This window comes from Nesterenkonia sp. Act20, from assembly GCF_019173455.1.
Lineage (GTDB): Bacteria > Actinomycetota > Actinomycetes > Actinomycetales > Micrococcaceae > Nesterenkonia.
The window spans coordinates 56,002-171,344 of the sequence record NZ_JADPQH010000001.1 but is presented as its reverse complement, the minus strand read 5'-3'; the positions used below and the strand labels follow the sequence as shown (position 1 = coordinate 171,344).

Here is a 115,343-nt window from a genome sequence, read left to right as displayed (position 1 = left end):
GGTCTCGATCTCGCCCAGACAACCTACGTCACCTATCTCGACCCGGACAACGAGGCAATCGACAACGGCTATGCGAGGCTGTACGAAGAGATCCGGACGCAGCCCGACGTCGACTTCGTGCTCGGCAACATGTCCCAGTGGGCCAAACGCAGAAGCATGCTCCCCTATGCTGAGGTGCTCCAGAGCCTCTTCGCTGAGCACCTGGACTCCGCCGGCAACATCGAAGTCCCGCCACGCGCACTGGAAGCCCTTCGTTTCAGACCCATGGGCATCCAGACGGTGATCGCTCGCACGGCTTGGCTGAAATCACTGAACCTCACTCAGCCCGTCGGTGCAGTGGGGCAAGACTCTTATTTCTTCCAGCAGATGCTGCACTACGCCACATCCGTCAGGGCAGTCGACGTGGGTGTTCACACCTACTACATGGTCGTCAGCAACTCCACGGTGAACACACTCAATCCGAATTACTTCAGGAAATACCTTCCTTTGGACCGAGCTCGGGCCCAATGGCTCTCCGAGGTCGGCCTCTTGGACGCCTACAAGAAGGAACGTCTCGAACCTTTCCTGGTGTCCTGGCTGCTTCCCAAGCTCCGTCGGGTGCCGGACGACGAATGGTACGAAGCCGCCGAGAACCTGGCGGAGCTGCTGAACTGTTATGGCGACTACCGCTGGACGCAGCCCGCGGCAATAGACTTCTGGCACGATCTGAGAAGAGCAAGGCCACGGAGGGCCACTCCGAAGTGACCGGAGCGCGTGGGAGTGCCGCTCGGCGGCACGATCCAGCTGCCGACCGAACGAATGAGGACGAGTCGACCGGCCAAGAAGCCATCGACCGACACAGAAGGAGCTCCATGCCGCGGCTACCACGGGCCATGCACCGCAACCTGCCTGGGATCGGCTGGCGAGACCGAAAGATCAGCTTCTTGGAGTCTCGTCTGGAGCAGCTTCTCCAGACACGCGACTCCCTCGGAAGCAAGCTGGACCACACACGAGCGACGCTCGAGAAAGAGCGCACCGAGCACGCCCAGCAGCTCCATGCACATGCGACAGAGATCGCGACGCTCCGGAATGACATCGAAGACATCGCAAGCGCCAGTGGAGACGCTTCCGAAACAGGGGGCCTGGCACGGCCCTCGTTCGAAGAGAAGATGGCAGATTACCGGGCCGCGACGAACCTCGCGCGGGCGAACAAATGGCATTCGGCCAGCGCGATCGCGCAGATGAACTACAAGCTGCGCACGTACTCCCTGGCAGAGAGCCTGGGTGTCGACACTCCCAAGATCCACAGGGTCTGGAACTCAGCCGCGGAGATCAACCTCAACGAGATCGATGCTGAGAAGATCGTGCTCAAGGCAGACGGCGGTCACAGCGGCATCTCTGTCATTCCACTCAGACGCACCGACCACGGCTGGCAGACGCTGAACGGTGCAGAGCAGATGAGCGATGGGCGCCCGTCGGAAGAGGTCTTGAAGCAGCTCAAAAAGGGGCGCAGACCGTACTTCGCCGAGGAGTTTCTCGACAGTGATGCCGACTCTACGATCCCAGCCGATATCAAGGTGTACACAGCATATGGCCAGATACTTCATGTGCTCGTCATGCAGACCAGTGGCAAGGGGGTGGCCAACCGCAGCACCTTCAGCCGGAGGTACTTCGACGCGGCGGGGAACGACCTGGGAATGATCCTCCCGGTCGCCGTCTACGGCCCGGACATACCTGTACCGCGAGATTGGGATGATCTGCTCGCTTCAGCACGGAGGCTCTCCATCGCGTCGGGCATTCCGTTCGTGCGAGTAGACCTCTACGGGACGTCTCGAGGGCCGGTGCTGGGCGAGCTCACTGCGACCCCAGGCGGCAAGCAGCGGTACCGACTGCAGCACGACACGATGATGGGTAGGGCCTGCAACGAGGCCGAGGTTCGTCTCCAACGGGATATCGCGCGCGGGCGAACAGCTGGGACCCTCTATGGACACGACCCCTACACGTGGTGGTACCCCGATTCTGAGCGGGAAACACACCCATCGTCCTGGCACCGCCCGGCGGGCGATCCCGAAGAATGGTACACGCCCTCGCCGACGAGTCTGTGAGCCGACCCGGGCGGGGTGGCCTCACACCCCGTTGCTAACCCATGGCGGGCTGCAGCCGTTCCTTGACAGTCTCCGTGGTGGACCGGATGAAATTCTGGGAGAGGTGACTGTTGTCCCGGTAGGTGATGGCCCCTCCTAGGACCGCGTAGCAAGTGCCTTCCCGGCATACGAGGTCTTCCGTGGGAACGAAATGGTAGTTCTCCTCGGCCTCAAACACGTCTTCGGACCGGGTCAGCCACCGATCTCTCACGCGGGTGTCCTCCACCCGGTCGTTGCACGCTGAGAGCTCATCCTCATTGAGCGCCACGCACTCTGGAAGGGTTTCGTCCTCCCGGGTCTCATAGTTCATCCGTGGCACTTCGCCGAAGACCGCAACCTCTTTATCGGCTTCGAGCCAACGGACGATGGGCTCGTACATGGCAAGGGCGGTCTGATCGAGATCGAACTCCCCCGAGTCCAAGCCCAGGTCGCGCCCTGGGCCACCGAAGTCGGCATGGATCTGACTCCCCGCAATGACCACCGTCTCAATGCTGGGGTCTGCAGCCACCTGCTCGATGATCGCATCGTTCGCCTGCAGGCACTCACTGGAGTCTTCTGTCACGTCTCCGCCGCGGGGAGAGCACGCGGACCGGGTGAGGGCGAGCAGCCGTTTACCTTCTTCCTCAGCAACCTTGTCGAGCGCGGGCAGCCACATCGTGGCGTGCGAATCCCCGAAGACCGCGATCGTCCCTTCGGCTTGTGACTCTTCAGCGCCGAGCCAACATTCCTGCACACCTTCTTCGTCGGTGTCTGCCTGACACCCCGGAAACTCCTCCTGCTGGTTCTGTTCCGTCACCTCAGCAGGCGAAGGAGAGAGCCCACCCTCGCCCTCGAGAGGAGCCCCACACTCCGATGGATTCTCCAGAGCACGGTAGCCGTAGCACGCGCTGTCTTCGGAGAGCGTGGCGTCGTTCGTGCTGGTCTCCATCGATGAGACAGCCACCGTTCCCGTCACAATCACGATCACCATGCCGGAGGCCGCCGCCGCCATCGTTCTCCAGGTCGGCAGGAGAATCTTGGCGCGACGGATCGGTGTTTCGAAGAAACGAGTGCTCAAGGCAGAGAGCATGAACACCCCGATGATCAGCAGCACCTTGATGTACCAGTTCTGCGCCTGTTCACTGACGTAGGGCGAGAAGATCACCACGGGCCAATGCCACAGGTAGATGGCATAGGACCAGTCGCCGATGGCGGTTGCTGGCCTCAGTGAAAGCCACCAATGCACGCCAGTGACGGCGCCTTTGCCGCCGCAGACAAGGATCAGGACTGTCCCCACAGTAGGCACAAGTGCCGCCCAGCCCGGGAAGGGAGTGAGGTCCGTATAGAAGTAGGCCGAGCCTAGGATCAGGGCCAGTCCCAACCAGCCCAGGAGATTACCCCACGCCTGGGAGAACTGCCGTGAACCCAGCGCCAGAGCAGCGATGGCGCCCAGGGTGAACTCCCACATGCGGGTAGGTGTCACGAAGTACGCCTGAGCGGGGGCCGCGGAGGTGTAGTAGATGGAGAACGCGAGGGACAGCACCCCGAGCAGCCCGACAACCCCTAGGAAGGCTCGTCGAATCTGACCGGGCCCCGGCGCGACGGAGGAATTACGGCGGTGGCGAAGGGCCATCACCGCGAGGGTCACTGCAAGCAGGACCGGCCAGAGCACATAGAACTGCTCCTCCACCGACAGCGACCAGAAGTGCTGTACCGCAGTGGCGCGCTCGTCGGCCTTGGAGTACTCCACCGCATCCGCGGCGAGGATCCAGTTCTGCACGTAGAGGGTCGAGGCGATGATCTGTCGGAGGGTCCCCTGCCAGGCGGTGCTCGGGAGGATCAGCACCGCAGCGATGGCTGTCATGAGCAGCACGAGCAGACTCAGCGGCAGAAGACGTCGGATGCGCCGCGCCCAGAACTGGCCCAGCCGCACGCTCCCGGTCTTCACAGCTTCCTTGAAGAGGTGGGCGGTGATCAGGTAGCCGGAGATCACGAAGAAGACGTCGACGCCGACGTATCCACCGCTCAGGTGTTCAGGCCAGAAGTGGTAGGCCACCACGACCAGCACGGCCAGCGCCCTCAGTCCCTGAATCTCCGGCTGAAAGCGCGCTGCCACGTGGTTCTTCACACCAGGCACCGGGCGCCCCGACGGGGTCGCCGAGGCCGAGTCCATGGATGTCATAGCGAGTCAGCTTCCCCAGTCTGTTCAGGCGTCCGCAACCAGCGCCGGTCCATTCAACCTCATCTTCGGCCCTGCCCCCTGATGAAACGCCAGAACCAGGTGCAACGCAAAGCCAACGACATGGAGTGATCACTCAGTCTCTCGTGCACTGCCTGCAGAGCCGCAGGTCTGTGACAGACTGAGTCCGTGGATTTCGACGTTCTTATTCTCTTCATCGTTCTTGCTGTGGTCCTGCTCGGCACCCTGGGATTCTTCCTGGTGCAGGGCGGAAAGATCCTCCCCAAGGACAAGCGTGAGCAGTACCTCTCCCAGCGGGACCCAGATGACCTGCCCGGCGGGGGCGTGGACACACTCGAGGCCCCGCCCGAGGAAAGCCCCACCACCGACGCGCCCGAGTATGGCGACGGCGTGGACGTGGCACAGGAACCCACGGTCCTGGAGCCGACGGTCGAGACCCCCGAACCGGTGGCCACCAGGCTCGCTCGGCTGCGGGCCCGACTGGTCAAGTCGAACAACATCTTCGGACGCTCACTGCTGGCCCTGCTCTCCCGCGACGAGATCGATGAGGATGTCTGGGAGGAGATCGAAGAGATCCTGCTCATGGCCGACGTCGGCACCGAACCCGCCATGGAGCTGGTGGACCGCCTCCGTGAACGCGTCAAGGTCGAAGGCACCAAGGATGCCGTGCAGGTCAAGGCGATGCTCACCGAGGAGCTCCTCGCCCTGGTTGATCCCAGCCTGGACCGCCGGCTGACCGTGACCGCCGAGGGTCGCCCTGCGGTGATCATGGTGGTCGGAGTCAACGGAGTGGGAAAGACCACTACGATCGGCAAACTTGCACGCATGCTCGTCGCCGAGGACAAAGATGTCCTGCTCGGCGCGGCCGACACCTTCCGCGCCGCCGCAGCCGAGCAGCTCAGCACCTGGGGCCACCGGGTCGGGGTGCCCACAGTCAAGTCTGACGTCGAAGGCGCCGATCCAGCGTCGGTGGCCTACGAAGCAGTGGAGAAGGGCGTGGAAGTTGAGGCCGACGTCGTCATGATCGACACGGCTGGTCGTCTGCAGAACAAGGCCAACCTGATGAATGAGCTCGGCAAGGTCAAGCGGGTGGTGGAGAAGAAGTCCGAGGTGGATGAGGTCCTGCTCGTCCTGGATGCCACCGTGGGTCAGAATGGGCTCAATCAGGCCAAGGTCTTCGCCGAGGTCGTCAACATCACCGGCATCGTGCTCACCAAGCTCGACGGCACTGCCCGCGGCGGGATCGTCATCGCGATCCAGCGCCAGCTGGGGGTGCCGGTGAAGTTCATCGGACTCGGCGAGGGTCCCGATGATCTGGCACCCTTCGACGCTGAAGAGTTCGTCGCCGCCCTGCTCGAGGAACGCTGACCCAGCTCCTGCTGACCCATCTACTGAAGGAAACCGCGCAGCAGAGACGCCGTGCCTTCGAGGTGATCAGCCATCAGGGCCTTCGCCTGCTGCGCATCCCCGCGCAGAATCGCCTCGGTGATCTCCACGTGCTGTTCGTTGGAATGCTCGAGGTTCGCAGGCAGCAGCGGTATACCGTCCAGCAGCGCGTTGACTCGTGCCCGGGTGTCGGTCACCGCCGTGATCAGTGAGGCAGAGCCGCTCAGCTCCGCCACCGCGATATGGAACCGGGAGTCTCGGGCGCGGTAGCTGACGTGATCCGCGCTCTGCACATCAGCAAGACACCCCTGCAGGTGCTCCTTCGCCGAGACAGTACGGTCCGTCTGCGCGGCAAGCTCCGCCGCGGCCGGTTCGAGAACCGCACGAAAGACCAGCACATCGCTTCGCTGGAGCGGGCTCAGCTGCTCGATCCCCTGCGCCGCCGAGATGCGCGTCTCCAAGACATAGGTCCCGCCGTAGCGCCCTCGACGAACGTCGAGATAGCCTGCCTGCTGCAATTCTGCCAGGGCCTCCCGCAAGGTCGCGCGCGAGACCCCGAGATGCCCGGCCAGCTCGCGTTCGGCGGGCAGCTTCTGCCCCGGGGGGAAGAGCCCGACCCGAATCGCCTGAAGCAGGTGCTCGATCGTCTCTTCGAAGGTGTTGCCAGACCGTACCGGGCGCAGCACCGCATAGGGGTCTCCGAACTCTGCCGCCAGCATCTGGCCTCCTTGATTCTGACGAGGCTCAGCCGCGGTCCCTGTCTTGAGACCGACGAGCTGAGCGACTGAAGGTCACAGCCTACGGGTCGCGGTGGCCGCGCGTCCGCAGCCTCGGGCCACGGTGCACCGGCTATTGACGCCCCAGGGTTGAGGTGTCAGGATTCCGCACAACACCATGGACTGAAAACAGTCCATTGGAGGTGTTCTCGCCGGTTCGAATCCACAGGGGTGGACTGCCATGCCGCATGACAAGACCACAGCATCCGCCGCAGACTCCAGCTATCACGATCACCGACGACTCAAGGCCGGAGCAGCGGGGTGGGTTCTGCTGGCAGGCCTGGGCGTCTCGTATGTCATCTCCGGGGACTTCGCCGGGTGGAACATCGGTCTGGCCGAGGGCGGATGGGGCGGTCTGCTGATCGCCTTCGTGCTCATGGGGCTGATGTACACGTGTATGGTCTTCGGCCTCGCAGAGATGTCCTCCTCGCTGCCCACAGCGGGAGCCGGCTACGGCTTCGCCCGCCGCGCGCTCGGCCCACTCGGAGGATTCGCCACCGGTGTGGCGGTGCTCATCGAATACGCAGTGGCACCCGCCGCGATCGCCACCTTCATCGGCGGGTACATCGAGGCGCTGGGACTGTTCGGCATCACCAATTCCTGGCCGGTCTACCTGGTGACCTACGCGGTGTTCGTCGGCATCCACCTCTACGGGGTCGGTGAAGCCCTGCGACTGATGTTCGGCATCACCGTGGTCGCCGTACTGGCCCTGGTCGTCACCGTCATCGCCCTCGTCCCCCACTTCGACGCCGGCAACCTCTTCGACATCGTGCCGAACGACGCCGTGGGCGCCAGCGCCTTCCTCCCCATGGGGTACGCCGGCGCGATGGCCGCTCTCGTCTACGGCATCTGGTTCTTCCTGGCCATCGAAGGCGTGCCGCTGGCCGCCGAGGAGACCACAGACCCGAAGCGAGACATGCCCCGCGGCATCATCGTCGGGATGGCCATCCTGCTCGTCACCGGAGCCCTCATGCTGGTCCTGGTGCCGGGGGCCGCTGGTTCGGAAGCCATGAGCAGCTCAGACAACCCGCTGCCCGAGGCAATCCGGGCCGTCGCCGGATCTGGCAGCGTCGTGGCCAGCATCGTGAACTACGCCGGTCTCGCAGGACTGATCGCCAGCTTCTTCTCCATCATCTACGCCTATTCCCGGCAGCTCTTCGCCCTCTCCCGCGCGGGATATCTGCCCCGCTGGCTCTCGCTGACCGGCGACCGAAGAACCCCGTGGGTGGCACTGATCGTGCCGGGCACCATCGGCTTCGTGCTCGCGGCCGTGACCGGTGACGGCGGACTGCTGATCAACATCGCCGTCTTCGGCGCCACAGTGTCCTACGTGCTCCTCAACCTCTCCCACATCGTGCTGAGGTTCCGTGAACCAGATCTGCCCCGCGCCTACCGCACCCCAGGTGGAGTGGTCACCACCGGGATCGCCCTGGTGCTGGCCGTGGTCGCAGTGGTCGCGACCTTCCTGGTCGACGTGCTCGCAGCGTCGATCACCGCAGGAGTCTTCCTGCTCTTCCTCGCCTACTTCTGGTTCTACAGCCGTCACCACCTCGTCGCGAACGCTCCCGAGGAGGAGTTCGCGATGCTCGACGACGCCGACACCACGCTGCAGTGATCCAGCGTCCGCCTACTGTTCATGCCCCTGCCCCTGCCAACTGAGGACCAGAACCCGTGACGACATCACCCACACATCCCCGCAATGACCGCATGCTGAGCGTTCCCCGGCTGCGCCAAGAGATCACCGAGGGACGCATCGACACAGTGGTCCTCGCCTTCACGGACATGCAGGGACGCCTGCAGGGCAAGCTCTGTCACGCCCAGTTCTTCCTGGACTCGATGTTGGAGGAAGGAGCCGAAGGCTGCAACTATCTGCTGGCAGTGGACACCGAGATGAACACTCCCGGCGGCTACGCGATCAGCAGCTGGGAAGCAGGCTATGGGGACATGAGCTTTGCGATGGACCTCGACACCATCCGACTGATGCCACACAACCCCGGACAGGCGATGATCCAATGTGACCTCACCGCTCATGACGGCCAGCTCATTCCCATGTCCCCCCGCGCCATGCTGCGCCGCCAGCTCGATCGCGCCAAGGAGATGGGCTACCAGATGCTCACCGGGACCGAGCTGGAATTCTGCGTCTACAACACCAGCTACGAGGACGCCTGGGACTCCAACTACCAGAGCCTCGTACCGGCCAACAAGTACAACGTGGACTACAACATCCTGGGATCCCAGCGGGTCGAGCCGCTGCTGCGCGAGATCCGCAATGCCATGTACACGGCGGGGATGACCGTGGAGAGCGCCAAAGGAGAATGCAATTTCGGCCAGCATGAGATCGCGTTCCGCTTCGACGAGGGACTGATCACCGCCGACAATCACGTGGTCTACAAGCTGGCCTCCAAGCAGATCGCCCATCAACAGGGCAAATCGATCACCTTCATGGCCAAGCCCAATGATCGAGAAGGCAGCTCCTGCCATATCCACATGTCACTGCGCGGACTTGACGGAGAACTGAGCTTCTGGGACAAGGAGAAGGATGCACGCAGCGCCACCTACGACCACTTCATCGCAGGAGTGCTCCAAGGCATGCGTGAGCTCTCCATCTTCTACGCCCCGAACATCAACTCCTATAAGCGCTTCGCCAAGGGCAGCTTCGCGCCCACCTCGGTGGCCTGGGGCGTCGACAACCGCTCCTGCGCGGTGCGGCTGGTGGGCAGCGGTCAATCGGCCCGGATGGAGAACCGCCTCCCCGGCGGTGACGTGAACCCCTACCTCGCACTTTCGGCCATGTTGGCCTCAGGGCTCTACGGCATCGAGCACCAGCTGGAGCTGGGGCCCATGATGGAGGGCAACGCCTACGAGTCCGACGCGCAGGTCGTGCCTTCTGCGATGCGTGAGGCTCGTGATCTGCTGAACGGCTCGACACTGGCCCGCGAAGTCTTCGGCGAGGACGTCGTCGAACACTACGTCCACTACGCCGATGTAGAGCTGGAGGCCTTCGAATCCGCCGTCACCGACTGGGAGCTGCACCGTGGCTTCGAGCGGCTCTGAGATGGGCGGGAGCGACTCCGAGTATCGACCCCGCATCGGCATCACCACCTACTATCAGGAAGGTTCCTGGGGGGTCTGGAGTTCAGTCGCCTCCATAGTCCCGGGGTCCTACGTCGAGGGTGTGGCCGCGGCTGGTGGAACACCCCTGCTGCTGCCGCCAGTGGGCACGGACCCGTCGGTCCTGGACGTGATGGATGGACTGATCGTGATCGGAGGGGTCGACGTCGACCCCCGGTTCTACGGCGCGGAACGCCATGAACTGACCTCATCGCAACCCTTCCGGGACGAGCACGACATCGCGCTTACGCGTGCCGCGCTGGAACAGGGGGTCCCACTCTTCGGGATCTGCCGCGGCGCTCAGATCCTCAACGTGGCCCTGGGTGGGACGTTGATCCAGCACCTGCCAGACGTCAGCAGCACCGCGAAGCAATATCAACCGGCTCCCGGTCAATACGGTGAGGTGGAGTTCACCATCGTCCCCGGCAGTCGCTGCGCTGCGCTGCTGGGCGAGCAGGCCGACTCTCCATGCCACCATCACCAAGCACTGGACGAGGTGGCGGAGGGCCTGATGGTCACCGCCCGAGCTGCCGACGGCACGATCGAAGCCGTGGAGACCGCTGGAGAGAACTGGGTCCTCGGGGTCCAGTTCCATCCTGAGGAGAACCGCAAGGATGCGCGTCTCTTCGAGGGCTTCGTCGCGGCCGCGCGGCGTTTCGCCCACACCCGTGATGTGGAGCCGCGCCCGGCTCACGGGACCGACCACGACCGAGAGGATGCGCTGCTTTCATGACGATCACCGAGATCATCAATCCCGCCACCGAAGAGGTCATCGACACAGTCGAGCGCACGAGCCTGGAACAGACCGACACTGCGATCGCCCGCGCCCAGCACGCTTTCCAGAGCTGGCGCACCGTCGCGCCGGCAGATCGGTCCCGCCTGCTGCGTCGCTTCGCCGAGGCGGTGGATTCGGATCTGGAACACCTGGCAGCTCTGGAAGTGCGGAATTCCGGGCACACCATCGGCAATGCACGGTGGGAGGCCGGCAACGTCCGGGATGTGCTCACCTACTATTCCGGGGCGCCCGAGCGACTCTCGGGCCGCCAGATCCCCACTCCAGGCGGGGTCAACATGACCTTCCACGAGCCGCTGGGCGTCGTCGGAGTGATCGTGCCGTGGAACTTTCCCATGCCCATCGCAGCCTGGGGCTTCGCCCCCGCCCTGGCCGCCGGCAACACGGTGGTGCTCAAGCCCGCGGAGATCACCCCGCTGACCGCTCTGCGCCTGGCAGAGCTGGCCCTGGAGGCCGGGATTCCCGAAGGGGTGTTCACCGTTCTTCCGGGGGCCGGATCAGTGGTGGGTGACCGCTTCGTCACCCACCCAGCGGTGCGCAAGATCGTGTTCACCGGATCCACCGAGGTGGGCAAACGGATCATGGCCGGATGCGCAGATCAGGTCAAACGCCTCACTCTGGAACTGGGCGGGAAGAACTCCAACATCATCTTCGCCGACTCCGACCTGGAACAGGCCGCGGCGGCGACGCCCGGCGGGGCTTTCGACAACGCCGGACAGGACTGCTGCGCGCGCTCCCGCGTGCTGGTGCAGCGCTCGGTCCTGGACCGGTTCCTGGAACTGCTTGAACCCGCCGTCCAAGGCTTCACCTGCGCAGATCCTCAGAAGGAAGACACACAGATGGGGCCGCTTGTCTCCGCCGGGCACCGTGACTCAGTGTCCTCATTCCTCGATCAGGATGCCCCCATCGCCTTCCAAGGCACGGCCCCGACGGGCTCGGGCTACTGGTTCCCACCCACGGTGCTCACGCCTACCACCGATGCGCGGGTGTTTCATGAGGAGATCTTTGGTCCGGTCATCGCCGTGGTCCCCTTCGAGGACGAGGCCGAAGCGATGCGCCTTGCGAATCACACCGATTACGGTCTGTCCGGGTCGATCTGGACCCGAGACGTCGGACGTGCGCTGCGCGTGAGCCGTGGAGTCGAGGCAGGCAATCTCTCGGTGAACACCCACGCGTCCGTGCGCTACTGGACCCCCTTCGGCGGGTTCAAGCAGTCAGGCTTCGGGCGCGAACTGGGACCAGACGCCCCGGAAGCCTTCACCGAGACCAAGAACGTCTTCATCTCCAGCACCTGAGCCTAAGGAGTTCCATGGACACCAACACCCGTCGCCTTCTCGACCGCAGTGCAGTCATCACCGGAGGCGCAAGCGGGATCGGCCTGGCCTCTGCTCGCAGAATGGCCGCCGAGGGAGCCCGCGTCGTCATCGCCGACATCGACCCGCTCGCTGGAAAACAGGCGGCAGCAGAGGTCGGAGGCATGTTTGTGCGCGTCGACGTCACCGACCCGGAAGACGTGGAGAACTTATACGCCGAGACTCAACGCGCCTACGGCAGTGTGGACATCGCCTTCAACAACGCGGGCATCGCACCGGCCGAGGACGCCTCGATCCTGGAGACCGGTCTCGAGGCATGGCGCAGGGTGCAGGAGGTCAACCTCACCTCGGTCTACCTCTGCTGCAAGTACGTCCTGCCCTACATGCAGGAGCAGGGCAAAGGCTCCATCATCAACACCGCCTCCTTCGTCGCCGTGATGGGCGCAGCCACCTCGCAGATCTCCTACAGCGCCTCCAAGGGCGGAGTGCTGTCCATGAGCCGAGAACTGGGGGTGGAGTTCGCCCGCCAAGGGATCAGGGTCAACGCGCTCTGCCCCGGGCCGGTGAACACGCCGCTGCTCAAGGAGCTCTTCGCCAAGGACCCGGAGAAGGCGGCCCGTCGCCTCCTCCACGTGCCACTGGGGCGCTTCGCCGAACCCGAGGAACTGGCAGCGGCGGTGGCGTTTCTCGCCAGCGATGACTCCTCCTTCATGACGGCGTCCACCTTCTTGGTGGACGGAGGGATCTCCGGCGCCTACGTCACGCCGCTCTGAGCTCAAACCCGACCCGAAACACCCCGAAGGTCGAACCGCAAGGAACCAAAGTCGCCAGGGGAAAGGTTTTACCTTCCTGAAACATCACGGCGCGCCGGGTGAAACACGAGCCAGGAACCATAGAGATCAGCTCGCATCGGTGAGATACACCGGTGACCTGATGTTTCCTGGAGGGACACATGGAACTTGGTTCACTAGACGTCTGGGTGCTTGTAGCAAGCGCGCTCGTGCTGCTCATGACACCTGGTCTGGCCTTCTTCTACGGCGGTCTGTCTCAGGCCAAGTCCGCCATCAACATGATGATGATGAGCTTCGCCGCCATGGGCCTCGTCGCCGTGGTGTGGGCCCTCTGGGGCTCCGCGATCGCAGGCGGCGAATCGGTGGGTGGCCTGTTCGGCAACCCGGCCACCGACTTCGGCCTGTACAACACGCTCAACGACGCACCAGAAGGTCTGATCGGCATCGGCTTCGGCGCCACCTTCGCGATCATCACCACGGCGCTCATCTCGGGTGCGATCGCTGACCGCGCCAAGTTCTCCGCCTGGATGGTCTTCGTACCCATCTGGGTCACCCTGGTCTACTGCCCGCTGGCCTTCATGGTCTGGGGCGATGGTGGGCTCCTGGTCGAGGGCGGCGCCGTGGGCGACGCTGTCGGTGAGGCAGTCGACTACGCCGGTGGCCTTGTGGTCCACATGTGTGCCGGCCTTGCGGCTCTGGTGCTCGCACTGATCCTGGGCAAGCGCCGCAACTTCACCGAACGCTCCTCCCACCGCCCGCACAACACGCCGTTCGTGCTGCTGGGCGCATCGCTTCTCTGGTTCGGCTGGTTCGGCTTCAACGGTGGCGCAGCTGCCGAGGCCGGCGAAGCTGGTCTCATCTGGGTCAACACCCTGCTGGCCCCGGCCGCGGCACTCGTGGTCTGGCTGGTCACCCAGCGGGTCCGCGGAGAGAAGCCCACAGCCCTTGGCGCCGCCTCGGGCATCGTCGCCGGCCTCGTCGCCATCACCCCGGCCTGTGCCCACGTGGACCCGGTCGGCGCCATCATCATCGGTGCCATCTCCGGCTTCATCTGCTACCTGGCCGTCGGCCTGAAGTACAAGCTCGGCTTCGATGACACCCTCGACGTCGTCGGTCTGCACTTCGTCGCCGGCTTCTGGGGCACAGTGGCCATCGGCCTGCTCGGCCGCGCCGAGCTGATCGACGGCGAACGTGCCGGACTGTTCTACGGCGGCGGACTCGGACTCATGGGATCGCAGCTCGTCGCGGTCCTGGTGACCCTGGTCTTCACCGTGGTGATGACGGCGATCATCGCCTACGCCATCCACGCCACCATCGGATTCCGCGTCACCTCCGACGTCGAGACCATGGGCATCGACCGCTCCGAGCATGACGAAGATGCCTACATCTTCGAGACATCGAGCGCACGCAAGACCACCGCGGGAGCACCCCCGGAGTAGTCGGCTTCACGCAGACTCCCCTGGGGCTTCGCCCCCTGCAGAGAGAGGGCCGGCCCGGTGAGCATAGTCTCACCCGGGCCGGCCCTCTTTGCGAGCCCTCTCACGGTTGCGGCGCAGGCTCCAACGTCTCGGGAGCCTTGGTCCAGGCAAGAGCTCCGAACATCAGGATGAGACCGGTGACTCCGAAGGCCCAGGAGTACCCCAGCTGGTCCACGAGAAACCCGGCCAACAGCGGACCGATGATCGATCCCAGGTCCTGGGTCATCTGGAAGGTCGAGACCACCGAACCGCCGTTGCGTCCGGAACCGACGATGTCGGCGATGGCGGCCTGCTGCGCTGGATTCATCAGTCCGGTCCCGACGCCGGCGATGACGCTGAGCACCAGCAGCCACAACGGGCTCGGGGCCAGCCCGAGCACACCAGTGGCCACCGCAGAGATCAAGAGTCCGACGATGATGGGCCGCCGTCGTCCGAAGCGATCCGAGCGACGGGAGAACAGCAGCACTGCTCCGACATTGCCCGCAGCGAAGGTGGCCAGCGCAACGCCCGCGAGCTGACTGGAGTCGAGCACCCAGCCGGATCCGACGAAGGCCGAGGCGGCAAAGAGCGGCACGACGGAGTTCCGCAGCCCGAACGTGGCCCACCCATTGGCGAATCCAGCGGTCAGCGCCGCACGGTAGCCGCGATGCTGCCAGGCCTCGGCAAGTGTTGCCTTCTCCCGGTCCTCCTTGCGGCCGCGATCCTCCAGGCGCGATTGGCGCAGCATCACGAAGACGATCGCCGCCGCCACGACCAGGGCTCCGCCGTAGACCAGGAAGGGAACACGCTGACCAAAGACCAGCAGACCCGAACCGACGAGGGGGCCGGCGACGCTGCCGATGAGGAATGCGGAGGCGTAGGCCCCGGAGACCCTCCCGCGGATCGTCGGAGGCGACTTCCGGGCGAGGAAGGTCATCGCAGAGACGGTGAAGAAGGTCGAGCCGATGCCCCCAAGCGCGCGGAAGATCAGCAGAAGCTCGAAGCTGGGCGCGAAGGCCGTCGCGATCATCGAGGCGGCGACGATCAGCAGACCGATCACATAGACCGGGGTCTCCCCCAGCCATTGGGTGAGTCTGCCGGAGGCGGGAGCAAACAAGAGCCGGAAGAGCCCGAAGGCCGAGACCACGGCGGAGACAGCCATCGCTGAGACACCGAAGTCAGAGGCATATTGCGGCAGGATGGGGGCTACGATGCCGAACCCGATGGCGATGACGAACGCCGAGACGATCATGACCTTCAGCTCGGAAGGAATTGGAATCTTCGTCTCACGCGTCATGCAGCCACTCCTGTGTTCAACTCATCATTGATCCTTGTTGCTCAACCCAACCAAACCCCGTGGCATTCCCGGCCGCCGGACTTCCCCATCCTGAGGTCGCGCTGGCCATAATGGAGGAGGATCGAAAGGACCTTCATGGAACCCACAGGCGGAAGCGTTGAAGAGCTTATCGGGTCGGTGGCGCCCCGCGTCCGGCAGGAAGATGCCCGGACGATGCTGACGCTCATGCGGCGTGCGACCGGCGAGGAGCCTGAGCTCTGGGGACGCATCATCGGCTTCGGCAGTTACCACTACCGCTATGAGACGGGCCGCGAGGGCGACGCACCGGCGGTCGCCTATGCCGCTCGGCGACAGGCCACGACGGTCTATCTCCCGGACGGGCTCGGTGTCCATGCCGAGGCCCTCACCACTCTCGGGGCGCACAGCACTGGGGTGTGCTGCCTCTATCTCCCGCGGTTGGACCAGGTGGATCTGGCGGTGCTGGAGCAGATCATCGCTGACTCGTTCAACACCGTCACGGCAGGCTCCTTCGGGCAACGTGCGCGCGAGGGCGGATCCACTACGGCGTCGTGACCTGATCTGCGGCGGCCAGTCGCTGCGACACCACGCGGGTCGACCCGTCCTGGCGCATGGACACCCCGTAGAGGGCGTCAGCGATCTCCATGGTCCGTTTCTGGTGGGTGATGATGATGAGCTGGGAAGACTCCCGGAGCTCCTCGAAGATCACCAGGAGCCGGGACAGGTTGGTGTCATCCAGCGCCGCCTCCACCTCGTCCATCACGTAGAAGGGGCTCGGACGAGCCTTGAAGATCGCCACCAGCAGCGCGACGGCGGTCAGTGATCGTTCTCCGCCGGAGAGCAGCGAGAGCCGACGAATCCGCTTGCCGGGAGGCCTGGCCTGGACCTCGATCCCGGTGTTGAGCATGTCCTCGGGGTTGGTGAGCTCCAACCTGCCCTCACCGCCGGGGAAGAGCCGTCCGAAGACTCGCTCGAACTGGGCCTTCGTGTCCAGCCAGGCTTCGGTGAAGACCTTCTCCACGGTGGCGTCCACATCCGCGATGATGTCCATCAGATCCTGGCGAGACTTCATCAGGTCGGCCAGCTGCTCCTGCAGGTAGCTGTGCCGTTCCTCCAATGCTGAGTGCTCCTCGAGTGCCAAGGGATTGACCTTGCCCAGCGCCTTGAGGTCGCGCCGCGCCCGCGCAAGTCGCTTCTCCTGCTCCTCGCGCCGGAAGGCACGCCCCGAGACGGGTTCCTGCTGGTCCGATCCCGGGTGCTCAGATTCTGCAGTGCTGGATTCTGCGGTGCTGGACTCAGCTGAGGTGGATTCTGCGGCGTCATAGACCGGTTGATCGGGCCCATAGTGCTCGATGAGGTATTCCGGGGTGAGACTGAGTTCCTCGAGCCCGCGCGCCTCGGCGGCCTCCAGGCTCAGCCGCAGCTCGGTTCGCCGGAGCTCAGCCTGGTGGAGCTTCGCCGTGACGGCCTCAAGCTCCTGTGCTTCCTGTCTCCGGGAGGACTGCAACTCACGGGTATGCTGCAGCGTCTGCTGGACGGCAGCGTCCACCGCGATGCGGCTGGCCTGGGCCCGCTGGCGCAGCCGCTCCAGAACTTCCACGGCCTGGGTCGCCTCCGCGTGGATGGATTCGGCCTCGTCTGCGCCCCTACTGCGCACCTGGGCGATCCGTTGCGCCTCCTCGCGCCGCGAGTCCTCTGCTGCGGCGGACCTGCGCAGCGCCGAGGCGCGCTCGAGCATCTGTTTGTGCTGTTCCTCGGCTGCGCGCAGCTCCAGCCGAGAATCGACCTCCTCGCGTCGCTGCGCGGAAGCCGTCTCTGCGCGCCGGTCGCGCTCCGCAGTGGAGGGGTCCTCGTCGATGTCCTCGCTCTGCGCCGCAGTGAGTCTGGCGTTGGCTTCCTCCCATTGCTGCCGGGCCTCCTCCGCCGCGTGCTCGGCGGCCTGGATCTCCTGATCGGAAGCATCGATGCGCTCGGCGCTGCGTTGGAGCTCGGCGTTGAGCCGCCCCAGCTGCTCGGTCGTGGCGTGAAGCTCCGCGTCATTTGCATGCAGCGCCTGCAGGGTCTCCTCGACCTTGAGTTCGGCGGCGCTGACCTCGGACTCCTCTTCACCGGCCAGCGACGCACGCCGCTGGAGCTCCGCCTCGCTCGCCTCCAGGGTCTCGGTCAGCTCGTTGATCTGCGCAGTGATGGCCACATCGGAGTTCTCCAGCGCGGTGCCGCCGATCCGTTCCCCGGCGCGCAGCACGACGCCCCCGGCCGTGACCACCGTAGTGACCTGCTCCAAGTCCAGGAGCTTCTCGGCCAGCGACTCCTCGGTGCAGAGGACGACGCCGTCCAACACCGCAGTCACCGAGGCCGACAGCTCGGCCGGCACTGTCACCGCCTCGCTCGCCCAGACGGCACCCTGGGGCAGCTCGCCGGCGGCACCCCGTGCGACGGAGGGCACGCTCGTCTGCGGGTCCGCGGGGGTGAGGTGGGGGTATACCAGATGGGCTCGGCCGAAGTTCTGCGCCGCCAACCAGTTCAGCGCCTCGGCGGCAACCTCCGCGTCTCGGGTGACCAGAGCGGAATCGAGGCTGCCCAGGCAGGCGGCCACTGCCGTCTCCCAGCCGCGCGTGATGCTCAGACGCTGGGCAAGCGGGGCATCGATGATCTCGGGGCGATCCCGGGTGAGCGCTGCGGCACCGTCGCGCGGAGTCCGTGCGGCGGAGAGGCCGGAGAGGCGGGCGCGATACTCGCTGATGGCGCCCTTCAGCCGCTGCTGCTCGCTGAGCTGAGCGTCATAGCGTGCCCGCAAAGCAGCGAGCCGCTGGTGGGCGGCCTCGTAGGCGGCGTCGAGGTCTTCCTCCCCCGTCTCGACACCGGCTATCCGCTGCTCGAGCTCGGCAAACTCCGCGCTGGCCCGCTGCTGTGCCGTTCGAGCGGCGTCGAGCTGGTCCTGCGCACGCTGGCGACGGCCCTGGGCAGCCTCGATGCGCCCCTGGGCGGTCTCCACGCGGCCACGCAGCGTGGCGAGACCTGCTCGACGATCCGCCACTGCTCGCAGCTGCTCGGTCAGCCGCGTCTCTTCGGCCTTGAGCTCCTCCTCGGCTGCGGCTCGCGCGCGCGAGGTCTGCTCGAGTCGTTCACGAGCGGCATCGACATCACCCTGCAGTTCGGCCGCCTGGTCGGCGACGCTGCGCGCCTGCGTTCGCAGCTGCTCGGGATCTCGACCGCTCGGCGGCACCGAGGCTGCAGCGCGCAGGCTTCGGGCACGCTCCTGCGCCAGCGATCCCACGGAACGCAGCCGTTCCTGCACCTGTTCGAGCCGGTGGTGTCCGGCGAGCAGCTTCTCACTGTGCGCCCGCTCGGAGCTTGCACGCTGTTCGAGCTCAGCCAGCTCGGCGTCCGTCTCCGCCAGTATCCCGCGCAGCTCCTCAGCGCGGTCCCGATCCTGGTGCTCGCCCCGAGTGGACTCCTGCAGCGCGGTGGCCGCCTGGACGAGATCATCGGCGATCAGCCGGGAGAGCGAGTCACGCAGGTCGTGCTGGATCTGTTGGGCTCGGCGCGCCACCCGCGCCTGTCTGCCCAGCGGGGCCAGCTGGCGGGAGATCTCCCCGATGAGGTCTTCCAGGCGGGACAGGTTCGTGCCCGTGGATTCGAGCTTGCGCACAGTGCGTTCACGTCGGCGTCGGTGTTTGAGCACCCCGGCGGCTTCCTCGATGAATCCGCGACGCTGTTCCGGAGTTGCCTGCAGGATCTGGTCCAGCTGGCCCTGGCCCACGATCACGTGCATCTCGCGGCCCAGCCCGGAGTCGGAGAGCAGCTCCTGGATGTCGAGGAGGCGGCACTTCGCGCCGTTGATCGTGTAGTCGCTGCCCCCCGCTCGGAACATCGTCCGGGAAATGGTGACCTCGGAGTACTCGATCGGCAGTACGCCGTCGGAATTGTCGATGGTCAGCGACACCGAGGCGCGGCCCAAAGGCTCCCGCTCTGTGGTGCCGGCGAAGATGACATCCTCCATGGTGCCGCCGCGCAGGGATTTCGCGCCCTGCTCCCCCATGACCCAGGCCAGCGCATCGACCACGTTGGACTTGCCCGAACCGTTGGGACCGACGACGGCGGTGACTCCGGGTTCGAACTCGAAGGTGGTGGCCGACGCGAAGGACTTGAACCCGCGGACGGTGAGGGTCTTCAGATGCACGGCCGCTGACTCACACGGGGTGGGAGCCGGTGTGCGCGGCGGGACTCTCCTGGGGGTGAAAGTCCTCGAGCCGGTCACCAAGCCCGAACATCGACGCGATCGCCGCGACCGTCCGCTTCGCGGCATGACCATCGCCATAGGGATTCACCGCATTGGCCATCGCGGCATAGGCCTCAGAATTGTCAAAAAGTGCTGCGACCTCTTCAACCACCCGCTCCTCAGAGGTCCCGATCAGCCGGACCGTCCCGGCATCCACCGCCTCGGGCCGCTCGGTGTTCTCCCGCATCACCAGCACCGGCTTGCCCAGTGAGGGGGCCTCCTCCTGGACTCCACCGGAGTCAGTGAGAACCACCGTGGCGAGGTTCATCAGACGGGTGAACTCGCCATAAGGCAGCGGCTCGGTGACGATCACGTTCTCGTGACCTGCCAGCGCCGGCAGAATCGCCTCTCGGACCACGGGATTGCGGTGGGCCGGCAGCACGATCAGCTTCTCCGGGTATCGGTTGGCCAGCCGCGCCAGTGCGCGACCCACGCCCTCCATGGCCGATCCCTGGTTCTCACGACGGTGGGTGGTCACCAGCAGCACCTCCCGGCCGGAGGCGGCAGCCTCTTCCAGCTGGGCGTCGGCGAAGGGCACGTGCTTCTGCGCGACCTCCAGCAGCGCGTCGATCACCGTGTTGCCGGTGACGACGATGTCCTCGGCCGGCAGCGACTCGCGCAGCAGGTTGTCCTTCGACTGGGAGGTCGGAGCCAGATGCAGCGCAGTGATCTGGCTGGTCATCTTCCGGTTCGCCTCTTCAGGGAACGGGGAGTAGAGGTTGAAGGAGCGGAGCCCGGCCTCGGCGTGGATCACCGGGATCCCGGAGTAGAACGCGGCCATGGCGCCCGCTGTGGTCGTCGTGGTGTCCCCCTGGACGACGACGGCGTCAGGCTTATGCTGCGCGAAGAGCGCATCCAGGCCGGTGACGGTCCGGGTCAGGACCCCGTTGAGCGTCTGCCGCGGCTGGATGATGTTCAAGTCATGGTCCGGGATGATGCCGAAGAGCTCGTTGACCTGGTCCAGCATCTCGCGGTGCTGACCCGTGACGGTCACCTCGCACTCGAAGAGGTCACTCGCCTGCAGCGCCTTGACGATCGGTGCCATCTTGATGGCCTCGGGACGGGTCCCATAAATGGGCATGATTCGCTTCATCCGACCATCCTAGTCGCGAAGAAGGGACAGTCCATCGGGGCCGCAGGCGAGAAACGCGCAGTGCAGACGCCGGCGGGGACTTCCAGGGACGGGACCACCGATCAGCCAGCTGTGGGACCGGTGCATTGTTATACTCACCCGGAAGCCACACCGAATTGAGGCCACAGATCCTGTTCTGTTGGTTCCTCGATGCGCCCCGCCAACCAGCACCGAAAGGGCTCCTTCATGAACAAGCTGTTCCGGATCTTGCGGCGGAGTGCACCCCCGGCTCAAGAAGGCGCAGTCTCTGAGGAGCCGCGCCCCGCCGAGAGCGCGTCGCGAGCTGACGACCGGACGCTCTTCATCGGACACACCCGCTTCAGCGTGCACCAGCATGGCTCGGGCTACTTCAACGCCACGCGCGGAGCTGATCTCGGAGCTGGATTCAGCGAAGAGGAGTACACCAGGTGGTTGTACTCAGAGACCCGGCTGGCGCCGCGGACGGAGATCTTCACGACGCTGAGTCTCCCCCAGCTCGCCCACGCCGCGAAGAACCACGACGTGGTCCACTATGTCTCCTACTCTCCGTCCCTGCCGGAGCACCACAAGGCCCAGCTCAAGGCCGCGGCAGAGGAGCACAGTTTCCTTCGACTGAACGAGACGACCAAACCGGTCAATTCCACCCCCTCGCGAGCCCTGGTCAACCAGGCCCTCGGGGAACGCGATCATGGGTCCCGTCCTTTCGGCGTGTACCGACTGGACGACGATGACCTGCTCTCTGTCCGGTACTTCGATCAGATGGCCCCGTACGTGACGCCGCGGCACATCGGCTGGTGGGTCTCGCTGGGGACGGGGTTCTCTGCGATCCGCATGGATGGCAAATACGCATACACGCGTGAGCTCTACTACCCGAAGAGCGCCTTCGGACCGATGGCGATCGCGGCCAAGAATGACGACGGCGAGATCGCCAACCTCAGTGCCCCCAAGCACACGGTGATGGACAAGTTCAACCCCACGATCCTGGATTCACGGGAACCTGCGTACTTCCATATCCGCCATGAGAGCCAGGACAGCACGGTCAAGGGGTCGGTCGCTCCGTTCTACCCAGAGGCCATGAACCGAATCATCGGTGAGGGACCAGCGGATCTGGACAAGGTGGCCGATCTCTTCCCCGTTCTCGCCGGAGCGACGTCACTCGAACCTGGACCCGCCTCCCTGGGCGTGGACCTCTCCAAGGGACCCATCTCGCTGAGCCGTGCAGCGGTCACCTTCGAATGGAAGCACGAGGGCCCCATAGCCCTGCTTCTGGACCCTGCGGACGGGGAACGCCTCCAGGCGAATCAGGTGCAGGTACGACTGACTGTGGCACCACAGAACTCCGGCGGGACCGTGCTGGAAGAAGGGGCCTCCAAATTCTTCTCACAGGGGCGCTTCCGGCATTCCGACCGCGACGGCACCTACTGGACCTACATGCCGCAGAAGGCCTCCGGCTTCGGCCACGTGCTGCCCATCGAGCCGCCGAAGGGCGTCAAGGTCACCGGGATCACGCTGGTGACCAGCAGGTCCGAGTCTCTTGGTCTGGATTCGGTCGTCGCGTACCCACTGCCGGCGAGAAGATCTTGACGGGTGCCCAGATCACAGGCGAGAGGACCGGGGCTTCGATGAATCGGTACGTGACCGATTTTCTGCTCGCCTCCGGCCGCGGCGTCCCCGTGGAATTCGGGGGGAGACGAGCAGACTCGCCGTCGGCGCTCCTCAGCGGAGCTGCCCGTCGCAATAAGTTCCGGCTGATCAAGGTGCGGAACAACCACTACGTCATCACCGGCGGACGCCGGGTCATCGGCGGGTTCGCTGTGCATCTGACGAGCCTTCCCAGCGACGAAGCCCTCAGGGCCTCCACGTCACTTCCGCTCGCCCGGCAATACCTTCAGCTCGATGGTCTTCCTGTGCCTGCGGGGGCTTCCTTTCGGGAAGATGAGCTCGAGGGTGGACTCGCGCATTTCCGCGCAATGAAGTCTGAGGCAGTCGTGAAACCCGCCTCCTCCGCACAGGGAACCGGCACCACCACGGAGATACGCAGCGAGGCGGATTTTCGCGCCGCGTGGATCAACGCCACGTCGGCGCGACGAACGGACGCTCAGGCCGACCCCCGTCTCCTGGTGGAGGAGCAGGTTCCGGGCCTCGACGTGCGTGCGTTCGTCGTGGGCGAGGACGTCATAGCGGCGACAGCCCGCGTCCCTCTCTTCTGCATCGGTGACGGCGAGAGAACGCTGCGGGAGCATGTCGAGGAAGTATCTGGGCTGCGCGAGGCCCATCCCCTCTTCGGCAAATTCGACTACGACGCGGTCTCCTACGCGCAGGCCTCGGGTCTGGCGCTGGACGATCGCAGTGAGCGCGGCCGTGTCTACCAGCTTTCGCATGGGATCAATATGCGCAGCGGTGGGGTGACGGTGGATGTCACAGATCGGCTCGGACCCTCCGTCAGAGAACTCGCCGTGGCCGCGACCTGGGCCATTCCAGGGTGCAAGGCAGCCGGTGTCGATCTGCTTCTTCCCGACCTGAGCACTGCCGACGGCGCGCATCTGCTTCACGTAGACGTCCAGGCCGGATTCGCGGTGCACCACTATCCATGGATCGGTGCACGGCGGCAGGTGGCTGATGCGCTGATCAAAAAGATGCACGAGAACTCGCGAGGATGAGCTGCCCATGAAGTTCTTTGCCTCGATGATGAATCGGCTGAAAGGTGACTCCGAGGGCGCCTCGGCCTGGGACCAGTATCTCAAGACGCCGGAGAACCACCCGCAGATTCCGAACATCTCCTACGCCGGATACCACCGCGGTGAGCGTGCCATCCCCCGCCCGGACGGTCCTGTGTTCGATGTGTGTGACTACGGGGCCAAGGGGGACGGGCAGCACGACGACACCGCGGCGGTAAACGCCGCGATCGAGGCGGCAGGTGCTAACGGAGGAGGTGTCGTCCTCGTTCCCGCTGGGCGCTATCTCCTCACGGAGGTCCTCTGGATTCATCACTCGGGCGTGGTGATCCGCGGATCAGGCCAGGATGAGACCACCCTGTTCTTCCGAGAGCCGCTCGAGACGGCCTACCGGATGCCCCAGAAGGGTGAGTGGTCGTGGACCGGCGGGCTCGTCTGGTTCATACCCCAGCCGTTGTTGAGTCGACTCGAGGAGGCGCAATGGGGCTGGGGCAAGAACGAGGGCTGGTTCGACAACGAGGAGCTCTCTGCCGTGAGGGGTGTGGTCCCGCGCGGGAGGACCCGGATACCGGTCGTCGACACTCAGCGCTTCACCGCGGGAGACCACGTTCTGCTGGTCTTGGACAACATCGCCGACAGCTCGCTGCTCCGACACATGAGCGGCGACCTGCCGCCCGAGAGCTATGGCTGGGGTGTGGAAGACTCCTCCCTGCACAAACAGCCCAACTACCGGACGTTCCGCTGGCCTGTGGAGATCGCCTCGGTCGAGGCGGGCAGTGTCGTCCTGGCGCAGCCCACCCGACTTGAGCTGCGTCAGAAGTGGAACCCTCGCTTCGAGACCCTCGGCGCGCGCATCGAGGAGTCGGGGATCGAGGATCTGCGCATCGAGATGGCTCATGTCGAGCCCCGTCCCCACAATCAGGACCACGGCTACAACGGACCCCACTTCCAGGCAGCCCTGAACTGCTGGGCCCGCAATGTGACGGTGCAGGACAGTGACAACGGGTTCGGTATCACGGGCGGCAAAGGAATCACTCTCACAGACGTCACGGTGGAGGGACGCGCCAGACACCACCCCTTCATCTGCCGGGAGCAGTCCCACGACAACCTTGTGCAGCGCTTCCTCATCTCTGCACCCACGACTGAGCTTCCCGCCGATTCCCTCACCCACGGCCTGAACATCGAGGGCTACTCCTCCGGCAATGTCTGGTCCGATGGTCAGATGGAGGGAACATTCGACTCGCACCGACGCTTTCCCTTTGAGAACGTGCGGACCGACATCACGATCAGGAACAAGGGAGTCGTCGGTGGGGCCAGGAACGCCGGACCCCACTGGGGAGCACGGTTCTGTCATTGGAACATCAGAGTCACCAATGGGCGGTCCTACGGGATCCGGCTCGAGGAGCACGCCCCGTACAGCGCGATGGTCGGGATACAGGGCACGACCAAACCGTCTCAGCAGAAGCCCGAGTTCACCGGTGAGCTGCACACCATGATCGAAGATCTGGGTGTGCCGCCGGTGCCATCAAATCTCTACCAGGCCCAGCTGCGTCATCGACTCGGCAGCTGACCAGGAAGCCAGCAACAGGAAGATTCCATGCGCAGACTTTTCATCGGGCACACACGTTTCAGCGTGCACCAGTACAACTCCGGCAGCTTCAAGGCCACCCGCCGGGGCGACGGTCGACTCTTCTCCGAGGATGAGTACACCGCATGGCTCTACGATGACGAGAGGCTGGATCCGCGGACGGAGATCTTCGTCGAGGAGAGTCTCCCTCAGCTCGCCGCCTCCGCCGACGCATGTGACCTCGTGCATATCGTGCACTTCTCCTCCTCGCTGCCCCAGAAGTACCAGGACAGGCTGCGCAGTGCGGCCGAAGAACACCCCTTCCTGCACCTGAACGAGGCACCGGGGATGGTGGCACCCAGCGCGCCGAATAAGAAGGTCCTGAACCAGGTGCTGCGAGGACGGCTTCCTGAGGACGGAGTCTTCGGGATCTACCGCCTCGATGATGACGACGTGCTGCCGATCAACTTCTTTCACCGGATGAATCCATATGTGGCCGAAGAACACGTAGGGTGGCGGATCTCCTTTCCGGAATCACTGACCGCGATCCGGACACAGTCGGAATACATCCTGCCGTGGCGCCGGTACTTTCCCAAGGCTGCCGCAGGCCTTCTCTCCATTCACCAGAAGACACCTGATGGGGAAATCCGGGGACTTCAGACGCGCGCGCCCGCGAAGGGCCATATGAAGCTCGACACGGCGTATCCGACCGTGCTGGACTCCCGCGAGCCCGGGTTCTTCCAAGCGCGCCACAAGAGCCAGGACAGCACTCTCGGGGAGGGCGAGGAGCCCTTCTTCGGGTCTCTGATCCCTTCTGCTGTGAAGAAGGACCGGGTTTCCTCCGACCTTCTTCAGGAGTACTTCCCCTTCGTCAACCGTCGGATCCGGAGAGACATCGCCGCAGCGGCCGAACCTCTGAACATCGACACGACAACCCCTCTGGATTCGTCCTCGGGCGTCACGGTGGCCATCGGGTCGGACAGGTCCCAGATGCTCCTGGCGCAGCTCGATGGGGCCTCGCAGGGCTCACCCGCGGTGGACGTGGATGTCTCTGTGAGTCGCAGCGTTGATGTCACGGAAGCTCGCCTGAAGACGTTTATGGTCGCAGCCGGACTGCGCAGCGTCGGGGATGGGCTCTACCGTGGACCGGTGGCCTTCGACGGGGATGCAGGGCACGGGGCCTTCGTGCTCGAGACACCGCCCGGCTGCTCGGTCATCAGCGTCCGCTTCACCTCACCCGAACCGGTCCGGCTCAGATCTCTGCGCTCCTATTCCCTGGTCTGAGTCCTCCTGAACCGAAGAAGGTCTTCACACAACATGTCCTCCCGCACTGTTCTCTCCCCGCTCTACGAAGCCTCCAGCGCCGATTCGTGGGTGCGTTCCCAGCAGATCCAGGTCAGGCTGGACCCCGAGCTGTCCACGCTGACCTGGGACGTGCCGACGCCGTTCGGGGTGGTCAGCATGGTGCTGCGCAGCACCGGCGAAGACCGCGGCCTGCTCACGGCGCGGGGAGAATCTGAGAATCTCCGACGCATCCTCCGCAATGCACTGGTGAGGGATGCGCTGCTCGAAGCCACTCCACACGAACATCACGTGCTGAACTCCGCAGTCCGGCTGAGCGGACGCAGCAGTTCAGCGCTGAGTGTGCTGCAGCAATGGGCCAGACGCATCCAGACGAAAGTTGCCACCGCAGAGCGGGTGGAACGCGGCGATCCGTCCGATCAGGAGCCTCCGCTGCATGGATTCTGGTGGGACCGGAAAGCGAACTTCGGTGACGCCGTCGGACCATGGCTGGCCGCCGTGCTCTCCAGCCGCGAGGTGGTCAACGTCCGGCCGACGAAAGACAACCCGGTGCCCTCACAGGGCCGCGCCATCGCATTGGTCGGGTCGATCATCCACATGATCAATCGCCCGGAGATGGACATCTGGGGAGCAGGCCTGATGCGGCCGCTCTCCGCGAAGTCACCGCTGCGGCGACTGACTGGAATCCGCGTGCACGCGGTGCGTGGACATCTGACCCGCAACGATCTCCGGGAGAAGCTCGGCTGGGAGGTCCCTGAAGTCCTCGGAGACCCCGCCCTGCTCCTTGCCCGCCACTACACTCCCCGGCCCAGCGCCCACGCGGAACCCAAGATCGCCTTCGTTCCGCACATGTCGCACCGCCCGCACTTCAAGAGGGTTGACCCCGGGACGTTCGACATCATCGACGTGCGCGATGATCTGACCCTCGTCGTGGATGGGATCGCCAATGCACGTGTGTGCGTGTCGACATCGCTTCACGGGCTCATCGTGGCCCAGGCCTACGGTGTGCCCTGGGTCTGGTTGAACATCACCGACGCCGAGCTCGGTGGAGGAGACTTCAAGTTCAACGATTTCTTCTCGACGCTTCGAGGCCCGAGTCCGGCTCGGGTCGAGATCACCGTCGATGAGCTGCCAGATCTGGATCTGGCGCTGGTCGCGCGGCATGCGCTGCTCCCAGAGCTCGCCACAGATCTCGATGCGTTGGAGGCCGCTTTCCCCGGTCGATCACACGTGGTCCGGAGGACCGGAGGAGTCAGATCGGCGCTGCGCGCCCTCAGGACGCGGTTCGCCCGATCTTGATCCGCAGGTCTCCCTGGCGACGGGGCAGCCTCCTCGGTGGTTCAGCCCCGGAGCGCACCGACACCTGAGGTCCTGAGCATGTCGACGTGTCGGCTCGACATGCGGGCGGACTTCAGGAAGGCGAAGCCCCGCTCGCGCTGGACGTTGTAGCGCTCCTCTGTGCAGTGAAGCTGGACCGTCTCCTGGAAGTCGACGGGCTTCGCGTACACCAATGCGTCGCCGTAGACGGGCTCGAGGTGAGGAGACGCGATACAGACCACTCCCCTGCTCAGCGCCTCCACGACGCTGGGTTCTATGGACTTGTCCCACTGCGCACTCGGATACACGGCGAGGAAGTCGAGGCTGTCCAGATACTCCTGGAAGCTCGTCAGGGAGAAGCCCTCGACCGTCCAGCCCTCGGGCACCTCATCCTGGGCCAGTATGCCGTGGCGCTGCAGCGCAGTGGAGTTCGCGCGTATCGCGATCGCCAACGAGCCGTCCTTCGGGAAGACCAGCTCTCGCTCCGCCGGGTCAGCCGGCCAGTTCAGTTCCTCTTCGTCCCACGGGCGTCCCACCACCGGAAGATGGTTCTCCGTGAATGCCTTGGTGAGCGGTGGTTCGACGGCGAGGGAGATGCCGGACCACACCCCGTCCACAAGAGTGCTGGCGGGGATCACCCTCTTGAGCTGTTCACGCATGATCTCGCTCTGTGCAGCCCAGTACGGCCGGACACCGAAGGTCTGGAAGCAGTTCTCCGAGACATCGTGCACGTCATACCCGTTGTAGACATTGCTGAGCACCGAGGGAACCTCGTTCGCCACGGTCACCAGGGTGCTTGCGCGGATGGCGGACGGTTCGCTGGGGAGCAGCTGCATGACGGCGGGCCAGTGAATGACCAGGAGGTCGGTCGTCACTCTTCTCTGCAGATGAAGTCGATCGACCCGTCCTTCGAGGAAGAGGCTGCGAAGCTCCGGCACCATCCGACGTCGCGCGGCTCCCGGCACCAGTCCGTTCTGGAGGGGCACGATGCCCACGCGCAGCCCGGCGGCGAGGGCAGTCCTGATCTCTTGGAGCAGCGTGATGGAATTGCCGCCCCAGAGACCGAACTCAGAGACGTAGATCACGTCATAGTGGGGCACCTGAGTGTTGTCGCGATCAGGCAGGAACGACGGCGGGCCGACCCATCTCCTGTCTTCGATGTCCTTGGGCAGAAAGGCAGAGTTCCCCGCACGCACACCTCGGTGCCACGCCGTATACGCATCCTGGTAGATCTCCCGGTCAGGATGGCGATACCCCAGCCCGAAGTCAGTGCTGGTCAGGTTTCCCTCGCCGAGGAGCGAGAAAGCGAGCGGGACCATTTCCTGGGCCACCAGCTTCTCCCCATAGGTGATCTCATAGCGAGTCCGATACTCCCCGTCCGCGGACTTCCGAACGGCGTCCCAGTATCCGAGGGTCTTCTGGATCTCTTCACGTCGGTACATGATGGAGGCGAAACTCGGGTGGACCACCCGGTCGGGCCCCCACCGGACGAGGAACTTGAGATCCTCATCTACTCTCACCCAGTTCACGATGTTGGCGTTCTTCTCGGGGTTGGCCATCAGCTCGCGTGCCTGGCGTTCGATCTTCTGCGGATGATGCCAGTCATCCTTATCCGCGACTGTGACGTACTCGCCGACTGCGGCCGCAAAGGCATCGTTTCGCACCGGGTATGCGCCGCGGTTCTCTTCACAGAGCGTCAGACGAATGCGTGAGTCTCGGGCGGCCCAGCCACGGAGCTGTTCCCGATACGGCGTGGGCGTCCCGTCCTTGAACTGGGTGGGAGAAGCATCGTCCACGATCAGGATCTCGATGTTGACCCAGGTCTGATTCAGCAGAGACTGAATGGCGACGTCGGTCGCTTCGTCTGGTTCGTAGATCGGCATGATGATGGAGACCAGTGGCAGCCCCTCCTGCCGGACGGGCTGAGCCGATGTGGAGATATTGTAGAAGGACGGGGCTTCGTCCGCGGGGAACTCCAAAGGTGCGAGCCCGCTTTCGGCCAGCCGGTCATTGAGCCGAGTCAGCCATTCCTGACGCTTATAGGCGATGCCGGTCACATTCGGGTTCACCGCGTTGAGCTGCAGGAAACGCTGGGAATCGGCCCGCCACTCGTTCTCCTCAGCGTAGTTCAGCAGCTCATCAGCACGGGCGTACTGCCCGTCCCAGGTGAGCAGGTCCGAGTAGAAGGAGCGGTCCACGCCATCGAAGGAGCTCTCGAGGCCATACATGTTCTCGGCAAGCTGATAGAGCGTCAGGCAGTCGCGGAGGTCCCATTCGCTGGATCGTTGGCTATAGAGCACCCGCGCCAGTGCGAGATAGCCGGGTCGCCAGAGCAGCTGTTTGAACTGTTGCAGGTCCTCCCGAGATTCTGTCCGCAGGCGCGTCTGGTCCGCCATCATCACGAGATCCCGATACCGCCACCTCCCCCGCGTGGCGCAGAGCGCCAACACGTCTCTGGCGCCTCGAGAGCGCGTTTCACGGGCGAGCATGATGAACCAGTTCAACCGGCCGGGGCGTGTCCGCAGAGACGTCGCCCACTGGGCGAGCACGTCGTCGGCCACGAGATCAGGAACCGCCTCTTCTTGGGGACGGTTCTCCACTTGACTTGTCGACGCCACCCGATCCAGGCGAGCGCGCATGCGGCGCGTCAACTGGCTGAACCCGTACATCTGGACGACGAGGAGGACCGCCGCAACAAGAAGGACTCCGAGGATCGCCCCGACCCACCAGTCCAGCGCCGCGCTCACCACAGCACCGGCTGCCGCCACGCCGAACAGGGCAATCGCCGCAACCTGCATCTTGGTGAGGCCCTGTTTGGCGCCTGCACGTTTGGGGACAAGACTCACGATGCGCTGTTCCTTAATCTAAGATGCCGGTCCGTCAGAGAAGCCGCGCATAATTATAGGGGACACGCTCATGAGCCACGGTGGAGACACTCCCGGCTCCCAGGGCTGTATGCCTTCCCGCACTTCCCTGCTCGCATCCGGCCCCAGAGCCCAGAGCCGGCTCGCCATCGCCGGCGTCGTCCTGGTCTACCGCGACAGCGACCATCTGACCCATGAATATGTCGCAACCACGGTTCCGCATCTCGAGCCGGGTTTAAGGGAATCGAGGCCTCAGGTGTTGGGTGCACAGCCAAGCTGAAGCGTCGGATCTCAGCTGCGCTGATAGACTGGCAGGCGCTCAGCAGGTCCTGAACCTCACCTCCGCGGAGCACGACGATGAGGCACAATGGCGCAGAGCGCGAGTCGGCACCCCCGCCGAATCTGAGCGAAGAGAGAAGGAAAACGTCCATGGCCGCACCGACGATAGAGCGGACCGGGGAGTCCGAGGATTCCTACGAATCTAGACAGGTTGCCCAGCTCGATGGGACCAACCTCATCCGCGTCGGGGCCCGCCCTGGACTTTTCCGGTATATCCGTGAGATCTGGTCCTTCCGGCATTTCCTCTACTATGACTCTCATTCGCGGGTCTCCACCGCCAACAGCACCGACTCGCTAGGTCGGCTGTGGATGATTCTCAACCCGCTCCTCATGGGGGCGGCGTACTTCTTCGTCTTCGGGATGCTGCTGAACACGGGTCGTGGCATCGACAACTTCATCGGCTACCTGATCATCGGTGTCTTCACCTTCCGGTTCTTCACCACTGCCGTCTCTGGCGGCGCGGGCTCCATCGCGGGGAACCAGAAAGTCGTTCAGGCATTCAACTTCCCGCGGGCCTGCCTAGTCATCTCCAGCACTGTCCGAGAGCTGTTCTCCAGCGTGCCGATGTTCTTCGTGATGGGCCTGCTGGTGCTGACGATCGGCGACATCAAGCTCGACGGGGCTGAGTCGATTCCCACCACACTGAGCTGGCACTGGCTGTTGTTCTTTCCCTGCATCGCTCTGGCGCTGATGGTCATGCTCGGCTGGTCTTTGGCTCTTGCACGAGCGGTCAACGCGCACACCGACGTCAAACACCTCATCAGCTTCGGCACGAGAATCCTGTTCTACACCTCCGCCGTCTTCTTCTCCCCGGACCGTTGGTCGAACATCGGAGCGGACTGGCTGGTCACGGTGATGAATCTGAATCCGCTCTATTGCGTGCTGGACATCATCCGTCACGCGTGGCTCTATGACGGGTTCGCCGATCCCGCCCGCTGGATCGTTCTGGCCTCCTGGGCCGTGGGATCCATGATCATCGGATTCCTCATCTTCTGGCAGGGTGAAGAGAGCTACGGGAAGGAACGATGAGCACCTCAACGCCGTATGTCCCACGCCGTATGAACCGGCACTCTGAGGCCGACCTGATCGCACAGGACCTCGCCATCGAGTTCGACGATCACGACTTCTCCGAGGACGGCTCCTGGGAGGAGTATCCACTCACCCAGCAGAACCCCGTCGTGCGCACCGTGGACCCGGAGAACGTCTGCCTGGTCGTGGACGACGCCTCCATGACCTACCGGGTGCGTTCATCGAATGAGTACAAGCACTCCCAGGGACGGTTCACCCGCGCCGTGAAGCGCGTCACCGGCGCCGGATGGACAGAGGTCCCGGCGCTGTCTAACCTCAGCTTCATCGTCAATCGCGGTGAATCTGTGGGCGTCATCGGGACCAACGGCTCAGGCAAGTCCACGCTGATCAAACTCCTCACCGGCAAGGTCCGTCCCACCAGCGGCGAGGTCTACGCGAGCTCCACCCCGGTGATGCTCGGCGTCAACGCCGCCCTGGTCAAAGACATCTCCGGGAAGGAGAACATCCGGCTCGGGTGTCTCGCCATGGGCCTCTCCCCTGAACAGGCCGACGCGAAGTACGACCAGATCGTGGAGATCTCCGGGCTCTCCGATGCGCTCGACATGCCATTGAAGACCTACTCCTCCGGCATGGCGTCTCGCCTCCAGTTCGCCATTGCCACCTCCGTGGACCCGGACATCCTGCTGATCGACGAGGCGCTGAACACCGGTGACGCCCAGTTCCGCGCCCGCACGAAGAAGCGCCTGGACGAGGTCCGGGCGCAGGCAGGCTGCGTCTTCCTGGTCTCCCACTCACTGGGCACGATCAAACAGATGTGCACTCGGGTCATCTGGATCGAACAGGGAGAGCTGCTTGCCGACGGAGACCCCCAGTGGGTCTGCCAGCAGTACGAGGAGTACACCGCGCACAAGTCCAATGACCGCCTGCGTTCGGCCAAAGTGGTCTACGAGCGCACCCGGTTGCAGCTGAACCCGATCCAGGTGGATTTCACCGACGGCACGCGGCCCAAGAAGGCCGCGACCAGCAGCATCAGCTGACCTGAGCGTCTCCTGCCGGTGCCAGACGCGACTGAGGCCCGAGACTCTTCGTCCCGGGCCTCAGTCATGCGCTCTCAGAGCTCCGCGAGAGTTCTCAGCTGAACCAGATATCGATCTCCCGCTCGGCCGACTCCACCGAATCCGAGCCATGGACCAGGTTCTTCTGGACCTTCTCGCCCCAGTCTCGGCCGAGGTCACCGCGGATGGTGCCCGGCGCCGCCGTCGTGGGCTCGGTGCTGCCCGCGAGGGAGCGGAAGCCTTCGATGACGCGGTCGCCCTCCAGCACCGCTGCGACCACGGGACCGGAGAGCATGAAGTCCACCAGCGGCTGGTAGAAAGACTTGCCCTCATGCTCCGCGTAGTGCTTCGCCAGCTTCTCGGTGCTCGCGTCGAGCTGCTGCAGCGCGGCGATGCGGTAGCCCTTGGCCTCCACTCGGCGCAGGATCTCACCGGTCAGTCCACGCTGGACACCGTCGGGCTTCACCAGGATCAGGGTCCGTTCAGTCATCGTTGTTCTCCTCACTAGTAGCGTCTTGAGCCAGGGCTTCTTCTGCCTGGAATCTCTGCATCTTTTCGTCGTCCAGCTGTTCGCCCTTGCTCACCGCGTACCACCAGCAGGCCATGAAGGCCACGCCGGGGAGCGCCGCGAGCGGCACGATCAGACCCGCGCTGGTCAGCAGCGCGACTCCGATGAATCCGAAGAGCATCACGAACTGCAGCACCCAGCCGAACACATATCCCCCGGGTCGCTGCAGCACCGCGCAGGTCAGGATCAGGATCAGCCCCAACAGGAGCGAACCGCCCAGCAACCACCACGCGTAGGGCCCATTCTGGTTCAGCCCCCAGGCGGCGAGGCTGAAGAAGAACATCAGCACAGCCTCGAGGCACAGCACTGTGGAGGCGAACAGCGTCTTGACCGAGCGCGGGGCCTTGACCTGTCCCGGACGCCACTCGCGCTGCGCCCGGGTCTGCCGCGGCGGTTTCCGCTGCGGCGTGGAACCGTCGTCGCTCATCTGACCCACCGTCTCACTCATGCCGGCTCAGGTGCACCCAGCAGGGTGCGGGCCTCGCCGACCACGGTGACGGATCCGGTGATCAGGACTCCGCCGATCAGGCCCGGGTCGGCCTGATCCGCGCGGCCCACCGCCCAGTCGATGGCATCATCCAACCGTTCGGTCACGTAGATGTCCTCCTCCGCGTAGCCCACGTCCAGCGCGAGCGTTCCGAGCTGACCGGCGGGGATGGCCCGAGGAGAGGTGGACTGGGTGAAGCAGATGTCCTCGACCAGCCCCTCGTACTCCTTGTACAGGCTGGTCAGCATCTCTCGAGCGTCCTTGTCCTGCAGGATCCCCACCACCAGCACCAGCCGGGAGAGGCCGAAGCTCTCCTTGAGCGCCTGGGCGCTGGCCTCGATCCCCGCAGGATTGTGCGCGGCGTCGACGATGATGCTCGGCCCGGTGCGCAGGGTCTCCAGGCGTCCTGGGGCGGTGACGTTCTCAGCGGCGAGTCGCAGATGCTCGATGTTCAGCTCCTGGGTGCCGCCGCCGATGAACGCCTCCAAGGCTGCGACTGCGACCGCGAAGTTCTCCGCCTGGTGCGCTCCGTGCAGGGGCAGCAGGATCTCGGGGTAGCGTCCCGCCAGACCCGAGACGGTCAGCTGCTGACCACCCACTCCGGGAACCCGGGACTCCACGCCGAACTCCACGCCTTCGAAGCGGAAAGGCACGTTCTTCTCGCGCGCCTCCGCCAGCAGCACGTCGGCCGCTGCCGGCACCTGGGCGGCCGAGATGAGGAAGCCGTTCTCCTTGATGATGCCGGCCTTCTCCAGCGCGATATCGCGTTCGTCGTCGCCGAGGAGGTCCGTGTGGTCGAGGCTGATCGGCGTGATCACGCTGACCGAACCATCGGCGACGTTGGTGGCATCGGTGATGCCACCGAGACCCACCTCGAGCACCATGACGTCCACGGGAGCATCGGCGAAGACGGCGAAGGCGAGGATGGTGACACATTCGAAATAGGTCAGCGGCACCTCTCCGCGCTCGGCGAGGTTCGCATCCACCATGCTGATGAAGGGCCGCACCTCGTCCCAGATGCGCACGAAGGTCTCATCCTCCACCGGCTGGCCGTCGAGGCAGATGCGCTCGGTGACCGAGGACAGATGCGGTGAGGTGTAGCGACCCACTCGGATGTCGTGGGCCATCAGACCGGCCTCGATCATCCGCGCCGTGGAGGTCTTGCCGTTGGTGCCGGTGATGTGGATGACCGGGGCGGACTTGTTCGGCTCACCGAGCAGGTCCATGGCCTCAAACATGGGCGCCATACGTGGTTCCATCTTGTTCTCCGGCGCACGGGAGAGCAGCTCAGCGTAGACGCTGGCCACCGAGAACTGGTCGAGTTCCTCTGGCACTACCGGGCTCCTTCGACGACGGAAACATGGATCGTGGGCTCAGCTGCAGTCTCGCAGGGAACCGGATGCAGATCCACCGTGAGAGTCTCCTCGGAGACGAGCTGACGGTGCGCCTGCAGGGCAGACACCACATCGGGCGAGGCGGTGACCGTGGTCTCGATGCGATCCGAGACCTGCAGATCAGCATCCTTGCGTGCCTGCTGGATGCTGCGGATCAGGTCACGGGCGATCCCCTCCGCGATCAGCTCTTCGCTCAGGGCGGTGTCCAGCACCAGGAAGCCGCCGGAGCCGTCGAGCACCGTGACCACCTTCTCGCCGAGCTGCTCGGAGACCGTGGTGGTCAGCGTGTACTCGCCCTCGAAAAGCTCCAGCCCACCGGCGGTGACCGTCCCGTTCTCCACCGACCAGTCCCCGGACTTTGCCCCCTTGATCGCCTGCTGGACCTGCTTGCCCAGGCGGGGTCCGACGGCGCGGGCATTGACCACCAGCTGCTGACCGATCCCCCAGTCCGCGGCGTCCGTGTCGGCGGCGTCGAGCAGCTGAACCTCCTTGAGGTTCAGCTCATCGGCGATGATCTGCTGATAGGTGCCCGCGAGGGACTCCGCCTGCGGCACGACCACACTGAGCTTCGCCAGCGGCTGGCGCACCCGGAGGTTCGCCTGCTTGCGCAGCGAGGAGCCAGCCGAGCTGATCGTGCGGGTCAGTTCCATCAGCTCCACGGCGCGCTCATCGCGCAGGTACTCCTGCGGGTCGGGCCAGTCGGCCAGGTGCACCGAGCGACCACCGGTCAGCCCGCGCCAGATCTCCTCGCTGATCAGCGGGAGCAGCGGGGCGGACACTCGGGCGAAGGTCTCGAGCACGGTGTAGAGCACGTCATAGGCGGCGAAGTCCTCGGCGTAGAACCGTGCGCGGGACCGACGGATGTACCAGTTGGTCAACGTGTCCGAGAACCGTCGCAGCGACTCGCAGGCGGCGGAGACGTCGTAGGCGTCCAACGCTGCGGTGACCTCGCGGACCAGATCACCGGTGGCAGCGAGGATGTAGCGATCCAGCGGGCTGGCGACGTCGTCGGCTCCCACCGCCTTCGCCTGGTAGCCGGCACCCTGATTCGCCGTGTTGGAGTACAGCGCGAAGAAGTGCCAGGCGTTCCACATCGGCAGCAGCACCTGGCGCACGCTCTCGCGGATGCCCTCCTCGGTGACCACCAGGTTGCCGCCGCGCAGGATCGGGCTGGCCATCAGGAACCAGCGCATCGCGTCGGACCCGTCGCGGTCCAGGACCTCGGAGACGTCCGGGTAGTTCTGCAGCGACTTTGACATCTTCTGTCCGTCGGAGCCCAGCACGATCCCGTGACTGATCACGTTGGTGAAGGCGGGCCGGTCGAACAGCGCGGTGGCCAGCACGTGCATGGTGTAGAACCAGCCGCGGGTCTGACCTATGTACTCCACGATGAAATCGGCAGGGTGATGCTCAGCGAACCACTCGGCGTTCTCGAACGGGTAGTGCACCTGAGCGAACTGCATCGAGCCGGAGTCGAACCAGACGTCGAGGACATCCTCGACGCGGCGCATGGTGGAGGCGCCGGTGGGGTCGTCCGGGTTCGGACGGGTCAGGTCATCGATCCAGGGGCGGTGCAGATCGGGCTCGCCGTCGGCGTTGCGCGGGTAGTCGCCGAACGCCTCCTTGAGCTCCTCCAGCGAGCCGTACACCTCGGTGCGCGGATACTCCGGATTGTCCGACACCCACACCGGCAACGGGCTGCCCCAGTAGCGGTTCCTCGAGATGGACCAGTCCCGAGCGTTCTCCAGCCACTTGCCGAACTGGCCGTGCTTGACGTTGCCCGGGATCCAGTTGATCTGCTCGTTGAGCTCGAGCATGCGGTCTTTGACCTGGGTCACGGCCACGTACCAGGAGGTGACGGCCTTGTAGATCAGCGGGTTCCGGCAGCGCCAGCAGTGCGGGTAGGAGTGCACATAGGACGCCTCGCGAACCAGGCGTCCGGAGTCCTTGAGTGCATTGATGATCGTGCGGTTGGCCTCGAAGACCTGGAGACCGGCGATCTCGGCGAGTGGAGCGTCGCCGGAGGCGGTGGGATGGGCGAACATCGGCAGGAAGCGCGCACCCTCGTCCACGGAGAGGATCACCGGAATGCCTGCCTCTTCCGAGGAGCGCTGATCCTCTTCACCGTAGGCCGAGGCCTGGTGGACCAGGCCGGTGCCGTCGGTCGTCGTGACATAGTCCTCCACGAGCACGCGGAAGGCGTGTTGGGTGCCCCAGGTCTCGGCATCGGTGTAGTAGTCCCAGAGCGGGGTGTACTCGATGTCGGCGAGGTCGGTTCCCTGATAGCGGCCGACGACGGCGGCTGCCGCAGCCTCAGCGGCCGTGGCTCCTCCGGCCTCTTCGGCATCGGTGAAACCGAGGTCTTTGGCATAGGCGCCGAGCAGCTCGGCGGCGAGCATGTGCCGCCCCGGCAGGGACGAATCGGCAGGAGATTCGACCACCACGTACTCCACGTCGGGCCCCACGGCCACGGAGAAGTTGGTGGGCAGCGTCCAAGGGGTGGTGGTCCAGGCGAGCAGATTCACGCCGACCAGGTCATCTCCGTGCGTTCCGCCCCCGGTGATCGGGAAGGCCACGGTGACCGAAGGGTCCTGGCGCTCCTTGTAGACGTCGTCGTCCATGCGCAGCTCATGGTTGGACAGCGGGGTCTCGTCCTTCCAGCAGTACGGAAGCACGCGGAAGCCCTGGTAGGTCAGGCCCTTCTCGTGGAGCTGCTTGAAGGCCCAGATGACCGATTCCATGTACTCGACGTTGAGCGTCTTGTAGTCATTCTCGAAGTCCACCCAGCGGGCCTGCCGGTTGACGTAGGCCTCCCATTCACCGGTGTACTTCAGCACCGAGGCCCGGCAGGCATCGTTGAACTTGTCCACGCCCAGGGCTTCGATCTCGGCCTTGTCGGTCATGCCGAGTTCCTTCATCGCCGTCAGCTCGGCAGGGAGCCCGTGGGTGTCCCAGCCGAAGCGACGTTCCACACGCCGACCGCGCTGAGTCTGATAGCGCGCCACGAGGTCCTTCACATAGCCGGTGAGCAGGTGACCGTAGTGCGGCAGACCGTTGGCGAAGGGAGGGCCGTCGTAGAAGACGAACTCGTTGGGCACTCCGCTGGACGACTCGGTGGGACGGTTCTCGATGGAGGCCTTGAACGTGCCGTCCTTCTCCCACTCCGCCAGCACTCGCTCTTCGATCTTCGGGAAGCGTGGCGAGGCGGGGATCCTGCGCTGCTCGCCGTCGGCGGCAGAGGCGCGTGGATACACGGGAGAGCTGTTCTGCGTCATGGAGGTCCGTCCTGCGGGTGTGCTGAGCTGATGGTCTGACACGCTCACAAGGACGCCTTGACGGCGCGGTACCACCTTGCTTGCCCTCCAAATGCGCGTCCCGCCCCTGTGCAGGAGGTCAGGATGCGCCGTCGTCGGGCCTCTCCATGACTGCTGTGACGGGCTTACCCGTCCGGTTCTACTGGGGCTGTGACGGCGTGATGCCGCGGGCCTGTTCCGCCGGAAGCTCACCGGTGATAGCCGGGTCGAAGCTGATGGCACTAGTCTACTGGGTCTGCTGACCGCGCGCAGAACCTGAGCGTCACACGACCGTGCTAGATTCCAGCCCGAGCTGCACCCCTGGCCCGCGGGCTTTCCCACAATCCCAATGAGCAGAGGATTCGAGACCCATGGAGATCGATGTCTTTCCGGAGACCTTCGGCACTCAGGTGCTGCTTCTGGTGAGCGCGTTCGTCCTTTCGGCGGCGATCGGCATCGAGCGTGACGTGCGGCAGAAGTCGGCGGGGGCGCGCACCCACATCCTGGTGGGCATGGGCTCGGCGCTGTTCACCCTGGTCTCGGCCTACGGGTTCTCGCATCTGCTCGGCGGCGATGTGGTGCTGGACCCTTCGCGGATCGCCGCGCAGATCGTCAGCGGCATCGGCTTCATCGGTGCGGGAGTGGTGTTCGTGCGGCAGAACATGGTCTCCGGGCTGACCACTGCGGCGTCGATCTGGGTCACGGCTGCGGTGGGCATGGCCTGCGGTGCCGGGATGCCGATGATCGCCGCCCTCACCGTGGTGCTCTATCTGCTGGCGGTCACGCTGGTCACCACACTGGTGCGACGACTCCCCCGGCACGATCGCTCCGAGCGGTACGTGGTGCGCTACGCCGATGGCCGTGGGATCCTGCGCGAGATCCTCGGAGAGGCATCGCAGCTGGGATACGAGACCCGGCTGGTGCGCACCCGCCGGATGGAGGTCGCCGACGGGTTCGCCGTGGACGCGACGATGACCTTCACGCGGACTCAGCGGGTAGGACGCGAGCAGCTCTTCGAGGCGCTGCATGAGATCGAAGGCGTGCTCGAGATCCGCACCGCGAACGTCGAGAACGACTGACCCGGCCGCCGCCCCCCACCCGCCGCCCCTCACCCGCAAATTATCGTAGAGCTTCTGCGGAATCGTAGAGCTATAGCCCTACGATTCGCTAGAGCTCTACGATAATTTGCTAGTGGGCGGGCTGGTGCTCTTCTTCGGCGAGCTGAACGTCCGTGACCACCACGGACTGCCCCGCGTCGGCCTGCTCGAGAAGCTCCAGCGAACGAGACCGAGTGGCGGCCTGAACGTCGGGCAGCGCCGCCTCGATCTGGGCGAGCGTCTGCCTGCGTGCAGAGATCCGCGCACTGATGACCTCGGTGCGCTGCTTGACCTTGGCCTCGGACTTCACCTTGCGCAGCCCGGAGAGCACCTGAGCCACGGTCTCCAGCATCCCGGCGGAGCCCTGCACGGACTCCAGCCCTGCCGGCGTGGGCCACTGCGTGGAGTGCACCGAGCCATGGCGCCACCAGCGCCAGACCTCGTCGGTGACGAAGGGAAGGATCGGCGCGAAGAGCCGCAGCAGCGAGTCGAGCGTGGTCGCCAGAGCCGCCAACACAGAGGCCTGGGCCTCCTCGCCACGGGATCCGTAGGCGCGATCCTTGACCAGTTCGACGTAGTCATCGGTGAAGGACCAGAAGAAGGACTCCACCAGCTGCAGCGCTCGGGCATAGTCGTAGTCGGCGAAGTGCTTGGTCGCCTGATCCACCACGGTGCGCAGCTCCGCGATCAAGGCTCGGTCCAGCGCTTCGGTGAGCACTGCAGTTCCGGCCTCGTCGGTGATGATGTGGCCCTCGGTGACCCCGAGGTTCAGCGCGAACTTCGAGGCATTGAGCAGCTTGATCGAGAGGCGTCGTCCGATCTTCATCTGCGCGACCTCGTAGGCGGTGTCCGCCCCCAGCTTCGCCGAGGCGGCCCAGTAGCGCACCGCGTCGGAGCCGAACTGCTCCAGCGGCTCGGTCGGGACCACGACGTTCCCCTTGGACTTGGACATCTTCTTGCGGTCCGGATCGAGGATCCACCCCGAGATCGCGGCATTGGTCCATGGCACCGAGTCGTTCAGTGAGTTCGCGCGGACCGCCGAGGCGAAGAGCCAGGTGCGGATGATGTCGTGACCCTGCGGGCGCAGGTCGAAGGGGAAGACCTTGTCGAAGAAGTCGTTGTCCTTCTCCCAGCGGCCCGCGATGTGCGGGGTGATCGCCGAAGTCGCCCAGGTGTCGAGCACGTCGGCCTCACCGATGAAGCCACCGGCGACGCCGCGCTGGGACTCCTCGTAGCCGTCCGGGACCTGCGAGGCAGGGTCCACCGGAAGCTGAGTCTCCGCAGGCAGCAGCGGGTTGTCGTAGTCGGGCTCGGCGTCGGCGTTCAGCGGGTACCAGACCGGGATCGGCACGCCGAAGAAGCGTTGCCGGGAGACCAGCCAGTCCCCGTTGAGGCCTTCCACCCAGTTCTCGTAGCGTGAGCGCATGAAGGCGGGGTGCCAGGAGATCTCTTTGCCGCGGGCGATCATCTTCTCGCGCCGTCCGGCGTCGCGCCCGCCATTGCGGATGTACCACTGCCGGGAGGTGACGACCTCGAGCGGCTTGTCACCCTTCTCGTAGAAGTGCACCGCGTGGGTGATCTTCTTCGGCTCGCCGTCGAGCAGGTCCTCGGCCTTGAGCAGCTCGACCACTGCCTCTTTCGCGGAGTGCACGGTCTTTCCGGCCAGCTGCTCGTAGTGCTGGGCTCCGGCCTCGGAGGTGATCCATTCCGGGGTCTCGCGGGAGAAGCGGCCGTCGCGGCCGATCAGCGCGCGGGTGGGAAGCTGCAGCTCGCGCCACCAGGTCACATCGGTCATGTCGCCGAAGGTGCAGATCATCGCCACGCCGGAGCCCTTGTCGGGCTGTGCCAGGCCGTGGGACTTGACCTCGACCTCGACGCCGAAGAGCGGCGAGATGACGGTCTTGCCGAAGAGGTGCTGGTAGCGCTCGTCGTCCGGGTGGGCGACCAGCGCCACGCAGGAGGGCAGCAGCTCTGGACGGGTGGTCTCGATGAAGACCTGCTCCCCGGTGTCCTTCACGGTGAACGGATAGCGGTGGTACGCGCCGGGGTGGTCCTTCGCCTCGAGCTCGGCCTGCGCCACGGCAGTGCGGAAGGTGATGTCCCACAGCGTCGGCGCCTGGGCGGTGTAGGCGTTGCCGGCCTGGATGTCGCGCAGGAACGCCCGCTGGGAGGCGGCACGGGAGTCGTCGTCGATGGTGCGGTAGGTCTGCCGCCAGTCCACCGACAGGCCGAGCCGGGAGAAGAGGTCCTCGAAGACCTTCTCGTCCTCGACGGTGAGCGTCTCACAGAGCTCGATGAAGTTCGCCCTGCTGATCGCGTCCCAGTCGCGCTGGTTCTTCGCGGGCTTCTCCGGCGGGGTGTAGTCAGGGTCGTAGGGCTGCGCGGGATCGCAGCGCACCCCGTAGTAGTTCTGCACTCGCCGCTCGGTGGGCAGTCCGTTGTCGTCCCAGCCCAGCGGGTAGAAGACGTTCTTGCCCGACATGCGCATGAAGCGCGCCATCACGTCGGTCTGCGTGTAGGAGAACATATGTCCCACGTGCAGCGAGCCCGATGCGGTGGGTGGAGGCGTATCGATGGAGTACACCTGGGACCGCTGGGTGTCCTCGTTGAAGTGGTAGATCTCCTCTGCCTGCCAGGCGGCGTGGAGCTTCTCCTCCAGGCCCTCCAGGGCGGGCTTCTCGGGCACGTCGGGGGTCTTGACGGGCGCGTCTGTGCCCGTGATCTGTTCAGCCATTGGACCATTCTTTCACGAAGCAGCCCGTCATCCGCACCCGAGGCCGCGAGCTCCGGCCTGGGCCGAGGGCCCGCAGCTCAGGCTCCGCCTCCACCCGGGGCCCGAGGATCAGCGACCGTGAATCAGCGGCCCGAAGATCAGCGGCCGCGCCGCAGCAGGTTCACGCCGCGAGCCAGGACCCAGCGCTCGGGTGCGCGCAGCAGGATCAACCCGAGCACATAGACCGCGGCGACGACGGCGGCGATGACCACCGCGCCGAGCACCCCTGCCGAGGCGGAGGCTCCGGCATCGGGCTGCGCCGGCATGAGGTTGCCCGGCATCCAGGAGGCCGCTGAGACCGCGTAGCCGGCCGCGAGCGCGAGAGCTCCGAGCCCGAGCGCGCGGCCCAGCAGCCCCGCGGCGCCCCGCAGGTCCACCCCGCGGTGTCGGCGATGCAGCAGCCAGATGTTCAGCACCGCCGCCAGCACCAGCGAAGCGGTGGTCGCCGCGGCGATGCCGGCGATGCCCATGATCGGCGCGAGCAGAAGGTCGCCTGCCACGTTGAGCACCATCGCCAGCACCGCCACCACCACCGGCGACGCCGCATCGCCCACCGCGTAGGAGGCTCGCACCACGATCTGCCGACAGCCCAGGGCGATCAGCGCCGGCGCGTACCAGGCGACGGCGAGCGCCGTGTCCGTGACGGCCTGGGCATCGAAGGCCCCGTGGCCGAAGGCCAGGTCCACGAGTGGCCGGGCGGCGAGCACCAGCAGCACCGTCAGCGGGGTCAGCACCGTGACCGTGACGGCCATGCCCTGTCGGACCAGACCACGCACCTCGCTGCGATCCGAGGCTGCAGCGCTCAGTGCGGGGTAGAGCGGGACCAGCAGCGCGGTGATGACCAGGGTCTCGGGCAGGTGGATCAGTCGCCAGCCGTAGGAGAGCGCGGTGATCGCCCCCTCCTGCAGTGTTGAACCCACCGCCCGGTCCACCAGCGTGTTCACGTTGACCACGGCCGTGCCCACCAGCATCGGCGGGACCAGACGGGCGATCTCCAGGAAGCCGGGGTCGCGCAGATTGACCCGGGCGCGCAGCGGAATCCCGATGCGACGCACCGGAGGCAGCTGCATGGCCAGCCGTGCCCCGGAACCGATGACGAAGCCGACGGCGAGCGCCACCACCCCGTGCTGCGGACCGAACAGCGAGGCCGCCGCGATCATGATGATGTTGAACGGCACGCCCTCCAACGAGGACCAGGCGAATCTTCCGTGAGCCTGCACCAGGGAGGCGAGCAGGTCGGTGCCGGCGACAAGGACGGTGGCCAGCAGCATCACCCGGGTCAGGGTGGCCGCCACGTCGGCCTGTTCCCCGCTGAACCCCGGCGCGATCAGCGACGTCACCGGGCCGGCGAGCAGCCCGACGATCACCCCTGCGAGGCCCAGCACGACGAGCGTGACGGTCAGCGCGACGTCGAAGCCGCGGTGCCCGCGACACTGCCCTGACTCCCCAGCCGCCTCCCGAGCGACCCGGGGAGTGACCGAACGTGAGACGGCATCCGCGACGAGACCGAGCACGATGCTCATCAGGCCCTGGGCGACGAGGTAGGCATCAAGCTCCGGGCCGGCGCCGTAGACAGCACCGATGACGACGTCGCGCGCCAGCCCCAACAGTGTGGAGGCGGCTGTCAGCGCGGTCACCAGCAGAGCGGCCCGGGAGACGCTGAAACGTCCGGGGCCTTCTGCCCCGCTCCCCCGCCGGCTCATCGCGTTCCCCCGAGCATGGTCGTCTCTCTTCTGTGGTCTCTGGCGCGTCACAGCCTAACCCGCGTCGCCTCGCCGAATGGGAGGTGAAGCGTTGGTAGAGTCACTAAGGTGATGCACCGCCGAGCCTTGATCGTCAGCACCGCCCGTGACCGGGGCTCGCTCGCCGCAGTGCGCGCTCTGCACCGCTCCGGCTGGACCGTGGGTGTTGGGACCCCCGACGGCGGTGGCATGGTCACCGCATCGAAGGCGTGCGCCCGGCGTCATGTGGTCGCTCGCCCGCGCGGTGACGGCGCCGCCTTCGTCCACGATGTCCAGGAGGCCGTGCGCAGCGGAGGCTACGACATCGTCTTCGGTGCCGGCGATGACTGGATGGCAGCCCTCGCCGAGTTCCGGGAGCAGATCCCGGCACCGGTGGCTCACCCCCCGGCCCACGCCGTGCGCAATGCACTGGACAAGCTGGAGCTCGCCCAGGCGGCGGCACGTGCCGGGATCGCCACTCCCCGCACAGTTGCTGCCACCGAGGAAACGCTGCGCCTGTGGATCGGACCCGTGGTGGTCAAATGCCGTGAACATTGGAGCCCGGGCCAGACGATGCCGTACCGGATCGAGGCGCAGCGCTTCGACGGGCCCCGCCAGGCTCTGCCCCAGGTGGAACGCATCAACGCCGCTGGCGCCCGCGCAGTTCTGCAGAAGCCGATCGAGGGTTCGCTCAGCGCCCTGGTGGGCCTCTTTCATCACGGACGGCTCGACGGCAGGGTCCAGCAGATCAGCTCCCGGGTCTTCCCGACTCCCAACGGGGTCTCGACCCGAGCCCAGACCGTCCCGGTGGATGCCGAGCTGGCGGCCCGGGCAGAGTCCCTGCTCACAAGTATCGGCTGGGAGGGTCTCGTCGAGCTGCAGTTCCTGTTGGACGAGCAGGAGACACCGCACCTGATCGACCTCAACGGACGGTTCTACGGCTCCATGGCCCTCGCCGACGCGGCGCGCCCGGGACTCGCGCATGCCTGGGCACTGCGCACCTTGGGCGAGCCCACGCCAACGCTGGAGGACGCCGCCGTCGGGCATCGATATGCCTGGGTCGCGGGCGACGTCCGGCGCGCCGTGGCGGAGCGGCGCGACTCATTGACCCGAGACCTCGGGGAGACGGTGCGCTGGGCACGCGGAGCTCGGCACAGCGTCTGGGACCTCAGCGACCTGGGCCCGACCCGACAGCTGGTGTTTGATCGGCTGTCTCTGGCGGTGCGGTCCTCCAAGTCCTGAGTCGGCGTCGTCTCACCATTCGACCCTCACATGGTGACTGCCTCTCGGCCTCACTAGGCTGTCCTCATGATTCAGACTGATATCTCCACCCGCAGCGCGCTGGTGACCGGCGCCTCCTCCGGAATCGGCGCGGCCACCGCACACCGACTCACCACGGAGGGTTGGCGCGTCTTCGCCGTGGCTCGACGAGCGGAGAAGCTCGAGAGCCTGGCCGAGCAGGAGGGGATCATTCCGCTCATCTGTGATGTGACCGACCCGGAACAGGTGGACGCTGCGCTGGCCGAGGTCACGGCCGCGGGCGGGATCGACACGCTGATCAACAACGCCGGCGGCGCTCTGGGCATGGACTCGGTGGCCGAAGGACATGCCGAGGACTGGCGCTGGATGTACGAGGTCAATGTTCTGGGCCCGCTCAACATGATCCGCGCCTTCATCCCGATGCTGCGTGCCCACGGTGAAGGCACCATCCTCAATGTGACCTCGACCGCTGCACTCGACGCCTATGAAGGTGGGGCCGGCTACAACGCGGCAAAGTTCGGTGAGCATGCGCTGACCGGGGCGCTGCGCCTGGAGGAGGCAGAGCACAACATCCGCGTCATCGAGGTGCTCCCCGGCATGGTGCACACCGAGGAGTTCAGCGCCAAGCGGCTGCGCGGAGACGCTGCGGCCGCGGAGGCCGTCTACCGCGGGGTGAAGAAGCCCCTCATGGCCGAGGACATCGCGGAGATCATCGCCACCGCTGTCACGCTGCCCCACCACGTGAATCTGGATCAGGTGGTCGTGCGCCCCGTGGCACAGGCGGCGCAGCACAAAGTGATCCGCGAAGACTGAGCAGCGCATGAGAACGCCGGTGAGGGCATTGCCCCCACCGGCGTTCTCATGCCCCAGCAGTCTCGATCAGTCGAAGACCGGGGACTCCGTGCGCGAGCGCTTGAGCTCGAAGAAGTACGGGTACTCCGCCAGCGCCACTGCGCCGTCGAAGATCTTTCCGGCGTCCTCGCCGCGCGGGATGCGGGTGATCACCGGGCCGAAGAATGCCGTCCCCTGGAACGCCACGATCGGGGTGCCGACGTCCTGACCCACCTGGGAGATGCCCCGGTTGTGCGAGGCGCGCATCTCGTCGTCGTTGGTGTCGGTCTTGGCCACGGCCAGGAGACCCTCGTCAAGGCCCACGGCGCGCAGCGCTTTGAGCGTGGCGGACTCGAAGTCCTTGTTGCCGTTGTTGTGGATCTCGGTGCCGGCCGCGGTGTAGAACTCGCCGACCTTCTCCTCGCCGTGCTTCAACGCGACGGCGGTCGCTGCCCGGGCGGGGATCCAGCGAGCAAGCTGTTCGGCATCCTCTGCAGGTGAGGGATTCTTGTCCTCGTTGAGCACACCGAGGCTCATCACGTTCCAGTGCACTTCGATGTCACGGACCTGCTCCACTTCGAGAATCCAGCGGGAGGTGGCCCAGGCGAAGGGGCACAGCGGGTCAAACCAGAAATCTACGCGTTCAGCCATATCAGGCTCCTTTCGGGACGGGAGCGGCATGCCCCCGGCGTCGGATCAGTCGTATCGCGTGTTCGTTGTGGTGCTTCACTCCCAACAACTGGCACTGTTCGCATTCCATTCCTGAGAACTCGGCGGCGCCCCGATCGCCGGGCAGTCAGAGCGCATGGGTAGACCGGACGGTCAGCGGGAGGCGCTCAGAGCGGTGCGTCCTCGGGGATCGGGACCTCGAGACCGAGGAGCGCGTTCTCGGTGACCTCCATCAGCGCCGGGTGGATCCAGTACTGGCCGCGTGCCGCGGTATAGGCGTCCTGGCCGAAGCTCATCGCCTGGATGACCGGCTGGATGAGGTTCGAGGCCTGATGTCCCAGGACGTGTGCCCCGAGGATCTGCCCGCTGCGACGATCAGCGATGACCTTGAAGATGCCGTGACTGTCCTCCATGGCCCACCCGTAGGCGGTGTCGCCGTAGTTCTGGATCTTGGTGGTCAGGTTCTCGGCGCCTACGGCCTCTTCGGCCTGAGCTTCGGTGAGCCCGACCTGGGCGATCTCCGGGAAGGAGAAGACCGCTGCGGGAATGGCCTGTTGGCGGGAGCGGCGAATCGCGTCCGGGTGCTCCAGGTTGTGCGCGACCACGCGGGCCTCCTGATTCGCCACATGCTTGAGCATGGCCGGGGAGCTGATGTCTCCCAGCGCGTAGAGACCCTCCACGGGCTCCCCCTGCATCAGGACCCGCTGGTACTCGTCCACCGCCAATCGACCGTCCGGGTGCACGTCCAGTCCCACCTCGGCAGCGCCGAGAAGATCGGTGTTCGGGGTGCGTCCTATGGCCACCAGGACCAGGTCGACGTCATGGTCTTCGATCCGACCATCGGAGGTGACCAGTTCCACTCGGAGTCCCTGGCCCTGCTCGGTGATGCTGGTGACGGTGCGTTCATAGCGCACGGTCCAGTTCTGCTCGGCCTCGGCGGAGAACGCCGCGGAGATGTCCGCGTCCATTGCGTTCATCAACCCTCGACTGCGATTGACCTGAATGACCTCGGTGCCGAATGCCGAGAACACCCCGGCGAACTCACAGGCGATATAGCCTCCGCCGATGATGAGGATCTTCTCCGGCCGATCCTCGATACGCATGACGGTGTCGGAGGTGTGCACGCCGGGGAGGTCCATGCCGGGGACCTGGGGCAGCACCGGGCGTGATCCGGCTGCGATGACCATGCGATCAGCCTGGGCCCGAACCCCCGACTCAGAGACGAACGCGAAGGGCGCCTGGCTGAAGTCTCCGCTGAGCGTGACCTTCTCCTCCACGAGGTCCACATGATCGAGCTCCTCGCGGTACCGGTGGCCCCCCGAGGAGATCGCGTCGATGCGCGAGAAGATCCGGTCCCGCATCCCCGGCCAGTCCACGTCGGTGGTCTCCTGGGTGACGTTGAGTCGGGCGGCCTCCTCCGGTCCGCGAGCCAGCGCGGCGGGCCGGACGAACATCTTCGTGGGAATGCAGCCCACATTCAGGCAGGTGCCGCCGAAGGCGCCTGTCCCGCCCGAACCCTTATCCGCCAGGACGACGCGTTTATCGTCCCAGAAGGGTGTGATGAGGGAATTTCCGGAGCCGGAGCCGATGATGGAGAGGTCGTAGTGGGCCATGGCTCAATCCTACGGGCCGGCCGGGCGGCTCACCCACGGGAATCCCTCAGCCCATGGCAGGGTTGTCACAAGCGTTGCGCCCTGCGCTTCCCCGCCCGAATCCCTCTGTCTCCCAAGGAGAGAACATGATCCTCATAGTCGTGAAGTTCCAGGTCAAGCCCGAGTTCGCCGAGCAGTGGCCCGAGATCACCCGCTCGTTCACCGAGGCCACCCGGGCCGAACCGGGCAATAAGTGGTTCGACTGGTCGCGCAGCCTGGAGGACCCCAACGAGTACGTGCTGATCGAGGCCTTCGACGACGACGCCGCGGGTCCCCACGTCGAGTCCGAGCACTTCCAGCAGGCCACGAGCTCCGAGGGCGCCATGGCTCAGGCTCTGGTCTCCACGCCGAAGATCATCTCTCGCCAGGTCGAGGGTGAGGGATGGGACGAGATGGGTGAGATGAAGATCGACTGAGCCTCGCCGCGCGGAGCGCCGGAATGAGTTCCTGTGCCGATCATCCCTATGATGGGTACCGTGCAGATCTTGAGCGTTTCCAGCCTGAAAGGCGGGGTCGGTAAGACCTCGGTCACCATGGGCCTGGCTTCGGCCGCCCTCCAACAGGGGGTGCGGACCCTCGTCGTCGACCTTGACCCCCATGCGGACTCCACCACGGGTCTGGCGGTGAAGCGCGGCAGCGGCACCGAGGCGGGGCAGCTGCTGCGTGACGCCAAGCGCGCCACGCTCAGCGAGCACGTGGTGCGCTCCGGCTGGGTGGACCTGCTGCCCGAGGAGCGGCGCTCCACGGCGAAGCTCGACGTGGTCGTGGGCTCCGCACTCTCCGCCACCTTCGACCGCCCAGACATTCGTCCGCGGGACATGCGCCGGCTGCGCACCCTGCTCGATGGAGTGACCGGCTACGACCTGATCCTCGTGGACTGCCCGCCCTCTCTGGCCGGGCTGACTCGGATCGGCTGGGCGGCGTCGAACGGTGTGCTGCTGGTGGCCGAACCGAGCCTGTTCTCGGTGGCCGGAACCGAGCGGACCATGCGCGCCATCCGGATGTTCTCCAACGAGTACGCTCCGCAGCTGAAGTCCGCCGGCGTCGTGGTCAACCGCGCTCGCGCGGACTCCACCGAGCACGAGTATCGGCTGCTGGAGATGGAGCGGCTCTATAAGGAGAAGCTCATGCTCCCGGTGCTGGAGGAGAACCCGTTCTGGCAGCAGATCCAGGGGGCAGCGTATCCGGCGCACCAGTGGCCCGGCGATCAGGTCAGGGATCTCGCGAAGTCCTTCGACCAGCTGCTCAAACAGCTGCTCTGACTCCCCCACCCCACACCCGTTGAGGGGCGGATTCTACGAGTATTCTGGGGCTACTTCGGCCTCAGATGCCCGGAGAATCCGCCCCTCAACGCGTAGGTGGGAGGGTTCACCCCTCGCGGTGTAGGTGGGTGAGGCTGCTCAGGAGGCTTGTGAGCGACGGCGGGCGCGCAGCTGCGCGAGCTCGTCCTCTGCCACGGCCGCTTCGCCGGTCAGCGCCGACGGCTCCGGCTCGGTCCGCTCACGCGGGAGCTCGGCCAGGCTTCCTTCGACCTCGCGCCAGACGCGGCCCACCGCGATGCCGAACACGCCCTGACCGCCCTGCACGAGGTCGATGACCTCGTCGGCGGAGGTGCATTCGTACACCGAGGCGCCGTCGGACATCAGAGTGATCTGTGCCAAGTCATCCACGCCGCGCTCTCGAAGGTGCTCGATGGCGGTACGGATCTGCTGCAGCGAGACGCCGGTGTCGAGGAGGCGCTTGACCACCTTGAGCACCAGCACATCGCGGAAAGAGTAGAGGCGCGCCGAGCCGGATCCGGCGGCGTTGCGCATGGAGGGCTGCACCAGTTTGGTCCGGGCCCAGTAGTCCAGCTGACGGTACGTGATGCCGGCCGCGGCGCAGGCCACGGGTCCACGGTATCCAAGTTCCTCGTCCAGCTCGGGCAGGCCGTCGCTGAACAGCGGCTGCTGGGCAGCTGCCTGCCCCGGCCGTATGCGTTCAGCGTCCGCGTGCGATTCTGGACCCACCTGGTACCTTCCTGAAGTGCTGGAACCCGCTGGGTTAGCTCAACCCTGGATTGATCGAGCCACCCGGGTGATGCATGCGGAAACCTTGTCCCTTGACGGTATGGCGACAGCCGCCGGGGGTCAAAGACATTCGAATTTACTCTACGGCGTGTCGCCGAATTGCACTAGTCAGCGTCGACAGACTCACTCGAAGTCCTCGGGCTCTGCGTCCTCGAGGAAGCGCCGAAACTCCTTGATCTCGTCCTCGGAGATGGGTCGCTGGCCGGTCGCGGCGGTGCGCGGGGTGATGCCCACCCGGTTCAGCGTCTCGCGGTCCATGGTGACCAGACATTGCACACGCACCGCCACTGCTATGGCGTCGGAGGCGCGTGCGTCGAAGCTGCGACCGCTGCCCAGGGTGATGGTCCCGCGATAGGTGGAGGAGTCGAGCATGCTGATCTCCACGGAACGCACCCCGGAGCCCAGCCGGGTCATCACCTCGGCGAGCAGATCGTGGGTCATCGGACGCGGAGGGATCTTCTTCTCCATGGCCATGGCGACGGCGTTGGCCTCCGCCGGGCCCACCAGGACCGCCACGTGGAGGTTCTCCAGACCGGGTTCCGCCCCGCGGAGCACGACCACAGGCTGTTTGGATGGGAGTTCGATCCGAACACCCACGACATCCAGCGGAACCAGCTGGCTCTCCATGGGTCAATTCTAAGTCAGTTCTTGTCCAGCTGCTCCACTGAGGTGTCCATGATGGAGGCGCGCAGGTCCTTGAGGCACTGGAGCATCTCTTTGGAGGACTCGGCGACCCGGGCGCGCGCGGCGGTGTCTTTGCGGGCGGCATGCGGAGCCATCGCGCGGGCGATCAGGTCCAGCTCGTTGTCCGCCGAACGCCGGATGTTCGCAAGGTGCTTGGGCTCCAGCCCGTAGCGCGCCAGGACTCGCACGGCCTTGACCGCTTTGAGGTCGTGGTGGCTGTAATTGCCCTCGGCGTCGGCCTGGATGATGCGGAACTTCTCCAGCGTGTCCAACATGCCTCGGGTGGCGCCGGAGTGCGCCCTCAGCTCCTTGCGGGACATCGGACGAATTCGCCCGGTGATCTGCGCCGCCATCTCATCGGTGACCTCACGCGGACCCACCGGGGCCGCCTGCGGCAGCGCCTCGGGGGTCTCCCCCGAATCGATCGCGTCCATCGTCTGCTTGATGACGTCCAGGGGCATATAACGATCCCGCTGCAGCGCGAGGATGAATCGCAGCCGCTCCACGTCTGCCGCACAATACTTGCGATATCCGGATGCGGTGCGGGCCGGTTCGACCAGATCGCGCTCCTCCAGGAAGCGCAGCTTCGACGCGGTCAGATCGGGGAACTCGTTCTGCAGCTCGCGCAGCACTTCGGAGATCGTGAAGACATGTGAGGTGGCAGGTTCGGGCGAGGTCGGGGCCGGTTTAGGCCTCGGCGCTGGGGAAGCACTCACTGCGTGTCCTCTTTCGGGCTGTGGGGAAGGAACGAAATCAGCCTCAGGATAACGTGAAGGTCTTCCTCGCCCGCGCATTTTGATTCACCGGTCAGTCGGAATCTCTGGACCCGGCATAGAAGGTCAGACGGAACTTACCGATCTGGACCTCGTCACCGGGCTTGAGCCGGTACTCGTCCACCCGGTCGTGATTGACGTAGGTGCCGTTGAGGCTGCCGAGGTCCTTGACCTGGAATGCGCTGCCCTCTCGGAGCAGCTCCACGTGACGGCGGGAGACCGTGACGTCGTCGAGGAAGATGCCGGCCTCCGGGTGGCGTCCGACGCTGGTCAGGTCCTGGTCGAGCAGGAAGCGTGCTCCCTGGTTCGCCCCTGTGTGGGCGATCAGCAGCGCCGAGTTCTTGGGCAGGGCCGCGATCGCCTGCTGATCGTCCTCGGAGAGGTGCGGCTCTCCTGCCTGCGCTTCAACTGGAGGCAGGGAGATACTGGTCGTCTCCGCTGCACTCTGAACGTTGTCATTACCACGTGTAGTCTCCACGTCGCCTCCTCTCCTGGGGCGGTCCATCCGGGGCCTTCAGCCTACTTGGTTTCTGTAGTCCTCGGCAGTGAGCAGGGCGTCCAACCCTGAGGACTCTGCCAGTCTCACCTCGAACAGCCATCCGGCGGCGTAGGGATCGGTGTTCACCGAGCCGGGGTTCGCGTCGAGCTCGGAGTTCACGCTCACGATCTCACCGGCGACCGGCGCGTAGATGTCGGAGACGGACTTGGTGGATTCGACCTCTCCGACCACGTCACCGGCTGCCACAGTGGCCCCCACCTCGGGATGTTCCACGTAGACGACCTCCCCCAGGGCGTCCTGGGCGAAGTCGGTGATTCCGATGCGGACCACGCTGGGATCTGCGGTCGTTGCGATCCATTCGTGTTCGGCGCTGTACTGCAGCTCATCCGGGACGGTGCTCATAGCTTCGGCTCCACTCTCGACCTCGCGGTCACGGGGGCAGAAAGCAGCCGACGACGTCGGTGCCCTGCTGACCAGTTCGTTTGTCTGCGAACAACTTAGCACCCCAGGCTGGCCTGGGGGTATGCCCTTCGGTCACCAGTTCCGCGCACATCACCCGACACCGCGCCGCCGCGAAGCTCAGTCCTTCTTGGCAGCGGCGAATCGCTCGGCGTCGCGTCGTCGGTCTTCCCGAGCCTCCCGCGTCAGCTCCGCGCCTGCCTCTTCGTCGCGGGTCAGGTTCTCTCCGGAGACCGGGTCGAAGAGGTGCATCCTCCGCGTGTCGAGCCACAGCTCGGCGCTGTCTCCCCCGCGGAACCGCGAGGTGGCATCCACTTCCACCACCAGCTGGGTGCGCAGCTCATCGGCATCCATCTCCTCCGCCAGATTCTGCAGCGCGTCTGCCACCCGCTCGTCGGTCTCGTAGCCGACGTACGCGTACTGCTCATTGCCCAGCCACTCGCTGTGGCTGATCTCAGCAGTGAAGGTGGTGCCTTTGGACAACTGCACGTCACTGAGCTGAGTGGCGTCCTCGAAGAACTCCGGACGGATGCCGGCGAGCACGATGTCTCGTCCCGCTCCGGCCTTCGCGGCGCGATCAGGGATCTCGATCTTGCCCAACGGAGTCGAAAACACGTTGCCCTCCACCGTGCCGGGCAGGAAGTTCATGGAGGGCGAGCCGATGAACCCTGCCACGAACAGGTTCGCGGGCTGTTCGTAGAGCTCACGCGGGGAGGCGATCTGCTGGAGCAGACCCTTCTTGAGCACCGCCACCCGGTCGCCCAGCGTCATGGCCTCGGTCTGATCGTGGGTGACATAGACGCTCGTGGTGTTGAGCTCGCGCTGGAGGCGGGCGATCTCGGCCCGCATCTGGCCACGGAGCTTGGCATCCAGGTTCGAGAGCGGCTCGTCGAAGAGGAAGGCGTCGGCGTCGCGCACGATCGCGCGGCCCATCGCCACCCGCTGCCGCTGACCGCCGGAGAGGTTCGCCGGCTTGCGGTCCAGATGCTCGGTCAGCTCGAGCATCGTTGCGGCGTATTGGACCTTCTCGTCGATCTGCTCCTTGGTGAACTGCCCCTTGGTCAGCCGCATCGGGAAGGCGATGTTCTCGTAGACGGTCAGGTGGGGGTACAGCGCGTAGCTCTGGAAGACCATGGCGAGGTTGCGCTCCCTGGGGGCCTTCTCGTTGACGCGCTCTCCTCCGATGAGCAGGTCGCCCTCGGTGATGTCCTCGAGGCCGACGATCATGCGCAGCAGCGTGGACTTGCCGCAGCCCGAGGGTCCCACCAGGATGATGAACTCGCCGTCCTCGATGTCGATGGAGATGTCGTTGACGGCGGGAAAGCCGTCGTCGTACTTCTTGACGAGGTTCTGAAGCGTGATGGATGACATGGAAGTGGAGTCCTTTTCTACTCAGCCCTTGACGGCGCCCTGGGTCAGTCCGGAGACGATCTGTCGCTGGAAGAGCAGCACCAGCACGACGACGGGAATGGTCACGACGATGGCGGCGGCCGAGATCGCGCCGGTGGGCTCCTCGAATTGGGAGGCACCTGTGAAGAACGCCAGGGCCGCTGGCACCGGTCGGGCGGCTTCGGTGGAGGTCAGCGATATTCCATAGACGAAGTCGTTCCAAGCGATGAAGAACGCGATGATCGCAGTGGTGAAGACTCCGGGCATGGCCAGCGGGACGATCGCGCGTCGGAAGGCCTGCCACTGGGTCGCGCCGTCGACCTGCGCCGCCTGCTCCAGGTCCCAGGGGATCTGTCGGAAGAACGCGGCCAGGGTCCAGATGGAGATCGGAAGCGTCAGTGAGAGATACGGAATGATCAGACCGGGCCAGGTGTCGTAGAGCCCGATGTTTCGCCAGAGGTTGAACAGCGGGGTGACCACTGAGATCACGGGGAAGATCGAGACCGCCAGCGCGGAGCCGAGGATGATCTTCTTGCCCGGAAAGTCCAGCCGAGCGATGGCGTAGGCGCAGAGGGTGGCCAGCACGACTGCGATGAACGTGGCGATCAGGGTGATGCCGATCGAGTTGCGCAGCGCTGTGAGGAACAGCCCCTGGGCATCGCCCACGAGGATCATCTGATAGTTCTCCCAGGTCCAGCTGGAGGGCAGGAAGGACGCATTGCCGAGATCCGCCTGGGTCTTGAAGCTGGTGGCCAGGATGGCGGCCACGGGGAACAGCGCGTAGAGCAGAACGACGACGGTCAGCACCGTCCACCCGAGCCGCTGCCTGCCGGTGAGCTTTCCATTGGAGGCCATGATCACTTCCCTCCCTTGGCATCGGTGCCGCTGGCCAGATCGACCTTGAAGAACTTGATGGCGATGAAGCAGATCAACAGCACGCAGATGAACAGAATGACCGAGACGGCAGAGCCCAGACCGATCTCCAGCCGGCCGATCGAGGTCCGGTACGCCAGCAGGGAGAGCACTTCGGTATTGGCCGACCCATTGGTCATGATGAAGACGTTGTCGAAGATGCGGAAGGCATCCAGGGCCCGGAACAGCACCGCCACCATGATGGCCGCCTTCATGTTCGGCAGGATCACCCGTGTCATCTGCTGGCGCCAGCTGGCTCCATCGACCTTCGCGGCCTCGACGAGCTCATCAGGCACCTGGGCCAGTCCGGCCAGCAGCAACAGCGCGATGAAGGGCGTGGTCTTCCATATCTCGGAGGCCATGATGATGGTGATGGCAGTGCCGAAGTTGGCGAACCAGTCGAGATCACTGTCGATGCCCGGCACCCAGCCGAACCAGTTGTTCACGAACCCGGAGTTGATGTCGAACATGTAGTACCAGGCGAAGGCCGAGACCACGGTGATGATGCCGTAGGGCACGAGGATCGCCGTACGCAGCGCACCGCGGATCCGCTTGAGCGCCTTATGCATCACCAGCGCCAGTCCGAAGCCGAGGATCAGCTCCACCGCCACGGTCACCACGGTGACGAAGAGCGTCACACCCAATGCCTGCCAGAAGACTTCGACGTCGGAGAAGATGGTGAGGTAGTTCTGCAGGAACACGAAGGATCGATCATCCGGTGCGGTGAGCCGGAAGGAGAACAGTGAGTCGTAGACGGCCTGGACGATCGGGTAGGCGGTCACCGAGAGCATGATGAAGAATGCCGGGCCTGCGATCAGCCAGCCCAGCCGGGCCTCGGACTTCGCTCGATTGCTCTTCTTCTTGGTCCCGCCCTTCGGCTGGGACGATCCGCTGCTCTCGCGCTTCTGCCGCCGAGATGTTTCTGGTGCGGTAGTCACAGGAGACGCTCCCCTCTGAGGACTTCAAGGATGAAGGAGTCGGTCTCCGCCGGCGTGCTGTCTCCGCGCACCCCTGAGATGGGCGTGAACTCCTGCTGGATGGCCGTGGAGATCTCGTTGTAGAACGGAGTCTGGGGTCGGGGTGCCGCATTGGCGAGGGCCTCGCGGATGGCGTCTGCCATCGGATAGTCCTCTTCGAGGGTTTCATCCTCGTAGGCCGATTCCGAGGAGGGCGGGTTTCCGTTGGTGATGAAGTACTCGGTCTGGTTCTCTGGCTGCACGATGCATTCGATCGCGTCGAAGGCGAGGTCCTGGTTCTCCGAATCGGCGCCGACGCCAAGGTTGATCCCGCCCAGCGGCGGCGCGGAGGCGGTGTCTTCGTCCACCCGGGGGTACTGTGACCAGCCTATGTCCTCGAGGAGGTCTTGCTCCAGCACCCCCTCCTCGACGGCGGCCTTGGTCGCGGCCCAGACGAACGGCCAGTTCACCATGAAGGAGCCGTTGTCTCCCTGGAAGAGCAGCATCGACTGGTTCTCGTCCATGGAGGCAACCCCGGGGCCGGCGAGACCCTCGGTGCCGATTGTCCCGATGATCTCGGCGGCCTTCTCGCCTTCTGCGGTGTCGAAGTTGGTCTCCAGGTCCACGGCCCGCGCTTCGGGATCGACGAGGATCGAGGTGTCCTGCGACTCCACCAGAGCGTTGAGCCAGACCGTCATGGACTCCGCACGCGTGCCCTGCACGCCCAGCAGCTTGTCCTGTTCCATGGCGGCTTCGATGATCTGGTCCCAGGTGACCGGTTCGTCCATATTGAGTCCAGCCGCTTCCGTCACCGATTCCCGGTACCAGAGCAGCTGGGTGTTGGCCCAGAACGGGACGGCGACGAGTTCCTCGTTCCACATCGCTCCGGCCAGTGCGCCCTCGAGGGTGTCTTCGGTGGTGCGTTCGGCGACGTCATCTGGGACCGGTGCCAGGAATCCTGGTTCTGCCAGTTCAGGGATGAAGGGAGGATCCAGCGACATGATGTCGAGAGAGGCGTCATTGGCCGCGAGGCGCCGCGCCAGCTGTTCGCGCTGGGAGGGCGCATCCGCAGGGAGCAGCGAGGTCTGGATCTCGTAGGCGCCTTCGGCCTCATCGGTGCACTGCTGTGCGAGGGTGGCCTGACCGCCGTCGTCGGGATTGATGTACCAGGTGAGGACCGGCACGTCCTCTCCCCCAGAGCATCCGCTCAGCAGGATGCCTGCCGCGAGTGCGGCACCCACCACTCGAGCTGGGCGCCCTCTGTGCGGGGTGCCAACTGAACCACCCATGAATCTGCCGCCTCTCGTCACCCGGCGACGGTGCCGGGCCACTGAATGTGACCTGAGCCACTACGTGAGAGAGAGACTACACCTCAGCTGACGCCCAGCAAATAGCCAGACATCTCAAGGAGGGAAAATCCAGGTCAGGCCGATTTCTTGCGGAATTTCTTGGCTTCAGTCAGGGTCACAAGCTCCGCCTCGGCACCCTCCCGGACCACCGCTTCGGTGATGGTCACAGTGGCGATGTCATCCCGGGAGGGAAGCTCGAACATCACCGGGCCGAGCACGTTCTCCAGGATGGAGCGCAGACCGCGGGCACCGGTGCCGCGCAGTTCGGCCTGTTCCACCACTGCCCCGAGTGACTCGGGGGTGAACTCCAGTTCAACTCCGTCGATCGCGAAGATCTTCTGGTACTGCTTCACCAGGGCATTGCGGGGTTTGGTGAGGATATCGGTGAGCGCGGCAGCGTCGAGCTGTTCCACCGTCGCGATGACCGGAAGACGGCCGATGAGCTCGGGAATCAGGCCGAACTTGTGCAGGTCCTCGGGCTCGACGTCCGCGTAGCTGGCCTCACCGCGGGTGATGGTCGACAGCGGCGCGCCGAAGCCGATCCCCTTGCGACCGGCGCGGGACTCGATCATCTCCTCGAGCCCGGCGAACGCACCGGCGACGATGAACAGGATGTTGGAGGTGTCGATCTGGATGAACTCCTGCTGCGGATGCTTGCGCCCGCCCTGCGGAGCCACCGAGGCCACGGTTCCCTCGAGGATCTTCAGCAGAGCCTGCTGGACCCCCTCACCGGATACATCACGAGTGATGGATGGGTTCTCGGATTTGCGGGAGATCTTGTCGATCTCGTCGATGTAGATGATGCCCTGTTCGGCCTTCTTCACATCGCCGTCGGCCGCCTGGATGAGCTTGAGCAGGATATTCTCCACGTCTTCACCGACATAGCCAGCCTCGGTGAGGCTGGTCGCGTCGGCGACGATGAAGGGAACCTGCAGCTTTCGGGCGAGCGACTGAGCAAGATAGGTCTTGCCGGAACCGGTGGGGCCGACCATGAGAATGTTGGACTTGCCGATCTCGACATCGTCCAGGGGGCCCTTCTCCAGGGATGTGGTCTTCTTCGCCGAGCCGGTGGCCTGGATCCGCTTGTAGTGATTGTGCACCGCCACGGAGAGCGACCGTTTGGCCTTGTCCTGGCCGATCACGTACTCGTCGAGGAAATCGTAGATCTCGCGCGGTTTGGGCAGCTCAAAGTCATCGGGCTCCTGCACCTCATTGAGGTACTCCTCGATGATTTCGTTGCACAGTTCTATGCACTCGTCACAGATGTAGACGCCCGGTCCAGCGATCAGCTTGTACCGGACCTGCTTCTGGCTCTTTCCGCAGAATGAGCACTTGAGCAGATCTGCGCTCTCACCTATGCGTGCCATGGATGTGCAATCCCCTCAAGACCTGATGTGTGATTCGTATCTAGGGTACTTCAGGGCCCTGACACGATCGGGGACGTCCGTGAAGAACGTCCCCGATCGAGTCATATGTGAAGCGGAGCATGATCCGGCAACGGTCTCATGCGCCGAGGCCCTGGATCAGACCGGCAGCTTGCGTGAGGCGAGGACCTCATCGACCAGGCCGTATTCCTTGGCACCGGCGGCCGAGAGGAACTTGTCGCGGTCGATGTCCTCGGCGACCTCATCCTTGGACTTCTTGGTCAGATCGGCCAGCACCTCTTCCATCCAGTCACGGATGCGGCGCACCTCATCGGCCTGGATCTGCAGGTCCGTGGCGGTGCCCTGAGTGCCACCCACTGCTGGTTGGTGGATCAGCACGCGCGCGTTGGGCAGCGCGAGGCGCTTGCCGGGGGTGCCCGCGGCGAGCAGGACCGCCGCGGCGGAGGCCGCCTGACCCAGGCAGACCGTCTGGATATGCGGTCGCACGAACTGCATGGTGTCGTAGATGGCGGTCATCGCCGTGAAGGAACCGCCCGGGGAGTTGATGTAGAGCGTGATGTCCCGCTCCGAGTCCATGGACTCCAGCACCAGCAGCTGCGCCATGATGTCATCCGCCGAGGCGTCGTCGACCTGGCTGCCCAGGAACACGATGCGGTCCTCGAAGAGCTTCGCGTAGGGGTCCTGACGCTTGAAGCCGTAGGGGGTGCGCTCCTCGAAGGAGGGCAGGATGTAGCGGGAATCGGGCATGGTCGGCGCGCTGGGCTGGGCAGCGGGGAGGCCGGGTGCCGAGTTGTCAAAGAGGTTCATGTCAGATGTGCTCCTGTGGTCCTGGTGCGAAACGCTGGCAGACGGTGATCTTCTCCCGTGCGGGATCAGATGCCCCCGCCGCCGGAGACGGTGGAAGACCGCTTGGCGATCTTGTCGAAGAAGCCGTAGGCGAGGCCGTCTTCAGCGGTGAACCACTTGTCACGGGCATTGTCCCGAAGGATGGTCTCGAGGCTCTGGCCGGTCTGCTCTGCAGTCAGCTCGGCCATGACCTGCTTCATGTGCTGGATCAGCTGCGCCTGGATCCGGACGTCCGACTCGGTGCCCCCGATGCCGCCCGAGGGCTGGTGCATCAGGATGCGTGCGTGCGGAGTGGCGAATCGCTTGCCGGGGGTGCCCGAGGAGAGCAGGAACTGTCCCATCGACGCGGCCAGGCCGGTGGCCACGGTGACGACGTCGTTCGGGATGAACTTCATCGTGTCGTAGATGGCCATGCCCGCGGTCACGGAGCCGCCCGGGGAATTGATGTAGAGCGTGATGTCGCGCTCCGGATCCTCGGCGGAGAGCAGCAGCATCTGCGAGCAGATGGTGTTGGCGTTGTCGTCGCGGACCTCTGAACCGAGCCAGATGATCCGCTCTTTGAGCAGACGGTTGTAGATGTAGTCGTCGCGGGACGCGGGGTCCACGGTGGACATGCTCGGCAGGTTCTGGGTCATGGACTCATCCTCCACTGGTGGGTCAAGCTGGGTCGGCACTGGCAGTGCCCTCGCCAAGAACATTACTGGTTGTGCGGGGGCTGGCGAGCCCTCGGCGCGGGACTGTTCGCTGTTGGCACACGCGTTCAACTGCCAGCGAAGTCCACCACGCGAAGAAGGGCTCCACCTCAACGGTGAAGCCCTTCTTCTGTGACAGCTCAGTGTCAGTTCTGCTTGGTGTCCTCGGCAGCCTCAGCCTCAGGAGCCTCGGTCTCGGCCACTTCGGTCTCCGTTGCTTCGGCCTCGCCGGACTCGTCCTCATCACCGGCGGGGGTGACGAAGTCGGTCAGATCGACGGTGTTGCCCTCGGTGTCCTTGACCACGGCGAGCTCGAGCACCTTGGCCAGAGCCTTGCGGCGGCGAACCTCGCCCATGATCATCGGCACCTGGCCGGCCTGGTCGAGCATCTGCGCGAACTGGTTCGGCTCCATGCCGTACTGCGAGGCGGTCGAGACGATGTACTCGATGACCTCGCTCTGTTCGACGCCGATCTCTTCCTTCTGCGCGATCTCGTCCAGAACGAGCTCATTGCGGAAGGCGTCTGCAGTCTGCTTGGAGATCTCCTCGCGGTGCTCCTCGGTGTCGTGGTCGTCACCGGACTCGTGACCCTGCGAAGTGAAGTGCTGGTCCACCTGCTCGGCGACCACGGACTCTGGCACCGGGACCTCGATGAGCTCCATGAGCTTCTCCAGGACCTTGTCACGGGCCTCGACGCCCTGTTCCACGACGAGGTTCTCCTCGGCCTTGGAGGTCAGATCGGCGCGCAGCTCCTCGATGGTGTCGAACTCCGACGCCATCTGGGCGAACTCGTCGTCAGCCTCGGGAAGCTCGCGCTCCTTGACCGCCTGGAGGGTGACCTTGACCGATGCGGTCTCACCGGAGTGGTCGCCGCCGGCAAGGGTGGTCTCGAAGGTGGCGTCCTCGCCGGCCGAGAGACCCTCGAGGGCCTCGTCGATGCCTTCAAGCATGGTGCCGGCGCCGACCTGGTAGGAGAGTCCGGAGGCGGTGTCCACCTCTTCCTCTCCGACCTTGGCGACCAGGTCGATGGTCACGAAGTCGTCGTGCGCGGCGGGGCGATCGACGTCCTTGAGCGTGCCGAAGCGGCCACGCAGCTCGTCGAGCTGCTCCTGGACGGCGGCGTCATCGGCGGAGCGTGTCTCCACCTCGACCTCGAGGCCGGAGTAGTCCGGCAGCTCGATGGCCGGCTTGACGTCCAGCTCGCCGCTGAACTTCAGCGTGCCCTCATTGGTCTTGACGTCGGGGATCTCGTCGATCTCCACCTCGGGGCGGGACAGCGGGGTGATCTCCGCTTCGGCGAGACCCTGCTGGTAGAAGTCGTTCAGACCGTCGTTGATGGCCTGCTGCATCACATACTCGCGACCGACGCGCTGGTCGATGATTGCCGCGGGGACCTTGCCCTTGCGGAAGCCCGGGACCTGAACCTGCTCGGCGATGCTCTTATAGGCAGCCTTGATCTTTGGCTCAAGCTCTTCGGAAGTCACCTCTACGGTGAGCTTGACGCGGGTCGGGTTCAGATTTTCTACGGTGCTCTTGACCACGTGTGGGGCTCCTGATCGATGACTGGTGGATCGTCTGCTGTCGGGGTGACAGGATTTGAACCTGCGGCCTCACGCTCCCAAAGCGCGCGCTCTACCAAGCTGAGCTACACCCCGATCTCCGGACCATTGCGCTTCGACGTGCCGTTCGCACGGCACGCTTCTGCAGGGACAATGGCGGACCGGTATACAGTACCGTGCTCCTGTCCAGGGCGACGAATCCTCACACGTCCTGGAGGTGAATCCTCACGGCACACTCCGTGACGGAGCTCTCCTGGCTGGTGGATTCCGCGCGAGAAGCACGGGATTCACCGTGAGACCACGATCACTGAATATCGATTGGCGTGCCCGCTGACCGGGTGCTAGAGTTTTATGTCGTTGCCCTGCTGATGAGGCGGGCGGCGAAATGAAGACAACGGATGCGATTCAGGGCCTCTAGCTCAATTGGTAGAGCATCAGACTCTTAATCTGCAGGTTTCGGGTTCAAGTCCCGAGGGGCCCACTGTGCACCACGCAGACGTTGTTTTCAGGATCAGACCGTCGGTTCGCGAGTTCATCTCGTGGTTCGGCGGTCTTTTTCGTGTCCGGCGGCATCGGACGTGGCCGAGGGGCTCGAATGCCCGTACGGCGCCTGAGCACTGCTGCCTCAGGCCGCGTCCATCTCCTCCACGGTGTCCATGAAGTAGTCGATGAACTCGAAGAAGTCGTCCACGTCCTTGCGCTGGTGCAGCACGATGTCCGGGAACTTCTCGAGACGGACCTGACCGTGCAGATCCAACGTCACCCGTCTTCCCGTCGACAGGGCCAGCTCCACAAGATTGTCCCGGGTGGCCATCCCCGCAAGGTTCGTCAGGTTCACCAGTGTGGGGATCAGCGCCGTGGCTGCCCCGGGCAGCTCAGCGCGACGCAGCACCTCCACGCGGTCCAGCGCCTCTTGCAGGTCCACCGGGCAGAGCACGATCTCCACGGGCTGGCGCCGATAGCCGACGAGGAGCAGGGTCTCGGACCTCTCACTCGACACCCGAGTCGATTCCGAGGAATCTCTTCCCCCTGAGGGCTCGGCCTCATCCGGGAGGGCCCTCAGGTCGGTGGTGCACAGGATGTTGTAAGACCCGAAGTTCATCACGGAGGCGTCGAATGTGGCACGCAGGGCGTTCACCAGGTGCTGTTCCGGCCTGCTGCGCTCGGTGGTGATGACCATGGGTGCCTCGACTCTCACGGGGGCGTCGTGGGTCCAGTCTACGGATAGGCTGACAAGGACGCATCAGCCACCTCGTTGAAAGGACCCCGATGAGCAACCGACTTGAACCTGGTGATTCGGCTCCGAACTTCACCCTCCCCAGCACCGGCGGTGACACGGTGAGCCTCAAGGAGCTGCAGGGCCAGAAGGCGGTCCTGTACTTCTACCCGAAGGCTTCCACCCCGGGGTGCACCACGCAGGCCTGTGACTTCCGGGATTCGCTGTCCTCGCTCGCCGCCGGCGGCTACAGGGTGCTGGGCATCTCCCCCGACCCCATGTCAGACCTGGAGAAATTCACCGCGGAGCAGTCACTGAGCTTCCCGCTGCTCTCAGACGAAGACCATGCGGTGGCGGAGTCCTTCGGTGCGTGGGGCGAGAAGACGAACTATGGTCGCGTGAGCGAGGGTCTGATCCGCTCCACCATCGTCTTGGACGAGACCGGAATCGTGACTCTGGCACAGTACAACGTGAAGGCCACGGGCCACGTGGCCCGTCTGCGCGAGAAGCTCGTGGTCTGATCTCCTGTAGAATGAGCGGTCGCTGGATGGCCCTCCAGGCAGCCTCCCAGCGACCCTAAGCGGGCGTGGCGGAATTGGTAGACGCGCTGGATTTAGGTTCCAGTGTCTTAGACGTGGGGGTTCAAGTCCCCCCGCCCGCACCACCAGCGCACCTCCCCCGAGCATAAGGACGAGAGATGCTCTCAGCCATCGAACGACGTCGTTTCCTCGGCGCCTTCGGCGTGGCCGGAGTCGCCGGCGTGCTGCAGAGTCCCGGCTCGGTCGCGAACGCCGCACCCATCCCCACCTCGGCCACGGGAGCACCCGACACCGAGCCGGAGGGCATCGTGCTCTCCGCCGTCTCCTCAGTGGTCTCCATGGATCCCGCCCTCGCTGTCGACACGGAGACCGAGCGGGTCTGTCGTCAGGTCTTCGAGACCCTGGTGGGGATCGACGGGGACACCGGTGCCACTGCGCCGCTGCTCGCCACGGAATGGGAGGCCAGCGGCAATGGGCTGCGTTACACCTTCACCCTTCGCGAGGGCGTGGCCTTCCACGACGGCAGCGAGCTCACGGCCGACGTCGTCGTCGCGAATTTTCGACGCTGGGGCCAGATGAATCAGCTGCTCCCAGATGACGGTCCAGCGCGGACCACACTGGCCTTCGAGTCGCTCTTCGGCGGGTTCATGGATGAGGAGGCCTGCCTGTTGGAGTCGGTCGAAGCTCCCGATGACCTCACCGTGGAGCTGACGCTCAAGGAGCGGCTGGTGTTCCTGCCCGAGGCTCTGGCCATGCCACCCTTCGGCATCGCCTCGGCGGAGGTGCTCTCGGACTCCGACCCCGAGCGGCTGGCTCGGGAGCCCATGGGCACCGGGGCGTACCGGATCGTCAACGTGGGCGAGGATGAGGTCGTCCTCGAGGCCTTCACCGACTACTGGGACGGTGTCCCCCCGGCTCCGCGCGTAGCGGTCCGCACGCTGCCTCGCTCCTTCGACAGGCTGCGCGAGCTTCAGCGCGGAGAGATCGACGTCTACGACTACATCACCGCGGACAATCTCCGGTCCCTGGTGCAGGCAGGACGGCTGATTCTGCAGCGCGACCCGTTCTCTGTCCTGTACCTGGGTTTCAACCTCGACCACCCGATCATGGGCGACCGGGACGTTCGGGAGGCCGCCGCTCGTGCCATCGACCTCAACGCCCTGGTCGAGTCCTATTTCCTCGAGGGCACGCGTCCGGCCTACCACTTCACTCCTGCGGCCCTGGAGGTCCAGTCAGAGGAGGCGTCCCGGTACGGCTTCAATGCCGAGGAGGCGCAGGCGCTGCTCGAGGACACCGGGTACGACGGCGAGCCGCTGCCCTTCTACTATCCGATGAACGCCACCCGCAGCTACTTCCCGCGACCTGAGGCGGTCTTCGCCTCGGTGGCACGAGACCTCACCGCGGTGGGCTTCAACATCAAGCCGCAGCCGGTCTCCTGGGACGGCGGATACGTGCAGTCGCTGCTCGACGACGAGAAGCGGGCGATGCACCTGCTGGGCCGCAACGGCGGATACCGCTCTCCCCATTCGTTCTTCGGCCCACTGTTCTCCCAGCAGACACCGGAGTTCAACTACGATTCGGAGCAGGTCCGGGAACTCATCAACACCGCCCGCAGCGTGGCTGAGGAACAGCGTCGCAACGACATCTACCGGGACGTCTCGGATCTCGTGGCTGAGGACCTGCCGGCCCTTCCACTGGTGCACCCGATCTCGGGCGTTGCGCTGGGGCAGGGAGTCACCGACTACCCCATGTCTCCGGTGCTGCACGAACTTTTCAAGAACATCATTCCGGCCGAATAGTCGCCCCCTTGCCCGCGTAAAGAATTTCATTCGCTCGGCTCCGCGCGGGTAGAGTCGCTGATCGGATACCCGCACCACCCCCGGGTCTCGTCAGGGGGAACACTCAAGGAGAATTCTGTGGCCAAGTCATCGTCGACAAGCGCTCATGCGCCCAGCGCAGGGCAGAAGTTCGACGTCGTGCTCATCGGCGCCGGAATCATGTCCACCACGCTCGGCTCGATGCTCAAGGAGCTGGAGCCTGACTGGACCATCGGCATGTTCGAATCCCTGGACCAGGCCGGGCAGGAATCCTCCGACCCGTGGAACAACGCCGGGACGGGCCACGCCGCGCTGTGTGAGCTCAACTACACGCCCCGCGGAGCAGACGGCAAGGTCTCGACTGCCAAGGCCCGGGGAATCAACGAGCAGTTCACCGTCTCCAAGCAGCTCTACTCCCACTGGGTCAAGGCCGGAACGATCGGTTCCCCGCGAACCTTCATCAACGGCCTGCCGCACATCAGCTTCGTCTGGGGCGACAAGAACGCGGAGTACCTACAGGAGCGCTATGAGGCCATGAAGGCCCAGCCGCTGTTCTCCGACATCGTGCACACCGAGGACCATGCCGAGATCGCCGAGTGGGCTCCGCTGCTGATCGAAGGGCGCGACCCCTCACAGCGGGTGGCAGCCTCGAAGTTCGACACCGGAACTGACGTGGACTACGGCTCACTCACCCGGCAGCTCGCCACCCACCTGGACAGCAGCGGCGTGGAGGTGCGCTACGGACACGAAGTCCAGTCCGTCAAGCGCGGCGCCGACGGCCGATGGGACGTCAAGGTCAAGGACAAGGCCACCGGTGAACGCAGCACCTCCAGTGCTCGCTTCGTCTTCGTGGGCGCCGGCGGCGGTGCATTGGGACTCCTGCAGGGAGCCGGGATCGATGAGATCAAGGGCTTCGGCGGATTTCCCGTCTCCGGGAAGTTTCTGCGCAGCACAGACCCGGCGGTGGCTGAACGTCACCACGCCAAGGTCTACGGCCTTGCCTCGGTGGGCGCTCCGCCGATGTCGGTCCCCCACCTGGACACCCGCTTCGTGGAAGGACGCCGCACCCTGATGTTCGGCCCCTACGCCGGCTTCTCCACCAACTTCCTCAAGAGCGGCTCCTTCATGGACCTGCCGCTCTCGGTCCGTCCGCACAACCTGATCCCGATGCTGCAGGTCGGCAAGGACAACACCGACCTGGTGACCTACCTGATCAAGGAGGTCACGAAGTCCTCGAGCGAGAAGTTCGACGAGCTGCACAGCTTCTTCCCCGACGCGGGGTCCGATGCGTGGGAGATGATCACCGCCGGCCAGCGCGTGCAGGTGATGAAGAAGGACGAGAAGGGCAAGGGTGTGCTGCAGTTCGGCACCGAGCTCATCTCAGCCCGGGATGGTTCCATCGCCGGTCTGCTGGGCGCTTCCCCCGGCGCCTCCACCGCACCGTCCATCATGTTCTCCCTGCTGGAACGCTGCTTCGGGGCGCAGATGGACCGGTGGCGTCCGAAGCTTGAACAGATGGTGCCCTCCTTCGGGCGTGCGCTCAATGACGATCCGGCGTTGCTCTCCGAGGTCACCGCCGAGACGGCCAAGACCCTGCAGCTGGACCCCTGATCCATGGCCCGCCTCGAGTTTCCAGCACCCGACACCGTCCGCACCCCGGCTGGTCTCACTCTGCACACCTGGACCCATGAGCAGCCCACGGGCCCACCTGTCCTGCTGATCCACGGATTTGCGAGCAGCACGCTCTACAACTGGGTGAAGACTGGATGGCTCGACCCGCTGGCGAGCACTGGCCGCACCATCATCGCCGCGGATCTTCCCGGTCATGGTGACTCCAAGGAGACGAATCCCCAGGGCGTCCGGGTCGGCGACATTCTCCGGGACCTCAGGACCCATCTGACGGACCAGGGGCACGACGCGGTGGCCGTTCATGGCTACTCGCTCGGTTCACGACTGGCGTGGGAGTTCAGCGCGGCTCACCCGGAGATGGTGACCCATCTGGTCATGGGTGGCTCCCCCACGGATGATCGGCTGGGGGCCCTGGAACCAAAGCAGGCTCGCCTCTGGGTGCAGGAGGGCGTCCGACCGCTCGATGACCTCACGCGAAACGTCGTGACCATGGCGGGCAAGCTGCCCGGGGCCAACGTGCCGCATGTGGTGGAGCTTCTGCTCAGCCTCTCGGTGGATCCCTACGATCCCGCAGCAGCTGTGCCCGCGGCTCCGACTCTGGTGGTGGCAGGCTCGCAGGACGAGATCGCTTCTGAGGCAGCGTCTCTGGTGCCGTTGATCACCAAGGCAGGTGCCGTCGGGGCCTTCGTCCAGATCCCGAACCGGGATCACGTCAATGCGGTGACCTCGCGTGACTATAAGTCGGCAGTGGTCGAGTTCCTGCAGACCTCCTGAGAGCGTTCTGCCGAACCACCGGGCCCCGTCTCTCAGTCAGGCCGAGCCCTCGCCGGACTCCCGGAGTGACGACGTCTTAGGGCCACCAGACTGGGGAGTTCCCCAGAGCTGGCCCCCGAGCACCACGACCACGGCCACGAGGCTTCCGGAGGCGGCGACCAGCGTGGACCAGCCGTAGCCGAGCTCGTCGGCGGCTATCCCGGCAAGTGTGAGCCCCAGGGCAAGCCCCAGGAGCAGTCCCCCGGAGACCGCCGACATCGCGTTCGGCAGCCGCCCGACCGACGCCCCCATGCCTAGACTCGCGTAGAGCGCGATGCTCAATCGCCCGAGCATGACTGCACTGAGCACGCAGAGCCCACTGAGCACCAGGAACGATCCCGCTGTCGGCCCGAGAGTCGCCACGGCGAGAAGCACCAGGGTGAGCACCAGCAACACCGCCGCGTGAAGTCGCCGCCGTCGCAGCAGGAGCGGGCTGCCGAAGGCTTGGGAGTTCGCCCGTCCCGCCAGCACCGATGCTGCAGCGACGAGTGCCATCGGTACTGTGAACAGACTCGGTCGCGGCAGCGTCTGGGCCGATCCCAGGACGGTCATCCACAGCGCACCCAGCACCCCGCCCAACGCGGCCGCCAAGAGAGTCGCTGCCACGAGCCCCCGCGCCCCTCCCGTTTCCGCCGCGTCGGAGCCTTCTCCCGGGCGAGGATCTTCAGCCAGGATCTCTTCCTCCAACTCGGCGGGAAGATACGCCCGGTGGGGAAGTTCCTCCGGGGCGAGCCCGCGGTGTTCGAGCAGCAGCTGCTGAGCGTGCTCGACTCCGCCGAGCGGGAACCGGGCCGGTTCGACAGGGGTCATGTCTGGCAGCGCGCGATCCACGGCGAAGAGCGGAACGGCGGACGCCGTCAGCACTGCCGAAGTCAGGAGCCCGGCGGTCGGTCCGACGCCGAAGCTCAGTGCCGCCACCAGGAGAGGTGCGGCGATCAGCGCGGCGTCATCCAGGCGAACTTCGTGACGGAGCCCCGCCCGCACGCCATGATCCGCCTGCATCGGCGGCGTCGCGGGGACCCAGCGTTGCGCACGGCTGAAGGTGGCGGTGGCGGGCGCACTCAGGCCGGCGACGGCGGCGAAGACCAGAAGCAGCACATAGATCACCGCGTCGGAGGTCAAGGTGTCCTGGCGGGTGAGCCGGTCGATGCTGCTGACCATCAGCACCAGCATCAGCACGTGAACGATGGCACTGACCAGGAGGACGTTGCGCGCACCGACTCGTGAGGCCAGCAGGCTGGCCGCAGGTCCGCCCACAGACATGCCCACCAGGGCGGCGGCGACCAGGGTGGCGGTGGTGAACATCGACCCGGTGCCCGCAGCCGTCGCCGCCATCACCCCTATGGGAAGAAGCGGCCCCGGCAGGCGCGCGGCAAAGGAGATCCCGGTCCCGTAGCCGCGCAGCCAGCTCACGGGATCACCATCTCGGTGGTGGAGCCATTTCTGTGCCGCAGCACCCGCAGCTGGGTGGGGATGGCGCGGTGCATCTCGCTGACGTGGCTGACCAGGCCCACCCGGCGCCCCTCTCCTTGGAGCCTATGCAGAGCGCTCATCACATGCTCGAGGCTGTCCTCGTCCAAGGAGCCGAATCCCTCATCGATGAACAGCGACTCCATGCCGATTCCGCCCGACTCTGCCTGGACCACCTCGGCAAGTCCCAGAGCCATGGCCAGTGATGCCATGAAGGTCTCCCCGCCCGAGAGAGAGGAGGTGGAACGCTCGACGTCGCTGTGTTCATCGTGGACCTTGAGATCCAGGCCCTGCAGACCCCGCCCTGCGGCGTCGTCGCTGTGCATCAGCCGGTAACGCTGCTCCGACATCGTCGCCAGATGTCGCGTGGCGGCCTCCGCCACGCGCTCCAGCCGCGCGGCGAGCACGTAGGTGGTCAAGGTCATCTTCAGCCTGTTCTCGGCGCCCGCCCCGTTGATCGTCGCTGCGAGGTCGGCTCGACGTCGCTGCTCCACCAGGACGGTGTCCCGGTGGAGTTGAGCCTGCCCGAGCTTGTCCGCATGCTCCTCGAGGGCCTCGCGTTGGGCATCGAAGCGCACCAGCGCCGCAGCTGCCGTCTGTGCCTGGGCTGCGGCGGTCTGCCTCCGCTGCGCCGCGGCGGCGAGCTGCTCAGCATCCGGGCGTTGTTCCCCGGCCTTGTGCCGGCGGCCGCCGGCCTGAATGATCTCCTGCGCAGACTCATACTCCAACTCCCGCTCAAGCTCATCCCAGGCGTCGACGGAGGCGCCGTGATCATGGAGCTCCTCGGTGCTGAGTCGGGCGGCGTCGAGCTCAGCGGAATCGGCGAAGGCAGAGGCGTGAAGCTGCTGCTCGGCGGCCTGTTGTGAGCGGTCCCGGTGCGCCTGTTGGAGCTGAGCTTCCTCGATCTGCCTCTGCGCCGCTTTCACCGCGAGCTGTGTCTTCTCCAGCGCCGCCAGGCGCAGGGCGACGGATTCGTAGCTTCCGCGCAGCTTGTTCAGGGTCGACTCGAGCTCGGTGATCTCAGCTGCGTGCTGGGCCGCCGCTTCGCCGCTGCGCTGCGAGGTGTGCAGCGCCTGGGCGTGCCGCTGGCGCAGCTCGTGCTCCCGGGCAGTGTCCTCCTCGAGCTGCTCGCGCAGCGAGCGCTGGAGCCTGCGCTGCTCCTCGACTTCTTGGAGGGCGAGCCGGGCATGTTCGAGACGGCGCTGCGTCTCTGCGACGCTGACCTGCGCCTGTTCGCCGAGCCCGGCGAGCAGGTCCTGATGCTGTTCGGTGATGGTGCGCTGTTCGATCCGGGCCTCGTTCACCGCGTCTCGGCCGGTCTGCAGTTCCGCCTGGCTCTGCTCGACGTGTTCCCGGGTCACGGAGGTGTCACTGTCAGTGGCCGGGTCGGGATGCGAGGTGGATCCGCAGACCAGGCAGGGCTGCCCTGGCTCGAGCTCCCCTGCGAGCTGCACCGCGACGTTGCGCAGGTAGTGCTGGAGCCGCTCGCGATGCGCGGACTCGAGACGTTGGTGCTCATCCTCCCGCTCCGCCACGCGGGAGCCCCAGAGTTCGACACGGCCCTGCAGCCGATCGCGGGAGCGTTGTGCCTCCTCCTGCGCGACCAGCTCATCGCACGTGGCCCGCGCCTCGTCTCGGGCGGCTTCCAGGGCGTCGGGGTCCCTCAGTCGGCTCTGCTTCTCTTGGCGGGTGGCCGCCAGGCGTTCCAGCTCCCGGGCGTGCTCCTCGGCCTCGGTCCGGGCCTGATCGGCGGCGCGCTGCGACTCTGCCTGCTGGGCAAGCAGCAGCCCATGCCGGCGCTCGTGTTCGGCGGCCTCCCGTCCGGTCAACCGTGCGCGCAGGGTGAGAAGCTCTTCGGTCGCAGCGGCGGCCAGCTCCGGACGTGGGTGGCCCTGGGCGTCCACGAGCTCCGCAGTGGTGATGTCGTCGGGCTGCAGCTCCGCGAACTCCTGCAGCTCGCGCCCCGCCGAGCGAGCTCCCGCTGAGGCTCGCTCCACGGCACCGGCGTGCTCCCGCATCGCCTCCTGCGCTGCGGCAAACCACTCCAGCACCTGTTTCGCAGCCTCGTGACGCTTCAGCTCCCCGCGCTTCTCGGCGATCGAGGCTGCCTGATGCTGATGCTCGGCGTGGCGCGCCGTGTGCTCGGCATAGCGGCGCAGCGCTTCGTCGCGTTCGCGCAGCTCGTTGTCCTGATCCTGGGTCTGCTGCGCGGCCTCGGTGCTCGCCTCGGCGGTGTCCACGAGCAGAAGACGACGACGACGCACCGCCTCGCTCACCCACCCGGGCAGCTCGTCCTGGGGCATGTCGGCCAGCTCGGCGGTGTCCGACTCCTCGGACCCCTCCGGAAGCATCGCCTGAGCTGCGTGACGGAGGTTCTCCGTGTGCAGGTCGATCTTGGCACGGGTCTCCTTGAGCTGCTGCTCTGACTCCCGGGCGCGTTCGCGCAGATGTCTCTCCAGCAGGGTGAACCGCTCCGTGTCGAAGAGGCGCTCCAGGAGCTCCTGCTTGTCCTTGCTGCTGGCATGGAGGAACTGGGCGAAGGATCCCTGAGGCAGGAGGATCACCTTGGTGAACTGGTGGAGATCCAGCCCGAGCAGTCGCTGGATCTCGTCATTGGCCGCCTGGATCCCCGAGGAGTACGGCTGCCACTCCCCCGCCTGGTCCAGATGCAGCGTGACCCGCTGGCCGACCTCGCGCACTCTGCTGGGATCCCGCCTCTGGGGACGCCCATGCTGCGGGGACCGCCAGATCCGACAACGTTGGCCGGCCTGGGTGAATTCGAGCTCTACGAAAGGCTCGCTCTGTGCAGCGGCGTGGGTGCTCTTCAGCCGCATCCTGTCACGCTGACCCGGGACGTCCCCGTAGAGCGCGAAGGTTACGGCGTCGAGGATCGAGGTCTTCCCCGCACCGGTGCGGCCACGCAGCAGGAAGAGACCGTCGGCCCCGAGTCGATCGAAATCGACTCGCTCGGTGCCGGCGAACGGACCGAAGGCATGCAGGGTCAGGTGATGCAGCTTCATGGGCGCACCGCCTGGAGACCTTGGTCGATCAGTTCTCGTTCCTCGGGGCTGGGCCCGCGACCGCCGCGCACATGCTCCAAGAAGCCTTCGATGACCTCGGTATCGGTGCGTGCCTGCTCCACCTTTGCCGAGTAGGTGCGGTGGGACGCGTCTTGACGGCCGGTGTGGGTGAAGGAGGCCAGGTGAGGATAGCTTTCCTGCACACGCTGGAACGCACGCTCCGGGCGCACGCTGTCGGTGAGCTTCACCTGGACGAAGGAGTCCCGATGAGTGAGCACCGGCTCCTCCCCGAGCAGCTCCTCCAGCGTGCCCTCCAGCTGCGCCAACGGACGGCCGATGCTCCAGTCCAGCGGTTGGGCGGAATCTCGGGTCCCTGAGTCCCACAGCCAGGCGCCCTTGGCCTGATGGGTCTCTGAGAAGGAGTAGCGAAGCGGCGATCCGCTGTAGCGCACCGTCGTGGAGAGTCGCTGCCGTCCGTGGAGGTGGCCGAGTGCGACATAGTCGAAACCAGCGAAGAGCTCCAGCGGCACCACTGTCAGTCCTCCGATGGTGTCCTCGTGGTGTGCTGGCGCGTCACCGGCGGCGACGTCCACACCGATGTTGCGCTCGGAATCGCTCGCCGCACCGTGGGCGGCGAACAGGTGCGCCATCAGGATCACCGTCAGCGGTCCCTTCACCGTCTCAGCCGCCGCCGTCTCAGCCGCCGCTCGTCGCGCCTCGGCATCGGCCCAGATGCGCCGGATGACCTCGGCGGTGACACCGGTGTGGTGGGCACGCTCCAGTCCCAGTGCGGGCGCGAAGAGCTGCGGCTCCAGATATGGCACTCCGTAGACCAGCGTGGTGCCTCCCGTGGGCTCGGTGAACTCCACAGGGATCCAGGCGTCCTCGAGCGAGCTGCGGATGTGCACCCCCGAGCGGCGCATGAGTCCGCGCCCGAACCCCAGCCGGGCCGCCGAGTCGTGATTGCCCGGCGTGATGATGACCTGGACGCCGGCGTCCACCAGGCGCTGCAGGCAGCCCTCCAGGGCGGCCACTGCCCACTCAGGCGGCAATGCACGGTCATAGACGTCTCCCGCAATGAGCACGACGTCCACTGCGTGCTCCGCCACAGCTGTGCAGAGGGCCTCGAGCATCTGTTCCTGCTCCTCGCGCAGGGAATGGCCGTGGAAGCCACGGCCCAGGTGCCAGTCGGAGGTGTGTAGCCAGCGCATGGCTCCACGCTATCGGCTGCCACGGACATGGCCGGAGCACCACCCCGGCTCAGACTATTCTGGGAGCGTGGATTCCGCCGAGAAACTGATCAGCCGCTTCTATCCGGTGCTTGCAGCGGGTGCCCGCCAAAGTGACTCCCCTGCTCATCATGCAGAGCTGCTGCATCAGCTCTGCACGGCCGATGGTCTGCTGGAGCTCCTGGACTGGACCAGGCAGGGGCTCGGTGCCGATCCCCTCGCCTGCATGTGGCTCGGGTCCCTGCGTTGGTATCGCGTGGTCACGGGGTCCTATCCGCCCGGCGCCCCGCAGCCTCCCCGTCGCACGGTCGATGCTCAGCTGGCGAGACTTCTCGGCGAGGGGGCGCTGACGCTGCAGCCAGATTCCGCAGCTGGCAGCCTGGTTGCGCTCGCGGACGGACAGATGGCCTACCCCAGTGCGCCCGCTCAGCCGGAGTCCCAAGATCCCCAGGCGCTGCTGCGCGCGGTGCCCGTGGGACTCGTGCCCTACATCGACGAGCCGATGCGCCGCGCCTGGGCGCGACAGACCGTGGCTCTCACGCATGGGCATCCCGCGCTGCTGCGCCGCGCGGAGGAGCTTGCAGTCTTGGTCCATGAGCTCGCCACCTCCTCGGCGCCGGTATCAGAGGGCACCGCGAAGGTACGCCGCGAGATCACCGAGTCCATCCAGGATGCCCCGGTCCGGGAGATCCTGGAGCGGCAGCTCGACGCGGCACACGGCCCAGATCGCTCCCGCGGCCGGACGATCCCGGCTGATCGGGGCATGGATGCAGGACTGCTCGCGGTGATCGATCAGCTCGCCCAGCAGTGGGCGGAGGTCACTCGCGCGCAGTGACCTCCGCCGGCGCGCTCTCCTCGGTCTGCCCCGGGACCGGCCACGCCGCCCCGAGCAGCGCACGGAACTCCTCTTCGGCGATGAGCCGGATCGATTGACCCTCTGACCGACGGCGCAGCGCATCCCGGGCCTTGCTGCTGCGCAGCGGAAAGGAATCGTCGGGTGCGGCGAGCTCCCAAGGTTCGAAGCCGTCACCTACGACCAGCAGCGAGGTGGCTGCCGTGACCCGGGATGAGGTCCCTGCGCCGAGACCGGCAACTATCTCCTTCGCCTCGGCACGCGGGATGGAGAGGCTGCCGGTGAAGCTCAGCTGCTGACCGAACAGTGCGTGGCCCGGGTCTGCCACCGCAGAGGGCGGGAGGTTCTTTCCCTCGTCCTGCCACCGCATCAGATCCGGCATGTGCCGCGGGGCGGGTGCCGGCAGGCGCGCATCGAAGAGGTGTGCCATAGTGCGCACCTGGCGGGTCGCCCGGGATTCTCGTGCGCGCGGACCCTGCCAGGCCTCCATCGACCGAGCCGAGACGCCACTTTCCTGGAAGAGCCGGTGGATCGGGCCCACCGCTCGTCTCTGGGCGATGTCGCAGACCACGGCGGCGCTGGCCCGGGCGTCCTCCAGTGCGTAGTGATGGGCGGTGAGCTCATAGCCGGCCTCCGCGGCGGCCTTGGGCAGGGCGTGCGAGGGAAGCGTGTAGTTCGCACGGGACAGTCGCACCGAGCACAGGCAGCTCAGCCCCGGGGAGTCCAGGCCGCTGACCTCGAGTGCGGATTCGAAGACCTCGATGTCGAAGGCTGCGTTGTGTGCCACCAGCACGTCTCCGGCGATGAAGGCGCTGATCTCCTCGAAGAGCTCCCCGAAGCGGGGTGCCTGCGCCACGGCTTCGGCGGTGATCCCGTGGATCGCCACATTGTGGGGGTCGAAGCGGTCAAAGCCCTCCGGGGGGCGCATGGCCGAATAGTAGGTGTCCACTTCCTTCCCCTCGCGGACCTTGACCATTCCGATCGCGCAGGGGGATCCGCGGAATCCGTTGGCGGTCTCGAAGTCGACCGCGGTGAAGTCGAGCCCCTTCACCGCGTCAGTGCTTCGAGGATGTGCGGGCGAAGGGCGGCGAACGCCTCGCCGCGGTGTGAGATCGCGTTCTTCTCTTCCATGGAGAGCTCAGCAGCACTGCGGGTCTGACCGGAAGGCTGCAGGATCGGGTCATAGCCGAATCCCCCAGCACCCTGGGGTGCGAACAGCAGGCTGCCGCGCAGCGTCCCGGTAGTGGTGAACTCCTTCGCCGGGGCCTCCGGCGACTCGGGGATGACCAGCGCGGCCACGCAGACGAACGCTGCCCCGCGGTGTTCCGGGGCGATGTCCGCGAGCTGCTCCAGCAGCAGCCGCAGGTTGTTCTCATCCGAGGCCTGCGCGCCCGCCCAGCGCGCCGAGAAGATCCCCGGTGCACCGCCGAGCACGTCCACTGCCAGTCCGGAGTCATCCGCCACGGCGGGCAGGCCGGTCTCGGCAGCCACTGCGCGCGCCTTGAGCAGAGAGTTCTCCGTGAAGGTGGTTCCCGTCTCGGGGATCTCCGCACAGCCGGCCGTGGCGGCGTCGATCACTGCGTGCTCGAGATCGAGCTCGCCCAGCGCCTTGCTGGAATGGAGCGGGCCCGACTCTGTGTGGGAACCGAGCAGCGCCCGGAACTCCCGCAGCTTGCCGGGGTTTCGGGTGGCCAGGACGATCCGGGCGTTCACTGCGCGAGCGCCTCCCGCTGCATGGTGGCCAGACTCTGGGTGCCGCCCAGGGCAAGGTCCAGCAGAGCGTCCAGCTCCGCGCGGTTGAAGGGGGCCCCTTCAGCGGTGCCCTGCACCTCGACGAAGTCTCCGGAGCCGGTCACCACCACGTTCATATCGGTCTCTGCGGTCGAGTCCTCGGCGTAGGGCAGGTCCAGCACCGCCTGTCCCCCGGGCAGCACTCCCACGGAGATGGCGGAGACCGAATCCTTCAGGACCTCAGCGCGCTTGGCCACGTGGCCTTCGCTGCGCGCCCACTCCACTGCATCGGCCAGGGCCACGAAGGCCCCGGTGATCGCGGCGGTGCGGGTGCCGCCGTCGGCCTGGAGCACGTCGCAGTCCAGGGTGATCATGTTCTCGCCCAGCGCCTTGGTGTCCACCACGGCACGCAGCGAGCGTCCGATGAGTCGCGAGATCTCGTGGGTGCGACCACCGATCTTCCCCTTGACGGCCTCACGGGCGGATCGGGTGTTCGTGGCGCGCGGCAGCATCGAATACTCGGCCGTGACCCAGCCGGCTCCCTGTCCCTTGAGCCAGCGCGGCACATTGGACTCGAAGGAGGCGGTGCACAGCACCCGGGTGCCCCCGAACTCGATCAGCGCCGAACCTTCGGCATGGGCGCTCCAATGGCGGGTGATGGTGACCGGACGAAGCTCATCGGCTGCTCGTCCGTCGGTCCGCTGATTAGTGATGGTCACTTCTCGCTCTCTTCGTGTGGTGTGGTTCTGGTTCCGCCGATCTCATAGCTGACACCGGCGACGGCGACGGCGAGGTCACCGCTGTACTGCTCTCTGGCGCGGGCGAGCAGCACACGCTGTGAGGTCCACACGGGGATGTGGGTGAGCAGCAGGCGGCCCACGCCTGCCTCGCGTGCGCTGATGCCGGCTCGGTGCCCGTTGAGGTGGACGCCCTCGATGTGATCGTCCCGGCCGTCCTCGAAGGCTGCTTCGCAGAGGAACAGATCTGCGTTCCGGGCTGCCTCGACCAGCCCGTCGCAGGCGTCGGTGTCCCCTGAGTAGGTCAGTGTGTGCGGCAGACCGTCCGCCGAGGCCTCGGGCACGACATCGATGCGCAGCGCGTAGGCCTCCTCGATCGGATGGCGCGCGGGGACCGGGGTGATGGTGAACGGCCCGATCGTCTCGGCCTGCCGGGGGCGCCAGGTCTTGAAGTCGAAGTCCGGGTGCATCCCGGGATTGGGGTCCATGCCATAGGCACTGGCGATGCGCTGGTCCGTGGTCGAGGGCCCGTAGACCGGCACATGCTTCCCGGGCCAGCCGCCTGGACGCCATCGGATGGCGACGTGCAGCCCGCACAGGTCCATGTAGTGGTCCGGGTGCAGGTGTGAGAGACAGACGGCGTCGATGTCTTCCAGCGCCAGGTGCTGCTGCAGCTTTCCCAGCGCTCCATTGCCCAGATCCACGACCACCCGCCAGGTGCGGCCCTGGTAGTCGGCGGTCAGCAGATAGCACGACGCCGGGGACTCCGGGCCGGGGAAAGACCCGCTGCACCCGATGATGGTGAGTTTCATATGGTGCGTTGCTCCCCTTCAGTCATCCTGCGCTCCGGCCAGCATAGCGGGAGTGATCCGCTGAATCACACCGGTGGGATAGGCCTCGCGCACATGGTCCACCTGCTGCACTCTGCGCACCTCGGGGCCGAGGAAGCGACGTGCCAGCGCCCGGAATGCCTCCGCGTCTCCGGTGGAGAGAAAGGTGTGCACCGCAGCCGGACCGGGGCGGTCCTGCAAGTCGATCGGACGCTGGAGCCCGTGCCGGGTGAGCGCACGGTAGAGGTCCTTGGCGGTCTCCTCGGCCGAGGAGACCAGCGTGACCTGCTCCCCCATCACATAGGAGATGACGCCGGTGAGCAGCGGGTAGTGGGTGCAGCCAAGGACCAGGGTGTCGACCTCCGCCGCCTTGAGCGGGTCGAGATACTCCCGGGCCGCCTGGAGCAGGTCGTCACCGGCGGTCACGCCGCGTTCGACGAACTCCACGAATCGCGGACAGGCTGCCGCGGTGATCTTCAGCTGCGGGGCGGCGGCGAAGCTGTCCTCGTAGGCGCCCGAGCCCACGGTGGCGCTGGTGCCGATCACGCCGATGCGCCCATTGCGGGTGGCAGAGGCCGCTCGGCGCACGGCTGGCTGGATGACCTCGATGACCGGTATCCCATGCCGGTCGGTATAGCGTTCGCGCGCATCGCGCAGCACCGCCGCCGAGGCGGAGTTGCACGCGATGACAAGCGCCTTGACTCCGGAGTCGACGAGCTCGTCCATGACGCCCAGGGCATGAGCCCGCACTCGGGCGATCGGCAGGGGACCGTAGGGGCCATGAGCGGTGTCACCGAGGTAGGTGATGGACTCCCCCGGCAGCTGATCCAGCACGGCGCGGGCGACGGTGAGGCCGCCGACTCCGGAATCGAAGATGCCCACCGGAGCGGATGCGTTCATGCGGAGCCCATGTCCTCGTCGGTCTCCTCCTCCGGGAGGAACTCGGTCATGGCGCTGAACAGAGACTCCTGCAGCCAGGTGATGAAGGTGTAGATCTCCGCCATGAAGGCCTCGGAGTCCTTGGACCGGGAGGCGAGGGCCAGCTCATGCACGCGCTCGGCGTCCTCCTCGGTCTCCAGGTTCAGCCGGCTGGCCAGCGTCAGCCGGAGGTCGTTGAGGGCACGCCCGAACATCGGAGCCACTTCCTCCTGGATGCTGACCGGGGAGCTCTCCAGGAGCATCCGCGCTGTGCGCAGGTCCGCCAGCTTGGCACCGCGCAGCGAGCTCTCACTCAGCCGACGAAAATGTCCTGCCTCTTCCTCATCGTCCAGCGCATCGGGAAGCAGCCGGCGCAGCACCTCGTCCGTCGGCGCGGCCAGCGGCTCGTCCCCTCCCAGTCCGGCCATCTCCGCCCGGAAATGCGCGAACTCGGGGTCCTCGGAGGCGCTGTCTGGTGTATCCGTCGTCTCCTTCTCACGATTTTGAAGCAGCGTGATGACATCGGCGCACAGCGAGCTGAGCAGACGGCGTTCGTGCGGCTCCAGATCGGCGCGGTATCCCTTGGTCGTGGCGCGGAAAGCAGTGGCCACGGACTACTCGGCCTCTTCCAGGGTCGCCTGGAGGCCGAACTGATGCATCGCCGTGACGTCCTGCTCGGCCTTCTCCCGCGGACCATGGGAGACCACGGCGCGGCCCTGGTGATGAACCTGGAGCATGAGCTCCTTGGCGCGTGCCTTGGAGTGGCCGAAGTAGCTGCGGAAGACCCAGCTGACGTAGGTCATCAGGTTCACGGGGTCATTCCAGACCACCACCTGGTACGGCCGTTGGGCGGAGAGAAGCCGGGAGAACTCGGAATCGAGGTCAGTCTCCTCGCGGCTGAGCGTGGATCCTTGCGCTGAACTCATGCTCCGTATTCTACGCTGGGGAGGTGACCCGTGAACCCGCCGCCACCCAGTCCACCGCCCTGCTCACCGATCAGTACGAACTGACCATGGTGCAGGCAGCCCTCGCCTCGGGCGCCGCCGAGCGTCGATGCGTCTTTGAGGTCTTCACGCGGCATCTCCCGGCCGGTCGACGCTATGGCGTGGTGGCCGGCACCGGTCGGATGCTCGAAGGCCTGGAACAGTTCCAGTTCGGCACCGCGGAGATCGACTGGCTGGCGGAGCAGGGGATCGTCGACGGGCGCACCTTGGACTACCTCGCCGACTACCGGTTCAGCGGTGACATCCACGGCTATGCCGAGGGCGAGGTGTTCATGCCCGACTCCCCGGTGCTGCGCGTCGAGGCCAGCTTCGCCGAGGCGTGTCTGCTCGAGACCTTCGTGCTCTCGGTGCTCAATCACGATTCCGCGATCGCCTCGGCGGCCTCGCGCATGAGCCTCGCCGCCGGCGACCGACCGTGTGTGGAGATGGGATCTCGGCGCACCCACGAGCTCAGCGCCGTGGCCTCAGCCCGAGCTGCCGCCGTCGCCGGTTTCACGGCCACCTCCAACCTGGAGGCCGGCCGACGCTGGGGGCTGCCCACGATCGGAACAGCTGCTCACTCGTTCACGCTGCTCCACGACTCCGAGGAAGAGGCCTTCGCGGCGCAGGTGGAGGCCTTCGGCCCAGGGACCACGCTGCTGGTGGACACCTACGATGTTTTTGAGGCGGTGCGCCGAGCGGCGCGTATCGCGGGTCCCGAGCTCGGTGCGGTGCGGCTTGACTCCGGGGACCTGGTGGAGCAGGCCGGGGAGGTCAGGGCGCTGCTGGACTCTCTGGGCAACACCGACACCAAGATCATCGTCTCTTCGGACTTGGACGAGCATGCCATCGCGCGGCTGCAGGCAGCTCCGGTGGACTCCTATGGCGTGGGCACGAAACTGGTCACCGGCGGCGGCTTCCCCACTGCCGCGATGGTGTACAAGCTGGTCCAGCGCACCGACGACGACGGCGCCCCCGTCTCCGTGGCGAAGAACGCTCCGGGCAAGGCAAGCCTCGGCGGCGTCAAGCACCCGCTGCGCAGCTTTGACGAGGCCGGACGCGCCGAGGCCGAACTGATCGGGGTCGGCGCGTCCCCTGAGACCCACGGGGCCTCCACCCGAGAGCTCATGGTGCCGCTGGTGCTCGGCGGTGAGATCCAGCAGGAGCACCTGGGGGCGGGGTGTGTGCGCAGGGCCGCACAGCGGCATGCGGACTCCCTGGCCGAACTTCCTGCTGCGGCTAAACGCCTGCAGGACGGCGACCCGGTGCTTCCCACGATCTTCAGCTGAGCTCCCCTCGGGACTGTGCGGGGTCCTCTTCTGCGCGGGCCGCCGTGTGGACTGCCGCGTGGTCCTCCGCGTGCGTGTTCACCGCGGCGTCGTTCAGGATGCAGATCACTTCGGCGTCCTCCGGCCCGACGGCGCTGAGACCATGCGGTCGCAGGGTGTCGAACTCAGCGGCCTCACCGGCCCGCAGCAGGATCTCCTCCTCACCGAGCTGCAGCCGCAGTCTGCCGGAGAGCACGTAGAGCCACTCGTATCCGTCGTGGCTGCCCAGCTCGGTGATCGGCGGGCGCGGCACATACCTGATCTTGTAGGTGTGCACCGGAGAGGTCTCCGGTGACAGCGGCTGCACCAGCATCCCATTGCGCTCCCAGGCGTCGCGCTGCACTCGCGGATCCGGGCTCGAGGCCACCAGCAGCTCATCCACGGTGATGCCCAGACAGCGGGTGATCGGCAGCAGCAGCTCCAGGCTCGCCTGCCGTTTCCCGGATTCCAGCCGGGACAGCGTGCTCGGCGAGATTCCGGCGCCGCGGGCCAGTCGGTCAAGGGTCCATCCACGGGCGGTGCGCGCTGATCGCAGCCGGAGGCCCAGCTGGGCAAGTTCTTCCATGCGGCTCATCATCGCAACTTCTTGCTATTTCGGCAAAGCGTCTTTCAGGGGTGCGGTGCGCGGAGCATGCTGGAGTCATGAACAGCACAGCAGAAGCAGAAGTGTATGACGCCATCATCATCGGTTCCGGTGCGGCGGGTCTCAGCGCCGCACAGTCGCTGGGGCGCGCCCTGCGCCGGACCTTGATCCTCGACACCGGCACACCGAGAAATCGATTCGCCGCAGAGATGCACAATGTGCTCGGTCACGACGGCACGTCTCCGGCGGAGCTGATTCGCCTCGGGCTCGAAGAAGCCGCCCACTACGGCGTCGAACGCGTGCAGGCCGGGGTGCATCGGGTCAGTGAGTCGACTCGCAGCTCCGGTCCGCGCGAGCTGGTGGTGACCCTGGACACGGGGACATAGCTCTTCGCCCGCAGCATCATCGCCGCCTCGGGCCTGACCGACGAGCTCCCCGCCGTCCCAGGGCTGGCCGAACGCTGGGGGCGCAGCGTCCTGCACTGCCCGTATTGCCACGGCTGGGAGGTCCGCGGACAGCGCCTGGCGGTCCTCGCCACGACTCCGATGCAGCTGCATCAGGCGCAGCTGATCCGCCAGTGGAGCGATCGACTCACGTTCTTCTGCGCCGACGCGGGAGAGCTCTCCGCCGAATCGATCCAGCGTCTGGAGTCCCGGGGCGTCGTCGTCGATCCCACTCCGGTGGTGGAGGTGACCGGAGAGCCTGGCGCTGTCAACGCCGTGGTGCTCGAAGACGGTCGCTCGGTCGCGGTGGATGCGATCTTCACCGCCGGCGCGCACATTCCCCGCGACCACTACCTGCGAGGTCTGGATCTCGACCGCGAAGAGACCCCCGTGGGCAGCTTCCTGAAGGTGGATGCGATGGGCACGACCTCCCATGACCGCATCTGGGCGGCGGGAAATGTCGCGAACCCGATGGCCACCGTTCCGATGTCCATGGCGATGGGGAGCTTCGCGGGTGCAGCGGCGAACTCGGCCCTGGTCACGGAGGAGTTCGATCTCGCTGAGGCGGGGCAGAACAAGTAACGTGGTGCCTGTGCGGCGTGGGAAAAACCTCGCCGCACAGGACAGTTCACGAATCGCCCCAGCAGGAGGACACACAGTGGCCCACGCACTGATCATCGTCGACGTGCAGCAGGACTTCTGCGAGGGCGGCGCCCTGGCAGTCGAGGGCGGAGCCCGCGTGGCCAGTGAGATCAGCGAATTCCTCGAGAACAGCTACGCCGAGTACGACGCGATCCTCACCACCCAGGACTGGCACATCGAGCCCGGCCGGCACTTCTCCGAGACCCCCGACTTCTCCACGAGCTGGCCCGTGCACTGCGTCGCAGGAACCCCCGGTGCCGAACTGCACCCCAACCTGGACACCGAGCATGTGGACGCCCATTTCCTCAAGGGCCTGTACTCGGATGGGTACTCCGGGTTCGAGGGGCTGCAGGGCGATCCGGAGAAGGTCGGCAGCCTGGAGGGCGAGAACGGCACGAAGGTGGCACCTGCGGCAGCCGTCTCCGAATCCTCACTGGATCTGCATGCCTGGCTCGACACCCAGGACATCGATGCCGTGACCATCGTGGGCATCGCCACCGACCACTGCGTACGCGCGACAGTCCTGGACGCCGTGGAGAACGACTACCGGGTGCGCGTCATCCGTGAACTCACAGTGGGGGTCAGCGAGGACTCCGTGGAGGAGACCTACCGCGAGTTCAGCGCCGCCGACGTCGAGGTCCTCAGCCTCGAAGACCTCTAACTCCGAGGACCTGCGACCCAGACCCGGTCGGGCCGGGTCATTTCCGACCCACGAACCACATCTGGATCTTCTTCAGCCGCTGCTCGAGCTGAGTCTGCGTGGCCTGACCCACCGCCGGGCCGCCGCAGACATCGCGGAGCTTCGTGTGGATGCTGCCCTGGTGCATCCCGGTCTTCGCCGCATAGGCCGATACCGACTTGTTCAGCGTCGCGCGCAGCGACTTGAGCTGACGGTGATCGACCACCGGTTCGGCGGCTGCGCTGTCCTGCGGCTTGCGGCGGAGCTGATCGGCCTGGTGCTGGCGCAGCAGCGTGGAGACCTGCTCCGGCTCCAGCAGCCCGGGGATGCCGAGGAAGTCCATCTCCTCCTCAGATCCCATGGCGCCGCCGAGGCCGAACTCGTTGCCGTCGAAGAGGACCTTGTCGAAGGCGGCGTTGGAGTGCAGCGCGGCGAACTCTCCGCGGTCCATCGCCTCGGAGCCGCGCTCCTCTCGGTTCGCCTCCTCGAGCAGGTCATCATCGAGGTTCTCCTCGGCATCCTCTGCCGCGGTGCGAGGCACCTCCAGGGCGTGATCGCGCTCCTGCTCCATCTCATTGGCCAGGTCCGTGAGCACCGGAACCGAGGGCAGGAAGACCGAGGCCACCTCCGCCTTCTTGCGCAGTCGCACGAAGCGCCCCACGGCCTGTGCGAAGAACAGCGGGGTGGAGGTGGAGGTCGCATAGACGCCCACGCAGAGCCGCGGGACGTCGACCCCCTCCGAGACCATGCGGACCGCGACCATCCACAGTTTGGAGCTGTCTGAAGAGAACTCCTCGATCCGGTTCGAGGCGTCCTTGTCATCGGAGAGCACCACCGTGGTCTTCTGGCCGGTGAGCTCGTCGAGCTGAGCGGCGTAGGCGCGCGCGGCCTCATGGTCGGTGGCGATGACCAGGCCGCCGGCGTCGTCGATCTTGTCGCGGACCTTGAGCAGTCGCTGATGCGCGGCCTTGAGCACCGAAGGGATCCACTCCCCCTCAGGATTCAGCGCCGTGCGCCAGGCGTGGTTCGTGATGTCCTTGGTGGCTGCGGCGCCGAGCTGGGCCTCCATCTCCTCGCCGCTGGAGGTGCGCCAGCGCATATTCCCCGAATACGCCATGAAGACCACCGGGCGGACCACCCGGTCCTTGAGCGCGGGGCCATAGCTGTAGGCGTAGTCCGCCTTGGACCGGCGCACCCCGCTGGCGTCCTCCACATACTCCACGAACGGGATCGGAGAGGTGTCGGAGCGGAACGGGGTTCCCGTGAGAGCGAGCCGGCGCACCGCCGGGTCGAAGGCCTCACGCACCCCATCGCCCCAGGACAGCGCGTCACCGGCGTGGTGGATCTCATCAAAGATGACCAGCGTGCGGCCGGCCTCGGTCTTGTTCCGGTGCAGCGCCGGCTTGTTCGCCACCTGCGCGTAGGTGACGACGACGCCCATGTACTGGCGTCCGTGCCGACCGTCGGAGTTCTTGAAGTTGGGGTCCAGGGCAAGGCCCACTCGCCCTGCGGCGTCTGCCCACTGGCGCTTGAGGTGTTCGGTGGGGGCGACCACGTAGATTCGGTTGACCTCACCGGACTCCACGAGCAGCTTTGCCACGCGCAGGGCGAAGGTGGTCTTGCCGGCTCCCGGGGTCGCGACCGCGAGGAAGTCCTTGTGCCGCTTCTGGATATAGCGATCCAGGGCCTCCTGCTGCCATTGCCGCAGGGTCCCGGCGGTGCCGTGCGCGGCGCGGTGCGGATAGACCGGAGGAAGGGATCTGCCGACGTCGGTGCCGACGTCGAACAGCGTCTCAGACTGCTCCACAGTGTCGTAGATCAGCGGGGATCAGCTGCGGCCGAAGCCGAAGAAGCCACGCTTGCCACCGGAGTCGCCGCCGGACTTCCCGTCACCGTCGCCGTCGCCGCCTCCCTGCATCTCCTCGTAGATCTCTTTGCACTCGGGGCAGACTGGGAACTTCTGCGGGTCGCGCGAGGGGGTCCAGACCTTGCCGCAGAGCGCCACCACGGCGCCGCCCTCCAGGGCCGACTCCATGATGCGGTTCTTGTTCACGTAGTGGGCGAAGCGCTCGTGGTCACCGGGCTCCGAGAGCTGCTCCTGGTGCTCGCGCTCGATCGTGGCGGCACCGCCGGGGGCCGGAGCGGCGTCGGGATCCGCGGTATGCATGCGGACGGGCCGGTCCAGGCGTGAACTCCGCAGGCTGGGGTGGACGTCAGCGGGGAGGAATCCATTCTCATTGACCATCATGGGGTCCATTCTACCGAGCCTCGGCCTCCAGATCATCCACCAGGCCATCAGCCGTCGGTCTAATACTGGATGACCTGCTGGAAGAGCTCCGGCTCGGAGCGCTCATAGACACGGGCTCCCAGACGCACCCCGGCCCAGCACAGCGCCAGTCCCTTGAGCACAGACCCCAGGGCGAGCACCCAGACCAACCAGGAGACGTCACCGAGCAGCCAGACGGCCAGCAGCGCAAGCTCCGGCAGCATCAGCAGCAGGGAGGCGATCATGGTCCCAAACTGGACCGCCATCAGCCGGCCGGTCGACCCTGAGGGCTGACTCAACGGGCCGTCGCCGGGCTTGGGCACCGGATAGGTGAAGCGCGCTGAGACCAGGCAGGAGAGCCCCGCGGCACTGAAGAGCATGCCGAGGCTGACCCCGAGCAGGGCCACGGTGACACTGGGCTCCGTGAACATCAGCGCCGGCACCAGAGCCGCAACCGCGGTGGACGGAAGGGCGAAGGTCATCAGGCCCACCAGCCGCCCCAGCCGATCGGCGACTCCGCTCACGCCGGTGGTCACATGCATCGCGAAGGCGGAATTGTCATAGGAGATGTCCGCCGAGATCGCGAAGCCCAGAGTGAGCCCGAAGAAGGGTCCGAGCGCGAGCAGCACCCAGGACTGGTCGAGCTGGAGGTACATCACCACCGCCAGCACTGCGAGTGCCGGGAGGACCACGAGCGTGCCGCCGTACCGGGTGTCCTTGAGCCAATAGGTGGTGGCACGCGCCGCCACTGCCCCCCACGGGGTGGCGGGGAAGCGCTCGAACAGGCCGACACCGGTGGCGTTCTTCGGAGCCGAGGAGCCGCGCGCGGAGGGCTGCTCGGTGATCTTCACCAGTCCCGCCCTGATGACGAGCACGGCCACTCCGAGCGTGGCCGCCATGATGAGCAGGCGCAGACCCAGCGCCGCCCAATTCCCGGCGGCGGCATCCGCGGGAAGGGCGGCTCCTGCGCCCAGCGGGGTGAGCGCGAGGAAGTCAACCACGGCTGGCAGTGCCTCCTCGAATGAGGCGAAGGCAGTCTCGAGCCCGATGATGATCGGGTAGGCCAGCACCATCACGGTCAGTGCGAGGATCGCGAGGGCATCACGTGCGCGACGTCCGCTGAGCCAGGCGCTGATCGCGGTGGTCACTGCCTGCGAGACCAGGCTGAAGCTGATCAGCAGCAGCGGAAGGGTCAGGGCCGCGGTGAGCGCCGCGGCGGGGTCCCAGCGCCAATGCACGACCTGTCCGATCAGCCAGATGAACGTCAGCGCGGCGCCGATGGAGATTAGCCCGGTCAACGCCATCCCGAGGACCAGTGACCTGCGGGGGATCCCGAAGGTCACGAACTGACGCGGATTCATCGTCGTGTCGGCGCCCGAGATGAACACCGGGACGATCAGCCACACCAGGAACACCGCAGCACCCATGATCACGCTGGCGGTGCGGACCGTCTCGGGGTCCACTTCCGCGGGGCTGCCCGCGCTGACCTGCACCACGAAGATCGTCACGACGATGCCGAGACCATAGAGCCCGGCGAAGACCGTGCCGAGGATGTGCCAGGCGGACTGGTTGAAGCTGTTGAGCGTGAGATCCTTCTTGAGTCGGATCAGAGCCGCAACCACGAGAGCTCCTGATCTCCGCCTTCGAGACCGACCAGTTCGACGAACCGTGTCTCGAGGTCGACGTCGCCCTGGACCTGCTGCAGCGTCCCCGAGGCCAGCAGCCGTCCCTCCGAGATGATCCCCACATGGGAGCACATGCGCTGCACGAGGTCCATCACGTGGCTCGAGAGGATGACCGTGCCGCCGGAGGCGACATAGGACTCCAGCAGGCCACGGATGGTGCGGGCGGAGACCGGGTCCACCGCCTCAAAGGGCTCATCGAGCACCAGCAGCTCTGGGGCATGCACCATGGCCGAGGCCAGCGCGATCTTCTTGGTCATGCCTGCCGAGTAGTCCTGAACCAGCTTCCCGGCCGCCTCTTCCAGGCCGAGCACGCGCAGCAGATCGGTGGTGCGTTCCTGCACCGTCTCCCGGTCCATGCCGCGGAGCAGACCTGCATAGGTCACGAGCTGGGCCCCGGTCAGCTTGTTGAAGAGCAGGACTCCGTCAGCAAGGACCCCCATGCTGCGCTTGGCCTCACTGGGCCGGGCCCAGACGTCGATTCCGACCACCTCGGCGATGCCGGCATCAGGGCGCAGCAGGCCGGTGGCCATGGAGAGCGTGGTGGTCTTGCCCGCTCCGTTGGGTCCGACGAACCCGTAGAACGATCCGCGCGGGACATCCAGGTGCAGGTCCTCCACGGCGGGTGTCTGTCCGAATCGTTTGGACAGTCCGCTCAACCGCAGGGCGGGCGTAGTCAGGCTCGGGGAATCCATGCAGCTGAGCCTACACAGCCCAGGTCAGACCGGGCCTCAGCCTTGAGAGGTACTTTTCTACGCACGCCAGGCGATATCCGCCTGGGGACCGGTTTAGAAGAGTGCCCGGGCGAGCTGCTTGCGTGAGGTCGACACGCGGGGATCGCTGTCGCCGACGATGGAATACAGCTCCACCAGGTGAGCACGCGCAGCTTCTCGGTCATCACCGAAGTGGGTCTGGATGAACCGGACGAGCCGGGACAGACCGTCCTCGACATGGCCGCCGAGGATATCGACGTCGGCCACTGCGATCTGCGCCTGGACGTCATCTGGCTGATCGGCTCCGAGCTGACGAGTCTGTGCGATGTCGACCCCTGCGGTGCGCTGCAGCAGCTTCACCTGCGCAAGACCGATCTTCGCGTCCTCGTCGTCGGGCTTCTCCTTGATCGCACGCTCGTAGGCCGCGGCGGCTTTCGTGTAGTCCCCCGCCTCCAAGGCATCCTGCGCCTCCTGATGCAGCGGGGGCAGCTCTGGCTCCGCAGGCGCCTCGGACCCCTCCGCACCCTGGGCAGCTCGCGTGGACTGCGGTGGGAGCTTCTGTGTCATGCCGTTCTGGGTGGCCATCTGGACCATCTGGGTCACCAGCTGACCCAGCTGCTCGCTGGGCACCGATGAGTCGAACTCCCCCACGGAACGGCCGCCGATGAAGGCTGTCGCCACTGGGACCTGGTCAGCGCTCTGGGCCAGTTCAGGATGGGCGGAAGCGTCGATCTCGGCAAGCAGTATGCGGCCCTGCTGGGCGTCGACGAGATCCTCGAGGGTGGTCTTCATCGTCGCAGAGGCGGCGTCGGCCCCAATGATCAGCACGATCACCGGCGCCTGTGAGGAGAGCTCCACCACCTGCTGAAGCTGCTGCGGCTGCACCGCCACAGCCCAGCTGTCAGCCGAAGACCCCGCCGGTGTTGCCCCGGCGCCCTGCGGCGCAGCCTGCGCCGAGGACGCGGAGGAGGCGACGGCGGAGAGATCCACCGCTCCCCTGGTGTCGACTCGTCGAGTCTGTGGCTGATGAGCGGAATCTGTCACTGCAGCTCTCCTTGCGCGTGGATCGTGGCGGATCTGGGACGAATCTCCTGGAGCGGAGATCAGTCGAGGATATTGACCTCGTTCACAATATCGTGGACTCCCAGGACCACGACCTTCTCATCATTCTCGGCCGGGATATGCAGGATCATCGACTCGCGGTTGATGATGTCTGCATCGGCGGTGGTGGACTCGGTCTCGGCCAGCTCGGCGCTCACGCCGGAGAAGTTGATGGAAGCACCCTCCTCGGGGCGAAGCTGAGTGGTCGAGTCGAAGCTTCCCACGGCCAGCACAGAGCCATCCGGAAGACGCATCGCCGTTGAGCCCTCACCGATGAGTGGGCGGGTGTAGGAGATCTCGAGGTCCTCGGCGCTCTCGCGCAGCTCGTCCTGATACGCCTGGAGATCCTCGATGTAGGCGTTCTCCTCCACGTGCATGCCGAAGTAGTACTCGCTGTTGTTCAGGAAGACGGCCGTACGCTCCATAGCGTGGTTGGCGGCGAACAGGGCCTCCTCCTCCGTGGGATCCACAGCTTCCACGCCGCCGTCCTCGGCGGAGATGGCGGGGAACTCGGTGCCCGGGACCATGAGCACCGATTGGATGAGCTTGTAGTTCTCCCGCGGGGAGGCCTGCTCGATGACCAGCACCTGAGGGATCTCGGCCTCGGCATCCTGGGTGATGACCACAGCCTGGCGCGGGAAGTCGCTGCCGGAGGTGACGGCGGCGCTGAGGATCTCGGTGCCGATGGCATCCGGCATGACATCCTCGTCGATTTCGTGGTTGCGGTAGGTCAGCTCACGGACCGTCTCGGCGTTGCCGGAGACCCGCGGAGCCAGCAGCTCGGCGTCGAAGGCCTCGTCTGCGGCGGCGGTGTGCTCGGCGATGTCGTCGATGATGCCCTGCAGCTGTGATTCCAGCAGCACGGAATAGCCGTCGTCGTCGGTCTCCACCTCCTCCGCTTCGACATCTTCGGTCTGCTCGCTCTCGCCGGGCGTGGGTTCAGCCTCGGAGACCAGCACGGCGGGGCTCAGCGCAAGGGACAGTGCCGCGGCGGTGGCGACCGATCGGCTGCGCCACGTGCGCCCCTCGGTGCCGTCAGGGCCATCCTCGAGGTTCTCGGTGTCCGGCTTGTCCGAGTCGAGGGTCTCGGCATCGGCCGGATCCGAGTCGATGGGCTCGATGATGCCGGTCGCGTCGGGATCCTCGGACGATCCCCGCCGGCCCTCGGCGGGGACCTGGGGGTGGGCCTCGGTCCGGTCCGTGCGGTCCGCGTCCCCGCGGTGCGGCTGGTGCGTCATCTCGTCCTCCGTGGATGTGGCCGCTGTTCCGGTGTCGTCATGCGCAGTGTCGTCATGCGCAGTGTCGTCATGCGCAGTGTCATCATCCGCAGTGTCGTTGGTGCTCACCGTGGCGGTGCCGAGGGCGACCCCGGCAATGCCCTGAGCAGTTCCGCTGGAGGCGGTGCCTGCGGTGCCAACGGTGGTTGCAGAACCGAGCCCGCTGCCGCCGGCCGCGCGCTCCCTGTCCTGACGGCGGTTGAGCTTCTCACCGCGCGTCGCCTCGGCGGACTTGCGTGAGCGCAGGAACAGGAAGAGCGCCAGCAGAACCAGCAGTGCGCCGAGCACGATCAGCACGGTGCCGAGAAGATAGTCGGGCTCTTCCTCCAACTCGACGCTGACACTGGTGGGAGCCGGCTGCTCGCCATCACGGAACATCAGCAGGCTCCAGTCCCCGCTGTCGTCCGGCGCGCTCCAGGCATAGCGCAGGTCACCCTCGGTGGTCTCGCTTGCCACCCACAGGTCCGAATCCGCGGGATCCGGCACGGTGGCCTCACCCTCGACGAACTGCGTCTCGATGGTGTCCTCAGCATCATCTTGGCCCTCCTGGACGCCACCGATGGTGACGTGGGCGGCATCGCCGACCCAGGCTTCGATGTCCTGGGTGCGTGCGAGAGCAAGGGTGTACTCCCCCTCAGCAGAGATCGTGAACTCTTCGCGCTGAGCTTCTTCGTCGATCAGATCATCGCTGATCACCGTGAGCGGCGCCTCGTCCACCTCCCGTGTCTGCGCAGTGGGGACCACGTCGGAGGCCCAGACGGTCAGCAGGCCCACTCCGATCCCTGCCAGCAGCAGGCCCAGAATGAAAGTGATGATGGAAGCGGGAAAGCGCACGGGTGAGAAGTCCTTGATTGGAAGAGACGAGGGTCCAGCAGTCTAGGATACCGAAGATAACGATAAGATCACAGTCTGGGTATCCGCTGGATGGTCAGATGCGCGTCAATGCTGACCCCTGCCTGGCGGATGGATAGGCTGAACGCGTGACAGACTCCGAGCGGAATTCCCAGCCCACGGCCCGGCTTCGGGGCCTGGCCCGCCGCTACCGGCTGCGCCGCCCTAAGCGTGCCCCGCGGCGTCCGGTCGCGGAGCTGGATCAGTATGGATTGCCGCCGGTCGCCGTGGGAACGATGGAGAAGGCCGCCACCTATGCCTCCCGGCCGGTCTACACCGGGTTCATGCTCGCCGTGGGCGTCGGCCTGGCACTGCTGGTCTTCTACGTCGCGCAGGCCAACACGCAGCTGCTGGTCTGGATCGCCGCGGCGCTGTTCATCGCCATCGGCCTGGATCCGGTGGTGCGCAGCCTGGAGCGTGCGGGCTTTCCCCGCCCAGCCGGGGTCGCGGTCACCATCACCGTCTTTCTCGGTGTGGTCTCCACGGTCCTCGCCGCCCTGGCACCCATGGTCACCGAACAGACCACCACCTTCCTCGGATCGCTTCCTCGACTCGTCGAGGGCATCTCGCGGTCCGACTGGTTCGCACGCGTCGATGAGGACTTTCAGATCCAGCAGATCATCGACACCGAGGTCAACCGGTTCATCTCGAACCCCGGCAACGTCACCAACGCGCTGGGCGGGCTCTTCGGCGTGGGAACCGCCATCCTCACCACGGCACTCGGCACGCTGGTGGTCTTCGTGCTGGCGATCTACTTCCTGTCCTCGCTTCCGGTGATGACCGCCTGGGGCTATCGGCTGGCGCCGCGCTCCTCACGTGAACGGGTCCAGCATTTGGGCGATCGAATCCTTGACGGGGTCGGGCACTATGTCATGGGCCAGGCATTCGTCGCTGTGCTCAACGGGATGGTCGCCTTCATCGCGATCAGCATCGCCGGTGTCCCGTTCGGGGTGCTCTTCGCCGTCGTGGCGGGGGTTCTGGCCTTCATTCCGCTGGTGGGCCCGGTCACCGGCGGCACGCTGGTGACGCTCGTGGCGCTGACCGTGGACTGGCAGACCGCGGCGACCTTCGCGGCGATCTACTTCGTCTACCTGCAGGTCGAGGCCTATCTGGTCTCTCCGCGCATCATGGCGCACGCCGTCCGGATCCCGGCCGCCGTCGTCGTGATCTCGGTGCTCGCCGGCGGCACCCTGCTCGGCGTCCTCGGCGCACTCATGGCGATTCCCACCGCGGCCGCGATGATGCTGCTGACCCGCGAGGTGCTGATCCGCCGCCAAGACGCGCGATAGCGGTCAAGCCGAACTCAGCCGATCCGCCAGCAATGGGTGTGCCAGTGCCGCCGATCGGCCGCCGCGTGCTCGTCGCCGAAGATGGAGTCCGCTCGCCAGGCCACCACATGAGCGGTGCCGGCGGAGACCGGAAGGTGGCAGCCGGGGCAGGTGTACTGCTTCTGAGCGGCGGAGGCCGAGATGTGGCGAACGTGATACTCGCCGTCGCGGCGGCGCACGGTGCCGGAGGAGAAGGCTCCCTGCCCGAAGACTCCCGCGGAGAGCGGCCGGTGCTCCCGCTGCCACTTCGACCCGCGGCGCCCTGACCCCTTCGCTGACTTCGCCATGCCTCTATTGTTCCAGGTGCTCACCTCGAGCGTGGGCGCGATGCACCGGGCGGCAGTCGGAGCGGGTAGTATCAGTCACCGTGCGATTGGTGATAGCGACCTGTTCAGTGTCATATTCCGGCCGGCTCAATGCCCATCTGGCCCAGGCCACGCGCCTGCTGATGGTCAAGGCCGACGGCGGGGTTCTCATCCACTCCGACGGAGGCTCCTATAAGCCGCTGAACTGGATGTCGCCCCCAGCCACCCTGCGGATCAGCGCACCCGATGCTCAGCAGCTCGAGGCCGGGATCTCCGAGGTCTGGACGGTCTCCGCCACCAAGAGCGATGACACGCTGAGCATCCTCATCAGCGAGATCCATGAGGACATCTCCCACGACCTCGGCGCAGACCCAGGGCTGGTCAAAGACGGCGTGGAATCCGATCTGCAGCGACTCCTCGCGGAACAGATCGAGCTTCTCGGGGCGGGGCACCGGCTCATTCGCCGAGAACACCCCACCCCGATCGGCCCCGTGGACCTGCTGGCACGCGGTCCCCAGGGCCACGTGGCGGTGGAGCTCAAGCGACGAGGCGACATCGACGGCGTGGAGCAGCTGACCCGCTACCTGGAGCTGCTCAATCGAGATCCGCTGCTGGCGCCGGTGCAGGGAATCTTCGCCGCCCAGCAGATCAAGCCGCAGGCTCGCACGCTCGCCGAGGACCGCGGCATCCGCTGCCTTGTCCTGGACTACGATGCGATGCGCGGCGTCGACGACGCCGACTCCCGCCTCTTCTGAACCGCTCCAGCTCCAGCAGCATAGAGAAAGAGCGGGCCCGGTCTCCATGATGGAGACCGGGCCCGCTCTTCACTGCTGAACTTTTCAGAGGACTGGCTCAGCCCTCGATCAGTTCGGCATCATCGGCGACGATGGTCACGCGGTCCGAATCGACCGAGAAGAACCCGCCATTGACCTTGGCCTTGATCGGGCCACCCTCGACGGGATCGATGAGCAGTTCACCCTCCGCCAGCAGCGACAGCACCGGAGTGTGACCGGGAAGAATGCCCATGTCGCCCTCCACTGTGCGCCCTCGGACGGACTTGGCAGCGCCGGACCAGACCGCGTGGTCGCTGGCGACCACCTGCACGTCGAGTTCAGCCATGATCAGGACCTCTTCTGCATCTCGGCGTAGAGGCGCTCGACATCATCGAGGCCGCCGACGTTGTAGAACGCCTGCTCGGGCACATGGTCGAGGTCACCGTTGGCGATGGCGTTGAAGCCTTCGATGGTGTCCTTGATCCCCACGGTGGAACCGTCCACACCGGTGAACTGCTTCGCGGTGTAGGTGTTCTGCGAGAGGAACTGCTCGATGCGGCGGGCGCGGGAGACGACGATCTTGTCCTCTTCGCCGAGCTCGTCGATGCCGAGGATCGCGATGATGTCCTGCAGCTCCTTGTTCTTCTGCAGGATCTGCTTCACGCGGGTCGCCGTGTCGTAGTGCTCCTGGCCCACGTACTGCGGGTCCAGAATGCGCGAGGTCGACGTGAGCGGATCCACAGCCGGGTACAGACCACGTGAGGCGATCGCACGGGAGAGCTCCGTGGTCGCGTCCAGGTGGGCGAACACGTTCGCCGGCGCTGGGTCCGTGTAGTCATCGGCGGGAACGTAGACGGCCTGCATCGAGGTGATCGAATGACCACGGGTCGAGGTGATGCGCTCCTGGAGCACACCCATCTCATCGGCGAGGTTCGGCTGGTAGCCCACGGCAGAGGGCATGCGGCCCAGCAGCGTGGAGACCTCGGAACCGGCCTGCGAGAAGCGGAAGATGTTGTCGATGAAGAGCAGCACGTCCTGGTTCTGCACATCGCGGAAGTACTCCGCCATGGTGAGCGCGCTCAGCGCCACACGCAGACGCGTGCCTGGCGGCTCATCCATCTGGCCGAAGACCAGCGCGGTGTCTTTGAGGACACCTGCCTCTTCCATCTCGACCCAGAGGTCGTTGCCCTCACGGGTACGCTCGCCGACGCCGGCGAAGACCGAGGTACCACCGAAGTTGCGGGCCACACGAGTGATCATCTCCTGGATGAGCACCGTCTTGCCCACACCGGCACCTCCGAAGAGGCCGATCTTGCCGCCGGAGATGTACGGGGTCAGCAGGTCGATCACCTTGATGCCGGTCTCCAGCATCTCAGTGGAGCCCTCGAGCGCTGCGAAGTTCGGCGCCGAACGGTGGATCGGCCAGCGGTCGGTCACCTCAAGCTCAGAGATCGGCATGTCCAGGGTCTCGCCCAGGACGTTGAAGATGTGACCCTTCACGGACTCGCCGACCGGCACAGAGATCGCAGAACCGGTGTCCTGGACCGGGGTGCCGCGCACCAGGCCATCAGTGGCCTGCAGCGAGATCGCCCGGATGAGGTTGTCGCCCAGGTGTGCGGCGGTCTCAAAGGTGATCTTGCGCGTCGTTCCGCCGAGGGTGACCTCGGAGGTGAGCGCGTTGTACATCGATGGGATGGAGTCGGCGGGGAACTCGATGTCCACGACCGGGCCGATCACGCGCGCGATGCGACCAGTCGCACCCGGCTGAGCGGTTCCTCCGGAGCTCTGCTCTGTAGTAGTGGCAGTCATCTCTCTCACTTCACTTGATCTTGGATGATGTCAAAACGTCTATAGGCCTGCGGGAGTACCCCGTGGGCTAGCTCGCGGCCAAGGCGTCGGCACCCGCGATGAGCTCGCTGAGCTCCTGGGTGATCTCCGCCTGGCGAGCGTTGTTGCGCAACAGGGTGTACTTCTTGATGAGGTCATCTGCGTTATCGGCAGCCGACTTCATCGCCCGCTGGCGGGCCGCGAGCTCGGAGGCCGAGGCTTCGAGCATCGCCGCGAAGATCTTGGACTCGATGTACCGCGGAAGCAGCGCATCGAGCACCTCCTCGGCGTTCGGCTCGAAGTCATAGAGCGGATTGGGCTCGTGCTCGTCCTCGGCGTCGCTCTCCACGAAGGCCAGCGGCAGCAGACGTCGCGCCACAGGCTCCTGCTTCACCATGGACTGGAACTCGGTGTAGACGAGGTACAGCTCATCCACGCCACCCTCCTCGGTGGGCTGCAGGAAGCGGTCCACCAAGGTGCGACCGATCTCCTGAGCACGTTCCACCTGGGGAGCGTCCGTGTTGCCGGTCCATACCTGGTCGTACTCCCGCTCGCGGAAGTCATAGAACGCCTGTGCCTTGCGTCCGTAGAGGTAGGGGCGGACTTCCTTGCCGTCTTCACGCAGCCGCTTCGTCAGGGCATCGCCCTGCTTGAGCACATTGGTGGAGTAGGCACCGGCAAGACCGCGGTCGCTGGTGAGGACCAGCACTGCCGCACGGGTGGGGTTCTCCACCTTTGTGGTCAGCACGTGATCGATGTCGTTCTGCGAGGCCACGGCGGAGACCGCACGCGTGATGGCTTCCGCGTATGGCAAGGCCGCACGCGCACGGCTGCGTGCTTTGCCGATGCGCGACGTCGCGATCAGCTCCATCGCCTTGAAGATCTTCTTCATCGACGAGGTCGATGCGATCTTCTGGCGGTAGACCCGGATCTGGGCTCCCATGCTTGTCCTTCCCTGATGTCTTCCAGTCGGTGATTCTGCAGGGCTGAGTGGTGGCTCAGCTCTTGGCTGGAATCTCTTCCTGGCTGATCTCGTCGGCGGACATCGCTTCGGTCTGCTCGTTGCCCACGAGGGACTCCGAACCCTCGGCGTGGAACTCCTTCTTGAACGCGACCATGGCTTCCTTGAGCGCGCTGACGGTGTCGTCCTCGAGCTTGCCCGAGGAGGCGATGTTGGTCAGCACATTGGTCTTGCGACGCAGGTAGTCCAGCCAGTCGGTCTCGAAGCGCTTGATGTCTGCGGTCTCGACATCGTCCAGGTGGCCCTGGGCGCCGGTCCAGATCGATGCGACCTGGTCCTCGACCGGGTATGGCGTGTACTGCGCCTGCTTGAGCAGCTCGGTCTGACGCTCACCGCGCACGAGCTGCTGGCGTGTAGCCGGATCCAGATCCGAGGCGAACATCGCGAAGGCCTGCATGTCGCGGTACTGCGCCAGGTCCAGCTTCAGCGTGCCGGAGACCTTCTTCATGGCCTTCATCTGAGCCGCACCACCCACACGGGAGACCGAGATACCCACATCGACGGCGGGCCGCTGGTTGGCGTTGAAGAGGTCCGACTGCAGGAAGATCTGACCATCGGTGATCGAGATGACGTTGGTCGGGATATAGGCCGAGACGTCGTTGGCCTTGGTCTCGATGAGCGGAAGACCGGTCATCGAACCTGCACCCAGCTCGTCGGAGAGCTTGGCACAGCGCTCGAGCAGACGGGAGTGGAGGTAGAACACGTCGCCGGGGAACGCTTCGCGCCCTGGCGGACGACGCAGCAGCAGCGACACTGCACGGTAGGCCTCGGCCTGCTTGGAGAGATCATCAAAGACGATGAGCACGTGCTTGCCGCCGTACATCCAGTGCTGGCCGATGGCCGACCCTGCGAACGGGGCGAGGTACTTATAGCCTGCTGGGTCGGAAGCCGGGGACGCCACGATGGTGGTGTATTCCAGCGCGCCGCGCTCCTCGAGAGTCTGCCGCACCGCTGCGATGGTGGAGGCCTTCTGGCCCACCGCCACGTAGACGCAGCGCACCTGCTTGTCGACGTCGCCGGACTCCCAGTTGGCCTTCTGGTTCAGGATCGCGTCGATCGCGATGGCGGTCTTGCCGGTCTGGCGGTCACCGATGATCAGCTGACGCTGTCCGCGGCCGATCGGGATCATGGCGTCGATCGCCTTGATGCCGGTCTGCAGCGGCTCGTGCACCGACTTGCGCTGCACCACCGAAGGCGCCTGCAGCTCCATCGGACGGCGACCCTCCGGAGTGATCTCGCCCTTGTCATCGATGGGCTTGCCGAGCGGGTCGACCACGCGACCCAGGAATTCGTCACCCACCGGGACGGAGAGGACCTCGCCGGTGCGAGTGACCTCCTGGCCCTCCTCGATGCCGGAGAACTCACCGAGGACCACGACGCCGATCTCGCGGGTGTCGAGGTTCTGGGCCAGGCCCAGGGTGCCGTCTTCGAAGCGAAGAAGTTCGTTTGCCATGGTCGAGGGAAGTCCCTCGACTCGAGCGATGCCGTCAGCCGCGGAGATCACACGTCCGACCTCGACGCGCTCAGCGCTGCCGGGATCGTAGGACGCTGCGAACTCGTTCAAGGCGTTGCGGACGTCGTCGGCGTTGATGGTCAAGTCGGCCATCTGCAGTCCCTGCTCTCCTCAGTCATGGCCGCAGTGTGCGGCCGGGTGGTTCAAAGATTCACGTGTATATGAGCTATGTCTTCTAGAAGACTAGCTGGCCAGCTTCCGGTGCAGTTCATTGAGCTTGGTGGCGACAGTGCTGTCGACCACCTCATCACCGACCTGTACACGAATGCCACCGACCACAGCTGGGTCGACGACGACGTCGAGTTGCAGCTCACGGCCGAAGTAGCGGTCGAGGCTGGCCCCGAGTCGCTGCACATAGGCCGAGTCCAGCTCTTTGGCGACGGTGACCTGCGCGATCCAACGCTGCTGACGCTCTGCGATCTGCTCCGAGAAGGATTCCAGAAGCTGCGTGGGACGCAGTCCCCGCGGCTTCGTGACTGCACGGTCGATCAACAGCCGCGCTTCGGAGCTGACGCCGGGCGAGAGACGCTCGGCGAGCTGCTTCTTCGCCTCGGGACGAGCCTGCGCATCCGTCAGCGCGCGCTGCACCTCATGCGAGGACGCCACGGTCCGACGGAAGTCCAGCAGGGTCGTCTCGAGGTTCTCGAGTCCCTTCAAGCCATCGCGCTCGGCCTGTCGCGTCACCACGATGACCGCCATGATCTCCACGGCGTCGCCCAGGTCACGCTCACGGCTCCAGCGTCGTGAGACCAGAGCCTCGAGGATCGACGCGGCAGCGGAGGTGACCTTGCCGCCGAAGAGGCTCCGGACCATCGCTGCTCGGGCCAGCGGCTCGCGCGAAGGATCGGTGAGGCTGCGACGCAGCCCCGCCGAGGAGTCGAGCACGTCCAGTGCGGCGAAGAGCTCTTCGGCAACCTCGAGATCAGCCTGCGAGATCACCGGAGCGAGCTCGCGCTGCACCGTTGCGAGAGATTCGGTGGTCACCGCTGCCATTACTGCGCCGCCCCCGTCTGGCCGGCCTGTGCTGACTGATCAGCGTCGAGATCGGCCAGGAAGCGGTCCACCACTCGCTGGGAGCGGGTGTCGTCTTCGAGGGCTTCCCCGACGATGCGACTTGCGAGCTGGGTGGCCAACGTGCCCACCTCTGCCTGCAGGGAATGCGCAGCCGAAGCCCGCTCGGCGGCGATGTGCTGCTGAGCCTGCTCGGTGATGCGAGCGGCCTCGGCGGCCGCCTTCTCCTTGTGCTCGGCAACGATCTCGGCGCCCTCGGCGCGAGCCTCCTCACGGAGACGGCTCGCCTCAGCGCGTGCCTCGCTCAGGTTCTTCTCGTACTCAGCCTTCATGGCCTCGGCCTCGGCCTGAGCCTTCTCAGCTTCGTGCAGGCCACCTTCGATGGCCTGTCTGCGGTCCTGGTAAGCCTTCTCGAACGCCGGGGCGATGAACTTCACCACGACGAAGAGCAGCGCGGCGAAGCCGACTGCGCTGGCGAGAATCTCCCAGGGATTGGGAACAAGGGGGTTTGCGTCCTCGGCCGCGGCCTGGAGCAATTGTGCCCTGATCATGCGTTCACCCATTTCCATAGTCTGACGGTCCTATGACCGTGGTTCTGCGCTCCTGCGCCAACGTCCACGGCATCATGTTGCGACCTCTAGAGGACGAAGGCGAAGACCAGAGCCAGAATCGCAAGCGCCTCGGCGAGTGCGAAGCCGAGCAGTGCGATGGGCTGCAGGATGCGCTGTGCCTCGGGCTGGCGGGCAACACCGTTGATGTAGGCCGAGAAGATCAGACCCACACCGATGGCGGAACCGATGGATGCCAGGCCGTAGCCGATCAGGTTAAGGGAACCATCCATGTCCTTGTGCTCTCTTTCTGATAAGGATGCCGGCAGGTACACCGACAGATTCTTGGGTGCATCCCCACCCCCGGTCGAGCCGGGCATGGAGGTTTTTTCTCATGGGCGTGTGCCCTGAAAATCTTGTGGCTAGTGGGCGTCCGCTTCGATGGCGCCCTGCAGATAGATCGCCGTCAGCAGTGCGAAGACGAAGGCCTGCAGCACCATCATGAGCAGCTCGAGGAAGTACAGCGCGATGAAGCCGATCAGGACCAGGACGCCGGTGGCGTTCATCAGCAGCGACTCCTGCTGGCCGATGAGGAATTCAGCGCCGGAACCGGCGAGCATCACGATCATGTGACCGGCGAGCATCACGGCCATGAGTCGCAGCGAGTGCGTCACCGGACGGACGATGAAGTTCGAGATGATCTCCAGAGGGATCAGCAGCGGGAGCACGGCCTTGGGGACACCGGCCGGAACGACTGCCAGCTTGAAGTAGCGCGGCCCGTACTTCTGCACGCCGACACCGATCCAGGTGAAGTACACGATGGCTGCCATCAGATAGGCAGGACCGGCGTGGGAGAACGTCGGCATCTGCAGGAGCGGGATGGCGCCGAAGAGGTTGTTGACCAGCACGAAGAAGAAGATCGCAAAGAGGAAGGGCACCCATTTGGCGAAATGCTTCTCGCCGAGGATGTCCTTCGCGATGGTGTTGCGGACGAATCCGTAGCCTGCCTCTGCGGCCCACTGCAATCGTGACGGGACCAGCGACCGCTTCCGGATGGCCCACATGAAGAACAGGTAGATGATGATCACTGAAAGGATCGCCATCAGCATGTTCTTGCCGAAGCCTGTCCCCCATTCGGCCATCCACGGGAAGATCTCTGGGAGGTGGGTATCACTGATCGTGGGCGGCGTGAATCCACCTTCATTGGTGGCCATGAGCGCAAGCGACTGCAACGCTGGTCCTCTCTGCGGTGTCTTTCGATCCTGACAAGGATGAGCAATTGGTGCGGCGGCGAGTGGAGTGAAGCTCGTCAGCCTGACGCGACCCTCGGCAAGCCTACCAAACACATTGTGTGATCCAGAGCATGGCCGATTTCTGCACTCAGTCTACTACATCGCGTAGAACTTACCGGACGCGGGCTGTGGCCGAGCGGGCTCCGACGTGGGGCGTCGTGTCAGGAGTGCGGCGTCACGGTGAAGCGCATCCTGCTGAAGGCCAGCAGCTCCGCCGTCTGCCAGACCACCACGACTGCGAGGGCCGTGAGCCCTGCCCATGCGGCGCTGACCCAGTCAGGTGCCTGCACCGTGCTCAGCACGATGCCGAGCAGCACGATCTTGACCACGAAGCCCAGCATGAACGCGACGATCGTCAGTCCAGGGGCGTGACGCTCAGCGAGGTCCACGATGAGCAGTGTGAGCGCTGAGAGAAGCACGACCGCGATACCACCCCCTGCCGCACTGCCGGCCGCCGCGGGTCCCCCCAGCACCCAGCCCAGTCCTGTGGCCAGTGCGGTGGCGAGCAGACCTGCCGCGCAGGCGACGATCAGCACCCGCCGCCATCCGGTGAAACGTTCGACCGGCTCCGGGGCCGCGAAAGGCTGGCTCACAGCTGTCCTTCCTCGGCCGCAGCGGGGCCTGGTTCCTGGGGTGGTTCATAGGGAGAGTGTGCAGGCTCTCCGCGACGCTGTCGGAGGCGGCGCTCGCGCAGCGCCTGTTCCGCGGCGGCGCGGTTCACCCGGCGGGCTCGGCGGCGCAGCCAGGGTCCCAGGGTGAACACCACGGCGGCGCCGAGGCTGAGGATCATCAGCAGGGTGACGATCCACCATTCGACGAAGTACAGGGACACCGCGCCGAAGGCGAACAGGGCGGACCAGAAGTAGAGCAGCAGCACCGCCTGCGGATGTGAGTATCCGCCGTCGACCAGCTTGTGGTGCAGGTGACCGCGGTCCGGGCTGAACGGGGAGGCGCCGCGCGCGGTGCGCCGGGCCACGGCAAGCGCAAGATCCAACAGCGGCAGCAACGTCACAGCCAGCGGCAGCAGGATCGGCATGTACGCCGGAATGTTGCGGAACCTGAAGCCTTCGGTCAGCTGGCCGACGTCGGCGGTCACCGCGAGGGCGCCGGCTGCCATCACCAGACCCAGCAGCATCGCCCCGGTGTCACCCATGATGATCCGCGAGGGGTAGAAGTTGTGCGGCAGGAAGCCGAGACAGGATCCCAGCAGCACCGCCATCAGCAGAGTCACCAGGTTGGAGGCGTCGAAGGCGTTGATCGAGAGCGTGAGCAGGTAGCTGTAGATGAAGAAGGCGGCCGCACCGAGTGCCGCGACGCCTGAGGCCAGCCCGTCGAGCCCGTCGATGAAGTTGAAGGCGTTGATCGTGAGCACCACCACGAAGACCGTCAGGAAGGCCTGCACCCATGGCCCGCCGACGCCCAGCCAGCCCACCGGCATCACCTCCAGCGTGATGCCATGGACCACCAGGATGACGGCGGATCCCACCTGTCCGGCGAGTTTGACCATCCAGGGGATGTCCCAGGCGTCGTCGGCCATCCCGACGAGGAGGATCAGCACCATCGCGGCGAAGACTCCGCGCACCGGAGTGAGGTCGGCGAAGATTCCCTCCAGATACGGGATGGTGGAGGCGGCGGCGAGCCCCACGATCATGCCTAAGAACATCGCCACCCCGCCCCAGCGCGGCTTGATCTGACTGTGTACGTCGCGGTCCCGGATCTGGGTGTAGATGCCCAGCTTCAACGCGATCATGCGGACCAGCGGCGTCAGCAGATACGTGACCACCATCGACACGGCCAGGACAGCAAGGAAGTAGATCATGAGGGAGAGTCGGAGGCCTCTGCATCAGCTGCATCTTCGAGGCCGCGCACCGAGGGCTCGATAGCCTGGATCTCTGCCAGGGGCAGCGCGCCCTGGCGCACCACGCGGGGAGGTGTCACCGTCGCGTCGATGATCGTTGAGGCGGCGCTGGAGCTGCGGTCGCCGCCGTCGAGGTAGACCGAGACGGACTCTGCGAGCATCTGCTGAGCCTCCGCGACACTGGTGGCGGCGTCCATGCCCGTCCGGTTCGCCGAGGAGACTGCGAGCGGACCGGTGGCGCTCAACAGGTCCAGCGCCAGCTCATCGGCGGGCATGCGCAGCGCCACGGTTCCGTGGGTCTCCCCCAGGTCCCAGTGCAGCGAGGGCTGAGCCTGCAGGATCAGAGTCATCGCGCCGGGCCAGAAGGCCTCGGCGAGTGCGCGCGCCGCCTCCGGCACGTCCACCGCCAGGGCATCCATGACCTCTGCTCGGCCGATCAGGACCGGCGGAGGCATCGCACGGCTGCGACCCTTGGCGGCGAGCAGCACAGCGACCGCCTGCGGGGAGAAGGCGTCGGCGCCGATGCCGTAGACGGTGTCGGTGGGCAGGACGACGACCTCTCCGCGGGAGAGTGCGTCCTGGGCCTGGGCGATCCCGTCAGCGCGGGAGGCTGGGTCCATGCAGTCGAGTGTTCGGCTCACGCGGGCCATTCTTTCATGGGCGATGCGGGTTCTTCGTCAAGGGTGGCACTTGTGGCTCGGTCACGTCCGGTGAGGTCCTGGTGCGTGGCCACCGCGCTCAGTGCCGCGTCGGTGCGGCAGCGCGCGGCCAGCGCCGGGGCCTGAACCTCGGCATGTTCGAGGATGAACCATCCACCCGGGACCAGCAGCCGTTTGGCGGTCTCGATCACGGCGAAGGGCATGGCAAGGCCGTGCGCCCCGCCGCCATAGAGCGCCAGTTCGGGATCATGGACCCGGACCTCCTCCTCGCGCGGAACCATTCCCTCAGGGATATAGGGAGGATTGGAGACGACGACGTCGAAGCTCGCCTCCCACTCCGGCGGCACCTCACGCAGGTCGCGCTGGTGCAGCGTCACCCCGAGCGGGGCGAGGTTCAGCTCGGCCCAGGCCGCTGCGGCCGCGGAGAGCTCCACCGCGTGGACCTCGGCCTGCGGGTGCTCGGCGGCGATGGCGGCGGCAAGGGCGCCGGACCCGGTTCCCAGGTCCACCACTCGTGGCCTCCACCCAGCGGGCCGACTCTGCGCCATGGAGCTCAGCTGGTCGAGTGCGACCTGGACCACCTGCTCCGTCTCGGGTCGTGGGATGAACACCCCGGGTCCCACCCGAAGCTGGAGGTGCCTGAAGGGTGCACGCCCGGTCAGGTGCTGCAGGGGCACGCGATCGGCCCGCTCCCCCACCAGCTCGGTGAAGCGCGCGGCCTGCGCCGCAGTCAGCACCCTGCCGGCGATCGCCATCGCTGCGAGACGTCCGCGGGAGACGTCCAGCACATGGGCGGCAAGCACCTCGGCGTCCACGCGCGGGCTGGGCACGCCGGCTGCGCTGAGCCGCTGGATCGCGTCGCGCAGGAGCACCTCGGCGCTGTTGTCCATCTCGGAGTTGTTGTCCACCTGGGCGCTGTGATCCACCTCTGAATCGTGCTGGACCACTGCCGTCAGCTCTCGGTGTCGTTCAGCGCCGCGAGTCGCTCCTGCTCATCGAGCTGGACGCAGGACTGGATCACTGCTTCGAGGTCGCCGTTGATCACGGTGTCGAGGTTGTAGGCCTTGTACCCGCTGCGGTGGTCCGCGATCCGGTTCTCCGGATAGTTGTAGGTGCGGATCCGTTCGGAGCGGTCCATGGTGCGGACCTGGGACTTGCGCACCTGGGCGTTGTCGGCGTCGATCTGTTCCTGCTGGTGGGCCAGGATCCGGGAGCGCAGCACACGCATCGCGGCATCCTTGTTCTGCAGCTGCGACTTCTCGTTCTGCATGGCCACCACGATCCCGGTGGGCAGGTGGGTGATGCGCACCGCGGAGTCCGTGGTGTTCACGGACTGCCCGCCCGGGCCTGAGGAGCGGTAGACGTCGATCTTGAGATCATTCTGGCTGAGTTCGATCTCCTCCGGCTCATCGACCTCGGGAAGGACGAGCACGCCGGCAGCCGAGGTGTGGATTCGTCCCTGCGATTCTGTCTCGGGCACGCGCTGCACGCGGTGCACGCCACCTTCGAACTTCAGGTGGGCGTAGACGCCCAAGGCAGGATCATTGGTGGAGGACTTGATCGCCATCTGCACATCCTTATAGCCGCCGGCGTCCGAGGCGGTGGCCGAGAGGATCTCGGTCTTCCAGCCCTTGGACTCGGCGTACCGGGTGTACATGCGCAGCAGGTCACCGGCGAAGAGCGCCGCCTCGTCACCACCGGCACCGCCCTTGACCTCGATGATCACGTTGCGCACATCATTCTCATCGCGAGGAATCAGCATGCGCAGCAGCTTGGCGGCGGCGGCGTCGAGCTGCTCGGTCAGCGCCGGGATCTCCGCCGCGAACTCCGCATCCTCCTCGGCGAGCTCCTGGGTGGTGGCGAGGTCCTCGCTGATCCGCTTCCAGTTCTTGTGGGCCTCCGCGACCCCGTTGAGCTGGGCATAGCGGCGCCCCAGGCGGCGCGCCAGCGACTGGTCGGCATGGACCTCGGGGTCGGCAAGCTGCTCCTGGAGCTCAGCGTGCTCAGCGAGCAGCGTCGAGACGGAGTCGAACATCCGGGCATTGATCTCTGCACTCATGGGCGAGTTCTCTCTGTTTCCGTGACTCCCCGATCATGCGGGGTGCGTGCGAACCGTGATGGTACAGGCAAAGCCCGGGGCGAGCTCATGCTCACCCCGGGCTTGCGCTGTTGAAGCAGCTAGTTGCCTTTGTCTCCGAGTGCTGTCTTGGAGGCGCGCATCAGGAACTCCGCATTGGACTGGGTCTCCTTGAGCTTGTTGATCAGCAGCTCGAGGCCCTGTTCCTGCTCGAGTCCGGACAGGACGCGGCGCAGCTTCCACATGATCTTGACCTCCTCCGGCGAGAGCAGGTTCTCCTCGCGTCGGGTGGAGGACTCGTTGACGCTGACGGCGGGGAAGATCCGCTTGTCCGCCAGGCGGCGGGACAGACGCAGCTCCATGTTGCCGGTGCCCTTGAACTCCTCGAAGATGACCTCGTCCATCTTGGACCCGGTCTCCACCAGTGCGGTGGCGAGGATGGTCAGCGAGCCGCCGTTCTCGATGTTGCGCGCAGCACCGAAGAACCGCTTCGGCGGGTAGAGCGCATTGGCGTCCACGCCGCCGGAGAGGATGCGGCCCGAGGCAGGGGCGGCAGTGTTGTAGGCGCGTCCGAGTCGAGTCATGGAGTCCAGCAGCACGACGACGTCCTTGCCCAGCTCCACGAGACGCTTCGCGCGTTCGATCGCCAGCTCGGCGACCGTGGTGTGGTCCTCGGCGGGGCGGTCGAAGGTCGAAGCGATGACCTCGCCGTCGACCGAGCGCTGCATGTCGGTGACTTCCTCGGGACGCTCGTCGACCAGGACCATCATGAGGTGAACCTCAGGGTTGTTGATCTTGATCGCGCTGGCCAGGGCCTGCAGGATGATCGTCTTGCCGGCCTTGGGCGGGGAGACGATGAGTCCGCGCTGGCCCTTGCCGATGGGGGCGATGAGGTCGATCACGCGTGGCGCGATGTTCTTCGGGTCACCTTCGAGGCGCAGACGGTCCTGCGGATAGAGCGGAACCAGCTTGCTGAACTCGACACGATCGGTGTTGGACTCGGCGGGACGTCCGTTCACCGCGTCGAGCTTCACTAGTGCGTTGAACTTGGCCCGCTTATTGGGGTTCTCGCCTTCGCGGGGTGCGCGGATGTGACCGTGGACGGCGTCGCCCTTGCGCAGGTTGTGCCGCTTGACCTGGGCGAGCGAGACGTAGACGTCGTTGGGTCCGGAGAGGTAGCCCGAGGTGCGCACGAAGGCGTAGTTGTCGAGCACGTCCAGGATGCCAGCCACGGGGACCAGGACGTCATCCTCGGTGATCTCGGTGTCATCCACCTCGGGGTCGCGTCCGCGGCGGCGGTTGTTGCGGTCTCCGCGATCATTGCGATCGTTACGGTCATTGCGATCGTTTCGATCGTTGCGGTCATTGCGGTTCCGGTTGCGACGGTTGCGCCGCTCCTCGTCGCGGCCGCCGTCGTTGCGGTTGTTGTCGCGGTTGTTGTCACGACCACCGTCATTGCGGCTGTTGCGACCGCCGTCGTCGTTGCGGTTGTCGCGGCTGCTGTTGCGACCGCCGCCGTCGTTGCGATTGTCGCGGCTGCTGTCACGACCGCCGTCGTCATTGCGGTTGTCGCGGCTGTTGTCGCGGCCGCCGTCGTTGCGGCTATCGCGGTTGTTGTCGCGGGTGTTGTTCTCGCCGTTGTTCTCGCGATTGCCGTCATTGCGGTTGTTGTCGCGATTGCGGCGACCCCGACCGTCGCCCTCGTTGTCCTGATCCGCGCCGTTGGACTGCGTGGAGCTGGACTCCTGGCCGTTCTGCTGCTGGCCACCGTTGTCGTCACGATTGCGATTGCGGCGGTTTCGATTGCGTCCGCGGGGCTGACCGTCGCCGGAGTCCTCGGAGCCGTTGTTCTGGGCACCCTGCTGGTCCGCGCTGCGGTCCTCGGCTGCCGCCTGCTCCGAGCGACCGTTCTTCTCAGTGCGGGCGTTCTTGGCATTCTCAGCGCCGGCGTCGTTCTGTGTCGTGTCGGCCTGCTCGGCCTCCTGCGGCGCGGCGTCGGCCTTGGCCCGGCGACGGTTGCGCTTCGGGGCGGCCGGCTCGTCGGCTGCGGCCTTCCCCTGGGTCTCTCCGCCTGCGGCGGACTGTCCGTCACGACCCTCGGTGGCCGTCTGGTCCTGCTTCTTGTCACGTTCGGCGACTGCACCGCCGCGCTGATGCGAGGAGATGGCCTCGACCAGCGCGGACTTACGCATGCGGGAGCTTCCGGTGATGCCGAGCTGGGAGGCAAGCGCCTGCAGCTGGGCGAGCTTCAGACCGGCAAGCCCGGAGCTTTTGGCCTCGGGTGCAGCGGACTCGGCCGTCTCGGCGGTCTGAGTCGCAGTGGTCTCAGCGGTGGTTTCTGTCACGAAGGTTCCTTCCCCCTCGTCAGGCAGGCCCGGCGGATGCGCCGTCCTGCGGTGTCTTCAACGGAGCGTCAGAGGTCCGTTGGCTTATTTCTGTTTCTTCCGCGCATACAACGTTGGGGAGATTTCTTGCATGGTCCGCGTCCCCGGCGGGGAGTGGGATCATCGCGGGGCTCTGTTGGATCCCCCTCGGCGGAGAGGGCAGCAGCCAGCGCGCTCAGGAAAAAGTGCAACTCGCGCGGGAGAACATTCCGATGATCGCCTTGGGTCCATCATGGTGGTCCTGGAGGCTCAGCATGCGGAGCATACTGTCATTGCGAATGTGATTCCACTGTAGCACCTGTCCCCGCGATGGGCAGGATCCAGGGCGTGAACACGTGGCCCCGCGAGTCGGGCCCGCCACGTGCGACGATGTGTTCTGCTGCGCGCTCCGCCTGTTCATCGCCCGCCGCGAGGACCAGGACCGAGGGGCCGGCCCCGGAGATGACCGCCGCGAACCCGGCTGCGCGCAGCGAATCCACCAGAGCCATAGAGCCGGGGAAGGCCGGGCGGCGCTGCTCCTGATGGAGTGAGTCCTCCGTCGCCTCCAGGAGCAGGTCCGGGGCGGTGGTCAGCGCGTGCACGAGCAGCGCTGCCCGTGCCGAGTTGCGTGCCGCGGCGGCATGCGGCAATTGGGAGGGCAGGAGGTCCCGGGCCACCTGGGTGGACTGCTCGAAGTTGGGCACGGCGACGACGGTGCGCAGCTGAGCGTGGGGAGCCAGCCGCGCGGTCTTGAAGGCTCCCGGCCTTTCAGGGGTCGCTGCGTCGGGCTGCTGCTGCCAGGAGATCGCTACGCCTCCGCGCAGGGCGGGCACGTAGTTGTCCGGGTGACCCTCGATGCGCGAGCCGATCTGCAGCTTCTCATCTTCGGTGAGTCCTTCTGGAAGCAGCGCATCGGCGGTCATGACGGCCGATGCCACCGCGGAGGCCGAGGATCCGAGTCCTCGGCTGTGCGGGATGTTGTTCTGCGCACGGACCTGCAGATCGGGCAGGCTGTAGCCCTTGGCCGCCAGGATCTTCTCGACCAGGGTCACCACCAGGTGCGAGGCGTCGCGGGGAAGTGTGGCGGATCCTTCGCCCTCCACGGAGATCTCGATGCTGGCCTCGGCCCCCGCACGCGGGGAGGCCTGGACGGTGATCTCGTCGTAGAGTCCCAGCGCGAGGCCCATGGTGTCGTAGCCGGGACCGAGGTTTGCCGAGGTGGCCGGCACGCTCAGCTGAAACGTAAGCGGGGCCGACAGCGGCTCGCTGAGACGGAGCTGCGTGATCGGCGCGCCGGGAGCCGCTTCGGGCCCATCGGCGATCGCCTGCTCAGGCGCCAGTCCCTGACCCAGCTTGTCCATGCTGTTCTGCCCACTCATACGATCAGAGCCCCAGCTGACGAGCCACAGTCTCCACGTCCTGCGGAACCATGGTCGGCGTGACATCGGAGCCGTCGGCGTTCTTCAGCGCCCAGTCGGGGTCCTTGAGCCCATGCCCGGTCACCGTGATCACGATGGTCTTCTCGGCTGGCACCTCCCCGGCGGAATGCTTCTTGATCAGCCCGGCCACTCCGGCGGCGGAGGCCGGCTCCACGAAGACACCCTCCTTGGAGGAGAGCCAGCGGTGGGCCGCGAGGATCTCCTCGTCGGTCACCGCTTCGATCACACCTGCGGAGTCATCGCGCGCGGCCTCGGCCTTCTCCCATGACGCGGGGTTGCCGATCCGGATGGCGGTGGCGACCGTCTCCGGCTCGGTGATGGGGTGTCCGTGGACGATCGGGGCGGCACCTTCGGCCTGGAAGCCCCACATGATCGGGGTGTGACTGGCCACCGCGGCGAGCTCCTCACCGCCCTCGACGTGGGGATTGGTCCAGGGCTGGGAGTACTCCTGGTAGCCCTTCCAGTAGGCGGTGATGTTGCCGGCGTTGCCGACTGGGAGCAGGTGGTAGTCCGGGGCGTCGCCGAGCGCATCGACGACCTCGAAGGCTCCGGTCTTCTGTCCCTCGATGCGGGCCGGGTTCACGGAGTTGACCAGGAAGACCGGGTAGTTCTCGGAGAGCTTCCGAGCGATGTCGAGGCAGCCGTCGAAGTTGCCGTCCACCTGGATGAGCTCCGCGCCATGGGCCACTGCCTGGGAGAGCTTGCCCATGGCGATCTTCCCGGCGGGCACCAGCACCGCGCAGGTCAGTCCGGCCTGGGTCGCATAGGCGGCTGCGGAGGCTGAGGTGTTTCCGGTGGAGGCGCAGACCACGGCCTTGGCACCCTCGGCCACGGCGGCGGTCATCGCCATGGTCATGCCGCGGTCTTTGAAGGAGCCGGTGGGATTCATCCCCTCGACCTTGAGATAGACCGTTCCGGAGACCAGTTCTGACAGCGCCGGCGCGTGGACCAGCGGGGTTCCGCCCTCCCCGAGGGTGATGACCTGGGTCGAGTCATCGACAGGAAGTCGCTCTGCATATTCACGGATCACTCCGCGCCATTGGTGCGCCACGTAGGGGTGCTCCTTCGTCTTCGTGCTGCGGGTGTCTTGGCTGGGCGGTCTGGGGATTCTGCCTGCTCGGGGTTCTGCGGGGCCCGGCTGGCGGGGCCTGGGACTACTGTTCCACCTCGACGCGAAGCACCGAGTTCACCGCTCGGACCACGTCGAGCCCCTTGAGCGTGACCACAGTGTCGTGGAGGTCCTTCTCCCGCGCCAGGTGGGTCACGATCTGCACGACGGCGCCGCGAACTCGCGCAGCTTCGGTGTCGACCTCGCCGTCGGTCGAGACGCTGCCGGGCTGCCGCATGGATTCGATGGAGACGTGGTGATCCGCCAGGACGCGGGCCACCTCGGCGATCACACCCTCGCGATCGGCCACCTCCATGTCGATGTAGTACTGGGTGCGCGCATCGTCCACCGGCAGCGCGCGGACGCTCTGCCAGTCGCCGTTGCTGTCGGTGGAGGCGGGATGCGCCGAACCGCTGTGCAGTCGGCGTGCCACGGAGACGACGTCTCCCATGATCGCCGAGGAGGTGGGCAGTCCGCCGGCACCCTGACCGTAGAACATCAGCTCTCCGGCGTTCTCGGCCACCACGAAGACAGCGTTGAACGCGCCGCGCACGCTCGCCAGCGGGTGGGTGCGCGGCAGCAGGGTGGGGTGGACGCGGAGGATGGCGCCGTCGTCGTTCTTCTCCACGATGGCCAGCAGCTTGATCACATAGCCGGAGGCGGCGGCGGCCTCGATATCGGCCGCGGAGACCGAGGTGATGCCCTCGCAGTAGACGTCGTCGATGCTGAACGGGGCATGGAAGGCCAGAGCGCCGAGGATCGCCGCCTTGGCGGCGGCGTCGTGACCCTCGACGTCGGCCGTGGGATCAGACTCCGCGTAACCGAGGCGCTGAGCCTCGGCCAGTGCGTCGTCGAAGGCGGCTCCCGTGGAGTCCATCTGGTCAAGGATGTAGTTGGTGGTGCCGTTGACGATGCCCATCACCTTGGTGATGCGGTCACCGGAGAGCGACTCCTGGATCGGGCGCAGGATCGGGATCGCGCCGCCCACGGAGGCCTCGAAGCGCAGCAGCGCGCCGGATTCGGCGGCGGCCTCGCTGAGCTGGCCCCCGCGAACCGCGAGCAGCGCCTTGTTGCCGGTGACCACGGCGGTGCCTGCCCGCAGTGCGCCCTCCACCAGTGCGCCGGCCGGTTCGAGTCCGCCCATGAGTTCGATGATGAGGTCCGCCTCGTCCACCAGTGCCTCGGCGTCGGTGGTCAGCAGCTCGCCGGGGATCTTCCAGTCACGCGGGGCCTGCACATCGCGGACCGCGACACCGATCAGCTTGATCGGCGCGCCCACGCGGGAGGAGATGAGCTCGCGCTCCTCGACGAGGGTGCGTGCCACCTGGGCGCCCACGTTCCCTGCTCCGAGCAGTCCGATCTTCAGCGGCTGCCCGCTGGTGCTCGAGTTGGACATCTTGACCTCAATCTCTTGTGCCTGCACGGTTCCCGGTGGTCTGCGCGTGCTGTGTCTCAGGCGGCGGCAAAGCCGGTGTCGCGTCCGAGCATGTCCTGCTCGGTCTCCCGGCGGATGAGCACCTGGGAGTCGCCGTTGTGCACGGCGACCACGGCTGGTCGAGTCAGGTAGTTGTAGTTGCTCGACAGCGAGTGGCAATACGCTCCAGTGGCGGGAACGGCCAGGAGATCATCCCGGGTCGTCGCCGTCGGCAAGTATACGTTTCGCACCACGATGTCGCCGGACTCGCAGTGTTTGCCCACGATGCGAGACAGCGAGTGTTCTCCCGTCACGCGACGGCCCGCCAGCACCGCGGAATACTCGGCGTCGTAGAGGACCCCGCGGGCGTTGTCGCTCATGCCGCCGTCCACGGCGACGTAGCGGCGGGAAGTGGTCGATCCGTCAGGCGCTTCGACCTGCACGTTCTTCTGCACGCCCACGCGGTAGAGGGTGACTCCGGCCGGTCCGACGATGGCGCGACCGGGTTCGATGGAGATCCGAGGCACGCGGAGGTCCTCCGCGGCGCAGGCCTGCTTCACCGTGGCGGCCAGCGCCTTCGCGATCGCCTCGGGGTGCCGGGGCGCATCGGCTTCGGTATAGGCGATGCCATGCCCGCCGCCGAGGTCCAGCTCCGGAAGCTCGACTCCGTAGGCGGTCCGCAGGCTCGCCAGGAAGCTGATCAGCTTGCTCGCTGCCAGCTCGAAGCCGGCGGGCTCGAAGATCTGTGAGCCGATGTGGGCGTGCAGTCCGCGCAGTTCGACGCCGGGAAGCTCCAGTGCGCGGGTCGCAGCGGTCCAGGCCGGGGAGCCGAGATAGGGGCTGGCCTGTGCCTGCTCGGAGGTCTCGGGCGTCCCTGCGACTCCGGATGCGGTGCGGGCCTCGGCGTCCTCCAGGTCAAGGGCCGGCGTCAGGGAGAGGCCGAACTTCTGATCCTCGTGCGCCGTGGCGATGTACTCGTGGGTGGAGGCGTGGACTCCGGGCGTGAGTCGCAGCATCACCGGGGCACGCGTTCCGGCTGCGACGGCGAGGGCGGAGACGCGCTCAAGCTCGTCGAGGGAGTCGGCGATGATCCGCCCGATGCCGGCGTCCAGCGCGCGCTGGATCTCCGCATCGGACTTGTTGTTCCCATGCAGGCCGATGTGCTGCGGCGGCACTCCCCCGGCCAAGGCCAGCGCCAGTTCGCCGCCCGAGGCGGTGTCGACGCAGAGTCCCTCTTCGCTCGCCCAGCGCGCCACGTGGGTGCTCAGGAACGCCTTGCCGGCGTAGAAGACATCGACCTCTGTCTCGGGAGCGAAGGCTGCCGCGAACGCCTCGCGGAAGCTGCGTGCCCGGGCGCGGAAGTCTGCCTCGGAGAGCACGTAGAGCGGGGTGCCGTGCTGCTGAGCCAGGGTCTCGACGTCGGCCCCTCCGATGACCAGGCGGCCTTCGGCGTCGCGGCGCGTGTCCGCCGGGAACAGCGCGGCTTCGAGATCATCGGTGTCTCGGCGTGGCTCAAGCCAGGCGGGGGCCAGCGGATGCCTGTGCAGGGGTGTCGAGGAGGTGGTGTCGGTGGAGGGCAGCTCAGAGGTGATGGCGGCTCACATCCTTTCGGGCGCGGTGACGCCGAGCAGCGCCAGTCCATTGCGCAGCACCTGGGCCGTGGCGTCATTGAGCCAGAGTCTGGTGCGGTTGAGGTCGGTGACAGGATCCTGAACGCCGTCGGGGCTGACGCTGGGCGCCACCCGGCAGACGGCGTACCAGCCGTGATAGGCGCTTGCCAGCGACTCGAGATAACGGGCGACCCGGTGCGGTTCGCGCAGCTCCGCGGCGGAGGCCACCACGGAGGTGAAGCGGCCCAGCTGGGAGAGCAGCTCCTCCTCGGTCTCGTGGGTCAGCAGTCCGGCATCGAAGGATTCACGGTCCACTCCGGCAGCCTCGGCGTTGCGGGCAGCGTTGCGCGAGCGGGCGTGGGCGTACTGGACGTAGAACACCGGGTTGTCGTTGGTGCGCGACTGCAGCAGCTCGGGGTCCACGTCGATCGGCGAATCGGCCGGGAAGCGGGCGAGCGTGTAGCGCAGCGCGTCGGTGCCCAGCCAGTTGATCAGGTCGCTGAGCTCGATGATGTTGCCGGCGCGCTTGGAGAGCTTGGCTCCACGGATGGACATGAGCTGTCCGATCAGCACCTCGATGTTGCGCTCGGGGTCGTCTCCGGCGCAGGCCGCGATGGCTTTGAGCCGAGAGACGTAGCCGTGGTGATCCGCCCCGAGGAGGTAGATCTTCTCGGTGAATCCACGCTCACGCTTGGAGAGGTAGTAGGCGGCATCGGCGGCGAAGTAGGTGGGCTCGCCGTCGGCCTTGAAGAGCACGCGGTCCTTGTCATCGCCGAAGTCCGAGGTGCGCAGCCAAACGGCACCGTCGCGGTCCTCGATATGACCCTGCTCGCGCAGCGTCTCGATGGCGGCGGCGACCTTGCCGTCGGCGTGCAGAGACTGTTCAGAGAAGAAGACATCGAAGTGGACCCCGAAGGCTTCCAGGGTGTCTTTGATCTGGCCCATCTGCGCCTGGTAGCCCAGTTCCCGCACGATCGGCAGGGCTTCCTCGCGCGGCATGTCCTTGACGTCCGGACGGGCGGCGAGGATCTCCTCGGCCAGCTCGATCACATAGGCGCCCGGGTAGCCGCCCTCCGGCACGTCCTCGCCGTGGATGCGCGAGAGCACGGAGTGGCCGAAGACGTTCATCTGGTTGCCGGCGTCGTTGATGTAGTACTCGTTGGCGACCTCGGCCCCCGAGGCGCGCAGCAGCCGGCCGATGGCATCGCCCAGGGCGGCCCATCGGGTGTGCCCGATGTGCAGCGGCCCGGTCGGGTTCGCCGAGACGAACTCGATGTTGACCGTGCGCCCGGCCAGGGCATCGTTGTGCCCGAAGGTGTCCCCGGACTCCACGATGGTGCGCGCGAGCAGTCCAGCCGCAGCGGCCTCCACGGTGATGTTGATGAACCCGGGACCGGCGATCTCGATGCGCTCCACGCCGGAGACCTGCTCGAGGCGTGCGGCGAGGATCTCGGCGAACTGGCGCGGGGCCATGCCGGCCTTCTTCGCCAGCTGCAGGGAGATCGCGGTCGACCAGTCTCCGTGCTCACGATTCTTGGGGCGCTCGACGACGACGGTCTCAGGGAGGTCGACGCTCAGCTCACCGGCTTCGACAGCTTCGGCGAGCACGCTCTTGACAACGGCGGAGAGTTCTTCAGGAGTCACCGGGACAGTCTACGGGGTATGCGAATCAGCCTCATTCGCCCGCCCCGAATCATCTGTTGGG

The 115,343-nt window shown here is 65.9% G+C and carries 97 protein-coding genes, 3 tRNA genes and 1 pseudogene (1 of these 101 running past the window's edge); 35 read left to right on the top strand and 66 right to left on the bottom strand.

Annotated features, from left to right (window positions below):
- Together IY716_RS13920 and IY716_RS00780 are read left to right on the top strand one after the other, a co-directional pair.
- Positions 1–744, top strand: partial view of a glycosyltransferase family 2 protein gene (locus IY716_RS13920; RefSeq protein WP_218219772.1) — the end only. Its footprint begins 1,914 nt before the window's first position; 744 of the gene's 2,658 nt are visible here — the last part of the coding sequence; its start codon lies off the left edge, out of view; the stop codon is at positions 742–744.
- Positions 745–851: 107 nt separating this feature from the next.
- Positions 852–2,084, top strand: coding sequence for an ATP-grasp fold amidoligase family protein (locus IY716_RS00780; protein WP_218219771.1), 1,233 nt, complete (start codon positions 852–854; stop codon positions 2,082–2,084).
- Between the two features lie 34 nt (positions 2,085–2,118).
- Here IY716_RS00780 and IY716_RS00775 read toward each other — a convergent pair whose 3' ends face one another.
- On the bottom strand, positions 2,119–4,284 hold the full coding sequence (locus IY716_RS00775; protein ID WP_218219770.1) for an acyltransferase family protein: 2,166 nt from the start codon (positions 4,282–4,284) through the stop codon (positions 2,119–2,121).
- 186 nt (positions 4,285–4,470) lie between these two features.
- On the opposite strand from IY716_RS00775, the gene ftsY reads away from it, so the two are divergent.
- Complete coding sequence (ftsY, locus tag IY716_RS00770) at positions 4,471–5,670, top strand: signal recognition particle-docking protein FtsY (RefSeq protein ID WP_218219769.1); 1,200 nt, start codon at positions 4,471–4,473, stop codon at positions 5,668–5,670.
- Positions 5,671–5,690: 20 nt separating this feature from the next.
- On the opposite strand, the gene IY716_RS00765 is transcribed toward ftsY, so the two are convergent.
- Complete coding sequence (locus IY716_RS00765; RefSeq protein ID WP_218219768.1) at positions 5,691–6,407, bottom strand: FadR/GntR family transcriptional regulator; 717 nt, start codon at positions 6,405–6,407, stop codon at positions 5,691–5,693.
- 238 nt (positions 6,408–6,645) lie between these two features.
- Between IY716_RS00765 and eat the strand changes: the two genes are divergently transcribed.
- The 6 genes from eat (at position 6,646) to IY716_RS00735 (ending at position 13,911) form a co-directional block, all read left to right on the top strand.
- Complete coding sequence (gene eat, locus IY716_RS00760) at positions 6,646–8,079, top strand: ethanolamine permease (RefSeq protein ID WP_218219767.1); 1,434 nt, start codon at positions 6,646–6,648, stop codon at positions 8,077–8,079.
- 92 nt (positions 8,080–8,171) lie between these two features.
- The gene (locus tag IY716_RS00755) at positions 8,172–9,518 is read left to right on the top strand and encodes a glutamine synthetase family protein (protein WP_218221320.1); all 1,347 of its coding nucleotides are present in this window, start codon (positions 8,172–8,174) and stop codon (positions 9,516–9,518) included.
- On the top strand, positions 9,499–10,308 hold the full coding sequence (locus IY716_RS00750; RefSeq protein ID WP_369699537.1) for a gamma-glutamyl-gamma-aminobutyrate hydrolase family protein: 810 nt from the start codon (positions 9,499–9,501) through the stop codon (positions 10,306–10,308). The genes IY716_RS00755 and IY716_RS00750 overlap by 20 nt, the downstream gene beginning before the upstream one ends.
- Positions 10,305–11,663, top strand: a complete 1,359-nt coding sequence (locus IY716_RS00745; RefSeq protein ID WP_218219766.1) for an aldehyde dehydrogenase — start codon at positions 10,305–10,307, stop codon at positions 11,661–11,663. Before IY716_RS00750 ends, IY716_RS00745 begins: the two co-directional genes overlap by 4 nt.
- A gap of 14 nt (positions 11,664–11,677) precedes the next feature.
- A complete protein-coding gene (locus IY716_RS00740) occupies positions 11,678–12,454 on the top strand; it encodes a 3-oxoacyl-ACP reductase (protein ID WP_218219765.1) in 777 nt (258 codons plus the stop codon).
- Between the two features lie 179 nt (positions 12,455–12,633).
- Positions 12,634–13,911, top strand: a complete 1,278-nt coding sequence (locus IY716_RS00735; protein ID WP_218219764.1) for an ammonium transporter — start codon at positions 12,634–12,636, stop codon at positions 13,909–13,911.
- A gap of 100 nt (positions 13,912–14,011) precedes the next feature.
- Here IY716_RS00735 and IY716_RS00730 read toward each other — a convergent pair whose 3' ends face one another.
- Positions 14,012–15,226 carry an MFS transporter gene (locus tag IY716_RS00730; protein ID WP_218219763.1) on the bottom strand — a complete coding sequence of 405 codons (1,215 nt, stop codon included), beginning with the start codon at positions 15,224–15,226 and terminating at the stop codon, positions 14,012–14,014.
- A gap of 135 nt (positions 15,227–15,361) precedes the next feature.
- Here IY716_RS00730 and IY716_RS00725 point away from each other — a divergent pair, with 135 nt between their 5' ends.
- Positions 15,362–15,799 (top strand): DUF1801 domain-containing protein, encoded by a 438-nt coding sequence (locus IY716_RS00725; RefSeq protein ID WP_218219762.1) that lies wholly within the window; start codon positions 15,362–15,364, stop codon positions 15,797–15,799.
- Here IY716_RS00725 and smc read toward each other — a convergent pair.
- Both smc and wecB read right to left on the bottom strand, forming a co-directional pair.
- The gene (gene smc / locus IY716_RS00720) at positions 15,786–19,427 is read right to left on the bottom strand and encodes a chromosome segregation protein SMC (RefSeq protein ID WP_218219761.1); all 3,642 of its coding nucleotides are present in this window, start codon (positions 19,425–19,427) and stop codon (positions 15,786–15,788) included. The genes IY716_RS00725 and smc overlap by 14 nt on opposite strands.
- Positions 19,428–19,437: 10 nt before the next feature.
- Positions 19,438–20,619 carry a non-hydrolyzing UDP-N-acetylglucosamine 2-epimerase gene (wecB, locus tag IY716_RS00715; protein WP_218219760.1) on the bottom strand — a complete coding sequence of 394 codons (1,182 nt, stop codon included), beginning with the start codon at positions 20,617–20,619 and terminating at the stop codon, positions 19,438–19,440.
- Positions 20,620–20,808: 189 nt separating this feature from the next.
- Here wecB and IY716_RS13915 point away from each other — a divergent pair.
- The 5 genes and pseudogenes from IY716_RS13915 to IY716_RS00690 form a co-directional block, all read left to right on the top strand.
- Positions 20,809–21,666: pseudogene (locus tag IY716_RS13915) on the top strand (glycosyltransferase); the annotation flags it as partial.
- Between the two features lie 605 nt (positions 21,667–22,271).
- Complete coding sequence (locus IY716_RS00705; RefSeq protein ID WP_218219758.1) at positions 22,272–23,297, top strand: hypothetical protein; 1,026 nt, start codon at positions 22,272–22,274, stop codon at positions 23,295–23,297.
- 7 nt (positions 23,298–23,304) lie between these two features.
- Positions 23,305–24,882 carry a glycosyl hydrolase family 28-related protein gene (locus tag IY716_RS00700; RefSeq protein ID WP_218219757.1) on the top strand — a complete coding sequence of 526 codons (1,578 nt, stop codon included), beginning with the start codon at positions 23,305–23,307 and terminating at the stop codon, positions 24,880–24,882.
- 27 nt (positions 24,883–24,909) lie between these two features.
- On the top strand, positions 24,910–26,163 hold the full coding sequence (locus IY716_RS00695) for a glycosyltransferase (protein WP_218219756.1): 1,254 nt from the start codon (positions 24,910–24,912) through the stop codon (positions 26,161–26,163).
- A 33-nt stretch (positions 26,164–26,196) separates the two neighbouring features.
- Positions 26,197–27,480, top strand: coding sequence for a polysaccharide pyruvyl transferase family protein (locus tag IY716_RS00690; protein WP_218219755.1), 1,284 nt, complete (start codon positions 26,197–26,199; stop codon positions 27,478–27,480).
- Positions 27,481–27,521: 41 nt separating this feature from the next.
- Here the strand turns inward: IY716_RS00690 and IY716_RS00685 are convergent, their stop codons facing one another.
- Entirely contained in the window at positions 27,522–30,344 is a 2,823-nt protein-coding gene (locus IY716_RS00685; RefSeq protein ID WP_218219754.1) for a glycosyltransferase family 2 protein, read from the bottom strand.
- A 447-nt stretch (positions 30,345–30,791) separates the two neighbouring features.
- On the opposite strand from IY716_RS00685, the gene IY716_RS00680 reads away from it, so the two are divergent.
- Positions 30,792–31,730, top strand: a complete 939-nt coding sequence (locus tag IY716_RS00680) for an ABC transporter permease (protein ID WP_218219753.1) — start codon at positions 30,792–30,794, stop codon at positions 31,728–31,730.
- Positions 31,727–32,767 (top strand): ABC transporter ATP-binding protein, encoded by a 1,041-nt coding sequence (locus IY716_RS00675; RefSeq protein ID WP_255316378.1) that lies wholly within the window; start codon positions 31,727–31,729, stop codon positions 32,765–32,767. Before IY716_RS00680 ends, IY716_RS00675 begins: the two co-directional genes overlap by 4 nt.
- A 94-nt stretch (positions 32,768–32,861) precedes the next feature.
- Here IY716_RS00675 and ndk read toward each other — a convergent pair whose 3' ends face one another.
- From ndk to ileS, 4 genes are read right to left on the bottom strand one after another with little or no spacing between them, the layout of a single operon-like run.
- On the bottom strand, positions 32,862–33,275 hold the full coding sequence (ndk, locus tag IY716_RS00670; protein ID WP_218219752.1) for a nucleoside-diphosphate kinase: 414 nt from the start codon (positions 33,273–33,275) through the stop codon (positions 32,862–32,864).
- A complete protein-coding gene (locus IY716_RS00665; protein ID WP_255316377.1) occupies positions 33,268–33,801 on the bottom strand; it encodes a DUF4233 domain-containing protein in 534 nt (177 codons plus the stop codon). The genes ndk and IY716_RS00665 overlap by 8 nt, the downstream gene beginning before the upstream one ends.
- Positions 33,798–35,174, bottom strand: coding sequence for a folylpolyglutamate synthase/dihydrofolate synthase family protein (locus IY716_RS00660; protein WP_369699536.1), 1,377 nt, complete (start codon positions 35,172–35,174; stop codon positions 33,798–33,800). The genes IY716_RS00665 and IY716_RS00660 overlap by 4 nt, the downstream gene beginning before the upstream one ends.
- Positions 35,174–38,509, bottom strand: coding sequence for an isoleucine--tRNA ligase (gene ileS, locus IY716_RS00655; protein ID WP_218219751.1), 3,336 nt, complete (start codon positions 38,507–38,509; stop codon positions 35,174–35,176). The genes IY716_RS00660 and ileS overlap by 1 nt, the downstream gene beginning before the upstream one ends.
- A gap of 389 nt (positions 38,510–38,898) precedes the next feature.
- Here ileS and IY716_RS00650 point away from each other — a divergent pair, with 389 nt between their 5' ends.
- Positions 38,899–39,606, top strand: coding sequence for an MgtC/SapB family protein (locus IY716_RS00650; protein ID WP_218219750.1), 708 nt, complete (start codon positions 38,899–38,901; stop codon positions 39,604–39,606).
- Positions 39,607–39,715: 109 nt separating this feature from the next.
- On the opposite strand, the gene valS is transcribed toward IY716_RS00650, so the two are convergent.
- Both valS and murJ read right to left on the bottom strand, forming a co-directional pair.
- Positions 39,716–42,358, bottom strand: a complete 2,643-nt coding sequence (gene valS / locus IY716_RS00645; RefSeq protein WP_218219749.1) for a valine--tRNA ligase — start codon at positions 42,356–42,358, stop codon at positions 39,716–39,718.
- Positions 42,359–42,495: 137 nt separating this feature from the next.
- Positions 42,496–44,100, bottom strand: coding sequence for a murein biosynthesis integral membrane protein MurJ (gene murJ, locus IY716_RS00640; protein ID WP_218219748.1), 1,605 nt, complete (start codon positions 44,098–44,100; stop codon positions 42,496–42,498).
- Positions 44,101–44,211: 111 nt separating this feature from the next.
- Here murJ and IY716_RS00635 point away from each other — a divergent pair, with 111 nt between their 5' ends.
- Positions 44,212–45,360, top strand: a complete 1,149-nt coding sequence (locus tag IY716_RS00635) for an ATP-grasp domain-containing protein (protein WP_218221315.1) — start codon at positions 44,212–44,214, stop codon at positions 45,358–45,360.
- Positions 45,361–45,426: 66 nt separating this feature from the next.
- The gene (locus IY716_RS00630) at positions 45,427–46,191 is read left to right on the top strand and encodes an SDR family oxidoreductase (RefSeq protein ID WP_218219747.1); all 765 of its coding nucleotides are present in this window, start codon (positions 45,427–45,429) and stop codon (positions 46,189–46,191) included.
- Positions 46,192–46,257: 66 nt separating this feature from the next.
- Here the strand turns inward: IY716_RS00630 and IY716_RS00625 are convergent, their stop codons facing one another.
- Positions 46,258–46,860 carry a DsbA family protein gene (locus IY716_RS00625; protein WP_218219746.1) on the bottom strand — a complete coding sequence of 201 codons (603 nt, stop codon included), beginning with the start codon at positions 46,858–46,860 and terminating at the stop codon, positions 46,258–46,260.
- A 185-nt stretch (positions 46,861–47,045) separates the two neighbouring features.
- On the bottom strand, positions 47,046–48,491 hold the full coding sequence (locus IY716_RS00620; protein ID WP_218219745.1) for a mycothione reductase: 1,446 nt from the start codon (positions 48,489–48,491) through the stop codon (positions 47,046–47,048).
- A 125-nt stretch (positions 48,492–48,616) separates the two neighbouring features.
- Here IY716_RS00620 and IY716_RS00615 point away from each other — a divergent pair, with 125 nt between their 5' ends.
- Positions 48,617–48,946 carry a putative quinol monooxygenase gene (locus IY716_RS00615; RefSeq protein WP_218219744.1) on the top strand — a complete coding sequence of 110 codons (330 nt, stop codon included), beginning with the start codon at positions 48,617–48,619 and terminating at the stop codon, positions 48,944–48,946.
- Positions 48,947–49,006: 60 nt separating this feature from the next.
- A complete protein-coding gene (locus tag IY716_RS00610; protein ID WP_218221314.1) occupies positions 49,007–49,792 on the top strand; it encodes a ParA family protein in 786 nt (261 codons plus the stop codon).
- A 138-nt stretch (positions 49,793–49,930) separates the two neighbouring features.
- Here the strand turns inward: IY716_RS00610 and IY716_RS00605 are convergent, their stop codons facing one another.
- The 14 genes from IY716_RS00605 to IY716_RS00540 form a co-directional block, all read right to left on the bottom strand.
- Positions 49,931–50,539 carry a MerR family transcriptional regulator gene (locus tag IY716_RS00605; RefSeq protein WP_218219743.1) on the bottom strand — a complete coding sequence of 203 codons (609 nt, stop codon included), beginning with the start codon at positions 50,537–50,539 and terminating at the stop codon, positions 49,931–49,933.
- Positions 50,540–50,722: 183 nt separating this feature from the next.
- Positions 50,723–51,226 (bottom strand): bifunctional nuclease family protein, encoded by a 504-nt coding sequence (locus IY716_RS00600; protein ID WP_218219742.1) that lies wholly within the window; start codon positions 51,224–51,226, stop codon positions 50,723–50,725.
- Between the two features lie 14 nt (positions 51,227–51,240).
- The gene (locus IY716_RS00595; RefSeq protein WP_318779719.1) at positions 51,241–51,999 is read right to left on the bottom strand and encodes a MerR family transcriptional regulator; all 759 of its coding nucleotides are present in this window, start codon (positions 51,997–51,999) and stop codon (positions 51,241–51,243) included.
- A gap of 91 nt (positions 52,000–52,090) precedes the next feature.
- A complete protein-coding gene (locus IY716_RS00590; protein WP_218219740.1) occupies positions 52,091–52,561 on the bottom strand; it encodes an FHA domain-containing protein in 471 nt (156 codons plus the stop codon).
- 9 nt (positions 52,562–52,570) lie between these two features.
- On the bottom strand, positions 52,571–52,957 hold the full coding sequence (gene gcvH / locus IY716_RS00585; RefSeq protein ID WP_218219739.1) for a glycine cleavage system protein GcvH: 387 nt from the start codon (positions 52,955–52,957) through the stop codon (positions 52,571–52,573).
- Between the two features lie 177 nt (positions 52,958–53,134).
- A complete protein-coding gene (locus IY716_RS00580; protein ID WP_218219738.1) occupies positions 53,135–54,385 on the bottom strand; it encodes an ABC transporter ATP-binding protein in 1,251 nt (416 codons plus the stop codon).
- 21 nt (positions 54,386–54,406) lie between these two features.
- On the bottom strand, positions 54,407–55,258 hold the full coding sequence (locus IY716_RS00575) for a carbohydrate ABC transporter permease (RefSeq protein WP_218219737.1): 852 nt from the start codon (positions 55,256–55,258) through the stop codon (positions 54,407–54,409).
- Between the two features lie 2 nt (positions 55,259–55,260).
- Positions 55,261–56,253, bottom strand: coding sequence for a carbohydrate ABC transporter permease (locus tag IY716_RS00570; protein ID WP_218219736.1), 993 nt, complete (start codon positions 56,251–56,253; stop codon positions 55,261–55,263).
- Positions 56,250–57,560 (bottom strand): extracellular solute-binding protein, encoded by a 1,311-nt coding sequence (locus IY716_RS00565; protein ID WP_218219735.1) that lies wholly within the window; start codon positions 57,558–57,560, stop codon positions 56,250–56,252. The genes IY716_RS00570 and IY716_RS00565 overlap by 4 nt, the downstream gene beginning before the upstream one ends.
- A gap of 134 nt (positions 57,561–57,694) precedes the next feature.
- Positions 57,695–58,987, bottom strand: a complete 1,293-nt coding sequence (gene clpX / locus IY716_RS00560; protein ID WP_218219734.1) for an ATP-dependent Clp protease ATP-binding subunit ClpX — start codon at positions 58,985–58,987, stop codon at positions 57,695–57,697.
- A gap of 156 nt (positions 58,988–59,143) precedes the next feature.
- Complete coding sequence (locus IY716_RS00555) at positions 59,144–59,812, bottom strand: ATP-dependent Clp protease proteolytic subunit (protein WP_218219733.1); 669 nt, start codon at positions 59,810–59,812, stop codon at positions 59,144–59,146.
- Between the two features lie 65 nt (positions 59,813–59,877).
- The gene (locus IY716_RS00550) at positions 59,878–60,486 is read right to left on the bottom strand and encodes a ClpP family protease (protein ID WP_218219732.1); all 609 of its coding nucleotides are present in this window, start codon (positions 60,484–60,486) and stop codon (positions 59,878–59,880) included.
- 203 nt (positions 60,487–60,689) lie between these two features.
- Positions 60,690–62,084, bottom strand: a complete 1,395-nt coding sequence (gene tig / locus IY716_RS00545) for a trigger factor (RefSeq protein ID WP_218219731.1) — start codon at positions 62,082–62,084, stop codon at positions 60,690–60,692.
- A gap of 40 nt (positions 62,085–62,124) precedes the next feature.
- Positions 62,125–62,198 (bottom strand) — tRNA-Pro (locus IY716_RS00540).
- A 312-nt stretch (positions 62,199–62,510) separates the two neighbouring features.
- On the opposite strand from IY716_RS00540, the gene IY716_RS00535 reads away from it, so the two are divergent.
- Positions 62,511–62,583 (top strand) — tRNA-Lys (locus IY716_RS00535).
- A 144-nt stretch (positions 62,584–62,727) separates the two neighbouring features.
- Here the strand turns inward: IY716_RS00535 and IY716_RS00530 are convergent.
- Entirely contained in the window at positions 62,728–63,282 is a 555-nt protein-coding gene (locus tag IY716_RS00530; RefSeq protein WP_218219730.1) for a hypothetical protein, read from the bottom strand.
- Between the two features lie 89 nt (positions 63,283–63,371).
- Here IY716_RS00530 and bcp point away from each other — a divergent pair, with 89 nt between their 5' ends.
- The 5 genes from bcp to IY716_RS00505 all read left to right on the top strand — a co-directional run bounded on the left by bcp (position 63,372) and on the right by IY716_RS00505 (position 68,077).
- Positions 63,372–63,839, top strand: coding sequence for a thioredoxin-dependent thiol peroxidase (bcp, locus tag IY716_RS00525; RefSeq protein WP_218219729.1), 468 nt, complete (start codon positions 63,372–63,374; stop codon positions 63,837–63,839).
- A gap of 59 nt (positions 63,840–63,898) precedes the next feature.
- Positions 63,899–63,982 (top strand) — tRNA-Leu (locus IY716_RS00520).
- A gap of 33 nt (positions 63,983–64,015) precedes the next feature.
- Positions 64,016–65,656 (top strand): ABC transporter substrate-binding protein, encoded by a 1,641-nt coding sequence (locus IY716_RS00515; protein ID WP_218219728.1) that lies wholly within the window; start codon positions 64,016–64,018, stop codon positions 65,654–65,656.
- Positions 65,657–65,773: 117 nt separating this feature from the next.
- On the top strand, positions 65,774–67,285 hold the full coding sequence (locus IY716_RS00510; protein WP_218219727.1) for a malate:quinone oxidoreductase: 1,512 nt from the start codon (positions 65,774–65,776) through the stop codon (positions 67,283–67,285).
- A gap of 3 nt (positions 67,286–67,288) precedes the next feature.
- Positions 67,289–68,077: an alpha/beta fold hydrolase gene (locus tag IY716_RS00505; RefSeq protein ID WP_218219726.1), complete on the top strand. Its 789-nt coding sequence runs from the start codon at positions 67,289–67,291 to the stop codon at positions 68,075–68,077.
- A gap of 36 nt (positions 68,078–68,113) precedes the next feature.
- Here the strand turns inward: IY716_RS00505 and IY716_RS00500 are convergent, their stop codons facing one another.
- From IY716_RS00500 to IY716_RS00490, 3 genes are read right to left on the bottom strand one after another with little or no spacing between them, the layout of a single operon-like run.
- Positions 68,114–69,529: a hypothetical protein gene (locus tag IY716_RS00500; protein ID WP_218219725.1), complete on the bottom strand. Its 1,416-nt coding sequence runs from the start codon at positions 69,527–69,529 to the stop codon at positions 68,114–68,116.
- Positions 69,526–72,606, bottom strand: a complete 3,081-nt coding sequence (locus IY716_RS00495) for an AAA family ATPase (RefSeq protein ID WP_218219724.1) — start codon at positions 72,604–72,606, stop codon at positions 69,526–69,528. Before IY716_RS00495 ends, IY716_RS00500 begins: the two co-directional genes overlap by 4 nt.
- Complete coding sequence (locus tag IY716_RS00490; RefSeq protein ID WP_218219723.1) at positions 72,603–73,817, bottom strand: exonuclease SbcCD subunit D; 1,215 nt, start codon at positions 73,815–73,817, stop codon at positions 72,603–72,605. Before IY716_RS00490 ends, IY716_RS00495 begins: the two co-directional genes overlap by 4 nt.
- A gap of 67 nt (positions 73,818–73,884) precedes the next feature.
- Here IY716_RS00490 and IY716_RS00485 point away from each other — a divergent pair, with 67 nt between their 5' ends.
- Positions 73,885–74,670, top strand: a complete 786-nt coding sequence (locus IY716_RS00485) for an ADP-ribosylglycohydrolase family protein (RefSeq protein WP_218219722.1) — start codon at positions 73,885–73,887, stop codon at positions 74,668–74,670.
- Here the strand turns inward: IY716_RS00485 and IY716_RS00480 are convergent.
- The 7 genes from IY716_RS00480 to clpS are packed head-to-tail and all read right to left on the bottom strand — an operon-like array spanning position 74,654 to position 79,830.
- Positions 74,654–75,739 (bottom strand): exonuclease domain-containing protein, encoded by a 1,086-nt coding sequence (locus IY716_RS00480; RefSeq protein ID WP_218219721.1) that lies wholly within the window; start codon positions 75,737–75,739, stop codon positions 74,654–74,656. The two genes, IY716_RS00485 and IY716_RS00480, sit on opposite strands and share 17 nt — an antisense overlap.
- Complete coding sequence (gene rdgB / locus IY716_RS00475) at positions 75,736–76,401, bottom strand: RdgB/HAM1 family non-canonical purine NTP pyrophosphatase (protein WP_218219720.1); 666 nt, start codon at positions 76,399–76,401, stop codon at positions 75,736–75,738. The genes IY716_RS00480 and rdgB overlap by 4 nt, the downstream gene beginning before the upstream one ends.
- The gene (gene rph / locus IY716_RS00470) at positions 76,398–77,138 is read right to left on the bottom strand and encodes a ribonuclease PH (protein ID WP_218219719.1); all 741 of its coding nucleotides are present in this window, start codon (positions 77,136–77,138) and stop codon (positions 76,398–76,400) included. The genes rdgB and rph overlap by 4 nt, the downstream gene beginning before the upstream one ends.
- Positions 77,135–77,968, bottom strand: coding sequence for an MBL fold metallo-hydrolase (locus IY716_RS00465; RefSeq protein ID WP_218219718.1), 834 nt, complete (start codon positions 77,966–77,968; stop codon positions 77,135–77,137). Before IY716_RS00465 ends, rph begins: the two co-directional genes overlap by 4 nt.
- An 18-nt stretch (positions 77,969–77,986) precedes the next feature.
- On the bottom strand, positions 77,987–78,886 hold the full coding sequence (murI, locus tag IY716_RS00460) for a glutamate racemase (protein ID WP_218219717.1): 900 nt from the start codon (positions 78,884–78,886) through the stop codon (positions 77,987–77,989).
- On the bottom strand, positions 78,883–79,515 hold the full coding sequence (locus IY716_RS00455; protein ID WP_218219716.1) for a DUF2017 family protein: 633 nt from the start codon (positions 79,513–79,515) through the stop codon (positions 78,883–78,885). The genes murI and IY716_RS00455 overlap by 4 nt, the downstream gene beginning before the upstream one ends.
- Positions 79,516–79,518: 3 nt before the next feature.
- A complete protein-coding gene (gene clpS / locus IY716_RS00450) occupies positions 79,519–79,830 on the bottom strand; it encodes an ATP-dependent Clp protease adapter ClpS (RefSeq protein ID WP_192590243.1) in 312 nt (103 codons plus the stop codon).
- Between the two features lie 23 nt (positions 79,831–79,853).
- Between clpS and IY716_RS00445 the strand changes: the two genes are divergently transcribed.
- Entirely contained in the window at positions 79,854–81,176 is a 1,323-nt protein-coding gene (locus IY716_RS00445) for a nicotinate phosphoribosyltransferase (protein WP_218219715.1), read from the top strand.
- Here IY716_RS00445 and IY716_RS00440 read toward each other — a convergent pair.
- Positions 81,169–81,789 carry a helix-turn-helix domain-containing protein gene (locus IY716_RS00440; RefSeq protein ID WP_369699535.1) on the bottom strand — a complete coding sequence of 207 codons (621 nt, stop codon included), beginning with the start codon at positions 81,787–81,789 and terminating at the stop codon, positions 81,169–81,171. The two genes, IY716_RS00445 and IY716_RS00440, sit on opposite strands and share 8 nt — an antisense overlap.
- Before the next feature lie 68 nt (positions 81,790–81,857).
- Here IY716_RS00440 and IY716_RS13605 point away from each other — a divergent pair, with 68 nt between their 5' ends.
- From IY716_RS13605 to IY716_RS00430, 3 genes are all read left to right on the top strand, one after another.
- Positions 81,858–82,184, top strand: a complete 327-nt coding sequence (locus IY716_RS13605; protein ID WP_255316375.1) for an FAD-binding protein — start codon at positions 81,858–81,860, stop codon at positions 82,182–82,184.
- 15 nt (positions 82,185–82,199) lie between these two features.
- Positions 82,200–82,823 carry an NAD(P)/FAD-dependent oxidoreductase gene (locus tag IY716_RS13600; protein ID WP_369699661.1) on the top strand — a complete coding sequence of 208 codons (624 nt, stop codon included), beginning with the start codon at positions 82,200–82,202 and terminating at the stop codon, positions 82,821–82,823.
- 76 nt (positions 82,824–82,899) lie between these two features.
- A complete protein-coding gene (locus IY716_RS00430) occupies positions 82,900–83,544 on the top strand; it encodes an isochorismatase family protein (RefSeq protein WP_218221510.1) in 645 nt (214 codons plus the stop codon).
- A gap of 37 nt (positions 83,545–83,581) precedes the next feature.
- Here IY716_RS00430 and IY716_RS00425 read toward each other — a convergent pair whose 3' ends face one another.
- The 6 genes from IY716_RS00425 to IY716_RS00400 all read right to left on the bottom strand — a co-directional run bounded on the left by IY716_RS00425 (position 83,582) and on the right by IY716_RS00400 (position 91,435).
- Positions 83,582–85,369: a DEAD/DEAH box helicase gene (locus tag IY716_RS00425; protein ID WP_218219714.1), complete on the bottom strand. Its 1,788-nt coding sequence runs from the start codon at positions 85,367–85,369 to the stop codon at positions 83,582–83,584.
- Positions 85,370–85,390: 21 nt separating this feature from the next.
- Positions 85,391–85,810 (bottom strand): DUF3039 domain-containing protein, encoded by a 420-nt coding sequence (locus IY716_RS00420; protein WP_218219713.1) that lies wholly within the window; start codon positions 85,808–85,810, stop codon positions 85,391–85,393.
- 59 nt (positions 85,811–85,869) lie between these two features.
- Entirely contained in the window at positions 85,870–87,450 is a 1,581-nt protein-coding gene (locus IY716_RS00415) for a transporter (RefSeq protein WP_218219712.1), read from the bottom strand.
- On the bottom strand, positions 87,435–88,205 hold the full coding sequence (locus IY716_RS00410; RefSeq protein ID WP_218219711.1) for an ABC transporter ATP-binding protein: 771 nt from the start codon (positions 88,203–88,205) through the stop codon (positions 87,435–87,437). Before IY716_RS00410 ends, IY716_RS00415 begins: the two co-directional genes overlap by 16 nt.
- Positions 88,206–88,298: 93 nt before the next feature.
- On the bottom strand, positions 88,299–89,267 hold the full coding sequence (locus IY716_RS13910) for a tetratricopeptide repeat protein (protein WP_218219710.1): 969 nt from the start codon (positions 89,265–89,267) through the stop codon (positions 88,299–88,301).
- Positions 89,268–89,326: 59 nt separating this feature from the next.
- A complete protein-coding gene (locus IY716_RS00400; RefSeq protein WP_218219709.1) occupies positions 89,327–91,435 on the bottom strand; it encodes a hypothetical protein in 2,109 nt (702 codons plus the stop codon).
- 146 nt (positions 91,436–91,581) lie between these two features.
- On the opposite strand from IY716_RS00400, the gene IY716_RS00395 reads away from it, so the two are divergent.
- Positions 91,582–92,781 carry an AI-2E family transporter gene (locus tag IY716_RS00395; protein ID WP_369699534.1) on the top strand — a complete coding sequence of 400 codons (1,200 nt, stop codon included), beginning with the start codon at positions 91,582–91,584 and terminating at the stop codon, positions 92,779–92,781.
- Positions 92,782–92,795: 14 nt separating this feature from the next.
- On the opposite strand, the gene IY716_RS00390 is transcribed toward IY716_RS00395, so the two are convergent.
- Complete coding sequence (locus tag IY716_RS00390; RefSeq protein ID WP_255316373.1) at positions 92,796–93,107, bottom strand: hypothetical protein; 312 nt, start codon at positions 93,105–93,107, stop codon at positions 92,796–92,798.
- Positions 93,108–93,187: 80 nt separating this feature from the next.
- Here IY716_RS00390 and nucS point away from each other — a divergent pair, with 80 nt between their 5' ends.
- A complete protein-coding gene (gene nucS / locus IY716_RS00385) occupies positions 93,188–93,880 on the top strand; it encodes an endonuclease NucS (RefSeq protein ID WP_218219708.1) in 693 nt (230 codons plus the stop codon).
- 97 nt (positions 93,881–93,977) lie between these two features.
- Here the strand turns inward: nucS and IY716_RS00380 are convergent, their stop codons facing one another.
- The 19 genes from IY716_RS00380 to argS all read right to left on the bottom strand — a co-directional run bounded on the left by IY716_RS00380 (position 93,978) and on the right by argS (position 115,282).
- Positions 93,978–94,244, bottom strand: a complete 267-nt coding sequence (locus IY716_RS00380; RefSeq protein WP_218219707.1) for a F0F1 ATP synthase subunit epsilon — start codon at positions 94,242–94,244, stop codon at positions 93,978–93,980.
- 2 nt (positions 94,245–94,246) lie between these two features.
- Positions 94,247–95,707: a F0F1 ATP synthase subunit beta gene (atpD, locus tag IY716_RS00375; RefSeq protein WP_218219706.1), complete on the bottom strand. Its 1,461-nt coding sequence runs from the start codon at positions 95,705–95,707 to the stop codon at positions 94,247–94,249.
- A 67-nt stretch (positions 95,708–95,774) separates the two neighbouring features.
- On the bottom strand, positions 95,775–96,668 hold the full coding sequence (locus IY716_RS00370; RefSeq protein ID WP_218219705.1) for a F0F1 ATP synthase subunit gamma: 894 nt from the start codon (positions 96,666–96,668) through the stop codon (positions 95,775–95,777).
- 55 nt (positions 96,669–96,723) lie between these two features.
- Positions 96,724–98,352 (bottom strand): F0F1 ATP synthase subunit alpha, encoded by a 1,629-nt coding sequence (gene atpA / locus IY716_RS00365; protein WP_218219704.1) that lies wholly within the window; start codon positions 98,350–98,352, stop codon positions 96,724–96,726.
- Positions 98,353–98,442: 90 nt separating this feature from the next.
- On the bottom strand, positions 98,443–99,252 hold the full coding sequence (locus tag IY716_RS00360; RefSeq protein WP_218219703.1) for a F0F1 ATP synthase subunit delta: 810 nt from the start codon (positions 99,250–99,252) through the stop codon (positions 98,443–98,445).
- The gene (locus IY716_RS00355; RefSeq protein WP_218221310.1) at positions 99,252–99,821 is read right to left on the bottom strand and encodes a F0F1 ATP synthase subunit B; all 570 of its coding nucleotides are present in this window, start codon (positions 99,819–99,821) and stop codon (positions 99,252–99,254) included. The genes IY716_RS00360 and IY716_RS00355 overlap by 1 nt, the downstream gene beginning before the upstream one ends.
- 86 nt (positions 99,822–99,907) lie before the next feature.
- The gene (atpE, locus tag IY716_RS00350) at positions 99,908–100,111 is read right to left on the bottom strand and encodes an ATP synthase F0 subunit C (protein ID WP_192590227.1); all 204 of its coding nucleotides are present in this window, start codon (positions 100,109–100,111) and stop codon (positions 99,908–99,910) included.
- 129 nt (positions 100,112–100,240) lie between these two features.
- On the bottom strand, positions 100,241–101,032 hold the full coding sequence (gene atpB, locus IY716_RS00345) for a F0F1 ATP synthase subunit A (RefSeq protein ID WP_369699533.1): 792 nt from the start codon (positions 101,030–101,032) through the stop codon (positions 100,241–100,243).
- A gap of 239 nt (positions 101,033–101,271) precedes the next feature.
- Positions 101,272–101,703: a hypothetical protein gene (locus tag IY716_RS00340; protein ID WP_218219701.1), complete on the bottom strand. Its 432-nt coding sequence runs from the start codon at positions 101,701–101,703 to the stop codon at positions 101,272–101,274.
- Complete coding sequence (locus tag IY716_RS00335) at positions 101,700–102,929, bottom strand: MraY family glycosyltransferase (RefSeq protein ID WP_218219700.1); 1,230 nt, start codon at positions 102,927–102,929, stop codon at positions 101,700–101,702. Before IY716_RS00335 ends, IY716_RS00340 begins: the two co-directional genes overlap by 4 nt.
- Entirely contained in the window at positions 102,926–103,618 is a 693-nt protein-coding gene (locus IY716_RS00330; RefSeq protein WP_218219699.1) for an L-threonylcarbamoyladenylate synthase, read from the bottom strand. The genes IY716_RS00335 and IY716_RS00330 overlap by 4 nt, the downstream gene beginning before the upstream one ends.
- The gene (gene prmC / locus IY716_RS00325; protein ID WP_218221309.1) at positions 103,606–104,517 is read right to left on the bottom strand and encodes a peptide chain release factor N(5)-glutamine methyltransferase; all 912 of its coding nucleotides are present in this window, start codon (positions 104,515–104,517) and stop codon (positions 103,606–103,608) included. Before prmC ends, IY716_RS00330 begins: the two co-directional genes overlap by 13 nt.
- 62 nt (positions 104,518–104,579) lie before the next feature.
- A complete protein-coding gene (gene prfA, locus IY716_RS00320; protein WP_218221308.1) occupies positions 104,580–105,662 on the bottom strand; it encodes a peptide chain release factor 1 in 1,083 nt (360 codons plus the stop codon).
- A gap of 143 nt (positions 105,663–105,805) precedes the next feature.
- Positions 105,806–108,049 carry a transcription termination factor Rho gene (gene rho / locus IY716_RS00315; protein WP_218219698.1) on the bottom strand — a complete coding sequence of 748 codons (2,244 nt, stop codon included), beginning with the start codon at positions 108,047–108,049 and terminating at the stop codon, positions 105,806–105,808.
- Between the two features lie 308 nt (positions 108,050–108,357).
- Positions 108,358–109,428 (bottom strand): homoserine kinase, encoded by a 1,071-nt coding sequence (thrB, locus tag IY716_RS00310; protein WP_218219697.1) that lies wholly within the window; start codon positions 109,426–109,428, stop codon positions 108,358–108,360.
- 22 nt (positions 109,429–109,450) lie between these two features.
- The gene (thrC, locus tag IY716_RS00305; RefSeq protein ID WP_218219696.1) at positions 109,451–110,557 is read right to left on the bottom strand and encodes a threonine synthase; all 1,107 of its coding nucleotides are present in this window, start codon (positions 110,555–110,557) and stop codon (positions 109,451–109,453) included.
- A gap of 103 nt (positions 110,558–110,660) precedes the next feature.
- Positions 110,661–112,010, bottom strand: coding sequence for a homoserine dehydrogenase (locus IY716_RS00300; protein ID WP_218219695.1), 1,350 nt, complete (start codon positions 112,008–112,010; stop codon positions 110,661–110,663).
- Between the two features lie 56 nt (positions 112,011–112,066).
- Positions 112,067–113,608, bottom strand: a complete 1,542-nt coding sequence (locus IY716_RS00295; RefSeq protein WP_369699660.1) for a diaminopimelate decarboxylase — start codon at positions 113,606–113,608, stop codon at positions 112,067–112,069.
- 18 nt (positions 113,609–113,626) lie between these two features.
- Complete coding sequence (gene argS / locus IY716_RS00290; protein WP_218219694.1) at positions 113,627–115,282, bottom strand: arginine--tRNA ligase; 1,656 nt, start codon at positions 115,280–115,282, stop codon at positions 113,627–113,629.
- Between the last annotated feature and the right edge of the window lie 61 nt (positions 115,283–115,343).

Bases quoted from the DNA above. Each gene is read 5' to 3' on its own strand.
- IY716_RS00630 (WP_218219747.1), top strand. From the start codon at position 45,427: ATGATTCAGACTGATATCTCCACCCGCAGCGCGCTGGTGACCGGCGCC.
- IY716_RS00765 (WP_218219768.1), bottom strand. From the start codon at position 6,407: ATGCTGGCGGCAGAGTTCGGAGACCCCTATGCGGTGCTGCGCCCGGTA.
- IY716_RS00530 (WP_218219730.1), bottom strand. From the start codon at position 63,282: ATGGTCATCACCACCGAGCGCAGCAGGCCGGAACAGCACCTGGTGAAC.
- IY716_RS00735 (WP_218219764.1), top strand. From the start codon at position 12,634: ATGGAACTTGGTTCACTAGACGTCTGGGTGCTTGTAGCAAGCGCGCTC.
- wecB (WP_218219760.1), bottom strand. From the start codon at position 20,619: ATGAAGCGAATCATGCCCATTTATGGGACCCGTCCCGAGGCCATCAAG.
- IY716_RS00335 (WP_218219700.1), bottom strand. From the start codon at position 102,929: ATGATCTACTTCCTTGCTGTCCTGGCCGTGTCGATGGTGGTCACGTAT.
- IY716_RS00300 (WP_218219695.1), bottom strand. From the start codon at position 112,010: ATGTCCAACTCGAGCACCAGCGGGCAGCCGCTGAAGATCGGACTGCTC.
- IY716_RS00665 (WP_255316377.1), bottom strand. From the start codon at position 33,801: ATGAGTGAGACGGTGGGTCAGATGAGCGACGACGGTTCCACGCCGCAG.
- IY716_RS00730 (WP_218219763.1), bottom strand. From the start codon at position 15,226: ATGACGCGTGAGACGAAGATTCCAATTCCTTCCGAGCTGAAGGTCATG.
- IY716_RS00590 (WP_218219740.1), bottom strand. From the start codon at position 52,561: ATGGACCGCCCCAGGAGAGGAGGCGACGTGGAGACTACACGTGGTAAT.
- IY716_RS00690 (WP_218219755.1), top strand. From the start codon at position 26,197: ATGTCCTCCCGCACTGTTCTCTCCCCGCTCTACGAAGCCTCCAGCGCC.
- thrB (WP_218219697.1), bottom strand. From the start codon at position 109,428: ATGGACAAGCTGGGTCAGGGACTGGCGCCTGAGCAGGCGATCGCCGAT.
- atpE (WP_192590227.1), bottom strand. From the start codon at position 100,111: ATGGATGGTTCCCTTAACCTGATCGGCTACGGCCTGGCATCCATCGGT.
- IY716_RS00330 (WP_218219699.1), bottom strand. From the start codon at position 103,618: ATGGCCCGCGTGAGCCGAACACTCGACTGCATGGACCCAGCCTCCCGC.
- IY716_RS00700 (WP_218219757.1), top strand. From the start codon at position 23,305: ATGAAGTTCTTTGCCTCGATGATGAATCGGCTGAAAGGTGACTCCGAG.
- bcp (WP_218219729.1), top strand. From the start codon at position 63,372: ATGAGCAACCGACTTGAACCTGGTGATTCGGCTCCGAACTTCACCCTC.
- IY716_RS00465 (WP_218219718.1), bottom strand. From the start codon at position 77,968: ATGAAACTCACCATCATCGGGTGCAGCGGGTCTTTCCCCGGCCCGGAG.
- IY716_RS00725 (WP_218219762.1), top strand. From the start codon at position 15,362: ATGGAACCCACAGGCGGAAGCGTTGAAGAGCTTATCGGGTCGGTGGCG.
- IY716_RS00555 (WP_218219733.1), bottom strand. From the start codon at position 59,812: ATGAACCTCTTTGACAACTCGGCACCCGGCCTCCCCGCTGCCCAGCCC.
- IY716_RS00745 (WP_218219766.1), top strand. From the start codon at position 10,305: ATGACGATCACCGAGATCATCAATCCCGCCACCGAAGAGGTCATCGAC.
- IY716_RS00780 (WP_218219771.1), top strand. From the start codon at position 852: ATGCCGCGGCTACCACGGGCCATGCACCGCAACCTGCCTGGGATCGGC.
- IY716_RS00740 (WP_218219765.1), top strand. From the start codon at position 11,678: ATGGACACCAACACCCGTCGCCTTCTCGACCGCAGTGCAGTCATCACC.
- IY716_RS00775 (WP_218219770.1), bottom strand. From the start codon at position 4,284: ATGACATCCATGGACTCGGCCTCGGCGACCCCGTCGGGGCGCCCGGTG.
- IY716_RS00370 (WP_218219705.1), bottom strand. From the start codon at position 96,668: ATGGGAGCCCAGATCCGGGTCTACCGCCAGAAGATCGCATCGACCTCG.
- IY716_RS00635 (WP_218221315.1), top strand. From the start codon at position 44,212: ATGCACCGCCGAGCCTTGATCGTCAGCACCGCCCGTGACCGGGGCTCG.
- ileS (WP_218219751.1), bottom strand. From the start codon at position 38,509: ATGACGCAGAACAGCTCTCCCGTGTATCCACGCGCCTCTGCCGCCGAC.
- IY716_RS00440 (WP_369699535.1), bottom strand. From the start codon at position 81,789: ATGAGCCGCATGGAAGAACTTGCCCAGCTGGGCCTCCGGCTGCGATCA.
- atpB (WP_369699533.1), bottom strand. From the start codon at position 101,032: ATGGCCACCAATGAAGGTGGATTCACGCCGCCCACGATCAGTGATACC.
- IY716_RS00695 (WP_218219756.1), top strand. From the start codon at position 24,910: ATGCGCAGACTTTTCATCGGGCACACACGTTTCAGCGTGCACCAGTAC.
- murI (WP_218219717.1), bottom strand. From the start codon at position 78,886: ATGAACGCATCCGCTCCGGTGGGCATCTTCGATTCCGGAGTCGGCGGC.
- murJ (WP_218219748.1), bottom strand. From the start codon at position 44,100: ATGAGCCGGCGGGGGAGCGGGGCAGAAGGCCCCGGACGTTTCAGCGTC.
- IY716_RS00380 (WP_218219707.1), bottom strand. From the start codon at position 94,244: ATGGCTGAACTCGACGTGCAGGTGGTCGCCAGCGACCACGCGGTCTGG.
- IY716_RS00625 (WP_218219746.1), bottom strand. From the start codon at position 46,860: ATGGCTGAACGCGTAGATTTCTGGTTTGACCCGCTGTGCCCCTTCGCC.
- prmC (WP_218221309.1), bottom strand. From the start codon at position 104,517: ATGGACAACAGCGCCGAGGTGCTCCTGCGCGACGCGATCCAGCGGCTC.
- atpA (WP_218219704.1), bottom strand. From the start codon at position 98,352: ATGGCCGACTTGACCATCAACGCCGACGACGTCCGCAACGCCTTGAAC.
- IY716_RS00575 (WP_218219737.1), bottom strand. From the start codon at position 55,258: ATGGCCTCCAATGGAAAGCTCACCGGCAGGCAGCGGCTCGGGTGGACG.
- gcvH (WP_218219739.1), bottom strand. From the start codon at position 52,957: ATGAGCACCGTCCCGGATGAGCTGCAGTACAGCGCCGAACACGAATGG.
- IY716_RS00515 (WP_218219728.1), top strand. From the start codon at position 64,016: ATGCTCTCAGCCATCGAACGACGTCGTTTCCTCGGCGCCTTCGGCGTG.
- IY716_RS13605 (WP_255316375.1), top strand. From the start codon at position 81,858: ATGAACAGCACAGCAGAAGCAGAAGTGTATGACGCCATCATCATCGGT.
- valS (WP_218219749.1), bottom strand. From the start codon at position 42,358: ATGGCTGAACAGATCACGGGCACAGACGCGCCCGTCAAGACCCCCGAC.
- IY716_RS00390 (WP_255316373.1), bottom strand. From the start codon at position 93,107: ATGGCGAAGTCAGCGAAGGGGTCAGGGCGCCGCGGGTCGAAGTGGCAG.
- clpS (WP_192590243.1), bottom strand. From the start codon at position 79,830: ATGAGTTCAGCGCAAGGATCCACGCTCAGCCGCGAGGAGACTGACCTC.
- clpX (WP_218219734.1), bottom strand. From the start codon at position 58,987: ATGGCACGCATAGGTGAGAGCGCAGATCTGCTCAAGTGCTCATTCTGC.
- IY716_RS00680 (WP_218219753.1), top strand. From the start codon at position 30,792: ATGGCCGCACCGACGATAGAGCGGACCGGGGAGTCCGAGGATTCCTAC.
- IY716_RS00420 (WP_218219713.1), bottom strand. From the start codon at position 85,810: ATGATGGTCAATGAGAATGGATTCCTCCCCGCTGACGTCCACCCCAGC.
- IY716_RS00620 (WP_218219745.1), bottom strand. From the start codon at position 48,491: ATGGCCCACTACGACCTCTCCATCATCGGCTCCGGCTCCGGAAATTCC.
- IY716_RS00355 (WP_218221310.1), bottom strand. From the start codon at position 99,821: ATGATCAGGGCACAATTGCTCCAGGCCGCGGCCGAGGACGCAAACCCC.
- IY716_RS00600 (WP_218219742.1), bottom strand. From the start codon at position 51,226: ATGGAGAGCCAGCTGGTTCCGCTGGATGTCGTGGGTGTTCGGATCGAA.
- IY716_RS00615 (WP_218219744.1), top strand. From the start codon at position 48,617: ATGATCCTCATAGTCGTGAAGTTCCAGGTCAAGCCCGAGTTCGCCGAG.
- eat (WP_218219767.1), top strand. From the start codon at position 6,646: ATGCCGCATGACAAGACCACAGCATCCGCCGCAGACTCCAGCTATCAC.
- IY716_RS00550 (WP_218219732.1), bottom strand. From the start codon at position 60,486: ATGACCCAGAACCTGCCGAGCATGTCCACCGTGGACCCCGCGTCCCGC.
- atpD (WP_218219706.1), bottom strand. From the start codon at position 95,707: ATGACTGCCACTACTACAGAGCAGAGCTCCGGAGGAACCGCTCAGCCG.
- IY716_RS00495 (WP_218219724.1), bottom strand. From the start codon at position 72,606: ATGAAGCTGCATCACCTGACCCTGCATGCCTTCGGTCCGTTCGCCGGC.
- IY716_RS00650 (WP_218219750.1), top strand. From the start codon at position 38,899: ATGGAGATCGATGTCTTTCCGGAGACCTTCGGCACTCAGGTGCTGCTT.
- IY716_RS00490 (WP_218219723.1), bottom strand. From the start codon at position 73,817: ATGCGCTGGCTACACACCTCCGACTGGCACCTGGGCCGTGGCTTCCAC.
- IY716_RS00580 (WP_218219738.1), bottom strand. From the start codon at position 54,385: ATGTCATCCATCACGCTTCAGAACCTCGTCAAGAAGTACGACGACGGC.
- IY716_RS00410 (WP_218219711.1), bottom strand. From the start codon at position 88,205: ATGGATTCCCCGAGCCTGACTACGCCCGCCCTGCGGTTGAGCGGACTG.
- IY716_RS00360 (WP_218219703.1), bottom strand. From the start codon at position 99,252: ATGGCAGCGGTGACCACCGAATCTCTCGCAACGGTGCAGCGCGAGCTC.
- prfA (WP_218221308.1), bottom strand. From the start codon at position 105,662: ATGTTCGACTCCGTCTCGACGCTGCTCGCTGAGCACGCTGAGCTCCAG.
- IY716_RS00675 (WP_255316378.1), top strand. From the start codon at position 31,727: ATGAGCACCTCAACGCCGTATGTCCCACGCCGTATGAACCGGCACTCT.
- IY716_RS00505 (WP_218219726.1), top strand. From the start codon at position 67,289: ATGGCCCGCCTCGAGTTTCCAGCACCCGACACCGTCCGCACCCCGGCT.
- IY716_RS00755 (WP_218221320.1), top strand. From the start codon at position 8,172: ATGCTGAGCGTTCCCCGGCTGCGCCAAGAGATCACCGAGGGACGCATC.
- IY716_RS00565 (WP_218219735.1), bottom strand. From the start codon at position 57,560: ATGGGTGGTTCAGTTGGCACCCCGCACAGAGGGCGCCCAGCTCGAGTG.
- ndk (WP_218219752.1), bottom strand. From the start codon at position 33,275: ATGACTGAACGGACCCTGATCCTGGTGAAGCCCGACGGTGTCCAGCGT.